Here is an 85,953-nt window from a genome sequence, read left to right on the forward strand (position 1 = left end):
GGGGCTGGCGTCCGTCCTCGGGTGCCGTGCCCGGTGCCGTGCCCTGTGTCGTCGTCGGCTGGGTGTGGGCGGGGAGTTGGGGGCCGGGTTTGGAGTTGGTGGCGGTGTTTGCGGGTGGAGGCCGAAGTTCAGGTCGGCTCAGTGAGTCGGGTGGTGGTTGGAGTGGCCGCCATCTGATCCGTTGTCCAGCGGGACGACGTTGAGGTCTTGGTGGGTGTGCCCTGGGGCACCGCTGGCGTCGGCCTCGCGCGAACCGGGATCTGCGGGCCGGAAGGGCAGTGGCGGCGGTCTTCCGGGACGGGGTGCTGAAAATCAGGCCGCACGGGAAGGCGCCGGCGGTTTGAATGGGCGGATGAGCGACGTCGACGAGCAGCACCTCATCCGCCCCTTCACCCCCCTGCACGGCCACGGCCTGCGCCTGTGCGCCTGGGACGCGGACTCCGACGCCCAGGTCGAGGACTGGCTGCGCGCCACGCTGGACCCCGAGTTCGGGCGATGGAACACCCCCCTCACCCTGATTCGCGACCTCGACGGCGCCCGTGACGCCCTGCGCCGCAGGGCCGAGCAGGCGGCGCAGGGCACGAGCGCGTCGTACCGGATCACGGACGAGTCGAGCGGTACGACCCTCGGACACGTCGGCGTCAACGTGATCGACCACGTCTTCCGCACCGCGCGCGTCGGCTACTGGGTGCTCCCCGAGGCCCGCGGCCACGGCGTGGCCACCCGCGCCCTCCGGCTCGCCGCCCGCTGGGCCCTCACCGACCTGGGCCTGCACCGCCTGGAACTGGGCCACGCCCTCGGCCACGAGGCCTCCTGCCACGTCGCCGAGCGGTGCGGCTTCCCTTACGAGGGCACGCTGCGCGGTGCGATGTTCGAGGCGGGGCGGCACGACACCTTCCGGGACGTGCACCTGCACGCGCGGCTGGCGACGGACCCCGAGCCGTCGTAATTCGGAGGCGTCCCGCGCGCTCGCACGGGATCCTGAGACATGCGTCCTACCACCTGGCACTCCACCGGCGACCTCGACGAATTCCTGACCCGCGCCGGTGACTTCCTGCGCTCCCGCCCGGACCTGCACACCGTCGTCCTCACCGTGACCGAGGGCCTGCGCACCCGTGGCCTCGACGCCTACGGCGACCAGGCGCCCTCCTTCGGGCTGCTGGAGGAGGACGGGCAGGTGTGCGGGGCCTACTTCCGGACGCCACCGCACCGCCTGTACCTGACACCGTTGACCGCCGCCCGGGCCGACTCCCTCGCCGCCCACCTCCAGGCCCTGGGCCGGTCCGTCCCCGGGGTCGGCGCCGAGGCCGCGACCGCCGCCGATTTCGCCGAGGCCTGGCGGCGGCGCACCGGGGCCACGCCCGTGCCGCACAGCAGGCAGCGGCTGTACCGGCTCGGCACGCTGACCGTCCCGCGACCCGTGCCCGAGGGCCGGGCGAGGATCGCCCAGGAGGGCGACCGGGAACTGCTGGCGCGCTGGTTCGCCCAGTTCAGCAAGGACGTCGGCGAGAGCCAGAGCATGCGCGCCGAGTCCTGGGCCGACGCCCGCCTCGCCTATGACGGGGCCGTCCTGTGGGAGAGCCCCGACGGCACACCGGTCTCCCTGGCCGGCCTCACCCCGCTGGTCGCCGGCCAGATCCGGGTGGCGCCCGTCTACACCCCGGCCCCGCTGCGCGCCCGCGGTTACGCCGGTGCGGCCACGGTCGAGGTGAGCAGGCTCGCCCGGGAGCGGGGCGCCGAGGAGGTGCTGCTCTTCACCGACCTGGCCAACCCGACGAGCAACGGCCTCTACCAGCGCATCGGTTACCGGCCGGTGGCGGACTTCGCGGTGTACGACTTTCAGGGCCAGAGCAGTTCCTGATCCCAACCGCCGTCGGTGCGCCGGTAGGTGAGCCGGACGTGCCGTCTGCGCTCGTCCCCCTGGAAGAACTCCACCTCCTCGGGCACCAGCCGGTACAGCGTCCAGGACGGTACGGGCGCCGCGGGTTCGCGCTGCGCCCGCTCCCACGCCTCCTCGGAGGCCCGCGCCAACTCGTCGAGCGAGCCGAGGACTTCGCTCTGGCGGCCGGTGAGCGCGGCGGCCAGCGCGCCGGTGGAGCGGGCCTGCAGATCCGCCGCCGCCTCCCCGGACGGCGCCGCGCTCACCGGCCCCCGCACCCGCACCTGCCGGCCGAGGACCGGCCAGTAGAAGCCCAGGGCGGCGTACGGCCGCCCCGCCAGGTGGGCGCCCTTGCGGCTGTGGGCGTGGCTCGCGAAGGCCCAGCCGTCCGTGTCCGCGCCGTGCAGCATCACGGTCCGTACGTCCGGCCGGCCCTGCGCGTCCGCGGTCGCGAGGGACATGGTGTGCGGCTCGGTCTGCCCGGCGGCCACCGCCTGGGCGAACCAGGCGGTGAAGAGCTCCAGCGGGGTCGAGGGCGCGGCGGAGGGGTCGAAGGAGGGCAGCGAGGTGACCTCCGGGTCCCACACCCGCAGCGATCTGAGCAGCTCGTGAAGATCCGTTGCCATGCCTCAGACGGTACCGAGGTCGGACGTCACCCACCGCTCGGGCCGCATCCGGAGGATCACCTGCTCGCCGTGGTTCTTCGAGGCGAACTCCACGTACCCGTCCACCTTCTCGGCCGGCAGGTAGCGGGCGGAGATCTCCTGGAGGTCCTCGCGGGTCCCCGGCCGGGTGTCGAGGACCGGTCCCTCCACGGACACGTACCGGATGGTGGGCTCGACGCGTTCGACGAGCAGGGAGAAGCGGCCGGCCTTCCGGATCAGCTCGTGCTTGCGCGAATCGCGCCCGGTCATGATCCAGATGTCGCCGCCGGGCGCGTACTGGTACCAGATCGGCACAGTGAGCGGCGCGCGCCCCTCTCCCGCGTCGACCGCCAGCGCGGCGACATGCGGCTCGGCCAGGAACTGTTCACGTTGTGCGCGAGTCAGGGCCATACAGTGCAGGGTACTTGGGCCGCCAGGGGAACCCGGGGGAGAGGATGCGATGAGTCGCCCGTCCGGTACGGCAGTCGGCGCCTGCGCCGTCCTCCTGCTCGCGTCCCTCACCGCCTGCGGCTCCACCACCCCGGACCCGTCCCTCACCGTTCCCGGGCTCTACTACCTGCGCCCTTACGGCGACAGGGCCGGCCCGAAGGACAAGACGCCCTTCCACGTGAGCGCCGAGGACGGGAACCGGCCCGGGGTAGGCCGGCTCACCGTGGAGGTCGCGCCGGACGGACGGGACGTGGTCCGGCTGAAGAAGTACGGCCCCTGCGAGGGCGACTCGGCGCGGCTGACCTGCGAGGTGGACGGCGACTACAGCAACTGGGCCGACAACGCCCGGGCCCAGCCGCACGCCGTCAGGGGCGCCCGGGCCGGTGCCACGGCCGTCGTCCGGTACACGTACACCACCCTGGACGGCAGGAAGCTCACCGCACGCACCCGGTTCGTCGTCGGCGAGCCGGTCGTCGAGGCGGTGGCGCCCGAGTACACGAAGGAGCTGCTGCGGCCCGGTTCCGAGCTGGTCTCCCCGCTCGTCGTGCGCAACACCGGCGAGGTCCCGGTCAGGGGACTGGGGATCGCGATGACCACCGACGGCACGCAGTTCACACGGCGGTACGGCAACTGTCGTTACCCCGAGCTGAGAAAGGGCCACCTCGCGGTGTGCGAGCTGCCGGAGGTGACCATCGACCCGGGAGAGACGCTCACCGTCCGCCCCGCGCTGACTCTGCGCGTCCCCACCGCCCGGATGCACCCCTCCTACGGCCGGGACGTCTGGGCCCTGGACATGGGGCCGGGGCAATACCGCGCCCACCCGCGGGGCGGCGGCACCGGAGACGGGCCGGCCCTGGAGGCCGAGCCCACCACAGCCGCCGAGGGTGCCTTCGCCGGGGGCGGCGGCTCCACCCGGCTCACCGTCGACACCCACGCCGACTACCAGGTCTCCGCCGTCGCGCTGCACGGCGCCCCGGGTACCCGGCGCACCTTCCGCGTCGAGGTCCGCAACAACGGGCCGGCCGACGCCGGCACCGCGACCGATCTGGTCTTCGAGCCGCCCCTCGAACTGAGGGTGGTCAAGGAGCCCGTCGAGGAGTACGACGACGGCGCCTACCGGGCGTACTGCGACAACAACGGCTTCACCTACACCTGCGCGGTGCCCGACCTGAGGCCGGGCGAGACCCGGTCCTTCGAGTTCACGGCCGAACTCGGCGCACCGGGCCGGGGCGTGCTGAGCCTCCAGGAGAAGGACCCGGCCGGCCCGTGGGACGGGAGCCGCAGGGATCCGGACCCGTCCAACGACGAGGCGGCCATCAGGGTCGTGCCCTAGGGCCTGTCGTTTGGATCAGGCCGGCCGTGAGGTGCGGTGCTTTTCTGACCCCGCTACGCCGGGCTGATCCAAACGACAGGCCCTAGCGCCCCAGCACCACCGTCCCCGACGAGCAGAACCAGCCTCCCGTCCCGGACGCCACCGCCAGCCCGGGCGCCGAGCCGTCCCGGCGGGTGACCTGCCGTGCGCCCGCCTCCCCGCGCAGCTGCCGTACGGCCTCCGCCAGCAGGAACAGGCCCCGCATGCCCGGGTGTTGGGCGGACAGTCCGCCGCCGTCCGTGTTCACCGGCAGGTCGCCGCCCTCGACCGTCAGCCGCCCCTTCTCCACGAACGACCCGCCCTCGCCCTTTGCGCAGAACCCGAGGTCCTCCAGCGTCACCAGGGTCATGTAGGTGAACGCGTCGTAGATCTCGGCGAGTTCGATCTCCTCGGGGCGTACGCCCGCCCGCTCGAAGGCCAGCCGTCCGCTCACCGCCGCCGGGGACACCGTGAAGTCGGGCCACTCGGACATGCTGACGTGCGAGATGTACTCCCCGGTGCCGAGCACCCAGACAGGCGCGGTACGGCAGTCCCGTACGTACTCCTCGGCCACGAGCAGCACCGCGGCGCCGCCGTCGGAGCGGATGCAGCAGTGCAGCTTGGTGAAGGGGTCCGCGATCATCGGGCCGGCGAGGACGTCGTCGACGGTGATCGGGTCGCGGAACATCGCCTCGGGGTTGAGGGCGGCGTTCGCCCGGGCCTGGACCGCGACCTGCGCCAACTGCTCGACGGTGGTGCCGTGTTCGATCATGTGCCGACGGGCCGCCATCGCGTACTTGGCGATCAGGGTGTGCCCGTACGGCACCTCGAACTGGAGCGGGCCGCGGGCGCCGAAGGACAGGGTGCCGGTGCGGCGGCCCTCCTTGATGTCGGCTCGGGCGGTGGAGCCGTAGACGAGCAGGACGGCGTTCGCGTGTCCGGCGGCGATCGCGTCGGCCGCGTGGGCCGCCATGACCTCCCAGGTGGAGCCGCCGACCGAGGTCGAGTCGACCCAGGTGGGGCGCAGGCCCAGGTACTCGGCGATCTCGGCGGGGGCGAGGGTGCCGGTGCCGGCGGAGGCCAGACCGTCGACCAGTCCGCGGTCCAGGCCCGCGTCGGCGAGGGCGCGGCGGGCGGCCTGGGCGTGCAGGGCGTAGGGGGTCGTGCCGTCCACGCGGCCGCAGTCGGCCAGCGCCACGCCGGTGATCGCGACTTTCCGGCTCCCGGGGGGCATGAGGGCCTCCTGCCTCTGGGCATCTGGTGCGGGCGCTCCTAATATGACGGACCGTCAGATCCGGAGGGAAGAGGAAGAGCCATGGACGCTCGCTTCACCGCCGAACAGGACGAGATCCGGCTCGCGTTGCGGGACCTGCTGCGCAGGCGGTGCGGGCCCGGGGAGTCGAGGAGCGCGGCCGACACCCCGGCCGGCTACGACCCCGAGCTGTGGACGGCCCTCGCGCGACAGCTGGGGCTGCCGGGGCTGGCCCTCCCCGAGCGGTACGGCGGGGTGGGGTGCTCGGTCACCGAGCTCGCGCTGGCCTGCGAGGAGACGGGCCGGGTACTGGCCGCCACCCCGCTGCTGGCCACGGCGGTCATCGTGGCCCCCCTGGTGCTGGCCCTGGGCACGGACGCCCAGCGCGCGGCCCTGCTGCCCCGCATCGCGTCGGGCGCCCTGACGGCGACCCTGGCCGCACCACCGGCCACGGCCCTCGCCCTGACCGGCGACAACAGCGGCGACTGGGCCGGCGGCGGACGAGCGGGCGGAGTCCAGGCCCACCCCGTCCACACCACGGCCCAAAGCCACACCCCCGGCCCCCACCCGACACCAACCACGGCAGACGCCCCTCCGGCGGGCGCCGCCCCCGGTGAGCCGGGTGCTGCTTCGGCGGGGCGGTCGGAGCTATCCCCGGGGGGTGCCGCGCCCGGAGGACCGGGCGCAGCCTCGGGGGGACGGTCGGGCCTTCCCCCGGTGGGTACCGCCTCCGGAGGGTCGGGCGCTGCTTCGGTGGGGCGGTCGGAGCTCCCTTCGGGGGGTGCGGCCTCCGGAGGGTCGGGTGTTGCTTCGACGGGGCGGTTGGCCTCGGCGGGGGCGGAGGAGCCGGCGGGTGCCGTGCCCGGAGGGCCGGGCGCAGCCTTGGCTGGGCGGTCGGAGCTCCCTTCGGTGGGTGCCGCCCCCGGAGGGGCGGGTGCTGCTTCGGTCGGGCGGTCGGTCTCGGCGGGGGCGGAGGAGCCGGCGGGTGCCGTGCCCGGAGGGCCGGGCGCAGCCTTGGCTGGGCGGTCGAAGCTCCCCTCGGCGGGCGCCGCCTCCGAGGAGCCAGGTGCTGCTTCGGTGGGACGGTTGGGCTCGGCGGGGGCGGAGGAACCGGTGGGTGCCGCCTCCGGTGGGTTGGGTGCAGCCTTGGCGGGGCGGTCGGAACTTCCGTCGGCGGGTGCCGCGCGCGGAGGGTCGGGTGCGGCTTCGGTGGGAGGGGCGGAGGCCCCCTCGGCCGGTGCCGTGCCCCGAGTGCCCGGTGCTGCCCCCGCAGGGCGGTCGGCCGGGTCGGTCCCGGGTGGCGGTGGCTGGCGGCTCTACGGGCAGGTGGATCAGGTGCTCGACGGGCACAGCGCCGACCTTCTGCTGGTCGCCGCGCACGCCGGGGGGTTCGCCCGGTCCCGGACCCTTCTCTTCCTCGTCCCCGGGGACGCTCCGGGACTGGTCCGTACCCGGCAGACCGCTCTCGACGCCACTCGGCCCCAGGCCCGTGTCCAACTGCGTGACGTCGAGGCCGAACTGCTCGGGTCCGAGGACGGGGCCGATGTGCTCGGGGCGCTGGCCCGCACCGGGGACACCGCCGCCGCCGTGCTCGCCTGCGAGGCCGTCGGGGCGGCCGACAGGGTGCTGGAGACGACCGTCGAGTACGTCGGGCAGCGCGAGCAGTTCGGACGGGCGATCGGGTCGTTCCAGGCGGTCAAGCACCGGCTCGCCGATGTGTACGTCCAGCTCCAAGCGGCCCGTTCCGCCGCCTACTTCGCCGCCTGGGCCGCCGCGCACGACGAGCAGCGGGTCGGCGGGCTGGCGCTGGCCCAGGCCCTCGAAGCCCTGCGGACCGCCGCCGCCGAGGGGATCCAGCTGCACGGGGGCATCGGGTTCACCTGGGAGCACGAGGCGCAGCGGTACTTCAAGCGCGCCGCCGCGGACGAGCTGCTCTTCGGGCCGGCGCACCGGCTGCGGGCGCACGCCGCCGACGCGGCACAGCTCTTCACGCGGGCGGAGGTGACGGTGTGATCGGCACGAGGGTGGTGCAGAAGGTGTCGTCCACGCGCGGCTTCGCCAAGGTCGCGCCGCATGTGATCCCGGCCCTGGACCGGGCCGTGCACCGGATCACGCGGGGGAAGGTCCTGCTCAGCGCGCAGATGCTGCCCGGGGTGATCCTCACCTCGACGGGGGCGCGCAGCGGGCTGCCCCGGCGGACCCCGCTCGCCTGCATGCCCGAGGACGACGGCCGTACCTGGATCCTCATCGGCTCCAACTTCGGCCGCGAGGGCCACCCCGCCTGGACCGCCAACCTCCTCGCCCACCCCGACGCCGAGGTCAGCTGGAAGGGCGCGGACCTCCCGGTCACGGCGACCCTGCTGACGGGGGAGGAGCGGGCGGCCGTATGGAGGACCGCGCTGGCGTTCTGGCCGCCGTACGCCACCTACCAGGCGCGGATCGAGCGGGAGATACGGCTCTTCAGGATCGTCCGCAGATGACCCGGACGCACGACAGGCGGCCGTCCACCCGTGTGAACGGCCGCCCGCCAGACAGGACTCGAAACAGGGACGCTACTTCGTCGGCTTCTTGCCCGTCACGCCCAGGTGCACCAACAGCGCCAGATTCGGCTTGAGTTCGGCCTGCTTGACGCCCCAGGTCTGAAAGCCCTTCTGGTGCGAGGCCACCGCCGCGAGCATCGCGACGAGCGAACCGGCCACCGCCGCCGGGTTGACGTCCTTGTCGACCCGGCCCTTGGCCTGGAGCTCGGCGACCGCGTCCGCGAGGGAGTTGTTCACCGAGTTGAGGATCTTCATGCGGATCTTGTAGAAGCGCTTGTCGCCCTCGGCGGCCCCGAGGTCGACCACGCGCAGGATCGCGTCGTTCTTGCGCCAGAACTCCAGGAAACCGTCCACGAGTTCCTGCGCGGTCTGCCAGCCCGCCTTGCCGACCCACGACCGGCCGTCGAGCAACTGTGTCAACTGGCCGCCTTCCGTGGCCATTTGCTCGGCGACCTCCAGGACGGCGCCTTCGACGTCCGGGAAATACTGGTAGAAGGTCGCGGGTGAAGTGCCCGCCTTCCGGGCGACATCGATGACTTTGACGTCCCGGTAAGGGGAGGAGCTGAGCATCTCGCTGAGGCAGTCGAGCAGCTTCTGCCGGGTCGCCTGCCCACGCCGGCCGGCCACGCGGCCGTCGACGGTACGCACTTGTCCTGTCATGCCGTCAGCTTACCGAGGGGTGATCGGAGCGCGATTCGGCCGACTGCAAATGGGGTGCACGAGGCTCGGGAGACGGGTGTGCCTGGTCCTGCGGGGTGCGTGCGTCGCCGTTACTTTGACGGTATGGCCGAAAACAGGGCATCCGCAGACGGAACGGGATACGGCGAGGGCGTCCCCTGCTGGGTGGACGCGCAGCTGCCCGACGTGGCTGCCGGGAAGCGGTTCTACGGTGAGCTCTTCGGGTGGACCTTCGAGGACGCCCACGGCGGTTCGGTGTGGGCCCACCACGAGGGCCGCCCCGTCGCCGCCCTCGCCCACAAGACGGACGGCCGCATGCCCACCGTGTGGACGGTCTACTTCGCCACCCCGGACATCGAGGGCCTCGCCGACCGGATCTGGGCGGCCGGCGGACAGGTCGTCACCGCGCCCGTGCCGGTCGGTGAGCTGGGCACGTCCGCGCTGGTCACCGACCCGGAGGGGGCCGTCTTCGGCCTGTGGGAGCCGGGCAGCCACTCCGGTTTCGGCGCCCGGCACGAGCCCGGCACCTTCGCCTGGGCCGAGCTGTACGCCCGCGACACCGAGGCCGCCAACACCTTCTACGGCGGGCTCTTCCACGACGCCCTCTTCGGGGCCGGGGCCCACCCCGACTTCGGCCGCGCCCCCGTCTTCGACGTCTTCCCCGCGGAGATGCCGCCGCACTTCCTGGTGCACTTCGGGGTCGAGGACTGCGAGAGCGTGCTCGGGGCGGTCGCCCGGCTCGGCGGACGGGTCCAGGCGCCGCCATTCGAGACGTCGTACGGAAAAGTGGCCGTCGTCACCGACAATCAGGGGGCGTCGTTCGCCATCCTGGAACCATCGGAGCGGTAGAAGTTCCGCTTTGATGTGAGACACCCCATTTGACCCCGGGTTCGCCACCAGGCCTCCGGCCAGGAAGAATCAGGGTCGCGTGCCGCCATGGCGGTGCGGTGGTGAGACGCTGCACGGGGTCGCGTACATATGTGGTGGCGCGGCTTGTACGGGGAGGTGGCAGGCAGAGTGGTGGATCAGCTGACGCAGCACGATCCGCGCAGGATCGGGCCGTTCGAGGTGCTGGGACGGCTCGGTGCCGGCGGCATGGGGCTGGTCTATCTCGCGCGCTCGGCGTCGGGCCGGCGCGTGGCGATCAAGACGGTCCGGACGGAGCTCGCCGAGGACCAGCTCTTCCGCGTCCGCTTCACCCGCGAGGTGGAGGCGGCCCGGGCGGTCTCCGGTTTCTACACGGCGGCCGTGGTCGACGCCGACCCGCGCGCCGCCGTGCCGTGGCTGGCCACCGCGTACGTCCCCGCGCCCTCCCTCGAAGAGATAGTGAACGAGTGCGGGCCGCTCCCGGCCCAGGCGGTGCGCTGGCTCGCGGCGGGCGTCGCCGAGGCCCTGCAGTCCATCCACGGCGCCGGGCTGGTCCACCGCGACCTCAAGCCCTCCAACGTCCTGGTGGTCGAGGACGGCCCCCGGGTGATCGACTTCGGCATCGCGTCCGGCGTCTCGAACACCCGTTTGACGATGACGAACGTCGCCGTCGGCACCCCCGCCTACATGTCCCCCGAGCAGGCCAAGGACTCCCGCAGCGTCACCGGCGCCAGCGACGTCTTCTCGCTCGGCTCCATGCTGGTCTTCGCCGCCACCGGCCACCCGCCCTTCCACGGCGCCAACCCTGTCGAGACGGTCTTCATGCTGCTGCGCGAGGGCCCCGACCTCGAAGGCCTCCCGGACGAACTGCGTCCGCTCATCGAGTCCTGTATGCAGATGGAGGCCACCGGGCGTCCCAACCCGGCCGACCTCCAGGCCCAGCTGGCCCCCCACCTCTTCGGCTCCGGCTCCGACGACAGCGGTACCGCGTCGGCGTGGCTGCCCGAGAAGGCCGTCACGATGATCGAGTCGAGGCGCGGTGGCCGCCCGGCGCCCACCCAGCAGGTCGGCGCCCGCAGCGGAGGCGGCCGCCCCGCCGTACCGCCGCCGCCCTCCTACGACCCGCCCCAGCCCGCACCCGTGCCCGTCGGCGCCCCCGACACCGGACCCGTCCGCCTCGCGGGCGCCCAGGTGCCCATCGGGCCCGGCCCGCGCGTCGCCGACGCCCGGGCCGCCGCCGTGAAGGCACCCCCGCCGGAGGCCGGCCTGGTCGCCTCCTGGTCCCGGCCGCGCCCCGGCGTCAACGGCACCGACGCCGCCGTGGGACCGGCCGTCCCGGCACCCCCGCCCGCGCCGCCGGAGAACGCGACCGGCTGGCGGCCCTGGCGGTTCCGCATGTCCAACGACGTGTGGGGCACCCCGGCCGTCGCCGGGGACCTCGTCTACGTCACCTCCTTCGAGGTGCACGCCCTCGACGTCGGCACCGGCCGCCGCCGCTTCAAGACCCGGGACGTGGCCTGGTCGATGGCGGTCGCGGACGGCCGTATCCACGCCTCGGACGGCCCCACCCTCTTCGCCCTCGACGCCCGTGAGGGCGCCGACCAGTGGCGGATCGGCACGGACGCCTGGGTGTACTCCCTCAAGGCCGAGCGCGGCACGGTCATCACCGGCACGCGCGGCGGTGGCGTCCAGGCGTGGGACGCCTCGGGCGGGCAGAAGCTGTGGGAGATCGCCGGCTGCCAGACCGACTTCGAGTCCCCCGAGGCCGGACCCGCGCTCCACGAGGACACGGTCTACGTCTGGCAGGAGGGCCGCCTGCGAGCCCTGGACGCCCGCACCGGCGAGGAGCGCTGGGCGTTCCCCATCGGTGACGCGGCCTCCTGCGCGGGCGTGCCGGTCCGGGTGGCCCAGGCCCACGACGGGTCCGTGTACATCTCGGCCGGGACGCGGGTCATGGCCCTCGACGTGGCGAGCGGACGGGTGCGCTGGCACTTCGAGGCCCCGGCGGTCTTCCTGTGCCCGCCGACCTTCGTGCCCGGGGCCGCGGTGACGGGCGGCGGGGTGTACCTCGCCGACTACCTCGGCACGGTGTACGCCCTCGACGCGGCCGACGGCCGCGACCGCTGGCGCATCGCCACCGAGGCCCGCTCCTCGGTCGAACCGGTGCTGGTGGCCGGCGGTCATGTCCATGTGGGCAGTGGCAAGGGCCTGTACACGCTGGACGCCGTCACGGGTACGCCGAAGTGGCGGTTCCAGGCCGGCGGGGACATCGTGGGAGCGCCCGCGGTCGCCGAGGGCCGTATCCACTTCGGGTCCACCGACCATCTGCTCTACACCCTGAAGGCCGACGACGGCCGCCTGCGCTGGAAGCTCGCGACCGGCGGGGAGATCACCGGCTCACCGGTCGTCAGGGACGGGGTCGTGTACGCGTGCAGCAAGGACCGGTGCGTGTACGCCCTGGACGCGGAGAAGGGGACGGGGACGGCCAGGGCCACCTGAGGGGGCTGTCACAGGCCCCCGTTAGAGTGAGCGCATGTATTCACGGGGGCGTGTTCTCAGATTCACGGCGGTCATGGCGACGGTGGTGCTCGCGCTGACGGGTTTCTCCAGCGGCCACAAGAGCAGCGGGCGGCACAAGAGCAGTCACAGTCACCGGGACAGTGACGGCGGCGGGGGGTGCAGCACCTCCCGCCAGGACCACGACAGTTACACGCCGTCCCGCAGCACGAGCACCCGCCGCGCCTCGGTGCTCCAGGACGGCACGGCCGTGCTGGTGAGCTGCGCGACGAAGGCGACCCCGTACGCGACCGTCGAGGTCAGCAACCCGAACAGCCGCCGGGCCACCTTCGAGGTCGAGTTCGCCTTCCAGGACGCGACCGGCCGGGCGCTGAACTCCGTGGTCAAGCAGATCTCGGTGCCCGCGAGAGGCACGTCGAACGTCCAGGTGAAGGCGAGCGGGTCCCTCCTGGCGAAGCTCGACCACTGCCGGGTCGAGCCGGAGGCCGACCGGGTCGGCTGACCGTCAGTCCCGCAGCCCCGTCAGGAACTCCACCAGCTCCGCGTTCACCTCGTCCGGCCGCTCCTGCTGGGTCCAGTGGCCGCAGCCCGGGAGCAGGACCGGGTCCTTGACCAGGTTCGGCATCAGCTGCGGGAGCCTGTCGATGAGTTCCGGCGTCCCCGGGAACGCCGGGACCAGGTCGCGGTCGCCGTACAGGTACAGGGCCGGCGGGGTGACCCGCGCGCCGTGCCAGGGGGCCGTCAGCTCCCAGTTGCGGTCCAGGTTGCGGTACCAGTTGAGGGCGCCGGTGAAGCCCTTGGCGTAGCTCTCGGCGAGCTCGTCGAGGTCCTGCTCGGTGAGCCAGCCGGGGAGCACGTCCGGCTCCGGCATGTCCGCGAGCCAGCCGCGCTCCAGGTCGGTCACCAGGGCCTGTTCGTAGCGTCCGCCGCCCGCCCCGTCGCCGGAGGCACCGACCAGCAGCCGGCGCAGGGCGGAACGGGGGTCCGCGCCGAACTCGGCGTCGGCGACCCCGGGCAGGTTGAAGTAGTTCCAGTAGAAGTGCCCGCCGAACCGCTCCTGCATGGTCCGCAGCGGCGGCCGTTCGCCCCGGAACGGCGGCGGCACGCTGAGCCCCGCCACCCCGCGCACCACGTCGGGCCGCAGCAGCGCGGTGTGCCACGCGACCGGCGCCCCCCAGTCGTGCCCGACGACGAACGCCTGCTCCTCGCCCAGCGCGTGCACGAGCCCGACGACATCGCCGACCAGGTGGAGGATGCTGTACGCCGACACGTCCTCGGGATGGTCACTGGTGCCGTATCCGCGCTGGTCGGGAGCGACCGCCCGGAACCCGGCCGCGGCCAGCGGGCCGAACTGGTGCCGCCAGGAGTGCCAGGACTCCGGGAAGCCGTGCAGCAGCACGACGAGCGGTCCCTCACCCTCCTCCGCGATGTGCAGCCGTATGCCGTTCACGTCGACCGTGCGATGTTCCACCATGGGATGAGCATACGCCTGTATAGGGAAACGAAATTGCTAACGCAATCTGAATCCGGGTTGCCGGGAGCGGAACAGCTCGGCCTGCCGGTCCGGCGGCAGGTTCCCGAGGGCGACCAGGTGCGGCGCCTGTGCGAAGCCGCGCTGCACGGCGCCCTCCTTGGCGGCCCACAGCGCACGGACCGTGCCCTGCACCCCTTCCGGCGGATACCCGGCGATGACCGCGGCGGCGGCGGTCGCGGCCGCCAACGCCCCGCCCGGCCCGGTGAGTTCGGTGACGAGCCCGATGGCGTGGGCGCGCTCGGCGGAGAGCCGTTCCGCCGTCCCCATCAGCGCCGTGCGCGCGGCCTCCCCGTGCGGCATGAGCTGCGCCATGAGCACCGACTCGTAGGCGCTGACCATGCCGTAGGTGGTGTGCGGGTCGAAGAAGGTGGCGGCGGGGTCGGCGACGAGGAAGTCGCACTCGCCGAGGAGGTAGAAGGCGCCCCCGCAGGCCATCCCGTTCACCGCCGCGACGACCGGCTTCCAGAGGTCGTTGGACTTGGGTCCGACCCGCAGAAGCGGGTCGTCCGTCATGTAGGGGGAGCCGGGCTGCGGAATCTCGGCGTCCCGGTCGAGGCCGGTGCAGAAGGCCCGCTCCCCGGCGCCGGTCAGGACCACCGCCCGGACGGAGTCGTCGAAGCGCAACTCCCGCCATGCGGCGACCAGTTGGTCCCGCAGGTCCAGATCGAGGGCGTTCAGCCGGTGGGGCCGGTCGAGGGTGACGACGGCGACGCCGGTGTCCTTGTCGGCGGTGACCCGCAGGCCGCTCACGCCGGCACCCACTGCGGAAGCCCGTCGGAGAACACCACATGGACCCGGGCGCCGATACGGATCCGGCCCGGATCGAGGGAGTCGAGTGCCGCCCCGGCCGCGGCGACCAGATTGCCGACCAGGCGTATCCGGGGCGCCTCCTCCAGTTCGACCACGATCACGTTGTACGGCGCCCGTGCCGCGTAGTCGGGCAGCAGGGGCGGATGGGGGACGACGTAGGACCAGATGCGGCCGCGCCCGGAGACCGGCCGCCACTCGGCCTCGAAGGACCGGCAGTGCGGGCAGCAGGGGCGGGGCGGGAAGCGGAGTTCGCCGCAGTCGGCGCAGGCCTGGACGCGCAGTTCGCCCCGGGCGGCGTACTGCCAGAAGGGGGCGCCCGTGGCGTCCCTCACCGGTTCGAGCATGTCAGCTCCTGTTGGTCAGCAGCAGGGCGGAGGTGGGGACGCCCTCACCGGCGGTGACGAGGCAGGTCGTGGCGTCCGGCACCTGCGCGGTGCTGGTGCCGCGCAGTTGCCGGACGCCCTCGTCGATGAGGTTGAAGCCGTGCACGTACGCCTCGGACAGGCCGCCGCCCCCGGTGTTGATCGGCAGCCGTCCGCCGATCTCCAGGGCGCCGCCCTCGGTGAAGGAACCGCCCTCCCCGCGCTCGCAGAAGCCGTAGCCCTCCAGGGAGAGCGGGACGAGGGCGGTGAACGCGTCGTAGATCTGGGCCACGTCGACGTCCTGCGGGGTGAAGTCGGCGTTCTTCCACAGGTGTCGGGCGGCCGTCCAGGCGGGTCCGGTGAGCGGGTCGTCGTTCCAGTAGTTGACCATGCCGTGGTGCTGGGCGGGCAGGCCCTGGGCGGCGGAGTGGACGTAGACCGGGGTGTTCGGGCAGTCCCGGGCGCGCTCCCGGCCGACCAGCACACAGGCCAACGCCCCGTCGGTCTCCAGACAGTTGTCGAAGAGGCACAGGGGCTCGCTGATCCAGCGGGAGGTCATGTACATCTCGCGGGTCAGAGGGCGGTCGTACATGATCGCGGCGGGGTTCTGGTTGGCGCGGTTGCGGCAGGCGAGGGCGACGTTGAAGAGGTGGTCGCGGGTGGCGCCGTACTCGTGCATGTAGCGGCGGGTGAGCATGGCGATCTCGTCGGCGGGACGCAGCAGGCCGAAGGGTCTCGTCCACTGGGCCGGGGTGGGGAGTTGCACGGTCGTGTTGGTCCAGGGGCGGGGGCCGGACCCGCGCTTGCGCGACCGCCAGGCGACCCCGACCGTGGCCTGCCCGCTCGCGATCGCCGCCGCGAGATGGGCGACGGTCGCGCACGAACCGCCGCCGCCGTAGCCGACCTTGCTGAAGAAGGTGAGGTCGCCGAGACCGACGGCCTTCGCCAGTTCGACCTCGTCCGTCTCCTCCATGGTGTACGAGGCCAGGGCGTCGACCTCGTCCGGGGCGATCCCGGCGTCGTCGAGGGCGGCGAGCACGGCCCGGCAGGCCAGGGTCCGTTCGTCCTCGGCGAGGTGTTTGGCGAAGGGGGTCCGCCCGATGCCGACGATCGCCGTGGCGTCCTTGAGAGTCACGCTGCACGCACCTCCGCACACTGTGAGGCCTGCTGACAGCCCGTCAGGCTACAGCTAATCTGACGGGTAGTCAGCTAACGCGTTTCCGCTTTCGGGGAGGCCGATGTGGAGTGGCGCAGCATCCCGGAGCTGGTCGGCCGGGCGGCGGAGCGGTTCGCCGGCACGGAGGCGGTCGTCGAGGGCCGCAACCGGGTCACCTACGCCGAGTTGGGCGCCCGCGTGGAGCGCGCGGCGGCGGCCTGCATCGCCCAGGGCGTACGACCGGGGGACCGGGTGGGCGTCTGGGCCCCCAACTCCCTCGACTGGATGGTCTCGGCGCTGGGCGCGGTGTCGGCGGGCGCGGTCCTGGTGCCGCTCAACACCCGCTTCAAGGGCACCGAGGCCGCGGACGTGCTGCGCCGGAGCGGGACCCGGCTGCTGTTCGTCACCGGGACCTTCCTCGGCACCTCGTACGTGGCCGCGCTGCGCCGGGCGGTCGCGGAGGGGCCGGGGCTGCCGGACCTGGAGCAGGTGGTGGTGCTGTCGGAGGACGCCCCCGCCGACTACCGCACCTGGAAGGACTTCCTGGCGAGCGGGGACAGGGTGACGCAGGCGGAGGTGCGCGAGCGCGCTTCGGCGGTCGACGGCACCTGGCCCTCGGACATCGTCTTCACCTCGGGGACCACCGGGCGTCCCAAGGGCGCGGTGATCACCCACGAGCAGACGCTGCGGGCGTACGAGGTCTGGTGCGACCTGGCCGGGTTGCGGCACGGCGACCGCTATCTGATCGTGAACCCCTTCTTCCACACCTTCGGTTACAAGGCCGGTGTGATCGCCTGTCTGATGCGGGGCGCGACGATGATCCCGCAGCCGGTGTTCGACGTGGACACCGTGCTGGCGAACATCGCGGCGGAACGGGTCTCGGTGCTGCCCGGCCCGCCGACCCTCCACCAGTCGCTCCTCGACCATCCGGCACGGGACGCCCACGACCTGTCCGCGCTGCGCCTGGTGGTGACGGGCGCGGCGGTGGTCCCGCTCCGACTGGTCGAGCAACTGCACGGCGAACTGGGCGTGGAGACGGTCCTGACGGCGTACGGCCTCTCGGAGGCGAGCGGCATCGTGACGATGTGCAGACGGGGCGACCCGCTGCCGGTGATCGCGTCGACGTCCGGGCGGGCCATCCCCGGGACGCAGGTGCGGGTGGAGGCGCCGCCCGGCGAGCCCGGCGAGGTCCTGGTCCGCGGCTTCAACGTGATGCGTGGCTACTACGAGGACGCGGCGGCGACCGCGGAGACGGTCACCGAGGACGGCTGGCTGCGCACCGGTGACATCGGCGTCCTGGACGCGGCGGGCAACCTGCGGATCACCGACCGGCTGAAGGACATGTTCATCGTCGGCGGCTTCAACGCGTACCCGGCGGAGATCGAGCAACTGCTCGGCCTGCACCCGGCGGTGGCCGACGTGGCGGTCGTCGGCGTGCCCGACGCACGGCTCGGCGAGGTGGGGAGGGCGTACGTGGTCCGGCGCCCGGATTCGGTCCTCACCGCCGACGACCTGATCGCGTGGGCACGCCGGGAGATGGCCAACTACAAGGTGCCGCGGACCGTGGAGTTCGTGGCCCGGCTGCCGAGGAACGCGAGCGGGAAGGTGGTCAAGGGGGAGCTGCGCCGGTCCTGAGCGACCGGCCCCCGGACGCGCCTCGGCCGCGACGGCTCCCCCTCCGCGCCGCCGCGGCCGATCCCCGTTCGAGGAGAAGTCCTGGTCAGGCCTTCTCGTCCGTGGCGTGGTTGTCGAGCGGCTTGACCGTGCCGTCCGTCGTACCGGCGGTCAGGGTGACGACCTTCTCGGCGCCCGTGGCGTGGTTGTCGAGCGGCTTGACCGTGTCCTCGGTCCCCGTGGCGTGGTTGTCGAGCGGCTTGACGGTGCCGTCCTGCTTCTCGGTTTCACTCATGGGTGGTGACTCTCCCGTTCGATGATGGGCCAGGCCGCCCGGCGACTCCCCCGAGGGTCGCCGGGCGGGCGTGTCAGGGTCGGTAACCCTAGCGATGGAGACCACCGCTGACCCGTCTGCCCCCCGACGCGACGGATCGACAGGGACGAGTCTGCCGGGCGGCGATAAACGAACGATGAACGTCCGGCCAGGCCCGCCGCACCGCCCTACACGGTGGCCGACGGCGTGAGCAGGAGCCGTACGTCGGCGGCCTCCGGAGAGCCCAGCTGCTCGAAGATGCCGAGCGCCTCCTGCCAGCACGCATGGGCCCGGCCGGACTGCCCGAGCCCGCCGAGGGCGCGGCCGAGGACCGTCAGGACGTTGCCGCGCCGCCACTCGCCGCCGATGCCCCGCAGCACGGCGAGGTGGGCCTCGGCGAGCCGGAACAGCGTCATGCCCTCCCACAGCCGCTGCCGGCTGTCGCGGAAGACCTCCAGCGCCTCCGTCAGCCGGTCCACGGCGGCGTCCAGCAGCCCCTGCCCGGTGAGCGCCAGACCCAGCGCGTACCGGCCGTTCGCGCCGCGCAGGGTGTGCCCCAGCCGGTCGTAGATGACGATGCCCTGCTGGGCGAGCTCCACGGCGCTGGTGCTCCGTCCCAGGGCCAGGTGGATACGGGAGAGGTTGCACAGCGCGCTGGCCTCGCCCGCGAGGTTCCGGTCGAGCCGGAAGCTCTCGATGGCCTCCTTCAGATACGCTTCGCCCTCGGGGTGGCGCCCCTGGTAGAGCGCGATGATGCCGCGGTCGTTGGCGGCCCAGCAGCGGGGCGCCAGGTCGTCCGCCGCTCGGGCGAGCTGCATGGCCAGCCGGGCCTCCGCGTCCGCCTGCTCGAAGCGGCCGGCCACGAGATGGACGTTGGTGAGCGTGGTCAGCGCACGCGCGCGGCTGCGCGGGTCGTCCGCCGCGTCGGCCGCGTCCCGCAGGGCGACGGCGGCGACCTCGTACTGCTTGGAGTTGGCCCCCGACTCGGCCAGGTCCTTCGCCACCCACAGCAGGTCCACCGCGCGCCGCAGCAGGGCACCCTTCGCGCACTGCTGGACGAAGGCGAGCAGGGCGTTGGCCTCCGCGTACAGCCAGTCCTGGGCGGTGTGGCGGTCGTCGAAGGACAGGCCGGGGTAGCGGATCTCCTCCAGGTGCTCCACCAGCCGGTCCCCGGGCCGCTCGATGGCGTACACGGCCGCGGCGGTGGCCAGATAGAAGTCCAGCAACCGCGACAGCGCCGCCTCGCGCTCACTGGGCGGCCACTCGTCGCGCTCGGCGCACGCACGCGCGTAGAGCCGGACGAGATCGTGGAACCGGTAGCGGCCGGGCGCCGCCGACTCCAGCAGCGAGGTGTCGACCAGGGCCTCCAGGAGGTCCTCGGTGTCCTCGACGGGCAGGTCCAGTACGGCGGCGGCCGCGGCCAGCGAGATGTCCGGGCCGTCGGCGAGGCCCAGCAGGCGGAACGCGCGGGCCTGGGCGGGCTCCAGCTGGCCGTAGCCGAGTTCGAAGGTGGCCTTCACGGCGAGGTCGCCGGCCTGGAGTTCGTCGAGGCGCCGGCGTTCGTCGGCGAGCTTCGCCGCGAGGACGGACACCGTCCAGGTGCGGCGGGCCGCCAGGCGGGAGGCGGCGATACGGATGGCGAGCGGGAGGAATCCGCAGGCGGCGACCACGTCGAGGGCGGCCTTGCGCTCGGAGGCGACCCGCTCCTCGCCGACGATCCGGGTGAACAGCTGCAGTGCCTCGTCGGGGGACATGACGTCCAGGTCGACCAGGTGGGCGCCGGCGAGGTCGACCATCCGGACCCGGGAGGTCACGAGGGCCGCGCAGCCCGCCGTGCCGGGCAGCAGGGGACGTATCTGGGCCGCGTCGCGCGCGTTGTCGAGCAGGAGGAGGACCCGGCGCCCGTCCAGGACCGAGCGGTACAGGGCGGCCCGTTCCTCCAGGGAGTCGGGGATCGCGGAGTCGGCGGTGCCGAGGGCGCGGAGGAAGGCGCCGAGGACGGTTTCGGGGTCGGCGGCCCGGGCACCGGCGCCCTGGAGGTCGACGTAGAGCTGCCCGTCGGGGAAGGCGGAGCGCGCCTGGTGGGCCACGTGCACGGCCAGCGTGGTCTTGCCGACGCCGCCGATGCCGGCGAGCGCGGAGACCGCCATCACGCGGCCCTCGGAGCCGGAGGCGAGGACCTCGCTCAGTTCGGTGACGAAGGACGCGCGGCCGGTGAAGTCGGGCACGGTCGCCGGGAGTTGCGCGGGGCGGACAGGCGCGGCGACCGGTTCGGGCTGCGGGGAGGAGGGCTCCGCGAGACCGGGGTCGGCCTGGAGGATGCGCTGCTGGAGCTCGCGCAGGCCGGGGCGGGGGTCGACGCCGAGTTCGTCGGCGAGCAGCCTGCGGGTGTCGGCGTAGACCGCGAGGGCCTCGGCCTGCCGGCCGCTGCGGTACAGGGCCAGCATGAGCAGTTCCCTGAGCCGCTCGCGCAGGGGGTGCTCGGCGGTGAGCGCGGTGAGTTCGGAGACCGCCTCCGCGTGGCAGCCCTGCTCCAGGTCCATGTCCAGGCGGGATTCGAGGAGTTGCAGCCGCCACTCCTCCAGCCGCACGCGCTGTGCCTCGGCGTACGGCCCCGGCACGCCCGCGAGCACCTCGCCGTCCCACAGGCCCAGCGCCCGGGCCAGCTGGTCCCGCGCCTGGCACAGGTCCCCGGCGCTTCTGGCCTTCTCCGCCCCGGTGGCGAGTTCCTGGGCGGCGGCGAGGTCCAGCGCGTCCTCGCCGAGTCCGCGGATCGCGTAGCCGCCGGACTCGCTGACCAGGATCCCGGGGTCGAGGATCTTGCGGAGCCGGGAGGCGTACGTGCGCACCGCGGCCAGGGCCTGCTCCGGGGGCTCCTCGCCCCACAGGGCGGAGATCAGCTCGGCGGCGGTCGCGGTGCGGCCCTCACGCAGCAGCAGGGCGGCGAGCAGGGCGCGTTGCTGGGGGGACCCGGTGGCCAGCAGTTCCTCCCCACGCCAGGCACGCACCGGCCCGAGCACACTGAACCGCAACGACGGCACGACCGCTGCCACGGGGCTGGTGCGCGGCCCGAATCCGGTGCCGGGGCCCGTGTGCGGCCCGGCTTCCGACGCAGAGCCGGTGTGCTGTCCGGCTCGGGCCGCGGGGTCGGTGTCCTGACTGACATCTGCCGCGGTGGCCGTGTCCTTGCCGGGACCCGTGCGCGGCCCGAATCCCGTGCGGGGGCTGGTGTGTTGCCCGGCTCGGGCCGCGGGGCCCGTGTCCTTCCCGGCTTCCGTGGTGGAGCGCCTGTGGTGGCGGGGCGCCGCTGCGGGGTCGATGTTCTGGCCGGCCTCCGCCGCGGGGTCCGTGCCCTTGCCGGTTCCCGCCGCGGGGCTGGTGCGCGGCCCGAATCCGGTGCCGGGGCCCTTGTCCTGCCCGGCATCCGCCGCGGAGCCGGTGTGTCGCTCGGCTCGGGCCGCGGGGGCCGTGTTCATCCCGGCTTCCGTGGCGGAGGGCATGTCTCGGCCGGCTCCGGCCGCAGCGTCGCCGTCCGACCGGACCGCCGCCTCAGGGTCCGTCTCCTTGCCATTCACCGCCGTCGGACCCGTGTGGTGCCCGGCTCCGGCCGCGGCGTCGGCGTCCTGCCGGATTGCCGCCGCAGGGTTCGTGTCCTTGCCATTCACCGCCACGTGACCCGTGTGGTGCCCGGCTCCGGCCGCGGCGTCGATGTCCGACCGGACCGCCGCCTCAGGGCTCGTGTCCTCGCCAGTCACCGCCGCCGGACCCATGTGGTGCCCGGCCCCGGCCCCGGCGTCGACGTCCGACCGGATCGCCGCCGCAGGGCCCGTGTCCTCGCCGACCGCCCTCGCGGGGCCGATCCGCTGCCCGGAAGCCGCCGTTGAGCCCGTGTCCTGCCCGGCCCCCACCGGGGAGCCGGGACGCCTCTGCTCCGGCACCCGTGGTACACCGTCCATCGCCGTCCCCCTAGGGCCTGTCTACAACCCCGTCAGTTTGCCTTGTCCATGGCGGATGCGTCAGCTGTGGAGACTCTGATCACGGGTGGACGCGCGGGATGTCACAAGGCCCTCACCCGCTCTTCGCACACGTCCGCACACGAACCGTCGCCATCGGCCACCGTTCGCGGAGCTGACGGACCGTCAGATCAGCGCTACCGTGAGCGCCATGGAGACCACGACGGCACTTCCGAAGATCATCTCCGTCGACGACCACACGGTGGAGCCTCCCGACGTCTGGCAGAACCGGCTCCCGAAGAAGTACCTCGACACCGGCCCCCGCACGGTCCGCGCCCCGCTCAAGGAGATCAGCTTCCTCGGCGGCCGCTTCAAGCCCGTGATGGGCGCCCCGGGCGACGACGGGCCCCTCGGTGACTGGTGGCTCTACGAGGGACTCCAGCGTCCCCTCACCCGCCTGGACACCGCGGTCGGCTACAGCAGGGACGAGATCAAGCTGGAGGTCATCACCTACGAGCAGATGCGCCCCGGCTCCTACGACGTCCCGCAGCGCCTCGCCGACATGGACGTCAACCACGTCCAGTCCGCCGTCTGCTTCCCGACCTTCCCGCGCTTCTGCGGCCAGACCTTCACCGAGGCCAAGGACCACGAACTGGGCCTGCTGTGCGTCCAGGCCTACAACGACTGGATGGTGGAGGAGTGGTGCGGCCCCCAGGCGCAGGGCCGGCTCATCCCGCTCACCCTGATCCCGCTCTGGGACGCCGAGCTGGCCGCCGCGGAGGTCCGCCGCAACGCCGCCCGGGGAGTGCGGGCCGTCGCCTTCTCCGAGATACCCCCGCACCTGGGCCTGCCCTCCGTCCACTCCGACGACTGGGACCCCTTCCTCGCCGCCTGCGACGAGACCGGCACGATCATCGCCATGCACATCGGCTCCAGCAGCCGGATGCCCTCCACCTCCGCCGACGCCCCGCCCGCCGTCGGCTCCACGATCACCTTCGCCAACTGCTGCTTCTCGATGGTCGACTGGCTGATGAGCGGCAAGTTCGAGCGCTTCCCGAACCTCAAGGTCATGTACGCGGAAGGCCAGATCGGCTGGATTCCCTACATCCTGGAGCGTGCCGACGTCGTCTGGGAGGAGAACCGCGGCTGGGGCGGCGTCGCCGACAAGGTCCACCGCCCGCCGTCCGAACTCTTCACCGAGCACGTCTACGGCTGCTTCTTCGACGACGCGTTCGGCCTCAGGAACCTCGACGCGATCGGCGTGGGGAACGTGCTGTACGAGACCGACTACCCCCACTCCGACTCCACCTGGCCGAAGTCCCGCGAGGTCGGCGAGGCCCAGATGGGGCACCTGGACGCCGAGGTGGTGGAGCGGATCGTGCGGGGCAACGCCATCGAGCTGCTCGGTCTCACCCCGGACGGCCTCTGGGGCGGTCCGCGGTGACCGCGTACGGCATCCAGCTCCCCGTCCAGTCCCAGAGCACGATCTACGCCGAGCCCTGGGAGGCCGGCGCCGGCCCCGAGGACCTCGTCGCGGTGGCCCGGGCCGCCGACCGTGCCGGGTTCGCGTACATCGCCGCCTGCGACCACGTGGCGATCCCGCGCCGCCTCGCCCCCGCGATGAGCACGGTCTGGTACGACCCGGTCGCCACCCTCGCCCACCTGGCGGGCGTGACCGAACGGGTGCGGCTGCTGAGTCATGTGGCCGTGGTCGGGCTGCGGCACCCCCTGCTCACCGCCAAGCAGTACGCCACCCTCGACCATCTCAGCGGCGGGCGGCTGGTCCTCGGCGTCGGCGCGGGCCACGTTCAGGAGGAGTTCGAGGCGCTCGGCGTCGACTTCGCCGGGCGCGGGGCCGTCCTCGACGAGTCGATCGACGCCCTGCGCAAGGCCCTCGGCCCCGACGAGTTCCCCGAACACCACGGCAAGCTCTACGACTTCGCGGACCTCGGCCAGCGTCCCCGGCCCGCCCAGGCGCACGTCCCGCTCTGGGTCGGGGGCTCCTCCCCGGCCGCCGTACGCCGGGCCGCGCTCAAGGGCGACGGGTGGCTGCCCCAGGGGGACCCCCGGGACCGGCTGCCCGCGCAGATCGACCGGATACGGCATCTGCGGGCGGAGGCGGGCCTCGACGGGCCGTTCAGCGTCGGGGCCATCGCCGAGCCGCTCTACGTCGGCACGCCCGCGTGGGACGTCGGCCGCCGCACGCTCAGCGGCCCGCCCGACGAACTGGCCGCGTCCCTGCGCGCCTACCGCGCGATGGGCGTGGACCAGCTCCAGGTGCGGTTCCGCAGCCGCGACCGTGCCGAACTCGTCGACCAGATCTCGGCGTTCGGCGCCGACATCGCCCCCCACCTCTGAGGAGTCAGCGCATGGGCAAGCTGGACGGACGTGTCGTCCTCGTCACCGGCGCGGCGCGCGGGCAGGGGGAGCAGGAGGCCCGGCTGTTCCGGGCGGAGGGCGCCGAGGTCGTCGTAGCGGATGTGCTCGACGAGCAGGGAAAGGCGCTCGCCGAGGAGATCGGGGCGCTCTACGTGCACCTGGACGTGAGCCAGGAGGCGGACTGGCAGCGCGCGGTGGAGGCCGCAGTCGAGGAGTACGGGCGCGTCGACGGGCTCGTGAACAACGCCGGCATCCTGCGCTTCAACAGCCTCCTGGACACACCCCTCACGGAGTTCATGCAGGTGTTGCAGGTCAACCAGGTCGGCTGCTTCCTCGGCATCAGGACCGTGGGTCCGGTGATGTCCGACGGGGGCACGATCGTGAACACCGCCTCCTACACGGGGGTGACCGGCATGGCCGGCGTGGGCGCCTACGCGGCCTCCAAGCACGCGATCCTCGGGCTCACCCGGGTCGCCGCGCTGGAGCTGGCGCCGCGCGGGATCAGGGTCAACGCCATGTGCCCCGGGGCCGTCGACACCGCGATGTCCAACCCGGCCGTCCTGGACCCCTCGGCGGACGGGGCGGAGGCCTCCCGGGGGCTCGACCGGTTCTACCGCAAGCTCGTACCGCTCGGCCGGATCGGCCGGCCGGAGGAGGTGGCGGCGCTCGCGCTGTTCCTGACCTCGGCCGACTCCTCGTACATCACCGGCCAGCCGTTCGTGATCGACGGCGGCTGGCTCGCCGGGGTGTCCGTCATCTGAGGCCGACGGGTATCTGACTGACCATCAGCTATTGACGGTGTCTGCGCCCGGTGCCACAGTCGGCGGCAGATCAGGAATCTGACGGAGTGTCAGAAACAACTGGGGACGGTGAACCTCCTTGGAATTCGGGCTCTTTGTACAGGGATACGTGGGCAAGCGTGCCGAGACCGATCCGCTGGCCGAGCACAAGGCGCTGATGGAGGAGACCGAGTACGTCATCCAGGCGGACCGGTCCGGCTTCAAGTACGCCTGGGCGTCCGAGCACCACTTCCTGGAGGAGTACTCGCACCTCTCCGCCAACGACGTCTTCCTCGGCTACCTCGCGCACGCCACCGAACGCATCCACCTCGGCTCCGGGATCTTCAACCCGCTCGCCCAGGTCAACCACCCCGTGAAGGTCGCCGAGAAGGTCGCCATGCTCGACCATCTCACCGAGAACCGCTTCGAGTTCGGCAGCGGGCGTGGGGCCGGGTCGCACGAGATCCTCGGGTTCATCCCCGGGGTGACCGACATGAACTACACGAAGGAGATCTGGGAGGAGACCATCGCGGAGTTCCCGAAGATGTGGCTCCAGGACGAGTACGCCGGCTTCCAGGGCAAGCACTGGCAGCTGCCGCCCCGGAAGATCCTGCCGAAGCCCTACGGGAAGTCGCACCCCGCGATGTGGTACGCCGCCGGATCGCCGCCGTCGTACGCCATGGCGGCGAAGAAGGGGCTCGGGGTGCTCGGCTTCAGCGTGCAGAAGGTCTCCGACATGGAGTGGGTGCTGGAGCAGTACAAGACGGCCGTCGTGAACGCCGAGCCGATCGGGGACTTCGTCAACGACAACGTGATGGTGACGACCACGGCGATCTGCGCGCCGACGCACGCCGAGGCCATCGAGATCGCCGTGCGCGGGGGGCTGCACTATCTGCCGTCCCTGGTGTTCCGCTACCACGACACCTTCCCGCGGCCCGAGGGATTCCCCGTGTGGCCGGAGACGCTGCCCGAGTACACCGCCGAGTTCGTCGAACTCCTCATCGAGGAGGAGCTGCTGATCTGCGGCGACCCGGACGAGGTGGTCCGGCAGTGCAAGCGGTGGGAGCAGGCCGGGGCGGACCAGCTCAGCTTCGGACTGCCGGTCGGGGTGCCGAAGGAGGAGACCCTCCAGACGATCCGGCTCATCGGGGAGCACGTGATTCCGAAGATCGACACGGATCCGGTGCACCGGACCACGCGGTTCCGGGAGGCCGCCTGAGGTCGTAGGCGGCTGCGGGTGTGTGGGGGCTGCTCGCGCAGTTCCCCGCGCCCCTCGGTAGGTCGGATCACCGCAACTCCAAGAGGTGCACCCATGCTTGATCACGTCATCAAAGGCGCGACCGTCGTCGACGGGACCGGTGCGGCCGCCTTCACCGCCGACGTGGGGATACGGGACGGCCGTATCGCCGCGATCGGTGAGCTCACCGAGGAAGCCCGCACCGCCGAGGACGCCGCCGGGCTCGTCCTGGCCCCCGGGTTCGTCGACCCCCACACGCACTACGACGCCCAGCTCTTCTGGGACCCGTACGCGACGCCCTCCCTCAACCACGGCGTCACCACGGTCGCCGCCGGGAACTGCGGCTTCACGCTGGCGCCCCTGAACCCGGCCCGTCCCGAAGACGCCGACTACACCCGCCGCATGATGTCCAAGGTCGAGGGGATGTCCCTGGTCGCCCTGGAGGAGGGGGCGCCCTGGAGCTGGAGTTCCTTCGGGGAGTACCTGGACGCCCTGGAGGGACGGATCGCCGTCAACGCCGGGTTCATGGTGGGGCACTGCGCGCTGCGGCGGTACGTCATGGGACCGGACGCCGTCGGCGGACAGCCGTCCGAGGACCAACTCGCGCAGATGCTGCGGCTGTTCCACGAGGCCATGGAGGCCGGCGCCTGGGGGTTCTCCACCACCCAGTCGTCCACGCACTCCGACGGCGACGGAAAGCCCGTCGCCTCCCGGCACGCCCTGCCCGCCGAACTCCTCGCGCTCTCCCGGGCCGTCGGAGAACACGAGGGGACGCAGATCGAGGCCATCGTCGCCGGGTGTCTCGACCAGTTCAGCGACGCCGAGATCGACCTGTTCGTCGAGATGAGCGCGGCGGCCGGGCGGCCGCTGAACTGGAACGTGCTGACCATCGACTCCTCCGTGCCGGAGCGGGTGCCCAGGCAGCTGTTCGCGAGCGAGCAGGCCCGCAAGGCGGGCGGCCGGGTCGTCGCCCTGACCATGCCGATCCTCACCCCGATGAACATGTCCCTGGGCACCTTCTGCGCGCTGAACCTGATCCCCGGCTGGGGGCCGGTGCTCGCGCTGCCCGTCCCCGAGCGGATCGAGCGACTGCGCGATCCGGACGTACAGCGGGAACTGCTCAGGCAGTCCCAGGCCAAGGAGGCCGGGGTCTTCCGGCGGCTGACCAACTTCGGGCGGTACGTCATCGGGGACACCTACAGCGACGCCAACCGCGGTCTCTCCGGGCGGGTCGTCCAGGACATCGCGGCCGAGCGCGGGCAGGAGCCGTTCGCCGCACTGGTCGAGATCTGCGCGGCCGACGACCTGCGTACGGTCCTGTGGCCCATGCCCACCGACAACGACCCGGCGTCCTGGGCGATGCGCGCCGAGGCCTGGCAGCACGAGGACGTGCTGCTCGGCGGGTCCGACGCGGGCGCGCACCTGGACCGGATGTGCGGGGCGCCGTACACGACCCGCTTCCTCGGGGACTGTCTGCGCGGGCGGAAGCTGACTTCGCTGGAGCAGGCCGTGAAGATGCTCACCGACGACCCGGCCCGGCTGTTCGGGCTGCGCGGGCGCGGGCGGATCGAGGAGGGCTTCCATGCGGACCTCGTGCTCTTCGACCCGGAGCGGATCGCCGCGGGCACGGCCACCCTGGTGCACGACCTGCCGGGTGACAGCCCACGGCTGGACTCCAAGGCCATCGGGATACGGGCCGTGTGGGTCAACGGGGTCGAGGCGATCCGGGACGACGTGGTGAGCGGAGCCGTGCCGGGCCGGGTGCTGCGCTCGGGGCGGGACACCCGGACGGTGAGCACCAGGTGAGTGCCGAAGGTGCCCCGCGGGGACAGCGGCTGTTCGTCGGCGGTGAGTGGGTGGCGCCGGACGGCGGCCACTACGCGGTGGTCGACCCGGCCCGCGAGGAGACCGTCGGATGGGCCCCGGAGGCCTCGCGGGATCAGGTGCACGCGGCCTGTGCCGCGGCCCGCGAGGCCTTCGGACCCTGGTCGCGCACCGCGCCGGAGGAGCGGGCCGCCCTGCTGGCCCGCGCCGCCGACCTCATCCGCGCCCGCCTGGTGCCGTACGCCGAACTGGCCCAGGCCGAGACCGGCGCCACCACGGGGGTGGCCCGTGGCATGCAGGTCGGCGTGGCCGCCGCCCGTTTCCGGCGGTACGCGCGGTCCGAGCCCGCCGAGTGGGCGGTCCCGCCGCAGGTCAACGAGGCCGGGCCGATGGGGCGGGCCGCGGTGATGGGCGCGCTGGCCGTCCGGCAGCCCGTCGGGGTCGTCACCTGCATCACCTCGTACAACAACCCGTGGGCCAACCCCGCCGGGAAGATCGCCCCGGCGCTCGCCATGGGCAACACCGTGGTGGTGAAGCCCGCCCCGCAGGACCCCCTCTCCGTCTACCGGATGGCAGAGGCGCTGGAGGCCGCCGGGGTGCCGCGCGGGGTCGTGAACGTGGTGAGCGGCCGATCCGTGGCGGTCGGCGAGGCCGCCGTGGACTCGCCCGACGTCGACATGGTCAGCTTCACCGGCTCCACGGCTGTCGGACAGCGCATCGGCGAGGTGTGCGGGCGGTCCATGAAACGGCAGTTGATGGAGCTGGGCGGAAAGGGCGCGGCGGTCGTCTTCGAGGACGCGGATCTCGGATCGGCCGTGGCCGGCATCGGGACCACCTTCTCCTTCTACAGCGGGCAGATCTGCACGGCACCGACACGGGTGCTGGCGCAGCGCGGCGTCCACGACCGGCTCGTCGAGCAACTGGCCGCCTACACCGGCCGGTTGAGGGTCGGCGACCCACGGGAGTCCGGGACGGTCGTCGGACCGGTGATCTCGGCCGCGCACCGGGAGCGGGTGGAGTCGTACGTCGAACTCGGCCGCAAGGAAGGCGCGTGCGTGGTCGCGGGCGGTGAACGGCCCGGCCTGGAGAGGGGTTTCTATGTGGCTCCGACCCTGCTCGCCGACTGCCGCCACGACATGCGGGTCGTCCGTGAGGAGATCTTCGGGCCGGTCGTGACGGTGACGCCCTTCGACGACGAGGAGGAGGGCATCGCCCTCGCCAACGACAGCGACTACGGCCTGATCGACTACGTCTGGTCGGCGGACGTCGCCCGCGCCTTCCGCGTGGCACGGCGGCTGCGGGCCGGGGGAGTCGGGATCAACACGGTCGGCCGCAACATGGAGGCGCCGTTCGGCGGCTTCCGCAGGAGCGGGGTCGGCCGGGACTGCGGGTCGTACGCGCTGCACGCCTACAGCGAGGTGCAGTCGATCGTCTGGCCGGGGTGAGCCGGCCTCCGGAGCGCGTGTTCGGCCAACTGGCCGGTAACCCTGGGGTGGGCCCGTAGAGTCCCGGACCGGAGGGCGGCGCCATCACAGCGCCGCCCTGACCGACAGTCAAAATCCTTTGCGGAGAACAGACTTGAAGCTCACCAAGCGACTCGCCCTGACCACCGCGGCCCTCGCCGCCGCGACCGCCTTCCTGGGCACGACCACCGGTAACGCGGCCCCCGCGGAGGCCGCACCGAGGCCCGTGAAGGCCCCCGCCGCACTCAAGGTGCCCGACGGCAACAAGCTGACCGGCGTGTACCCGGCCCGGGGCGTCCAGACCTACACCTGCACCGACGGCGCCTGGAAGCTCCTGGAGCCCGCCGCCACCCTCTTCGACAAGCGGGGCCGCAGCGTCGCCCTGCACTCCCGCGGCCCCGTCTGGGTCTCCACGGTGGACGGCAGCGCGGTGAACGCCACGGCGATCGCCAACTCCCCCAAGCCCGGCACCATCCCCGAACTCCTCCTCCAGGCCACCGCCACCCGGGGCGAGGGCGTCTTCGGAGGCGTCTCCTACATACAGCGACTCCACACCACCGGCGGGGTCGCCCCCACCACCGCCTGCACCGGCACGGACCAGGTGAGCGTGGCGTACACGGCGACGTACGCCTTCTACAAGCCCGCCAAGTGACACCCAGGACGCCCTGAGCGGTGCGGCGGCGGCCACCGCCGGAGCGGAGCCGCCGCCGTGCCGCGTCACAGGAACTCGCTCCGGTAGGCCGGGGCCGGCTCGGCGGCGAGGCGGCGGCGCTCCATGACCTCCCCCTGCGACAGGCGCGGCGGCGGTGCGTCCCTGTCCGCGACGACGTCGCCGATGCGCAGGAAGTACTCGTCCTGGCCGGCGGGGGTGCACATGCACAGCATGCGGGCCGGCGCACCTGAGGCGTTGCGGAAGTGGTGCGGCGCGTTGGCCGGGATGTTGATCGTGGATCCGGCCCGTACCGTGTGCTTCCCGCCGCGGAAGGTGAACTCGATCTCGCCCTCGAGGATCGTGAACATCTCCTCGAAGTCGTGCCGGTGCGGCGGCGGGCCGCCGCCGTCGGGGACCCGCATGTCGATCAGGCAGTACCGGCCGGCGGTCTGCTCGCCCGTGATCAGCATGGCGTACGTGTTGCCGACCAGGGAGACGTACGTGGTGCCGGGGTCGTCGGGGTCCGCCACGGTCAGCGAGCGGGAGGGGTCGTCGTCGGGGATCATCGGGGTCGTCTCCTTTCCGACGTCGTGTCAGGCGGCAGGGGCGACGATGACGGTCTTGCCGTGCAGCTCGCCCGCGGCGGCCCGGGTGTGGACCGCCGCCAGCTCCGCCAGCGGCACCCGCTGCGCCACGTCGACGCGCAGCTCGCCGGAGTCGACCAGCTCCACCAGCCGCGCCAGCTGTCCGGCGTCGCTGGTGACGAACAGGTCGATGCCGCGCACGCCGCGCTGTTCGTCGCCGGGCGCGGGCATCCACACCGTGGTGTTCACCAGCACCCCGCCGGAACGGATCAGGGTGGGCAGCGCGGCCAGTTGTGCCGGGTCGACCGGCGCGAGGTTGAGCACGACGTCGACGGGCTCGGTCACCGCCGCGGTCACCTCGGTGGTGGTGTGGTCGACGACCTCGTCGGCGCCCGCCGACCGGACCTGCTCGCTGCTGCGCGGGCCGGCCGTGGCGATCACGTACGCGCCGGCGTTCTTGGCCAGCTGCACGGCGTAGCCGCCGACCGCACCGCCCGCGCCGTTGATGAGCACACGCTGCCCCGGCACCAGCTTCGCGTGATCGAACAGGGCCTGCCAGGCCGTCAGCCCCACCAGCGGCAGCGCGGCGGCGTCGGGCAGCGGGATGCTCCGGGGTGCCCGGGCCAGTGTCCCGGCCGGAGCCACCACGTACTCCGCGGCCGCGCCGACCCCCGTCATCGGCAGGAAGCCGACGACCTGATCGCCGGCCCCGAGGCCGGACACGCCCTCGCCCAGCGCTTCGACCGTGCCGGCGACGTCGATGCCGGGCGTGTGCGGCAACGTCACGGGGATGGGGCCCTGCATGAAACCCCCGCGGATGGTGCCGTCGACGCCGTTGAACGAGGTCGCGGCCACCCGGACCAGAACCTGCCCGGCGCCCGGTACGGGCTGCTCGACCTCCTCGTACCGCAGGACGCTCGGGTCGCCGTACTCGTGGAAACGTACTGCCTTCATGGGAAATCCTCGTCTCTCCGGCCGCCAGATCTCGTCGGACCCGGGACCTCCCGTGTCCGACTGATCAAGCGTGGCGCGCGTCGGAACCCGGATGAAGGCCTGTCCTATCCCCGGACAAGTTGTCCCTGGCGCCGGGGCTCATACGGCTAGTGCCCCGCGTAGTCCCGTACGGAGGACAGGAGTTGGAGCTTCTCGTGGCTGGGTGAGCCGGGTGTGGCGGAGAAGACCAGCAGTTCCTGGGCCTGGTCGGGGTCGATGAGGCGCTGGCAGTACAACTCCATTTCGCCCAACGCGGCATGGCGATAGCGCTTGAGGTCGTTGTGGTGGGTGACGTCCACCTCGTGCAACCGCCAGATGCCGGCGAACTCGTCGCTGATCTCCAGCAGCGCGGAGACGATCTCGCCGGCGGTTCCCTCAGGGTCCGCCGTGTACGCCGCCCGGATCTCCGAGGTGAAGACCCGGCCCCGCAGATCGTGGTCCTCGACGGGGTAGAGCGCGCGTTGCGCCGGGTCGGTGAACCAGCGGTAGACCAGGTAGCGGGAGAGTCCGCTGAAGCGGGTGTAGTCGCCCAGGAGGGCGATCGCCGGCGGGTTCTGCAGCAGGGTCTCGTTGAACCGGGACATCACCAGGGCGGGGGTGTCCGAGAGCCGTTCGACGATGCGCAGCATGGTGGGGCTGACGTGGCCGTCGCCCAGGACCCGCCGTGGCGCCGAGTGCCCGGCGAGGTCGAAGAGATGGTCCCGTTCGCTCAGGCTGAGGTGCAGGGCGCGGGCGATTCCGGCGAGCACCTGTTCGGACGGGACCGGGCCGCGCTGCTGCTCGATCCGGCTGTAGTAGTCGACCGACATGCCGGCCAGCGCGGCGACCTCCTCGCGCCGCAGCCCGCCGGTACGCCGCCTCGGGCCGCGGGGAAGCCCGACGTCCTCCGGCTGCAGCACCTCCCGGCGCGCCCGCAGGAAGTCGGCCAGCAACGCCCGGTCCATCCCAGCCTCCGCGAACAGGACCCATGCCGAAGGACGGTCCGGTCGGCGAAATCCACCGTAACGGAAAAGCCCTCAGCCACTCCTCAGCTGTCCAGATCAACCCGCACGGTCAACTGCCCTGCCCCTATGGCCCGTACGGACAGGCTGTTCAGCACGGGCAGCGAGCGCAGGCGTACGGCGGTGTCGTCGTCCGGCAGGAGATGGGCGGTACCGGTGTGCCACCGCCCCCGGATGCGCACCCGCACCCGCGGCTCGGCCTTGATGTTGCGGACGTACTGCGACCGTTCGCCGAACTCCGAGACCAGCCAGAAGGAGCCGCCGACCCGCTTGCCGCCCACCGGGGTCCGGCGGGGCAGGCCCGAGACGCGGCCGGTGGTCTCCAGGACGGTCTGGAGCGGCAGCCGCCGCATGACCGGGTTGAGCAGGCGCTGAACGGCCCTGGCGGTGCGGTACTTGCGCTCGGCGTCCCGGGACATGGGTGGTGAGACTCCTGCCTCTTGTCTTCCGTAACCTGACGGGCGGCCTCGATGATCTCAGGGTGCGGGCCGGGCGGACGAAGGGGTGTCGGCGATGCGCGTGGTGACCTGGAACCTGTGGTGGCGCTTCGGCCCGTGGGAGCAACGTCAGAAGGCGATCCTCACGGTGCTGCGGGAGCTGCGTCCGGATGTGGTCGGCCTCCAGGAGGTGTGGTCGGCCGGCTCCGAGAACCTGGCGGAGTGGCTGGCCGGGGAGCTGGGCCTGCACTGGGCGTGGGCCGCGTCGCCCGCCTCGGAGCGCTGGCAGCGGCGGATCGGCGACCCGGGGGTGGAGGTCGGCAACGCGGTGCTGAGCCGCTGGCCGGTGATCGACCGGGCCGTCCTGCGGCTGCCCGCCCCTGAGGACCTGGACGACGGCCGCCTCGCCTTCCACACCAGGCTGGCGGGACCCTCGTACGACATCCCCTTCTTCACCACCCACCTCACCTCGTCCCCCACCGCCTCGGCGATCCGCTGCCAACAGGTCACGGCACTCGCGGAGTTCGTGGCGGCGCACAGGTCGGGCACCGACTTCCCGCCCGTCATCACCGGCGACTTCAACGCCTGGCCCGACTCCGACGAGGTCCGCCTCTTCGGCGGCTACAGGACGGCCCCGGCCGTTCCAGGCCAACTCTTCCTGGACGCCTGGGAGTACGCGGACCCGTCGGCCCCCTCCGCGACCTGGGATCCGGCGAACCCCTACGTCCGCGTGGCCCCGCCGGCCCGCATCGACTACATCCACGTGGGCCCACCGAACGCATCCGGCCTCGGTCACGTCCTGAACGTGCGGCGCGCGGGCGACGCCCCGGTGGACGGCGTCTGGCCGTCGGACCACGCGGCGGCGGTGGCGGAGCTGGCGGACGGGTCAGAGTGACTTGAGGTGGCCGAGCAGGGCGGCGAAGGCGGCGGGGGTGACGGTGACGACGGTTCGGGCGGGGCCGGAATCGGAATCGGTGTCTGTGAGGTGGACTCCGTCGGGTTCGGTGGATATGTGGACGCACGCGTCGCCTTCCTGGCAGTAGGACGACTTCTGCCAACGGTCCGTGATCATGCGGACTCCCTCAGAGGTTCTGGGCGATGGAACGGATCAGATCCCGAGACTTGCCGGGACTCAGAGCGGTGGCTTCCACGACGTCGAGCAGGTGCCGGTACTTCGTCAGAAGAGCCTCGGCGTCGAGGAGGACCGGCCCGTGAAACTGGTCGAGCTGTGCGGTGTCGAGCTGCGGTACGGGCCCGTACAGGTAGTTGATGGACTGACCCGAGCCGGGGAAGGCGCCGACGTCGAACGGCAGCACACGGATCGTGACGTGCTGCTGCTCGCTCATGTCGAGCAGATGCCGTAGCTGGGCACGGGCCACGTCCCGGCCACCGACCCGCATGCGCAGGGCCGCCTCGTGCACGGTCGTGCGATACGGCGTCGGGTCGGCGCCGTAGAGGAGGCCCTGCCGCTTGATCCGGTGCGAGACCCGGTGTTCGATCGCGGGTGGTGAGGGTTCCGGGATGACGTGCCGGAAGATCTCGCGTGCGTGGTCGGCAGTCTGGAGCAGCCCCGGCATATGGGAGGTGTACGCGGTCCGTATGGCGGTGGCGTGATGCTCCAGCTCGGCGAGGTCGAGGAGTCCCGAAGGCAGGACTTCGCGGTACGACTCCCACCAGCCGAACAGCCTGTCGGTCGCCATGCCGACCAGAGCCTCGACGAACGCCTGGTCCGGGCAGGAGTAGATGCTGGCCAGCGCGCGGATACGGTCGGGGCTCACCCCGAACCGTCCGGATTCCACGTTGCTGAGCTGTCCTTGGCTCGTACCCAGTGTGCGCGCGGCCTCGGTCGCCGTCAGGCCCGAGCGCTCACGCATCTTGCGCAGCTCCACAGCGATCCGGAGGCGGCGGGCCGTCAGCGGGGGCCTTGTGGACATGTGTGAACTCTTCCTGGACGCACGTTCCATACACGGTCACCCGCATGGGTGAAAAACGTCGAAGTATCTCCAGGGGCGGCAAATGGCATTTGCTGGACCTCTATCGTCATATCCAGGCGCCCCGTCTGGAAGCGCACCGTGGGACGCCGCGGCGGAGACACCAGGCACTCGTCCAACTCCCCTCAGTGACCGGAGACTTCCGATGGCCACCGTATCCCCGTCCTGGAACTACACCCTGCATCTTCCGCACGATCCACGCGCACCGGGGATCGCGAGGGGCGCTCTGAGGCTGATCCTTGCCGCGCACCGGTTGCCCGACCTCACACCCACCGCGGAGCTACTCGCGGCAGAACTGCTGGCGAACGCGCACTGCCACACGAAAGGCCCCTACGCCTTCCGCCTCCTCTCCCCGGCCCCCGGACGGATCCGGGTCGCCGTCTGGGACACGGACCCCCGCGTCCCGCCCGGCTTCACCTCCGACCAGCCGCCACCCGCACCGGACGCCGAACACGGCCGGGGCCTGAGCCTGGTCCGTGCCTGCGCGGACGCGACGGGCGTGTCGGTACTGCGCGAGCTGGGCGCGTCGAGGGGCGGGAAGCTGCTGTGGGCGGAGTGCGGGGTGCCGGGGTGATGAGCCGGGCCATACTGGGAGAAGTGACCGCTGTTCACCAGGAGCCGACCATGAGCGCACAGCCCGAGCACGGCTGGGGAGCGATGCCCCTCCCGGAGATCCGGACCGTGGACGACCTGCGCAGCGCGCTCAGCCGCTACGGCTTCCCCGGCGACCGGGAGCGTTTCGAAACGGAGCTGGCGGCCGCCATAGGTGCCTCGCCCACCAACGACTTCGCGGGTGCCGCAGCTGTCGTCCGGGCCTACCGGCACCGGGTTCTGATCAGGAACTCACCCGAGATCATGACGGCCCTGGAAGAGGCCCGTGGCGGAGGCGGCGGTACGTGAACGAGATCCCGCTGGAGGAGGCCGAGCCGGCCAGGAAGGCGTTCGGCGATCTGACGGAGGGGGAGCGGGAGGTGGTCCGCGCGGCACTCGCCGCCATTGCCCGGGACCCGGCGGTGGGCCGCGAGATTCCCGGCTGGCGCCCTCCGTCCCTGGCGTACACGCATACACCGGGCCTGGGGGTGACGGTCGTCTATTACTTCCGTGATCCGCAGGTGTTGGACTGAGGCGGTCCTTCGGCTATGCCTTCGGAACGATCCATTCTCTCGGCTCGTCCAGGCCGTCGGGTTGGTACAGCACGGACTCTGGACGCTCGGTGCCGGGGACGGCGAACGCCAGCTTGCCCCGTGCGCACTTGCCTGCGGTCACCGTCACTTCGAACGGGAACTCCGGCTTCGGGAAGTCGCTATAGGTGGAGCTCGACGGGTTGATACGGCCTCCGTCGCCGTAGTACAGCGTCCAGCTGGTGGTGTTGTCGGTGTACGAACCTCTGGTCCCGCACAGCTTCAGATCCGCGTACGCCCACACGTAACCCGGCTCCCCGGCCTCTTCACTCGCCTTGCCGACCGAGGTGAAGCCCTGTTTGTAGTCGAGCACGGTCAGGCTGCCTTCGAACGGCTTGGCCGGGTCGGTGTTTTGCACCCTCCAGGTGGTGCCGAAGGCCAAGGCCTTGGACGACGGGGGTGACGAGGCAGGTGCCTCAACCGCTCCGGGTGTGGGGAGCACGGTCTGTGCGCTGGTAACTGTCGTGGTGGCCGTCGCCGAAGGACCCGCCTTGTCGGCGCCGGAGTCGGCCGTGACGCCGATCAGCACTCCGACGAGGAGGCCGGCGAGAACGGCGCCTGCAAGGAGCAGGACGCTCCTCCGGGAGCGCGCGGGACGCGGCGGTTGAGCGGCGTCATCGGAGGCCTGAGCGTGCAGTGGCCCGTCGGGAGGTCCCGACGGGGACGGGCTGTTCATGGTTTCAGCGTGCGACGGGCAGGCTGTTCGCGCACTCCGGACCACGTCTGCCTCACGGCTGCTTCGACGTGCGGTGCACCCGGCCTGGTGCTCAACTGGAAACCGGATCCCATCGAGCACAGGACGTTGCGATGAGCGGCAACGGAACTCGACGCGGGCCCTTATGGCGCCTGCGACGGAAATGTACGCGCCGCATCTCGACAGGGACGGCGACGGCGTGGCCTGCGAGCCGTACGCGGGGCCTTGACGCGACGGCGACCGAAATCTCTCGCGGGGACGCTCAGTCGCCTCGCTCCTCCCCCGTGAACATGCTGATCAGGCCGTGAGGGGTGTCGGCGCCGAACATCAGGGCGTAGAGCTCCGTGCCCTCCTCGGCCGTTTCGGCGCTGCGGGGGAACATGGCGTGCTCGTGCTCGGTGAGCGCGGTCTCGATGTCGTCGGGGTGGGCCGCCAGAGCCTTGGCGAGCTCCGCGCCGTCGAGCATGGCGAGGTTGGCGCCCTCGCCGTTCGGGGCGGCGACGTGGGCGGCGTCGCCGATCAGGGTCACGCCCGGCACCCGCTCCCAGCGGTGCTCGACGGGCAGGGCGGCGAAGTGGCGCAGGACCGGGGCGGTGTCGGCGTCGGTGATCAGCGCGGTGAGTTCCGGCGCCCAGCCCTCGAACTCCCGCGCTATCCGGGCGACGGCCGCGGCGGAGTCGGTGAAGTCGATGTCCGCGAACCAGTCCTGCGGCCGGGCGAGCATCACGTACGTGTGCAGGTTGCCGCCCCGCTCCCGGTGCGTCACGAAACCCTTGCCCGGCGCGAGCACGAACAGCGCCCCGGCTCCGACCACCTTCGCGCTGGCCGGGTGCCGGGTGTCGGAGTCGTGCAGGTACACCTCGACGCAGGACATGCCGGTGTACTCGGGCCTCGCGGCGGACAGCAGCGGCCGTACCCGGGACCATGCCCCGTCCGCGCCGACCAGGAGTTCGGTGACGACCGAGGTGCCGTCGGCGAACGTCACCTCGTGGCGGCCCCCGCCCAGCGCCCGGGTGCCGCTGACCTTGTGGCCCCAGCGGACCGTGCCGGGCGGCAGCGAGTCCAGCAGGAGCTGCCGCAGCTCGCCGCGCTGCACCTCGGGGCGGCCGCCGGTGCCGTCGTCGGCCTTGTCGAAGAGGACCGTGCCGTCCCGGTCGACCAGCCGTGTCGCCTCGCGGCCCTCCAGGATCAGGCCGTGGAACTCGTCCTCCAGGCCGGCCGCCCGCAGGGCCAACAGGCCGTTGTGGTCGTGGATGTCGAGCATTCCGCCCTGGGCGCGGGCCGTGGGGGAGGACTCCGCCTCGTACACGGTGGCCGGGATGCCGTGGACGTGCAGGACGCGGGCGAGCGTGAGGCCGCCGAGTCCGGCGCCGATGATCGTGACGTGGGTGGTGGTCATGGAGACTCCTTGCGCGTCGTGGGGCCGCCGGGTGGGTCCGGTGGCGTCTCCAGAAAGGTTCCGGGGCCCCGTCGACAGGCCGCCGACACCGAACCGACACCCCCGACAGACGCCCGACACCGCGCCGACGCCGACGCCGACCCGAAGTTGAAGCCCCTGCCGCGCGTGGAGACGGCGTCGGCCGAGCCGGCCGCCGCGTTCCAGATCGTGTGCGACGCCACCAGCGAGCAGGTCGACAGGTGGAGAGGCTGGAGGCGTTGAAGTCGCTGCCGGACTCGTGGTTCGCGTCAGTCGGCCCGGAGCAGGGCGCGCAGCTCGGTGGTGTCGATGATGTGGGCCCGTGAGGGGAAGACGCGGTGGAGCAGGACCTCGTGGACTTCGGTGTCCGGGTCGGCGACGCCGTCCGACAGGACGTAGAGCTGGTAGTCGCGGTCGGCGGCGTCGATGACGGTGGACAGGACGGCGCCACTGGTGCTGATGCCGGAGACGACCAGGGTGGTGATGCCGCGCTCCCGCAGCTGCTGGTCGAGGTCGGTGGTGGACATGCCGCCGTGGCGGATCTTGCGCACGACGATGTCGCTGTCCTGGGGAGCCAGGCGCTCGTGGACGGCGGTGCCAGGGTCCTCGTGGTGCAGGACGCGGTGGTGGGCCAGCGGGGCGAAGGACTTGTTGGAGGCCGGGATCGCGTCCCAGTCGGTATCGGTGAAGCCGACGCGTACGTAGGCGATGGTGCCGCCATGCGCGCGAACGTCGGCGATGGCCCCTTCCACACGACCGAGCAGCGCGTTCCGGTCCTCGCCTTCGGGCACAAAGGCCAGGATCGCGGGCTGGTAGTCCATGACGAGAAGAGCGGTGCGGGCGGGGTCAAGCGCGGGGGCGGTGTTCACGCGAGTTCTCCTTAACCGGTGGTGTGCCAGGTCGACGCGGACACGCACCGGGGACCGGCTGCGGCCTGCGGGTGGCACGTTGTGGTGCCTCACGAGTGGCTGCGGGACGGTTCCGGCTCGTGCTGCGGCGTCTGGTCCTCTCGGGGAAGCAGGAGCGGGGTGGTCAAGATGAGCAGTCCTGCGACCGTGAGAGCGGTACGTGGGCTGGTGACGTCGGCGAGCAGCCCGGCGAGTGCGGTGAGGACGGCGATGGACGCCTGCTGGCCGATCGACCAGGCCGACAGGGTGCGGGCGACGAGATGCTCGGGGGTGTGTTCGAGCCGGTAGGTGGCGAGCACCGGGCTGTACAGGCTCATGTTGATGATGATCGCCAGCTCGACGGCCATCACGGTGACGAGGCCGACGACGCCGGGACGGACGAAGGCCAGGCCGATCAGCCAGATGGCGCGCAGGGTGCCAACGGTCCGGAAGACCCAGTGCCGGCCGAAGCGCGCCACGACACGGCGGGCCAGCCGCGAGCCGATGAGTCCGCCGAGGCAGGGGGCGGCGAAGGCGAGGCCGTACTGCCAGGGCGGGAAACCGAGTTGGCGAAGCAGGAGCACCGCCAGCAGCGGCTCGGTGGCCATGATCAGCCCGCCGACGAGCAGTTGGTTGAGGTAGAGGGCGCGCAGACCGGGGTGGCCCAAGATGTGTCGCCAGCCGTCGAGAAGTGCGCCCACCCGGACGGGGCTCTTGTCGGTCCTTCGCGGCGCTTCTTCCTGGCCGCGGATCGCGATGATGCCGAGCGCGGAGAGCAGGTAGCTGAGCGCGTCGGCCACCACGGTGGTGACGGGACCGAACAGGCCGATCGCAGCTCCGCCCAACGGTGGCCCCACCGCGATGGAGCTCCAGTTCGTGGACTCGAACCGAGCGTTGGCGACGAGTAGGTCGTCCGGCCGGACGAGGGCCTTGAGGTAAGCGCCGCCGGCCGCGTTGAACGCGATCTTGGCCGCGGCGACCAGAGCCGAGACCACGAGGAGCTGGACGAGACTGAGCCATCCGAAGGCGTAGGCGACGGGGACCGTCGCCATGGCCGCAAGCCGGGCCAGGTCCATCATGATCATGACTGGGCGTTTGCGCCGGAACTCCACCCACGGCGCGAGGGGCACCGCGATCAGCGCACCCACCGCAGGCCCCACCGCGGACAGCGCGGACACCTCAGCGGGTCCGGCATGCAGCACCAGCACGGCGATCAGCGGCAACGCCCCGAACCCCAGCCCGGACCCATACGCGCTCACCGCATACGACGCCCACAGCCAGCCGAACTGCCGGCCCAACCGTCTCCTGCCCGCCATGCGCAGCGCACTCCCCTTGATTCCCCGCCCGAACAAACCGACGTTGACCACGGAGAGATAAGCGGGCAGGACAACAGCAGGTCAAACAACCGACCTGCCCGCAATCCACAACCATCAGTTGTTCACTAAGGTGGGTCGGCGTGGATCTCGAAGCAGTACGTACCTTCGTCGCCGTCGCGGAAGCGGGCCAGTTCCAGAAAGCCGCCACCGACCTGTCGATCACCCAGCAGGCCGTCTCCAAACGCATCGCCGCGCTGGAGCGCACCCTTGGCGTGCGACTGTTCACCCGTGCCCCACGCGGCGCCGAGCCCACCATCGACGGGCAGGCGTTCCTGCCCCACGCACGCGAGCTGCTGCGCGTCGAGGGGCGCGCGATAGCCTCCGTGCGCCCCGGCCACCGGCCGCTTCGCGTCGACGTGATCGCCTCGCGCAGCGCGCAGTCGGGCCTGATGCGTGGCTTCCACCGCGCACACCCCGAGATCGACCTCGACGTGATGATGCTGTTCGACATCGAGACCGCCGTCACCGCCATCCGCTCCGGCACCATCGACGCGTCCTTCCGCGCCGTCGCCGCGCCTGGCCGCCCCCTCCCCGAGGACATCGAGTCCATCCGGGTCCTCGACGAGCCGCTCCAACTCCTCACCGGCCCCCGCCACGCACTGGCAGGCGCCCGCTCGGTCACCCTCGCCCAGCTCACCGGGCACCGGATCTGGATGCCCGGCATCGCCCCCGGCACCGAATGGGGCGCCTACTACGACGACCTCGTCGCCGAGTTCGGCCTCACCATCGAGGCGACGGGCCCCAACTTCGGCTCCGACGTACTCCTCGACACCATCGCCGACACCCCGGCACTGGCCACCTTCATGGGCGAGCCCACCCGCCTCGTCTGGCCCGCCGGCCACGACCTGCGCCGCATCCCGGTCATCGACCCGACCCCGGTCTACCCGCACTCGCTCCTCTGGCACCGCGACAACCCCCACCCGGCGCTGGCCACCCTCCGCACCCACCTCGCCGCCACGACGGCCGACCACGACGCCACCGGCACCTGGAGGCCGGGCTGGGTGACGCCGCGCTGAACGGCCGACGACCCACGCGGCCGGCCCTGTCGAGCGCGGACAGTCGACGGCGGGCGTCGCCGGGGGCGAGCAGGCCGGCCGGCTCGGAGATCGCCTCCGCGGAGGGCTCGAAGCAGCGACGGAGCCTCTCCGGCGTCCTGTGCCGGGACTTCGCCATCAGCATCAACAGCGAGGCAGCCCGCTCGCCGAGATGGGTCAGGGCGGAGTGACGGTACTCGTGCAGGTCCCAGCCCGTACCCGGCCCGCGCAGGGTCGCAGGGCGGTGCGCCCCCGCCACGACCGCGCTGCTCCCTGGCGCTCGCCGAGCCTGCGTACGGTGGACGCTGCACCTGCCCCGCGCGCGGCCGACCGGCCGTGCCGACCCGGGCAGACCGAGCCGCCCCTGGCCGACCGGTCCCGCCCCCGCCGGGCCCGACACCGCGCTCGCCCCCGGCCCACCCGGCCCACCCGGCCCACCCGGCCCACCCGGCCCACCCGGCCCACCCGGGCCCCCAGCCCCAGCCCCGGTCCACCCGGTCCACCTGACCCACCCGGCCCACCCGAGCCCCCAGCTCCAGCCCCCCGCCCCCCTGCTCACCCCACCCACCCCCACACCCCAACACCCCAACAACCCCCAACGATGCCGACCAGTCGGTATGGACATCCCCGCCCCCGCCCGGTACAGATGCAGTCATGCGTATTTCCGTGACGATCTTCCTCACCGACGAGACCATCACCCCGACCCGGCTCGCCCGTGAGCTGGAGGCGCGGGGCTTCGGCGGGCTGTATCTGCCCGAGCACACCCACATCCCCGTCGAGCGGGTCACCCCGTACCCCGCGGGCGGCGACCTGCCGCGCGAGTACGGCCGTACCCTCGACCCCTTCGTCGCGCTCGGCCAGGCCGCCGCCGTCACCGAGCGGCTCGGGCTCGGCACCGGCATCACGCTCGTCGCCCAGCACGACCCGATCGACCTCGCCAAGCAGATCGCCACCCTCGACCACCTCTCGGGCGGGCGGTTCACGCTCGGGCTCGGGTTCGGGTGGAACGTCGAGGAAGCCGCCGACCACGGCGTCGAGTGGCGCACCCGGCGCGAGCTCGTCCGGGACCGGATGGCGCTCATGCAGGCGCTGTGGGCGGACGAACCGACCGCCTACGAAGGGGAGTTCGGGAGCGTCAAGGCCAGCCACGCCTTCCCCAAGCCCGTGCGGAAGCGGACCCTGGTGGGCGGCGCCGCCGGGCCCAAGCTGTTCTCCCACATCTGCGCGTACGCCGACGGCTGGCTCCCCATCGGCGGACGCGGCCTCGGCGAGTCCCTGCCCGTGCTGCGCGCCGCCTGGGCCGACGCGGGCCGCGACCCGGGCGCCCTCCAGGTCGTCCCGTACGCCGTCCTGCCCACCCCCGGCAAGCTCGCCCACTACGCCGAGCTCGGCATCGAGGAGGTCGTGCTCCAGCTGCCGCCGGCGGGGGAGGGTGAGGTGCTGAAGGTGCTCGACGAGTATGCCCGCTATGTCCAGGACGGCACCGCAGGGGTGTGACGTCACCCACCTCCGGGCGGCGGGGCTGCCCTGATCACACCGCTCGTATGCTCGAAGGATGACGACTTCCGCGACCTCCGGAACCGGCCCCACCGACCGCCCCGGCGGTACCGGCCCCACCGAGAACTCCCTGCGTCGCGCTCTCAAACGCGCCCGGGACGGCGTCGCCCTGGACGTGACAGAAGCAGCGGTGCTCCTCCAGGCCCGCGGTGAGGCCCTCGTCGACCTCACCGCGTCCGCCGCCCGGGTCAGGGACGCGGGGCTCGAACAGGCCGGCCGTCCCGGTGTCATCACGTACTCGAAGAGCGTCTTCATCCCGCTGACCCGGCTGTGCCGCGACAAGTGCCACTACTGCACCTTCGTCACCGTGCCCGGCAAGCTCCGCCGCGCCGGGCACGGGATGTTCATGTCCCCCGACGAGGTCCTGGACGTGGCCCGCAAGGGCGCCGCGCTGGGCTGCAAGGAAGCCCTGATCACCCTCGGCGACAAGCCGGAGGACCGCTGGCCGGAGGCCAGGGAGTGGCTGGACGCGCACGGCTACGACGACACCATCGCCTACGTCCGGGCCATCTCCATCCGCATCCTGGAGGAGACGGGCCTGCTGCCCCACCTCAACCCGGGCGTGCTGTCCTGGACCGACTTCCAGCGGCTCAAGCCGGTCGCGCCCAGCATGGGCATGATGCTGGAGACCACCGCCGAGCGGCTGTGGTCCGAGCCCGGCGGCCCGCACCACGGTTCCCCCGACAAGGAACCCGCCGTACGGCTGCGGGTGTTGGAGGACGCCGGGCGCTCCTCCGTCCCCTTCACCTCCGGCATCCTCATCGGCATCGGGGAGACCTACGAGGAGCGCGCCGAGTCGCTCTTCGCGCTCCGGCGCACGGCGCGGGCGTACCACAGCGTCCAGGAACTGATCATCCAGAACTTCCGCGCCAAGCCGGACACCGCGATGCGCGGCATGCCGGACGCGGAGCTCGACGAGCTGGTCGCCGCGGTGGCGGTGGCCCGCCTCATCATGGGCCCGGCCGCCAACATCCAGGCCCCGCCGAACCTCGTCGAGGGCGAGTACGAGCGGCTGATCGGGGCCGGGATCGACGACTGGGGCGGCGTCAGCCCGCTCACCATCGACCACGTCAACCCCGAGCGCCCCTGGCCGCAGATCGAGGAGCTCACCGAGCGGTCCGCCGCGGCCGGCTTCGAACTGCGGGAACGTCTGTGCGTGTACCCCGAGTTCGTCCAGCGGGGCGAGCCCTGGCTGGACCCGAGGCTGCGCCCGCACGTGGCGGCGCTGGCCGACCCGGAGACGGGCCTCGCCCGCCCCGACGCCCTCCCGCGGGGGCTGCCGTGGCAGGAGCCCGAGGAGGTCTTCGTGGCCTCCGGCCGCACGGACCTGCACGCCTCCATCGACACCGAGGGCCGTACGTCCGACCGCCGTGACGACTTCGACGAGGTCTACGGCGACTGGGGCGCCCTGCGCGAGGCGGCCGCCCCCGGGATGGTGCCCGAGCGCATCGACACGGACGTACGGCAGGCGCTGCGGACCGCCGCCGACGATCCCACCAGGCTGACCGACGAGGAGGCCCTCGCGCTGCTGCACGCCGACGGGCCCGCCCTGGACGCGCTGTGCCAGGTGGCCGACGACGTGCGCAAGTCGGTGGCCGGCGACGACGTGACGTACATCGTCACCCGGAACATCAACTTCACCAACGTCTGCTACACGGGCTGCCGTTTCTGCGCCTTCGCCCAGCGGCGCACCGACGCCGACGCCTACACGCTCTCCCTGGACCAGGTGGCCGACCGCGCCCAGCAGGCCTGGGAGCTCGGCGCGGTGGAGGTCTGCATGCAGGGCGGGATCCACCCGGACCTGCCCGGCACGGCGTACTTCGACATCGCGAAGGCGGTGAAGGAGCGGGTCCCCGGCATGCATGTGCACGCCTTCTCGCCGATGGAGGTCGTCAACGGCGCGACCCGCACCGGCATGTCGATCCGCGAGTGGCTGACCACGGCCAAGGAGGCCGGGCTCGGCTCCCTGCCCGGCACGGCCGCCGAGATCCTCGACGACGAGGTCCGCTGGGTGCTGACCAAGGGCAAGCTGCCGACGGCGACCTGGATCGAGGTGATCGAGACGGCGCACGAGGTCGGCCTCAGGACCTCCTCGACGATGATGTACGGCCATGTCGACCAGCCCCGGCACTGGCTGGGCCACCTGCGCACGCTGGCGGGCATCCAGCAGCGCACCGGCGGCTTCACGGAGTTCGTGACGCTCCCCTTCATCCACACCAACGCCCCGGTGTACCTGGCCGGCATCGCCCGCCCCGGCCCGTCGATGCGGGACAACCGGGCGGTCACGGCGATGGCCCGGCTGCTCCTGCACCCCTGGATACCGAACATCCAGACCAGCTGGGTCAAGCTCGGCACCGAGGGCGCGGCCGAGATGCTCCGCTCCGGCGCGAACGACGTCGGCGGCACCCTGATGGAGGAGACGATCTCGCGGATGGCGGGGTCGTCGTACGGCTCCTACAAGTCGGTCAAGGACCTGATCGCGGTGGCGGAGGCGGCGGGCCGTCCCGCCCGTCCGCGCACCACGCTGTACGGCGAGGTGCCGCAGGAGCGGCAGCAGGCGGCGCAGGTCTCCGACGGGCATCTGCCGGAGCTGCTGCCGGTGCTGGACTGAGCCGGGGCGACGGCTCGCGGGCGGGTGTCGAGACGGGGGCCGGTACGATGATCCGACCCCCGTTCGACGGGGATCCTTAGCCGAGGAGATGCGTGCCGTGCCAGCCCCGAAGGTCTGGGTGACGGGTCTGACCGTGGGGGCGATCGCCGCCGTCGTCGCCCTGGCCGTACAGGCCGACAAGGGAACGAAGCCGAGCGCCGTGGCCACCGCCCGGCCGAGCGTGTCGGCGTCCCCGAGCGCGTCCGCGCGACCCGAGCCGTCGGCGACCGCGGTCCCGGACGCCTCCGGCACCGGCCGCCGGATCGTCTACTCGCTCGGCGACAAGCGGGTCTGGCTGATCGACGCGAGCGAGGCGTCCCGGCGGACCTTCGCCGTCTGGCCGGGGACGGTCGACCCCGCCCCCGGCACCTACGCCGTCTCGCTGCGCCGGGGCGACCCGACGACCGGATCCGACGGCGTGCGGATCGAGCACATCGTGTACTTCACCGCCGTGGACGGCGTGAACGTCGCCTTCTCCAACGCGGTGGACGGTTCCTCGCCCCCGCCCGCCAAGGGCAGCCGGACCGGCGGCATCCGCATGAAGACGGCGGACGGCTCGGCCCTGTGGACGTTCGGCGAGACGGGGACGAAGGTCGTCGTCGTCAACTAGCGGCGCGCTCCGGCAGGTTGACCACCAGCAGCACCACGCCGCTCAGCACGAACACCCGCAGCGCCGCGTCCAGGCCGTTCCAGGTGTCCGACTGCCACATGGAGAACCACTCCCCGCCGATCGCGATGAACCCGGCGCCGAAGAGCAGCATGAGCATGAGCAGACCGTAGGTGGAGAAGCGCCGGGCGGCCTGGTCGTCCCGCCGCACCCACAGCCATGTGCCGTAGATCAGCACGAGCGCCGCGAGCGTCTCCCAGACGATGATCGCGACGTACGCCGTGTTCTGAAGTCCCTTGCTGGTGACGGCTCTCCACATCAGATCGTCGTCCTTGAACGTCGTGTCCATCGCGAGCACATGCTGCACGAACGCCTGGTTCGTGCCGAAGTCGGTGATGTTCCCGAACGCGACGAGCGCTATGTACAGCGCGACGCTCGCGGTGAGCAGGGTGGCGGAGAGGTGAAGTGCGCTGCGTGAGGTGCGTGGGGGTGTCGATGCCATGGAGGCCATCTTCCCTGTGCGGGGCGGCGTGATCCAGATCGGTTGCGCCAGAATGAGAGGCGGACGGGCCGCGACGAGGGGACGAACGCATGACGCAGGCGGAGCCGTCGGCGCAGGAGCTGATCCTGCGGCGCACCCGGGCCGGTTTCGTGGGCCGCGAGGCCGAACGGACCGCGTTCCTGCGGAACTTCGACTTCCCGCCCGGGGACCCCCGGCACCGTTTCCGCTTCCATGTCCACGGCAGCGCGGGCGTCGGAAAGACCTCCCTGGTGCAGGAGTTGGCGGCGCTCGCCCGCGAACGCGGGGCGCTCACGGCCTACATCGACGACGGCATCGGCAGCGTCCCGGAGGCGATGGAGACGCTGTGCCGCGAATTCGTCGACCAGGGCCGGAGACTGAAGGATCTGGAGCGGCGCCTCGCGACCTGGCGGGACCGGCGGCGCGAGGCGGAGGCCGCCCTCGCCGCCCTCGCCCCGGAGTCCCCACCCCAGGGGGCGTCGGCCGGGAGCAGGATGGCCGTGGACCTCAGCCTGGGTGCCCTGGAAGCGGCCCTGCCGGGCGCCGGACTCGTCACCCGCGCCCTTCCCGCCGACCGGCTCGCCCAGGGGGCCGACCGGCTGCGGGCCGGCCTCGGCGCCCGCTTCCGCAACCTCGACGACGTCGACCTGGTGCTCACCCCGGAGCGGGTCCTCACCCCGGTCCTGCTCGCCGAACTGAGGGCCGCCGCCTCCGCCGTACCGTGGATCGTCCTGTTCTTCGACACCTACGAGCGGACCGGCCCCTTCCTCGACCCGTGGCTGTACGACGTCCTCACCAAGCCCCGTGAGCACGGCCGGCTGCCCGCCGCCGTCGTGGTGGTCACCGCGGGCCAGCGCCCCCTGGACACCGCCCACTGGGGCGGACTGGACTCGGTGGCGGAGCTGCCGCTGGCCCCCTTCACCGAGGCCGAGGCGCGCCGCCTGCTCGCCGCGTGGGGCATCGTGGCCGAACCGGTCGTCGAGGAGGTGCTGCGCCTGACGGGCGGCCTGCCGGTCCTGGTGTCGACCCTCGCGGCCCGGCGCCCCGACGGCCCGGACGACGTGATCGACCCGAGCACCACCGCGGTGCAGCGGTTCCTGAAGCCGGAACCGGAGGCCCTGAAGAAGGTCGCCCGGGCCTGCGCGCTCCCCAGACGCCTGGACGCGGACGTCGTCCGGGTGCTCATCGCCGCCCCGGAGGACGAACTCGACTCCCGGTACGCGTGGTTGACCGGGCTGCCGTTCGTCACCCAGCGCGGCGATCGGCTCCAGTACCACGACGTCGTCCGCACGCAGATGCTCCGCATGGAACGGCGCCGGTCCCGCACCGAGTGGACGAGCCGGCACCGGCGGCTCGCGGAGGCGTTCGCCGAGTGGCGCGAGGACGCCGAATGCGGCCGGGGCGTCGAGGAGCTGTGGGCCGACGAGGAGTGGTGCGAACTGCGCCTGGAGGAGGTCTACCACCTGCTCTGCGCCCGCCCGCCCGCGGCGCTCGCCGAGGCGCTGCGCGGCTTCGTCGTGGCCTGCCGCCAGGACGAGGTCGTCGCCCGCCGCTGGGCGCGGATGCTGGAGGAGGCGGGCGAGGCGGCGGACCACGCCCTACTGCGCGAGTGGGGACGGTCGCTGGGCGCGGCGCTCGCCGACGAGGAGAGCGGCATGACCACGGCGGCGGACCTGCTGCTGGCCCGCCCCGGTCTCGACCCGGCCGGGCGGGCGGAGGCGCATGTGCTGCGCGCCCGGGAACTGCGCAGGCGCCAGGAGTACGGGCAGGCCCTGGAGGAGTACGACCGCGCGGTCGAACTCGATCCGCTGCAACCCCTGGCCCACTACGGCCGGGGCCTCGCCCATCAGCTCCTGGACGACTACCCGGCGGCACTGACCGCCTTCGACCGGGCCGTCGAACTGGCCCCCGACCTCGGGTGGATCATCGCCGAGCGGGCCGAGACGTACCGTCTGGCGTCCCGCTTCGAGGAGGCGGACGCCGACTTCAGCCGGGCCGTGGCCCTCGACCCCACCGACGACGTCGCCCTGACCGGACGGGCGGTGTGCCGGCACGGCCTGGGCCGGCTCGACGAGGCACTCGCCGACTTCAACCGGGCGCTGAGCATCGACCCGGAGCATCTGTGGGCGCTCGTGCGCAGGGCCCGGCTGCACCGCACGCGGGGCGACGAGGACAAGGCGTTCGCCGACCTCGACCGGGCGTTCGCGCTGGCTCCCGACATGGCCTGGATCGCGTCGGAACGCGGGGACGCGTACCGGCTCGCCGGGCGCTACGAGGAGGCCGTGGCGGAGCTGGGGCGCGCGGTGGCCCTGGAGCCGGGCTACGCGTCCGCGCTGGCGAGCCGCGCCCAGGCCCTGTACGAACTCGGCCGGTACGAGTCGGCGTCGGCCGAGTTCGACCGGGCCCTCGGGCTGATCCCCGACTACGCCTGGGCGCTGGTGATGAGATCCCGGACCAAGGACCGGCTGGGCGACCAGGACGGCATGTTCGAGGACCTGCGGCGGGCCGTCGAGGCGGAGCCGGACGCCCACTGGATCCAGTCCGAGCTGGGGTGGGCGTACTGGCTGGCGGGCCGGTACGACGAGGGGGCGGCCGTCCTGCGGGCCCTCCTGGAGCAGGACCCGGAGCAGGAGGTCGCCCTGGCCGGACTGGGCGCGATTCACCACATCCGCAAGTCGTACGAGGAGGCCCTGCACTACCTGGGCCGGGCGGTGGCCGTCGACCCCGAGTACGCCTGGGCCTACGGCCGCCGGGGCCGGGTGTGGCTGGCGATCGGCCACACCGAGCAGGCCCTGGCCGACCTGGACCGGTGCGTGGCACTGGACCCGGGGATGACGTGGGAGCGGGGAGCGGCGATCGATCTGCTGTGGGTGTGCGGGCGCCGGGAGGAGGCGGAGGAGCGGCTGGCGGCGGTCCCCCTCGGAGAGCTGGACGACACCCGCGTCGAAATCGACCGCCGCCTCGGCCGGTGGGCGCGAGCCCGCGCTCTCGCCGAGCGCCTGCGGGAGCAGGATCCGGTCGTCGGCACCTTTCAGCTGGCCATGACGGTCCACTGCTCCGAAGGCATGGAGGCCGCCGAGCCCGTCTGGCACGACCTCGCCCGAGTGGTCGAGCAGGATTCCGAGATGCAGCCCGTGACGCGAGCCCAGGCCCACTGCTTCCTGGGCTGCGTACGGGCGGACGGCCCGGCGGCGGACCGCGGCCTGTCCGAACTCCTCGCCCTGGACCCGGAATGGGACGACCTGGCCTACCTGGCCGAGATCCTCACCGAGCTGCTCACCGCCCCCGGGGCGGACCGGTCCTCCCACAGCGCGACCGCGACCTGTCTGACGGCGGTGAGCGAGGCACGGGACGCGGTCCGGGACCGGTGGTCGGCGAGCAGCTGAGCGAGGGGCGTGACACCGCCCCGCCGCCCGTGGACGTCCGCGCCTTTCGGTAATAGAGGCGCATACCCACACGCCCCCTGAACCCCGCACCCCCCGTCGATTACAGTGCTGAGCGTCGTACATACGGACGGTCGCCACGGGAGGTCTTGGTGGGTGCGACAGCCGGGGCCGTCGTCTGGGGGCGTGCCGAGCAACAGGACTTTCGCAGCCGGGTGCGCGGGACGCTCCTCGGGGTGGCCGTCGGTGACGCACTGGGCGCGCCGGTGGACGGGCTCGGTCTGGACGAGATCCGTGAGGCGTACGGCGCCGAGGGGCTCGTGGACCTCGGGTTCGGGTACGGCCGGCGCGGTGCCGTCACGCATCTCACCCAGCTCAGCCTGTTCACCGTGGACGGGCTCATCCGGGCGCAGGTGCGGCGCGACACCGGTGCCTGGCATCCGCCGACCGATCTGCACCGGGCGTACCTGCGCTGGTTCGCCACCCAGCGCGACTGGGGGCCCGACGAGCGGCGCAAGGACGACGGCTGGCTGGCCCGCGAGGAGTGGCTGTACGCCCGCCGCGACCCCACCCGCTCCCTGCTCCTCGGGTTCGGCGACGACACCATGGGGACGCTGGAGTCGCCCAAGAACCCGAACGAGCTCGGGCCCGAGGCCACGGCCCGTTCCGCGCCCTTCGGGCTGCTCGTCGGGTGGGAGCCGCAGCTCGTCGTACAGCTGGCCGTGGAGTGTGCCGCGCAGACCCACGGGCATCCCGTCGCCTATCTCTCGGCGGGCGCGTACGCCGTGATCGTGCACGCGCTGGCCCTCGGCGACAGTCTGGACGGGGCCGTGCAGCAGGCGCTCGCGCTGCTGGCCGCGCGGCCGGGCCACGAGCCGGTGTCGGACGCGCTCCAGCACGCGCTGGGTGCCGTACGGCAGGGGATGCCCACCCCGGCGCGGGTGGAGGAGCTCGCCGCCGACGGTTCCGCGGACGGGCTGCTGTCGGCCGCCGTGTACTGCGCGCTGGTCGGGGAGGACGTACGGCACGGTCTGTGCCTCGCCGTGAACCACGACGGCCCCTCCGCCGCCGCCGGTGCCCTCACCGGCGGTCTGCTGGGCGCCCTGCACGGCGAGACGGCCCTCCCGCCGGCCTGGCTGGCCGAACTGGAGGGCCGTCCCACCCTGCTGGAGCTCGCCGACGACTTCGCGATGGAGATGACCCAGGGGCCCGCGCTGCACGGGCCCGGGGGCGCGTCGCCGGGGTGGCTGGTCCGCTACCCGAGGGCCTAGACCGCGGCGGGCCCGGACTCCCGGTCCTTCAGTCCTTCACCTTCGTGCCGATCACGTCCTCCACACCGCCCGCCGGAGCGGGGATCGCGGCGGCCGCGGCCGCTCCGTCCCCATCCCCGTCCGTGTTGATCTTCTCGATGATCGCGAGGCGTTCCGGGGTGTCCTCGGGCTTGATGAACCCGATGAGGATGTACAGGACCAGGGAGACGGCCAGCGGGATCGAGACCTGGTACTGGAGCGGGACGCCGCCGTCGACGTTCCAGTTGATCGGGTAGTTGACCAGCCAGAAGGTGAGCAGACCCATCGACCAGCTGGTGAGCGCGGCGGTCGGTCCCGAGCGGCGGAAGGGGCGGAGCAGTCCGAGCATCATCGGGATGGCCATCGGGCCCATGAGCCCGGCCACCCACTTGATCACGACGGTGATGATGTCCTTGAACGCGGGGGAGTTGACCTGGGTCGCGGCCGCCATCGACAGGCCGAGGAAGACGACCGTCGTGACACGCGCGACCCTGAGGCCCTGCCCCTGGTTCCAGCTGCGCGCCCTGCGCCACACCACCGGGGCGCAGTCCCGGGTGAAGACCGCCGCGATCGCGTTGGCGTCGGAGGAGCACATGGCCATGGTGTGCGAGAAGAACCCGACGATCACCAGGCCCAACAGGCCGTGCGGCAGGAGCTGTTCGGTCATCAGGCCGTAGGAGTCGGAGCCGTCGGGCTTCTGCGACTGGACCAGCAGCGGCGACATCCACATGGGGAAGAAGAGGACGACCGGCCACACCAGCCACAGGACCGCCGACAGGCGTGCCGAGCGCTCGGCCTCGTGCGCGTTCGCCGTGGCCATGTAGCGCTGGGCCTGGTTGAGCATGCCGCCGTTGTACTCGAAGAGCTTGATGAAGAGGAAGGCGAGCAGGAAGACCGTTCCGTACGGCCCCACCAGCGGCTCCCCGTGGCCCTTGAGCTCCGGCTCGTCCCAGGCGCCGAAGAAGCCGATGCCCTTGTCGTCGAGTTTGAGGACGACGGCGACGAACATCGCGACACCGGCGAGGAGTTGGATGACGAACTGTCCCAACTCGGTGAGCGCGTCGGCCCACAGGCCGCCGATCGTGCAGTAGACGGCCGTGATGGCGCCGGTGATCAGGATGCCCTGGTTGAGCGAGATGCCGGTGAAGACCGACAACAGGGTCGCGATCGCGGCCCACTTGGCGCCGACGTCCACGATCTTCAGCAGCATCCCCGACCAGGCCAGCGCCTGCTGGGTCTTCAGGTCGTAGCGGTTCTTGAGGTATTCGAGCGGGGAGGTCACGTGCAGTCGTGAGCGCAGCCGGTTGATGCGCGGCGCGAACAGCTTCGAGCCGATCGCGATGCCGAGGGCGATGGGGAAGGACCAGGTGACGAAGGAGGTGACGCCGTAGGTGTAGGCGATGCCCGCGTACCCGGTGAACATCACCGCGCTGTAGCCCGACATGTGGTGCGAGATGCCGGACAGCCACCAGGGCATCTTGCCGCCGGCGGTGAAGAAGTCGCTGACGTCGTCCACGCGTTTGTGCGACCAGACGCCGATCGCGACCATCACGCCGAAATAGCCGATGAGCACGGCCCAGTCGAGACCGTTCATATGCGCCCTCCCAGGGATCAGCCCGGCGCTCATCGTGGGCGCCACCGCGTGGACACGACAAGCTGGTGTAGGGTCAAGGGGAGGTAAAAGTATTCGAGCTGATGGCCTGCGTTCACCTACATGAACTCATCGCATCAGCTCCCCTGCGTTGACCAGCAAGGACTGTCCGGTGATCGCGCGCGCCCGGTCCGAGGCCAGGAACACCGTCGCGTCCGCCACGTCCCCGTCGGTCGCGAGCTCGGGCAGCGCCATCCGGTCGGTGAGCCGCTTGAGCACATCCGCCTCCGGCACCTTCTCCGTATGCGCGGTGAACTGCACGTAGGCCTGCACCGGCGGCCCCCACATCCAGCCCGGCAGCACGGTGTTGACCCGGATCCGGTACGGCCCGAGCTCCCGCGCCAGCGAGTACATCGCGCTGGTCAGCGCCCCCTTCGAGGCGGCGTACGCGGCCTGGCGCACCTGCGAGGGGGCGGCCACGGCGGACTGCGTCCCGATGAACACCACCGAACCGCCGCCCGCCGCCCGCAGCCCCGGCAGACAGGCCCGGGTCATCCGCAGCGATCCCAGCAGGTTCACATCGATGACCGACTGCCAGGTCGCGAAGTCCGCGTCCTCCAGCCCGCCGAAGCAGCTGTCCCACGCGGCCACCTGCACCACCGCGTCCAGCCGCCCGAACCGCTCCACCGCCAACTCGGCAAGCGCCGCGCACTGTTGCTCGTCGGTGATGTCCGTGGACCGGTACGCGGTGTGCGCCCCGTCCGGATCGATCTCCGCGGCGCTCTTCGCGAGGTTCGCCTCGGTCCGCGCACCGAGCACGGCGTTGCCGCCGTCCCGGACGACGGCCGCGGCGACCTGGTGCCCGAGCCCGGCACCGACTCCCGACACGACGACGGTCTTCCCGGCGAGAAGTGACATACCGGCGGCCTCCCTGCTCTGGCGCATTATCTGACGGGGCGTCAGAGTATGGGCGAGCGCTGGAGGAGGGAAGGTCCCATGTCAGAAGAGACCCGCAGCGAGACGTACGCCGAACTGGCCGCCACAGGACCCTACGGAGTCCGCCCGGGCCACGCGCTGATCACCATGGTCGAGCCGCATCCCGGCCACGAGTACGCCTACAACCGCTGGTACGAGGACGACCACTACTACGCCGGCGCGATGGCCATGCCCTGGATGTTCGCCGGCCGCCGCTGGGTGGCCACCCGGGACCTGCAACTCCTGCGGGTCCCCGAGAAGTCGGCGGTGGCCCAGCCGGTCACGGCCGGCTGCTATCTCTCCACCTACTGGGTCACCGACGGCCGCTACGACGACCACATGCGGTGGACCGTGGCCATCAACAAGCGCCTCAACCGTGACGCCCGCGTCTACCGCGACCGCACCCACGTGTTCACCGCGTTCCAGGACCACGAGTCCACGGTCTACCGCGACGGAGCGGCCGGCCCGAGGGACTTCCACGCCCTGGACCACCCGTACGCCGGCCTGGTGCTGGAGGTGATCGACGCGGAATCCCCCGAGCGGCGGGGCGAGTTGCTGGAGTGGCTGGTCTCCCGCCACCTCCCGAAGCGCGTGGCGGGCTCCCCGGCGGCGATGGTGACGCTGTTCCGCCCGACCCCCTTGCCGGGCGACCGCATGACGTACGTGAAGCAGGTGGAGGGCGTGGACACCCGGGTGACGCTGCTGTGGTTCCTGGAGAGGGATCCCCGCGAGTGCTGGGACCCGCATTTCACGGACCTGGAAGAGCCGGTGACGGGCCGCCGCGAGCTGTTGGCGCCTTTCATCCCGACAGTCCCGGGCACGGACACATACGTGGACCAGCTGCGGCAATCCCCTTAAGAAGCGCGGGGAACTGCGCGACGAGCCCCCACCGGCCGGCAGCCGCGAAACTACTTCAACTCATCCGGACACGGCGTCCCCCGCGGCAGGGTGTACGGCGCGGCCAACCGATACGTCCCCGCCTTCGGCGCCAGCAACATCGTCCACTTGTCCCCGTCCGCGTCCTCCGGCGTCTCCATCAGACACCCGTTGACGTTGTCGAACGTCTTCGGCTCCCCGTCCCCCCGCTCCTTCGACGCGTCCGTCTCCTGCGGCGCCTTCAGCTTCTTGCCCTCCGCGTCGACGATCGACAGCCACGGCGAGTACGGGATCCGGATCAGGATCCGCCCGGCCTTCTTCACCCGCATGGTCATCTCGCCCTGCGCGGCCCGGTCGACGACGGTGTTCGGGGAGGCCAGCGGCGCCGGGTCGGTGACCTGGAACAGCTGCCAGTTCGCGTCGCCCCAGATCTGCCGCAGATACGGCATCCCGCGCTGGACCAGCTCCCGCTCCCGCTCGCCCCCGTCCCCGTCGGGCTCGTCCTTGGGCACGACCACGAAGTGCACGGCCCAGCGCTGGAGCCACTCGTGGTAGTTCGCGGAGTTCAGGGTGTCGTCGTAGAAGAGCGGGTTGCGCTCCATGTCGGCCTGCCGGTTCCAGCCCCGGGCGAGGTTGACGTACGGCGCGAGCGCGGACGCCTCGCGGTGGGAGGCGGCCGGTACGACCTCGACGCGGCCCTTCTCGGCACCGACCTCCTGGAGCTCGTTGACGAGGGGGGCCAGCTCGCGGGCCCAGGACGCCGTCGGGGTCGTGTGGACGACGTCGTCGACGGACTTGAAGCCGATCCAGACGGTGAAGCCGACGAAGGCGATCACGGTGGCGTACCACTTGCGGGAACGCGGCACCGTGAACGGCAGCGCGGCCGCCAGGGCCACCCCCGCGAACAGCATCGACAGACGCGAGATGTTGGAGCCGATCTGGGAGCTCACCAGCCAGACCAGGACGACCGACAGGCTGTACACCCCGGCGGTGATCCGGACCGTGGACCACTCGCGCGGGACGAGCAGGAAGACCAGGACGCCGTACGCCAGCGGCAGCAGCACCGAGGCGATCTTCATCGGCTGGGTGCCGGCGAACGGGAACAGCCAGGCGGACAGCGCGACGACGGCGGTGGGCGCGAGGCCCAGCGCCCAGGCGCCCGGACGCCGTTTCTGCAGGAAGAGGGCGACCGCCACCAGGCCCACGAACAGGCCGGCCACGGGTGAGGCCATGGTCGCGAGCGCGGCGAGCGGGGCCGCGCACAGGGCCTTGGCCCAGCGTTTGTAGCGCCAGCGGTGCGGCCAGCAGTAGACGACGGCGACCGCGCCGAGCGCGAACACCGTGCCGAGCCCGAAGGTCACCCGGCCCGAGGCCGCGTTGCACAGGAAGGCGTACACGCCCGCCAGCGAGGCCCACAGCGGGTTCTTCACCGACCGGCTGCGGATCAGGACCAGGGTCAGCAGACCGGCCGAGACGGTCCCGGCGAGCATCATCGTCGTACGGACGCCGAGGACCGACATCAGGTACGGCGAGACGATGCTGTACGACACCGGGTGCATGCCGCCGTACCAGGCCAGGTTGTACGCGGAGTCCGGGTGCCGGCCGACGAACTCGGCCCACGCGTCCTGCGCCGCGAGGTCCCCGCCACTGTTCGCGAACGTGAAGAACCAGACGATGTGGAGGACGCCGGAGAGCGCGGTCATGGAGAGGACGGGGTGTTTCAGCAGCCGCTCGCGCAGCGCGAGGAGAGCGGCCCGGATCCTGCCCCCCGTGCCCTCGGGCGGGCTGTCGTGCCCGGTCTCAGGGTCTGCGGGCACGCGTATTCGCGGGCCGGTACCCGGGCCCGGGTCGGTGTCGTCGGCGCGTGTCGGCTCCGCAGTGGCCACCTGAAGGCACTCCCCGTGGTGTCCCGTCTTCATTTCTCGGCCGCGCCCCAGCGTCGACCTGCCCCGGTTCGTGACGCTAGCACGCGGCCCGCCGTCCGGAACCCCGGCGGGGTCCCGGCCTGCGGGCCGCGTGCGGCGTCTGTCCCGGTTAAGGATCAGCCGACGCGGGTCAGCTTGTCGGTCAGACCCGGCTCGGTCAGGTCCTTCTGCAGGGTGACCGGCACCTTGACCGCGCCGCCCTTGCCGTCACCGACGGTGAGGCTTCCGACCTTGGTGCCGGCCTTCGCGGTGTGCGGCACCTCGTCGGCGGTGAAGGACAGCTTCACCTTGAAGCCGGCCCAGCCGACGGCGGTGACGTCCTTGGTCAGCACGACGGGGGTGTGGCCGCCGAGGCCGTCGTCCACGTATCCGACGACGTCGCCCTTCTTCAGGATCTTCGCCGACTTCAGGGCGTCCTCCGCGGCGAGCAGCGCGACCTTGCTGACGTCGTTGACGGTCTTGATGATCGGCGCCTTGTGCTGGCCGAGGATCGCGCCGACCACGGTGACGGTCTCCCCGCCGACCTCCTTGCGGGACGCGAAGAGGAGGTTGCCGCCGGCGGCGCTGGTGGTCCCGGTCTTGATGCCGATGCCGGTGTAGGGGACCAGATAGTTGTAGTTGTACCACTTCTGTCCGGACGGATCGACCCACTGTCCCATGGACGTGATCTCCATCAGCGCCGGGATCTTCACCAGCTCGTTGCCGAGCTTCACCTGGTCCTCGGCGGAGGAGACGGTGGTCTCCTTCAGGCCCGAGGCGTCGGTGTACTTCGTGTTCTTCATGCCGAGTTCCTGGGCGGTGTCGTTCATCTTCTTGATGAACGCGGCCTCGGAACCGGCGTCCCAGCGGGCGAGCAGCCGGGCGATGTTGTTGGCGGACGGGATCATGATCGCCGCGATCGCCTGCCTCTGGGTGAGGACGTCGCCCTGCTTGACGGTGTTGAGGGTGGACTCGCCCTGCTTGTTGTAGCCGCCCTCCTTCTCGGCGAGCGCGTCGACGGTGATCTTCGGGCCCTCCGCGCCGGACTTGAGGGGGTGGTCCTTCAGGACGATGTAGGCGGTCATGGCCTTGGCCACGGAGCCGATCGCGACGGGGGTCTGCTTGCCGAAGTTCCCCATCGTGCCGACGCCGTTGACGTCCATCCAGCCCTGGCCCTGGGTGGGCCAGGGGAGGGACGCCTCGTTGCCGTCGAAGGTGTAGGAGTCCTCGGCGGTGAGGCTGAGGGTGGGGTCCGGCAGCGGACGCAGAGCCTGCGCGATCGCAAACGCGACGACCAGGAGGATGACGAGCGGGGTCCAGATCTTGACCCGGCGGCCGAGGGTGCGCAGGGGGCTGGGCGGGGGCGGCGGAGTGTTGGTGAGCTCCGCGAGCAGGTCGAGGGGCGGCTTCGGCGGCAGGGGCTGCTGCGTGGTGCGCTCCGGGCCGACCTGGGGGACGGCGGTGGTCACGTCCGGCTTCGGCCGGGGCTCGTCGAGGGCCTTCAGCGCGACGAACCGGCTCGTCCGCTCGGCGTCGGCCTCCGGCTTGGGCTTGGGCTTGGGCTCCGGCTCCGGCTCCGCTTCCGGCTCGGCCTCCGGTGTCTTGCCGAGCTTCAGCATGGTGGTGGGCTGGTCCACGGCGGGCCGGGGAGCCTTGAAGACGGCGGTGGGCTGGTCGACGGGGGGCGTGTCCTCCACGTCCGCGTCGTCCGTCCGCGAGGCGGCTCCCCGCGCCCCCGAGGGGGCCGGCTCGTCGTCTACGGCAGTCCCGGCGTCGTCGTCCTCTTCGGTGTCGCCGGCCGCCTCGGGCTCGCCGGCCCCGGCGTCCTTGCCGGAACCGTCCCCCTTGGCCACCCACGCCGCCACCGCGTCCCGCAGCCGGGCGTCCCCCACCGCGGCGGGTTCCTCCCGCTCACCGGAGCCACGAGCCCCGTCTTCGGTCGCGGGGCGCGTGTCCTCCGGGGTCTTCGCCGTGCCGGAGTCGTCCGGGCCGTCGGCGGTGTCCGTGTCGTCCGTGGTCTTGGCGTCGCCGGAGTCCTCGGGCCCCTCGGGGGTGTCGGTGTCGTCCGGGGCGTCGGCTGTGCCCGTGTCGTCCGAGTCCTCGGCCGGGCGCGCGTCCTCCGGGGCGTCCGCCGTGCCGGTGTCGTGCAAGCCGTCGGCCGTCCGGGAATCGTCCGGAGCCTTCGCCGCGCGCGGGTCCTCCGGGGCGTCCGCCGTGCCGGTGTTACCCGGGCCGTCGGCGGTGTCGGTGGCGTGCGGGGTCTCGGCCTTGCCGGAGTCCTCGGGCCCCTTGGGGGTGTCGGTGTCGTCCGGGGCGTCAGTCGTGCCCCTCGTGCCCGTGTCGTCCGAGCGCTCGGACGCGCCGGTGTCCTCCGGCGTCTCGGACGTACCGGATTCGTCCGCGCCCTCGGCGGCGCCGGAGTCCTCGGACTCCTGAGCCGTACCGGAGCCCTTCGACGCCTTCGCCGGAGCCGCGTCCTCCGGGGCGTCCGTCGGGTCCGCGTCCTCAGGGGCGTCCTCCAGGGCCGCGTCCCCCGGGCCGTCCTCCGGGACCGCATCCTCCGGGCCGGCCGGCGTGGACGTGTCGTCCGGCGTGGGCGTGTCGGCGTCCGTCGCCTCGGTGCTCCGGGCGGGCTCTGGGCGCCGCTCCGCGGCCGGAGGGGCGTCCTCGGGCTCCCCGGTGCCGGAACCGTCCGCTCCAGCCTCAGCGGGGCTCTCGCCGGCGTCCTCGGGGGTCTTCGGGAGGTCACGCACCGAGAAGACCTTCGTGGCCGTGTCGAGACCTCCGAGGGAGATGGACTCCCGTGCCACCGCGAGCCGGGGATCGGGGGCGGAACTCCTCGCCCCGGGAACCGGACTCGCGCTCCCCGACGTCGGTTCTGCCGACGACTCGCGCTGCTTCGACCTGTCGGGGGACTCGCCCGCCACCGATGCCTCCTCCATGTGCCGCAGGTGATCGGTATCGGTCACCCTGCGTCTGCCGATCCATTGAATCGCCGCCCGGACAGCTGCCACACCACGCTGTCCGAACCGTGTACCAGTGTCCTGTGTGCGGCCCTGCCCCGAGCGGTAGACGAGAACGACATACCTACCGGTTCCACTACAAACAGGTCACGCACCCTCGACAGACCAATGTGAGAGGGGTCACCCTGTCTTTCATCCACGCGGGGAGGCATGGATGGGCAGGAGCCGCAGAACACTTCCGGAGGAGCTTCTGCTGCTGGCGTTGGACCCGGCCACGGGTACCACCGCACAGCCGCAGTCGCTCGACCTCGGTCTGGCCGGAGCACAGCTAGTGGAGCTGGCGCTGGCCGGACGGATAGCCCCAGACGGGGATCGTATCGCCGTGGTAGCCCCACGGCCGACTGGAGATCCGACTTTGGACTGCGCGTTGGAGTTGCTGCGAAGGCGTGGCGCTCCCGTGCGGGCAGTGAACTGGATCGGTGGCCCGCGACTGGGGCTCCGCCAGACCTACCTCTCGCATCTGGAGCGGTGCGGCATGGTGCATGCCGTCGCGGGCCAGATGTGCGGAGTGCTTCCGACGACCCGCTACCAGGCGACGGACAACGAGATCAGCCGGGAGATCAGGTCCCGACTGGACTCGGCGATCCGCACCGGCGTACCGCCGGACCCGCGGACCGCGGCGCTCGCCGCCCTGGCACACGCGGTCGGCCTCGGCAAGCACCTGTATCCGGGCAACGAGGGCCGTTCCTCGCGCTCCCGGCTGCGGGACCTGATCAGGCACGACCCGATGGGCGGACTCGTCGCGCACGCCGTGATGGACGTCCAGAACGGCGTGGCCGCACAGCCACGTCGTAGCCCGGCACCGGCCGGCCGTCAGGCCGCCCCCGGAGCCAGGCCCGCACCGGAACCCGCTCGCGGCGTTCCGATGCAACCGCGCCGAGGACCGATGGCGCGCGCCGTGGCTCACTGAGCCGCAGTCCCACGGCCCGCACCGCCGGCAGCACGACCGCACCAGGCACCACCCGCACCACTCAGCCGCCGCACCGTCAGTCCCCAGAGACCGGTTCGGGAGCCGCTGGTCCGCGCGGGGCGAGGGAACCGTACGTCCGGATGACGACGGGTTCCGCCGCCCCGCGCGGCCGCATGTTCGGGCCCGGTCGGGCCTGTTCGGACCCGCCGGCCCCAAGTGGCCCCGGACACTGACGTGTACGCAGCGCATATACACCGTTTCCCAGCGGTAATAAGCACCTTGGTGGCAGTCTGCTCAACAGCAGATACGCAAAGTCAAGAACGAGGCACGCAGCCGGAGGTGCACGTCCCGTGGCGTCCAATGTCAATCCCACCGTCAGGCGGCGCCGGCTGGGCCAGGAGCTGCGCAGGCTCCGCGAGCTCAAGGGCATGACGGCCGAAGAGGTGGCGGAGCGGCTGCTCGTGTCGCAGTCGAAGATCAGCCGGCTGGAGAACGGCCGGCGCAGCATCAGCCAGCGCGACGTCCGCGACCTGTGCGGGGTGTACGAGGTCGAGGACCAGCGGGTCGTCGACTCCCTGATGCAGATGGCCAAGGACTCGCGGCAGCAGGGCTGGTGGCACGCGTTCGGGGACATCCCGTACAGCGTCTACATCGGCCTGGAGACCGACGCCGAGTCGCTGCGGGTGTACGAACCCCAGATCATCACCGGCCTGTTGCAGACCCGGCCGTACGCCGAGGCCATCGTGCGCGGCGGCGCGCCGGAGGCCACGGAGACGGAGAACGACAAGCGCGTGGAGGTACGGCTGCGCAGGCAGAGCCGGGTCGCGGCCGAGCGGGATCCCCTGCGGCTGTGGGTGGTGCTGGACGAGGCGTCCCTGCGCCGGGTCGTCGGCAGCCGGCAGGTGATGCGCGAGCAGCTGGAGTACCTCGTGGAGATGTCCCAGCAGCCCCATATCACCGTGCAGGTGCTGCCGTTCGACGTCGGCGCCCATCCCGGGCTCAGCGGGCAGTACTCCATCCTGGAGTTCTCGGACGCGGCGGACTCCAGCGTCGTCTACATCGAGGGCGTCACCAGCGACCTGTACCTGGAGAAGGCGCACGACGTGCAGAAGTACACCGTGATGTACGAGCACTTGAGGGCGCAGGCGCTCAACGTCGACCAGTCGCGTCAGCTGATCGAGGACATCGCCAAGGAGTACGCCCGGGAGTACGCCCGTTGAGCCGTCTCCGAGCCGCTTCCCGACAGGGCGGGCCGGATAGTACACCCCGGCCACGTCCGTCTGGAAGAGTCCTATGGAATATGCCGCCGTAAGAGTGAATGACTGCTCCGAAAGAGGAGGCCGGCGAGTAGCGTCGATCACGCCAACGATCAGTAAAGGTTGGCGTAATCCGAACACTGCGCATCTGGCTACGGAGCGAATATGGCAATTCGTCTGGGCAACCTCGACTCATGGACGACCTCCACCTACACGAACGCCAACGGGGCGTGCCTGATGGTGAGGTCGACCGAGGAGGAGGCACTCGAACTCGGCGACACCAAGATCCCCGAGGGTCCCAAGCTGGCCTTCCCGGCCGAGGCGTGGAGCGCCTTCGTGGCCTCGGTCAAGGTGTGACACCACGCCACACCCCTACAACTGCACAAGCACCACCACAGGGCCCTCTCGACCAGATCGCCGTCCTTGCCGAGGGGGCCTGCGGCGTTTCGGCCGTGGGGTCGGGTCTCGGGTGCGGGTGCGTTGTGGCTGGTCGCGCAGTTCCCCGCGCCCCTGAGTGGGTGCAGTCGAAGCCCGCTCAGCGAAACCCACTCCTTCCGGCCCGCACCCGGCCGACGGTCTAGCCCAGCGCGCTCTCCACCGCCGTCACGACCTCGTCCGACTCCGGCTCCGTCTGCGGGGAGAAGCGGGCCACGACCGCCCCGTCCCGCCCGATCAGGAACTTCTCGAAGTTCCAGCGGATGTCCCCGCTGTGCCCCTCGGCATCGGCGACGTCCACCAGACGCTCGTACAGCGCGTGCCGCCCCTCCCCGTTCACCTCGACCTTCTCGGTCAGCGGGAAGGTCACGCCGTACGTCGCCGAGCAGAACTCCGCGATCTCCTCGGCGCTGCCGGGCTCCTGCCCGAGGAACTGGTTGCAGGGCACGCCGAGCACGGTGAAGCCGCGCTCCGCGTACCGCTCCTGGAGCTTCTCCAGCCCGTTGTACTGCGGGGTGAGCCCGCACTTGGAGGCCACGTTCACGATGAGGACGGCCTTGCCGGCGTACTGGGCGAGGTCGGCGGAGCCGCCCGTGAGGGCCCCGATCTCGACGTCGAGGGGGGAGGAACCATCTGTAGTCGTCATGAGCGGATGCTAACCCCGCCGCCGGCCCCCGCCCGGTCGCGGCCCCCGGCGGACGTCACCGCCCGGACGGCGTGGCCCCGGACGGCGTGCCCCCGGACCTCGCGGCCTCGACGGATACGGCGTCGAAGGTGAGGGGGACCGTCTCGACGTGCCGCTTGCCGAAGTCCACCAGGTAGGTCTCCAGCGCCGGCGGCCGATAGTGGGGGTCGCCCTCGCGGCGGCGCAGGACCGTGTCGGCCAGGTGCTCGTTGCCGACGAGGCGGCCCTGCTTGTCCCGCTCCTGACCGATGGGGCGGTGCAGGGGCCGGAAGAGCCGGTAGAAGCCCTTCCGGGACGGGACCCACGGGCCCATCGGGTCGGGCTGGACGGCGAAGTCGGCGCACTCCTGCGGGCGCATGCTGTCCGGCCCGTCCGCGCTGAGGACCTTGGGATCGAATTCCAGGCCGTACCGGGCCGCCTGCCGGACCATCCACAGGAGGGTGATGTCGGACAGGCCCGAGTTCTTCTCGCCGCCCCCGACGGAGAGATGCACCCCGGCGAACCACACCTGCCTCAGTTCCTGGTCCGGGCGGGCGTTCTTCTCCTTCTGCCACAGCGTCGGCGGGAACGCCGAGCGCTCCTCGTCCACGGCCAGGGCCTGGAAGGCGCCGTGCACGGACTTGCTGAGGGTGGTGTCGTGGAAGGCCCAGCGGTGGTTGAAGCGGGTGACGAGCGGCTGGAGGAACCAGGGTGCCGGAACCGGGATGCCCAGGGAGCCGACCGTGTCCCAGACGCCCACGAAACGGATCTCCGGCTCGTACGAGTACGCCCCGCGGAACAGCGTCGCGGCCACGCTGGTCGGCTTGTCGGCGCGGCTGCGGTACAGCGCCCACGCCTCGTCGATCCGGTCGGCCTGTTCCGGGCGCAGGATGCCGCAGTTGTGCACCAGACCGGCCAGGCTGCGCGCGGTGAACGCGCCCCGGCTGAACCCGAACAGGTAGAGGTCGTCCCCGGGTTCGTAGGTGTGGATCAGAAAGCGGTAGGCGTCGAGCACGTTGCGCGACAGGCCCACCCCGAACGCCCCGCCCCGCAACCGTTCCCTCCGGTTCGTGCCGACCCCGCTGTGGTAGTACACCCGCTGTTCCGTTCCGGCAGCGGAGCGTCGCCGTACGGCCAGGGCCACCTTGGCGACATTCGTCTTGCTCGGCTGGTCGGCGAGATTCCATGTCCCGTCGCAGCAGACCACCAGACGCTTGGCCATTTTGTGCCTCCTCTCGCTGTAGAGAGGACCCCGCGACTGCTCGGTAGATACAGCCAGTACCGCAGGGACCGCGCCGACCCGCAACTCGGCGCCCGGGAGCGGGTCGGCGACGGGCGCGGAGGTCAGGCCACGACCGTGAAGAGTCCGGTCCGCTCGCCCAGCCGGGACAGCGAGATCTTGCCGGGGATGCCGTTGGCTTCGGCGCCGCTGTAGCCGAGGTGACGCTGCCACTTGGCGTAGGCGGCGACGGTCGTGGAACCGAAGGAGCCGTCTCCGGCATAGGACTTGGCGAGGTAGCCGAGTTCGACGAGGGCGGCCTCGGTGAGGTTGGTGCCGGCCAGGTAGCTGACGTGGCCCTGCTTGGCCCCGGGGTCGGTCTTCGCGGCCTTGACCAGCCGGGACAGGTCGACGCGGGGCTTGCCGGCCGGCTTCGTCGGCACGGTACCTGCGGGTCCCGCGGCCAGTTGCTTCTTCACGGCGGCCCGGAAGTCGTCCATGTCGAAGCTCGGGTCGATCTTCCCCGGCTGGCACTCCTTGTGCCCGGCGACGGACTTCTCGCTCCAGCCGTGTGCCCGGCAGATCGCCGCCGCCCACAGCACGGCCTGCCGGTACTGCGCCGCCGGGTAGGGGTCCCCGCCCTTGCCGCGGTTCTCGATCTCCAGGCCGTACAGACAGTCGTTGCCGTCCGCCTTCGCCTCGTCGTCGTGCGGGAGCGGCTTCTCGTCACGGATCGCGTTCAGGACATCGATGTCGGCGTAACCGGCGTGGTTGGTACGGCCGTTGCCGATCATCCACAGTCCGGCGGTCTTGCCGAGCCAGGCGTGGCACAGCGGTCCCGGCAGGTCGGATCTGCCCTTGTAGCAGAGCTCCTTGTCGTCGTGCCCGCCGGTGTGGTGGATCAGCACCCCGATGACGGGGCCGAAGGACCTGCCGGACGCGGCATCGCGGTTGTGGGTCTTCCAGCCGGCGTGCTCGTGCACGGTGAGGCCCTCGGCCTTCAGTGCGGCGAGCATCTTCGCGGCGGACAGGGGAGTGGCCATGACTGCGGTTTCCTCCGGATGACGTGCGGCGAAGGCGCGTCAAGTTCACTGTGGATCTTGTGAGTTGACGCGCTGGGGCATCGAGTGGGTCGTACTCGCCCCACTCGCCGCACATGATTGCGCCAATGCCGCGCCGCCACGGGGAAATCGCGGCATTCACAGCCGAACGGAGTCACCGGCGCTCGCCCGCAGGGGTTGCGCCGCGCGCGTACGGCGTCGGCGGCGCCGTACGCGCGCGGTGTTCCGGTGACCCGGTTTCCGGCGAATCGGTTGCCGGTGATCCGGCTTCCGGTGACCCGGTTTCGGCGCGCCGGTCCAAGGGGGAATGACCGCCGCGCCGAGGTCCGGGGGCCGTGGCGGATGGCCGTCGCAGAGGGCGGTGGCTCAGCCCGGCGCCACCGCGCGGCCGGTCTGGGGCGAGATCATGCCGGAGCACAGCCCCTTGGCCGCCAGTGTCTGCGCGATGCGCGGGATCGCCGCGCGGGTGTTGGCCGGCCAGTCGTGCATGAGGATGACCTGCCCGTTGGTGAGCCGGCCGACCGCCGCGACGATCGCGTCGGTACTGGCGTTGTTCCAGTCCTGCGAGTCGACCTGCCACAGGACCTCGGTGAGCCCGTACTTGGCCTCCACGGCCTTCACGGTCGCGTTGGTCTCACCGTACGGCGGCCGGAACAGCCTCGGTGTGCCACCACCGGCGTTGGCGATCGCCTGCTGGGTGCGGGAGATCTCCGAGTCGACGGTCGCCTGGCTCTGCTGGGTCAGATGCGGGTGCGTGTAGCTGTGGTTGCCGACCCACATCCCGGCGCTGACCTGGGCCCTGACGAGCGCCGGGTTGGCGGCGGCGTACTGGCCCTCGTTGAACATGGTGGCCCGGAGGCCGTACTGCTTAAGGGAGTTGAGCAGGGTGGTGGTGCCGCTGCCCGGGCCGTCGTCGAAGGTGAGGCCGACGTATCCGGAGCAGGCGGCGGCCTGCGCGGGGGCAGCGGCGGCGGGGACGGTGAGGGTACCGGCGGCGGCCAGCGCGGCGGCGGCCAGTAACGGCAGGTGCGCCCGGGCCCCCATCACGCCACCGTGATGTTGGAGCTGCCGCTGCTCTGGTAACCCTCCGTCGCGAGGATCATGTAGTACTTGAAGCTGCCCATCGGCATGCCGGCCCGGGCCCACGCGTCGAAGTGGTTGCCGGTGGTGATGGCACCGCCGGTCCGCCTCGACTGGCGGACGCTCCAGTACTGGTTGAAGGTCTTGGTGCCTTCCACGGACGGGGCGTTGTAGCGGGTGGTCTGGTAGATGTCGTACGTCCCGCCGTCGCTGGTGACGGTGCCCTTGTACGTGCCGGTGGGCCGGTAGGTGCCCCAGTTGTCGACGATGTAGTACTCGACGAGCGGGTTCGAGGTCCAGCCGTAGAGGGCCAGGTAGGCGTTGCCGGACGGGTTGAAGCTGCCGGAGTAGCTCACGGTCCTGCGGGAGCCGTTGCTCCAGCCCTTGCCAGCCACGAAGTTGCCGGTGTTGCGCCAGGAAGTGCTGTAGTTCCCGCCGGAGTTCAGGGTCATGGAGACCGTGCCCTGGGCGTCCGTCCAGAACGAGTAGTAGTAGCCGTTGTTGGTCCCGGTCTGGTTCGTGGTGATGACCGTGGCCGCCTCGGCGGTGCCGGGCAGGGCCAGGGTGGCTCCGGTGGCGAGCAGGAGGCCGCAGACACTGCGGCGCGTCGGGTGGTGTGCGGGTGTCTGAGTCATGCCCCACAGTTTTGGTCTGACCCTGTCAAGCGTCAACAGTTTCGGCAGATGTTTCGAATGCTTCGAGATCCCTCTCACCTGAGGAAATCGCCGAAATCTTTCGGAAGATCACGGAGCGGGAAGATCGAAAATGCGAGACCTGCTTCGAATGTTTCGAAGATTTTCCGGAGTCTGTGCGGGACCGGTGGTTCCTGCTCGGGAAGGGGGGCGCGTCCGGCGGGGGCGGGCCGCGATGCGGTGCCCGGCGGGGTCAGGGACGGCGGGCGAGGCGGCCAGGACGGCGGGGGAGCCGGCCGGTTCGGCGGGGGACACGGCAAAGGCAAGGAGGTCACACCACTCCTTGCCACTCTCAACGTATAGCGCACCGGGGGGCTTGCGGCAAGGCCCCGGTGCGGGCGCACACTTACCCGCCTGGGCCGGAAGTCGACAGAAATGAGGGATACATCGTGTCCGTGCTGTTCTGTCCATGTACCGCCCCTCCCGACGACCGCGTCCACGGCGGTGCCTGCCGAGGGGACTCGTGTACGGGCGGGTCGCACCGTGCTGCGAAACTGCTGACCTCACATCGGAGCTGCTGACTTGAATTCCCTGCCCACCCGCGTGTTCGACCTTCCCGAGCGCCTTGCCGCCAAGGCCGACCCGTCGCTGATCACCGCCGACGAGGAGCACTTCGCGGCCATCGCGCAGTGCCTGGAACAGACGATCGCCGAACTGTCCGACACCCTCGCCGCCACCCTCCGGGCGCCCGGGGGCATCGGCCAGGAAGCCATGGACCGGGACACGGAGGTCCACCGCCTCGGCGCCCGGCTGCGCACCCTGCGCCGCTTCGGCCTGGACCTGTGCCTCGGACACATGGTCGGCGCGGACGACGCCGAGCCCGTGTACGTCGGACGGCTCGGCCTCACCGACAGCGAGGGCCGCAGGCTGCTCGTCGACTGGCGCTCCCCCGCGGCCGAGCCGTTCTTCGGGGCCACCCACGCCAACCCCATGGGGCTGGCCAGCCGTCGCAGGTACCGCTGGACGAACGGCCGGATCAGCGACTACTGGGACGAGGTGTTCGCCCCGGACGGGTTCGCCGGGCACCACGCCTCCCTCGACGACCAGTCCGCCTTCATCGCCAGCCTCGGCAGCGACCGCTCGGAGCGGATGCGGGACGTCCTCGGCACCATCCAGGCCGACCAGGACGCCATCATCCGCGCGGGCTCCCGCGGCGCGCTCGTCGTCGACGGCGGACCCGGCACCGGCAAGACCGTCGTCGCCCTGCACCGCTCCGCCTACCTCCTGCACTCCGACCCGCGCCTCGGGCACCGCCGCGGCGGTGTGCTGTTCGTCGGCCCGCACCGGCCCTACCTGGCCTACGTCTCCGATGTCCTGCCCAGCCTCGGCGAGGAGGGCGTGCAGACCTGCATCCTGCGGGACCTCGTGGCCGAGGGCGCCACGGCGGGGGCCGAGACCGACCCGGAGGTGGCCCGCCTGAAGTCGTCGGCGGACCTGGTCCGTGCGATCGAGAAGGCCGTACGGTTCTACGAGGAGCCGCCCACCGAGGGCATGACCGTGACCACCCACTGGTCCGACATCCCGCTGACCGCCGCCGACTGGGCCGAGGCGTTCGACGCGGCGGAGGGCGCCCCGCACAACGACGCGCGCGACCAGGTCTGGAACGAGCTGCTCACGATCCTGGTCGACCGGCACGAGGGCGATGCCCCGGAGGCGCTGCTGCGCAAGTCCCTGCGCCAGAACCGGGAGCTGCTCACCGCCTTCAACCGCGCGTGGCCGCTGCTGGAGGCGGCCGACCTGGTCTCGGACCTGTGGACGGTCCCGGCCTATCTGCGGATGTGCGCCCCCTGGCTGGACCGCGACGAGGTACGGGCCCTGCAGCGCGCGGACGGCCAGGCCTGGACCGTGTCCGACCTGCCCCTCCTGGACGCGGCCCGGCAGCGGCTCGGCGACCCGGAGATCTCCCGCCGCAGGCGCCGCAACGAGGCCACCGTCGCCGCCGAACGCGAGCGCATGGCCACGGTCGTGGACAACCTGAGCGCGGTCGCCGACGACGAGTACGGCATGGGTCTGGTGACGATGCTGCGCGGCGAGGACTTCCACCACGCCCTGGTCGACGAGTCGGCCCTGCACATCGCCGACCCGGACCTGCTGGCCGGCCCGTTCGCCCACGTCGTCGTGGACGAGGCCCAGGAACTGACCGACGCGGAGTGGCAGATGCTGCTGCTGCGCTGCCCGTCCCGCAGCTTCACCATCGTCGGCGACCGCGCCCAGGCCAGGCACGGCTTCACCGAGTCCTGGCAGGAGAGGCTGGAGCGGGTGGGCCTCGACCGTGTGGAGATGGCCTCCCTGAGCATCAACTACCGCACCCCGGAAGAGATCATGAAGGAGGCCGAGCCGGTCATCCGCACGGCCCTCCCGGACGCCAACGTCCCCACGTCGATCCGCAGCACCGGCACCCCGGTCGGCTACGGCTCGGTGTCGGAACTGACCGCACTGCTGGACACCTGGCTCGGCACCCACCCCGAGGGCATCGCCTGTGTCATCGGCGCCCCCGGCTTCGAGCCTGCTCCCCGGGTCCGCTCCCTGACCCCGGCACTCTCCAAGGGCCTGGAGTTCGACCTGGTGATCCTCGTGGATCCGCAGAACTTCGGCGAGGGCGTCGAGGGGGCGGTGGACCGGTACGTGGCGATGACCAGGGCGACCCAACGGCTGGTGATCCTGACGAGCGGCGAGGTGAGGGGCTGATGATCGGCGAGGCGGGGGGCTCACGGCCGGTCACAGCCGTTGGATGACCTCCGGGACCAGCGCGACGACGGCGGGCACCAGCAGGTAGAGGGTGAGTCCGGTGATGGCCTTGCGGGTGGCGACGGGCAGCACCGGTACCGACCACACCTGGGCTGTCGCCGCGTCACGGTCGGCGGAGGAGAGAGCGGTCGGCTGCAGCGATCTGACGTAGGACTTCTTGACGGCCAGCGCGGAGTGGTAGCCGATCGAGGAGGGATAGATGATCACGACCGTGTCGACCACCATCACTCCCACCACCACGAAGAGCATCCACGGCGAGGCCGGCAGCCAGACCAGGGAGAGGGACAGCAGACCGACCATGTGGGCCAGGGCGGAACCGTAGGTCCACAGCATGAACTGGCGCAGCGTGCGCAGCCCGCGGAACCCGTCGCTGTCGAAGGTCATGTTCGGCGTCACCCCGAAGCCCAGCGCCGCGGACCGCTTCAGATAGACCGTGAAGATCACGCCCATGGCCAGCTGCTTGGTCAGGAAGTAGAAGGCGTACGTCCCCGACGCGCACAGGGCCAGAGCCAGCTCCGGATGGGTGTGCAGGTTGGCCCACCAGCCGGCGTACACCTCCGACCGCCAGACCCGGTCCGGGAGCAGGGTGGAGTTCCAGGTCTCCATGAGGCCGTACTCGTTGACGAAGGCGAACAGCAGGACCGTGCCCACCGCGACGACCGTCATGATGGCCACGGAGACGCCCCGGCGGCCGAGCGTGGTGAACGACCGGTTGGTCCTGGCGACCAGCCGGTTGTGCTGCGCTATCCGCTGGCCGGACAGCCGCACCGCGCCGCCGTTGCGCTCGTTCATCGGCACGAAGTCGGCGATGGCCCGGACCTGCTGGCAGTAGAAGATGGGGGTGACGAACACGACGGCGAGCACGATCAGCCCGGCGGGGTCCTGGAGCAGGGCCAGGCTCACGGCACTGGGCCGCGCATGGTCCGAGAACAGATAGCCGAGGGCCGGCCGCGTCTGTCCGTCCATGGGCCCCACGAGCACACCACCGGCCTCGGCCATCGCCAGCAGCGTCATGGAGGCGAACAGGCTGACCAGCAGGAACCTCGTCTTGGCCGTCAGCGGCGAGTACCAGAGCCGGACCAGCAGCCGGGCCGCACCCCGTAACGGCAGCGGCACCCTGCGCAGCAGCCTCATCACAGGACGGATCCCCACCGGCCTGGGCACCCGGAAAACGGCACCGATCAGCTGTGGCTGCAAGGGTTCGAGCTGCGCCATCCGTCCCCCGATCGCGACCTCGCACTCCCTGGCTTTATAGCCGGTACGGCGACGGGCTACCCCTTGGGCGGGGGTCGGAGCGCGGCACGGGCGACGTTGTGGCGCCGGAGGAGGAGGCGGCGGAGGTGAGAGTGCTGCCTGAGCCCCGCACGGCTCCACGTCGGGGGACATCCGCCAGAACGGCATCGTCGGCGTGCTTGCCCCTGCAGGCCGGCTGCCTGCCCCGCAGCATGTCTGATCCCCACCGCGATCACCTGATCGTCCGTGTGCACGGTGCGGGTCCGGGACAGCGCGGTCCCGCGCCGCTCGGCCGGCCGCCTGGCGGAACGGGAAAGCGAGTCATCCACCCTCAAGCGCCCTCTGGCCGGGATCGCCGGTCGGCCGAGGTGCGGCCGTGTCAGGCGCCGGTAGCCGACATCGCCGGCCGGTACGGCAGGGGTCCACGGTCTCCTCATGGCCGGCTGCGGTCGCGGCGCCGGGGGATCGCGCTGATCCTGACAGGGGAGCGCGGTAGCCGGGGCGCCGGTGAGCGCGCTGTACAGGAAGGTGAGGGCTATGGCAGCAGTGCCGAACGAGACCCGGCGCGGGCACGGGGGGCCGGACAGCAGGCTCAGCGGCCCGTCCCTGTTCGCCGGGTCCGTGATGATGCTCAGCGGGCCGCTCAGCATTCTCATGGGTGCCTCCGGGATCGCCAGCGACAGCCTGTTCGCCGTGTCCCGGTACGCCTACCGATTCGACCTGACCGCTTGGGGCTGGATCCACATCCTGGTCGGCCTGGCACTCGTCATCGCCGGCCTGGGCGTCGTGACCAACAAGAGCTGGGGCCGCGGAGCTGGCGCGGCGGCGGCAGGCGTCAGCCTGATCACCCAGTTCATGTTCGTCCCGTACTACCCACTGTGGGCCATCCCGGTCATGACACTCGACCTGCTGATCATCTTCGCCTTGACGAGGTTCCACGTCGGCAGCGACAGCGGTTGGTGACCCACGTCTGGCCACCGCCGGTGCCCTACGTCGTCGTGCAGCACCGCACATCGTCCGACCCACCGTGACCGGGGGAAGATGTCGAAGTCCTCGACATGCGCACGCGTCAGCTTGTCGGTACCCAGCAACGCAAGCGCCTCGTCAGCCGTCACGGGATCCACGGTGTTGTAGTCCGGGGTGTGGTCAGACCTCACGACGCGGAAGACGTCCGGGACGAGTGGGTGCCGGCCTCTTGGACCAACTCGTCCTCCCACAGTTCCTCCAAGGACTGCGGCCGCGACTCCCGCTCCTCAACCGGTCGCCAGTCGCCGCCGTTGACCCAGTAGTAGTCCCCGGCTTCGAACACCTCGCGCCGCAGCTGCTGAAGCGCGGCGTTCAGGTCCTCCTGGTACGGCACGTAGTGGTTGTTGTGCGCCCTATCTGCTGCGTCTGTGTCGCGCGGCCGATTGTCGGTGGCTGTCCGTACGCCGGCCACCGACACAACGCACGGTCACTTCCGGCGACGCCTGCCGGCACGCTTCTTGAGTTCGGCCTGGCCGCGCTTCGTCCAGTCACCCTGGTGCAGGTAGCAACGAGCCGTGCCCTTCAGCGTCTTGTTCTGACACCGACCTCCAGCAGCCGTCGGCCAACCGCACTTCCCCTGCTTCCACTCACCCACGGTGTGTCCCCCTCCCGCTGGTTCACCTCGTGTCCGGGCCCCCAGCGTCTGGCACGCAGCGGATGCCGAGCAGGGCGCGCAGCCGGCGGAGTCAAGGGATGCGGGTGCACGCGGTCCGTACAGCGGGAGCGCAACGTCTGAATCGGTATGGCGAGTTCATAAGATCGCGTATGCGGATGCGGGCTGCCCTGGCGGGACGTGCGTTGCCGGCGAGATCGCCGCGACGCCCCGCTGTTTCGGTTCCCGAAGTAGCTTCGTCGGTTTCTACGCGGCCGGTGGGACGGTCCGGCACAGTCGTGGGTCGTGTGAGTCCGATCACCACGAGATGGCCGGCGCGACACCTGCCACAGTGCGTATGGATCATGAGCGCATGCATCCTCGGTTAAGCCGCATCGCCGGCACAGCGCTTCTTCTGCTCGGCATCGCCCTCGTGCTCTGGAGGGTCTTCGGCAGTCCCCAGTACTGGGAGGGCGACATGAGATGGCTTCGTACCGGCCTCATGCTGGGAGCTCTGGGGACGATCAGTCTGAGCGCACGACTGATCTTCCCCGCCGGCAAGGGCGATGCACCGGATGAGGCGTCCGAGAGTGCCGAGGGAGCAACTGCGGATGAGTGGCCATGACTCGGTCCCGTTGCCCAGCGCCCTTACTCACCACCACGGGTCCACACTCGGGAACGGCAACCCCTCCACCCCGCGGCGCCGGATGATCCCAAACAGCTCCGATGCTGGGCAGACCTCCAACGAATCGCCTGGTCGGTCCGCCTACTGCCACTACAAAGAGAGATCTGTTCCGGGCGCGCCTGAACGACTTGTGCCCGGACCGGCGCGATCGTCAGCGCGAGGCCCTGGCCCGGTTGGCTCTCGGCCGCTCCGGGCCGCAAGTGTTGCGGCCCGTGGGCGAGCAGTTCTGCCGAAGCCCGGGCTCTGGTTTGCGTACGACGACAACGGCGCCGTACGACGACAAAACGGCGCCGTTCACCGTCGGTGAGACCGGTGCCCGCCCGTGCCGTGGGCGTTGCCGGATCAGCCTGTTCCGCGCCCGCGTTCGGCCTCGGCACCTGCAACAGCTACTCGACCAGCCTGCGCACCCCCGGACCGGGTCCCGCACCAGATCGGACACCTTGCTTTCAGGGCTTTCAGGCCTCGCAGCCTGAGCGGTGCGCGGCTGAGCGGCTGCCATGTCCACCGAGTCCTCGTGCGGTCACCGCCCCAGTGATCTGTACGACGGCTGTGACGTGTCTCACCGGAACTCGCCCGCGCCGTACGTCAGTTGAAGACGTGACCACAGATATGCGAACCCGGGTGCGAAACGGAGATCCGGACGCCTTCGCGGAACTCTTCGACGCGTGCGCCCGCGCGGTGTACAACCACGCCTTCCGGCTGACCGCCGACTGGTCGCTGGCCGAGGACGTGATGTCGACGACCTTCATGGAGGCGTGGCGGCGCCGGGACTCGGTCGAGGCCGAGGGCGGCTCGCTGCGGCCGTGGCTGCTGGGCATCGCCACCAACGTCGCCCGCTCCCACCACCGCAGCAACCGCCGCTACCGCAACGCGGCGAGCGCCGCGGCCGCCGCGCACGCCGCCGAGGAACGGGTCGAGGACCACGCCGAGGAGACCGCCGGACGCCTGGACGACCGGCGCCGTATCAACGCCACGCTCGCCGCCCTCAGTCTGCTCAAGCGTCCCGAGCGCGAGGTCCTGACGCTGTGCCTGTGGGAGGGGATGGAGTACGCCGAGGCGGCCCGCGCCCTCGGCATCCCGGTCGGCACCGTCCGCTCCCGCCTCTCCCGCGCCCGCTCCAAGCTGCGCAAGCTCGCCGACGCGCAACTCCTCGGAGAAAAACGGGAACCCACCCGCACGAACCGGCAGATAACAGGTGATCGCGGATACGCGGTCCGGTCCGCACAGGAAGGAAACCGATGAACGCCAGCCCCTCCCACCGGCCCCACCCGGCCGAGTGGACGGAGACGCAGAGTCTGCTGCCCTCCGCCGAGCGGGATCTGCCGGCGGGCCGCCACCAGTTCCACAAGGAGCAGATGATGGCCCGGATACACGAAGACCTCCGCACCACCTCCCGAACGTCCACCGCCTCCTCCCGTACGTCCGCCGCCTCTCCGGTCGCGCCCGTGAAGCGCTCCAACCCGTTCCTGCGCCGTGCGATCCTCCTGCCCGCCGCGGCCTTCGCCCTGGCCGGCGCGGTCGTGGGCGGCCTCGCCCTCACCGGCGGCGGGGCGGACGACGGCAAGGCCGCCCTGGCCACCGGCCCCGCACTGACCACCCGGATCGGCGCCGCCGACCCCAAGGGCGCCCCCCAGCTCCTCGAACGCATCTCCCTGGCCGCCGCCGACACCTCCGCGCCCACCCCGCGCAAGGGCCAGTACATCTACATCGCCTCGAAGGTGGCCGACAGCTACGTCAAGAGCGACGGCGGCAAGAGCGAGGCGGTCAGCAACGAGCTGCACTCCCGCCAGGTCTGGAACTCCCTCGACGGCAGGGACGGCTGGCTGATCGAGGCCGGCGAGACCAGCGACAAGGGCATCACCCTGAAGAGCGACGTCCCGTTCAGCGGCGCCTACAACGCCCTGGCCGGGCTGCCGACCGACCCCGACGCGCTGCTGCAGCGGATCTACCGTGCGTCGGACGCCAACCGGGACCCCGAAGTCCCGCGCGACCAGGCCGCCTTCGTCGCGATCGGCGATCTGCTGTTCGAGAGCTACCCGCCGGCCGAGGTCGGCGCCGCCCTCTACAAGGCCGCGGCCAAGATCCCCGGAGTCGTCTCGGTGGATGACGCGGTCGACGCCACGGGCCGGCACGGGGTCGCGATCGCGCGGCAGAACGACACCGACGGCGAGCGCACCGAGTGGATCTTCGACAAGAAGACGCTGCGGTTCCTCGGCGAGCGCATCGTGGTGGTCAAGGCCACTGCGGGCGATCCCCTCAAGGTCGGTACCGTCACGCACACCAGCGCGATCACCGAGCGCGCGGTCGTCGACGCCGCCAAGCAGGTCCCCGGGCAGGTGAGCTGAATGCGCGACAGAACCACGAGCGCCTCGCTGGCCGCCCTGCTGGTGGCGGGGCTGATGACGGGTGTCTCGGTGGCGGCCACGGGCTCCGGCCTCGGCGTACGGACGCAGGACACCGTCACGGTCGCGGCGCCCGGCGGATCCGCCCCCGGCGCGCGGACCGCCGGCTCCGCCTCCGGCCGGTACGTCACCCTCCTCACCGGCGACCGGGTCCTGCTGGACGCCCGGGGCCGGGTGACGGGCGTACGGCGGGCACCGGGCCGTGAGCACGTCCCGGTGTCCGTGCGCGGCGTCGGGGGCGATCAGTACGTCGTTCCCGCCGACGCCGCCGCCCTGATCGGCCAAGGCGTCCTGGACATGCGGCTGTTCGACGTCAGCGGCCTGATACGGGCCGGCTACGACGACACCCGGCGCGGCACGCTCCCGCTGATCGTGTCTTACGAGGGCAAGTCCGCCCAGCGCAGGAGCACCCAGAAGTCACTGGTCGCGGACGCGGACGCCACCGTGCGCCGGGAACTGCCCAGTGTGGCGGGCGCCGCTATCACCGTGCCCAAGGCCGGGGCCGACGACATGTGGCAGGCCCTCACCGAGGAGCAGGGAGTCGCGCGGGTCTGGCTGGACGGCCGCTTCAAGGCGCCGGCGGACGAAGACGTCGCGAAGTCCGGGGAGGCGGACGGGGAGGCGGGCGTGGAGGCGGGCGGCGGCGTCGCGCAGATCGGCGCCCCGGCCGCCTGGGCCGCCGGATACGACGGCAAGGGCGTCAAGGTCGCTGTCCTGGACACCGGCATCGACACCACCCACCCGGACCTTGCCGCGGCGGTGAGGGCCTCCAAGAACTTCACCGGCACCGCCGGCACCGACGACATGGTCGGCCACGGCACCCATGTGGCCGCGACGCTGGCGGGCTCGGGCGCACGGTCCGGCGGCCGGTACAAGGGCGTCGCGCCCGGTGCCGGGATCCTCGACGCCAAGGTGCTGGACGACAACGGCGAGGGCAGCGACTCCAGCGTCATCGCCGGCCTGGAGTGGGCCGCCGGGCAGGGCGCCAAGGTGGCCAACCTCAGCCTGGGCCAGGAGGACACCCCGGGGGAGGACCCGGTCGAGGCGGCGGTGAACGCCCTCTCGAAGAGCACCGGCATGCTCACCGTCGCCGCGGCCGGCAACGAGGGCCCCGACGTGGGAACCGTCGGCTCCCCGGGGGACGCGGAGTCGGCGCTCACCGTGGGCGCCGTCGACGGCGAGGACCGGCTGGCCGACTTCTCCAGCACCGGCCCGACCGCCGACAGCGCGCTGAAACCGGACCTCACGGCGCCGGGCGTGGACGTCGTTTCGGCGAGGGCGACGCACGGCTACTTGGGCGACCCGGCCGCCGACGGCTATGTCTCCATGTCCGGTACGTCGATGGCGACGCCGCATGTCGCGGGGGCGGCCGCGATCCTCGCCCAGCGGCACCCCGACTGGACCGGCGCACGGATCAAGCAGGCACTCACCGCGTCCACCACCCCGACCACCGGCGCGACCGTTTACCAGCAGGGGACGGGCCGGCTCGACGTGTCCCGGGCACTGGAGGGGGCGGTGGCGAGCGAACAGACCTCCGTGTCCTTCGGCAAGCAGCTCTGGCCCCACACCGACGACCGGCCGGTCACCCAGCACATCACCTACCGCAACGACGGTGACCAGCCCGTCACCCTGGACCTGAGGGCCACGGCGACCGGCCCCGGAGGCAGCACGGCCCCCGAGGGCATGTTCACGCTGAGCACCCCTCAGCTCACCGTCCCGGCGGGCGGCACCGCCGGCGTCGACCTCACCGCGGACACCCGCGTCGAGGCGGCGGACGGCGCCTACTCGGGCACGCTGCTCGCCACCGCGCGGAACGGCGCCGACCCCGCTGCCGCACGGACCGCCTTCGGCGTCGTACGCGAGGCCGAGGCACACGACCTCACCCTGAAGTTCCTCGACCGCGACGGCCGGCCTGTGAGCGCTCCCCTGACCGAGATCCTCGGGTACTCGGGCACGTACTGGACCACGAACCTCGCGGACTCCGAGCAGATCTCCAAGGGCGTGTACCGGGTGCGGGTCCCGCGCGGCGACTACGTCGTGGACACCGTGTTGGCCGACGCCGGGGGCACCTCCGCGCTGGTCCGGCCGCGGCTCTCGCTGATCGGGGACACCACGGTCGTCCTCGACGCGCGCAAGGCGAAGCCGGTCGGGATCACCGCGCCGCAGGGCGCGAAGATGTCCGACGGCCAGCTCAACCTGGCCGTGAGCACCGGGAACACCGGGAGTACCGGGGGCGAACCGCACAACAGCACCCTGTTCTGGGGAACGTTCAAGAACCTGCGCACCGCGACCCTGGGACCGACCGCCCCGGCCGGGAGGATCAGCACACAGCTCGGCGGCCTGTGGCAGAAGGGCAGCACCACCTACCATCTGCTCCACAACCTGCCCGACCGCTTCCCCACCGGCTATCGGCACACCACGCGCATGAACGAACTGGCCCTGCTGAAGCGGAGCTTCGGCTCGTCCGTCGCACACCGCAAAGGCATCGTCAACGTCCTGTGGAGCGGCCCCACCCTGTCGCTGGGCACGGTGAGCGACCCCTTCCCGCTGCCGACGACCGCGAAGATCTACGTCACCACGCCCAAGGGCTTCAAGTGGACGGCCAACCTGGGCCAGCGAAACGCCTCCGGAGACGACGAGGACGTCTTCTACGGCACGGAGAGCGCGAGGTCGTACCAGGCGGGCCGTACCTACGCGGCCACGTACAACGTCGGTGTCTTCAGCCCGATCACCGGCGGCCCGTACGGCGCACAGCGCGACGGCGACACCCTGGACCTGTGCGTCCCCGACCTCGCCGACGGGAGCGGACACCCCGCCTTCTCCACGGCGAAACGCCACACCACGGTCACCGCGGACGGCAGCACCCTGCTCGACAACGACGGCGACCTCTGCCAGACCGTGGACAAACTCCCGTCCGCCCCGGCCCGCTACACGATCGGCACGAACCTGACCCGCCCGCCGTCGGTGGCCACCACCACGAGCCGGCTGACAGCGGCCTGGACTTTCACATCCAGCCCGTCCGACACCGGCCCCCTGCCCCTCTCCACGGTCCGCTTCCACCCGAAGCTGACCCCGACCGGCACGGCCCCCGCAGGCCGCCGCACCACGATCCCCCTCACCCTCCAGGGCCCGGCGGCCACCCACCTGAAATCCCTGACGGTGAAGGTCTCCTACGACGCCGGCAAGACCTGGTCCCCCGCCCCGGTGACCACCACCCAAGGCAAACGAACCCTCACCCTGACCCACCCGGAAAACGCCCGCTCGGTCTCCCTCAAATCCACCCTGACCGACACCACCGGCAACACCTACGCGGTGACGATCCTGAAGGCATACCTCCTGACCTGACGTGGTCCAGACACTCCTCGACGCGGTCACGCATCATCCGGAACACTTCGCCGCTGCCGACCGAGACACACGTCTTCGTCGATCCGCAGAGGCGGGCCGACCTTCGCCACACGGGCAACACGCTCGCCTCGACGGCGGGAGCCGGCACCCGGAAGCTGATAACGCGCATGGGCCACAGCAGCTCCCGAGCTGCGCTGATCCACCAGCACATGACCAGCGACCGGGACCGGGCCATCGCCGACCGGTTTGGGGCCATGATCCGGGGCGGCGGGGGAGCGGCCACCCCCGAGCCCTCTGAAAAGGATCGGGCGGGCTCGTAGTGGCATGGATGTGGCACGGCGCCTGAAATGGCCAAGGGCCAGCCTTGGAGGAAACCCCTCCTGAGCTGGCCCTTCTGCCTGTGCCCCCGGCAGGATTCGAACCTGCGACACCCGCTTTAGGAGTTCGATCAAGCGGCTCCCAGGCGGCCCTCGCAGTCCTACCGGTATGGCGTGGGTGGTTGGACAAGGCCGCCTGCGTCTATCGCCGTTGATGTCAGCTGGTGATGTCAGGTTGGATGGTCCGATGGAGCGCATTGAGGCCGAGCTGTTCACAGACGGTGGCAACGACGCCGTGGTCCGCATGCCCGGCAGGCGGTTCCCTGGGGTCCTGGTGCAGGGCGACTCCCTTCACGTCCTCCGCAGCGACGTGGCCGAGGTAGTGGAGGCCTGCGAGCGTGGCGACTTGGATGAGGCTCGGGACTCCGCTGGCCTTCTCCTGGCCGACCTGGATGCGCTGTTGGCGCGGTACGAGGCTGCGTTGAACGAGCACGAGATTCCGCGGCCGTACTGAGCTGCCCGACCATCAGCTTGGGAAGCTGCGGGCATGTGCGGTTCGTCTGCGCTCTGACCTGTGCGTACGGCTACGGTGAAGCCTCGCGGGGATGGGTCGCTTTCACCGTGGTTCCCCGCTGTTCCCCGTCCTATCTGGTGCGCCTGTGGTGCGCGCCTGGGTCCTCGGTGGCCGCCGGAGCGACGGCGCGAACGACCATCCCACTCAGTACGGCTCGAAGCTTGGGACCGCGGGCCTGATGTCGCCGGCCTCGTCCATGACCTGCAGCCGGTTCATGAACGCGATGACGAAGTCGGAGAATGATCCATCGAAGACTTCGCAGCCTTCCTCATGGGCCATGGTCACGATCTTCCAGCTGTCGGGGTGGTGGTCGCATGGGAGGAAGAAGTGCTCGTCACCGCCGTAGTCATAGCCCCACGAGATGAGACCGCCGGACTGTGGGTGGAACGGGTAAGGGAAGTCGGCGGGATGTTGAGACCGTGCCTCGGTCCAGGTGCCGTGGATCTTGTGCATGCGCTCCAGGAGCGGAGTGCGCCCCTGCGGGTGGAAGACGACGAGTTCGTCGGCGATGACTCCGGGGCCGTAGGAGTCCAGGAAGATCTTGAAGTCGCTGGGCAGGGAAGACCCGACGTAGCGTTCGACTCCGCTCCAGTCTGTGGGGGTGTGCGCATGCAGAGACGGCGTGCCCAGCAACCGTGTCAACTCATCCAGCCCTGGCACTTGTCTACCTCCACCCATCCGACCGCGACCGGGCAACCCTAGCCGAGGACATGACCTGGAAGGGGCGGCCAGTCTGTGCTGTCAAACATGGCGCACGCTTTCCAACTGTGGGGGTGGGGTGAGTTCGCTCGTTCAGGGGCGTTCACCTGCGTTCGTTGGCGGTTGGCTCGCATGGCGCTTCTGACCGGTGGTCCGCTCTGAACGGCCGTGAATGGGGCTGAATGAGACGGAAACTGAGACGGTCAGGTGGCGGAGGCTGCTTGACTCTTCCCCAGGTGGGATGGTGCGATCCGCGCCCTCGACATCGACCACGTGTCCGTGCGCGTCAACGGTGATCGGTGTGCCTCGTCCCTTGGCTGTGATGAGCCATGCCAGTCAATGGCCCGTTGTCGGTCGGGCCCTTCCTCCTTCCAGTACGCGAGCCAGCCGCCTCCGGGGATGGCGGCGGCCACCTGGTCGGCCTGCTCAAGTTGGGAGATGTCTGGGTAGTACGTGACCGGGCGGCGAGTACCGCGCTTGGGGTCGAACACAAGCAGCCCTCGTCGCGTCGTCCCAGGCGTCCACGTCTAGCATCCACCCGATCGTCGCCTCCGTGCCGGTGAAGATCGCGAGCCAGCGTGTTCCGTCGAAGTAGTGCATGCGGTTCATCGTCCATGACGGCGCCGGCCTCAACGTAGGAGTGACCGACTTTGCTGCCTTGGCGGGACCTCATCTTCGGAAGCTGCCGGTGCACCTGACTATCGCTGCAGAGATCTGGGTAGTCCCAACCGTGGTCATCAGGTGACTACACATGGTAAAAAACGCCTACAGGGGGCTTTTAGGGGCGGGGTGAGGCATGGCGTCGGCTGGGGCTGAACAGACTAGGCAGGCAATTGAAAAGCCGCAGCTTTTCAACATCGATATACCTGCCGGGGACAGTCCGGTATTGACCCGAGGAATTTCCTCAGCACCCCGCGCAACCGCCCGACAATTGATCACTTGGTACTCGCCGGATGCTTGGGAAAAATTCATTCGCGAGTGGGCTAAATGCCTCGACGAGCCGTACACCGCAGTCCAGCAGTTGGGCGGTGCAGACGATCACGGGATCGATGTCGCTGGCTTTTTGTCAGAGCATGATCTACGCGGACCCTGGGATTGTTTCCAGTGTAAACATTACGCTGAGGCATTGAAGCCAGGACAAGCTTTTGTCGAAATATTGAAGGTCTTCCGGAGCGTGATAGCTGGCCACTATGTGATGCCACGGAGATACCGTTTTCTTGCACCGCAAGGCTGCGGAACCGGCCTAGCGAGGCTTTTGATTGATCCGCCAGCTCTCAAGAGCCAGTTCATGGAAAAGGTGCAGACTGGCACGACCCTAACACGAGGTATGTCGGCGCAGGAGATCGCGAGTGTGAGGGAGCTCTGTTCTTCGGACGATTTCACAAGGTTCAAAGAAGAGGACGTAGACGATGTTCTTCTCTTGCATAAGGAAAAGTCCCCCTACCATGCATCACGTTTCGGAACAGACCTGCCTCCCCGTCCTGCAAATAAGCGCCCCCCAGACCTCGTCGATCACGAGGAGTTTGAATACGTTTCTCAACTGATTGAGGTTTACAGGGAGGAGTACCCAAGAAAAGTAAAGGACCTTGCTGATGCGCTTTCTCACCCGGAAGCATGCAAGCATTTCGTCAGGCAGCGCGAAGACTTCTACAGTGCAGAGTCGCTGAGACTATTCGCTCGCGATCAGGTTCCTCCTGGCACATTCGAGGAGCTGCAAGACGAAATCTATACAGGAGTCGTCGACGTTGAGGAGAGCAGATTTCACAGTGGAATGGAACGCCTCCGAGCCGTTTTGAAAATGTCTACGCAACTGGATATCACGTCAAACATGCTGATAAACTCAACGCGATTGGAAGACAGGAAGGGGATATGCCACCACCTAGCTAATAAAGGCCGGCTCACCTGGTGCAGGAGTGACGACGATGCAGACCCTGAATAATCCCATTGAAGCGGGAGTTCGAGTCCTACTTCTGCTGCATGAGATTTTCCCCACCGAGCTGGATATGGGGCAACTCGCCTATCTCGATTACTGCATTCTGCACAGTGGCGATGTAGGAGGCCCGGCCAGCCTCCACCCAGCCACGCCAATTAGGCCCGGCGAGTTCGCCGTAAAGCGTCATCTAATTACAGACGGGCTGCGCGTCATGATTCAGGCCAATCTAGTTCGAATGTCCACTGGCCCTGATGGCATCAAGTATGCGGCGACTGATAACTCGGAAACTTTCGTCAGGCTCCTCGAATCCCAGTATTTTAATGATCTGAGGGCTAGAGCGCAGTGGGTCGCTTCTGAAATCGTACCAATTGAAGGAGACGATCTTCGACAAGCATTAAAATCGGTATTCGCGCATTGGAAGGATGACGCTCTACCTGGAGTTACTGCTCCTTCTGGCTCGGGAAATGAGGCGACGTGACGGGCATTTCGATTCGGCACCTGACCTTCCTGGGACCAGAGCAGAATGCATCTAGCGTGGAGTTCGTTTCAGGACTGACCGTTATCTCTGGAAAATCGGATACGGGAAAGACTTACGTCGTTAAATCGATCGACTACATGCTGGGAGCGAAAGAACTTACGAAAATCCGAGAGGCCGCGGGATACACCCACGCCCTTCTAGGATTGAAGCTGCCCGACAATCGCATTGTTACCCTAATTCGAGAACTGCCAGGCTCAAAAGTATTCTTGTGCGAGGGCGACGTGCGCTCGATCCCCAAGTCTGGCAAGGCATTAGTACTGTCCGCAGTGCACAGCAAGAATGCAAGGAGCAGCATTTCGTCTTACTTGCTGGAAGCGCTGCGCATGTCGGGCTTGCAAGTCGTGAAAAATGCAAAAAATGCTAAGAATTCTCTAACATTCCGATACGTGGCGAAGCTATGCATCGTGGGTGAGCAGCAAATGCTGTCAGAGAATTCGCCCACCACGCCTTCAGGGCAGAGGACAGAGAGAACGGTCGAGAAATCTGCGTTCCGCGTAATGCTGTCTGGCCATGACGATTCAAACGTTGCCTCACAGGAGGAAGTTACAGCAAGTAAGGTTCGGCTGGGAAAGCATGAACTCCTCTCAGGAATGATCTCCGATCTGCAAAAGCGAATTTCGGGCACGAGCGCCGCCGCCCTTACGGAGCAGCGGGAGCGGTTGAATTCCAGTATTCAGCGAGAGTCGCAGTCTGTTCGATCCCTAGTAGAGCGTCGAGATATAGAGCTGGGAAAGCTGCGAGCACTATCTAGTGATATTGAGCGAAATACCGCCCGACGATCTGAAATTGCTGAGCTTTCTGCGCGGTTCAACCTGTTGCGTGATCAGTATGATTCTGACCTCGCCCGGCTGGAAATGGTAAAGGAGGCTGGAAATCTACTAGGATTTTTCAGTCGGGGAGATTGCCCGTACTGCGGTGCGCCGCCTGAGAATCAAACTGCTGACCATGTGGTCCAAGAGTCCGATGATTTTTACGACGCCATATCTGCGGAGCAAGTAAAAACCAGACAGCTTAAGAGTGACCTGCTGCTGACCCTAGAAGATATGCAGGCCCAGGATGAAGAAATTCGTCGCGACACCTCAGAGATGCGAGATATACGCCGACGCGTCGACATGGAGATCTCTCGTATCGAGCATGAGATGGAGCCCGTAGAAGGTTCACTTGCCGAACTGGTTGAGGCTCGGTCTAAGGTCGATAAGCAGTTTTCATTGCTCGACCAGGTCGAAGGGTTGCTAGAGATGAGGAAGGGTCTTGGCCCTATCCAGCAATCGACGGCTGTACAAAGTTCGCCTGAACTAGGCCCTGAAGATGCAGAAGACTTCATTAGAACTATGCGACGTATCCTGGACGCTTGGAGTGCGCCGGAAGCTGAGACGGTCGACCTAGAAGCAGACTTGTCAGACCTAATTATCGGCGGAATGCCTCGTGCCGCACGCGGAATGGGCATGAGGGGAATTCTTCAGGCTGCTTTCACTGTGGCCTTGGCTGAAGTCTGCATTCGGTCTGGTAAGCCACACCCGGGATTTGTCATCCTTGACAGTCCGGTTCTCACATACAGAGGTGCCGAACCGGATCCTGACGATGAAGACGAGCGGTTGCACGAAGATGTGGCTGCACGTTTCTATCGATACCTGAACAATGAATTTCCCGGCCAGGCCATCGTTGTGGAAAACATTGATCCTCCGGTGTCTCTGACAGGGCTACGGCGGTATCAGTTCACGAAGGATCCACGGCGAGGCCGATACGGCTTGTTTCCCCCAAGGCTAGGAAGTGCTAACGCGTCAGAGTCGACCTCTGACGGTGGTAGGGAGACGAGCAGGTAGATTCGGGTGCGCCTTTTTGTGGTTCTCATGGAATCTCTTAAAGATCACCGTCATGGCCATGTAGTTCTCTCTCTCTGGGGACGGGTTGGAGCCGATAACCAACCACTCACCCCAGCTCCCATCCCGTACGCCGTCGACCCACACACCGTGGAGCGGGCGTTGTTGCTGGCGTCCAGGTGGAGCGCGCCACTGTACGAACGACCTGGACGCCAGCAACAACGTCTGCTCGGCTCTGCCTGGGTCGATGGCGTACGGGATGGGAGCTCACCGCTCCCCAATGCCACCCGCAGCCAGGAACGGCGCCCCCGTGCCCCGGTGCCGGCCGATCCCCCGCCGGAGGCATCGTTCTAAGCGTGGTCGCTCGTGCGGCATTCGACTCGTGGATTGTGGCGCTGTGCGCGCGGCACGGGCGCCGGCCGGGCTGGAGCGGGGCGAAGACAGGAGCGCAGGCCCGGCCGGGGGCCGGGCCGCGCGCGGGGAGCGGAGCGAGCCGCCTT

Annotated in this window: 74 protein-coding genes and 3 pseudogenes; 43 read left to right on the forward strand and 34 right to left on the reverse strand. The window is 70.8% G+C overall.

Annotation, left to right across the window (positions count from 1 at the left end; genetic code table 11):
• The first annotated feature begins 352 nt into the window (after positions 1 to 352).
• On the forward strand, positions 353 to 949 hold the full coding sequence (locus tag AQI94_RS37010) for a GNAT family N-acetyltransferase (RefSeq protein WP_031057544.1): 597 nt from the start codon (positions 353 to 355) through the stop codon (positions 947 to 949).
• A 39-nt stretch (positions 950 to 988) separates the two neighbouring features.
• Positions 989 to 1,861, forward strand: a complete 873-nt coding sequence (locus tag AQI94_RS37015) for a GNAT family N-acetyltransferase (protein WP_031057547.1) — start codon at positions 989 to 991, stop codon at positions 1,859 to 1,861.
• Here AQI94_RS37015 and AQI94_RS37020 read toward each other — a convergent pair.
• Complete coding sequence (locus AQI94_RS37020; RefSeq protein ID WP_031057550.1) at positions 1,840 to 2,505, reverse strand: pyridoxine/pyridoxamine 5'-phosphate oxidase; 666 nt, start codon at positions 2,503 to 2,505, stop codon at positions 1,840 to 1,842. The genes AQI94_RS37015 and AQI94_RS37020 overlap by 22 nt on opposite strands.
• Before the next feature lie 3 nt (positions 2,506 to 2,508).
• Positions 2,509 to 2,934, reverse strand: coding sequence for a pyridoxamine 5'-phosphate oxidase family protein (locus AQI94_RS37025; RefSeq protein ID WP_031057554.1), 426 nt, complete (start codon positions 2,932 to 2,934; stop codon positions 2,509 to 2,511).
• A 49-nt stretch (positions 2,935 to 2,983) separates the two neighbouring features.
• On the opposite strand from AQI94_RS37025, the gene AQI94_RS37030 reads away from it, so the two are divergent.
• A complete protein-coding gene (locus AQI94_RS37030) occupies positions 2,984 to 4,306 on the forward strand; it encodes a COG1361 family protein (RefSeq protein ID WP_051832824.1) in 1,323 nt (440 codons plus the stop codon).
• An 82-nt stretch (positions 4,307 to 4,388) separates the two neighbouring features.
• On the opposite strand, the gene AQI94_RS37035 is transcribed toward AQI94_RS37030, so the two are convergent.
• Positions 4,389 to 5,558 (reverse strand): thiolase C-terminal domain-containing protein, encoded by a 1,170-nt coding sequence (locus AQI94_RS37035; RefSeq protein ID WP_062230162.1) that lies wholly within the window; start codon positions 5,556 to 5,558, stop codon positions 4,389 to 4,391.
• Positions 5,559 to 5,639: 81 nt separating this feature from the next.
• Between AQI94_RS37035 and AQI94_RS46115 the strand changes: the two are divergent.
• The 3 genes and pseudogenes from AQI94_RS46115 to AQI94_RS37050 all read left to right on the forward strand — a co-directional run.
• Positions 5,640 to 6,098: pseudogene (locus AQI94_RS46115) on the forward strand (acyl-CoA dehydrogenase family protein); the annotation flags it as partial.
• A gap of 336 nt (positions 6,099 to 6,434) precedes the next feature.
• Positions 6,435 to 7,589, forward strand: coding sequence for an acyl-CoA dehydrogenase family protein (locus AQI94_RS46690; protein ID WP_455712804.1), 1,155 nt, complete (start codon positions 6,435 to 6,437; stop codon positions 7,587 to 7,589).
• Positions 7,586 to 8,056, forward strand: a complete 471-nt coding sequence (locus AQI94_RS37050; RefSeq protein ID WP_031052683.1) for a nitroreductase family deazaflavin-dependent oxidoreductase — start codon at positions 7,586 to 7,588, stop codon at positions 8,054 to 8,056. Before AQI94_RS46690 ends, AQI94_RS37050 begins: the two co-directional genes overlap by 4 nt.
• Positions 8,057 to 8,128: 72 nt before the next feature.
• On the opposite strand, the gene AQI94_RS37055 is transcribed toward AQI94_RS37050, so the two are convergent.
• The gene (locus AQI94_RS37055) at positions 8,129 to 8,764 is read right to left on the reverse strand and encodes a TetR family transcriptional regulator (protein ID WP_031052680.1); all 636 of its coding nucleotides are present in this window, start codon (positions 8,762 to 8,764) and stop codon (positions 8,129 to 8,131) included.
• Positions 8,765 to 8,899: 135 nt separating this feature from the next.
• On the opposite strand from AQI94_RS37055, the gene AQI94_RS37060 reads away from it, so the two are divergent.
• From AQI94_RS37060 to AQI94_RS37070, 3 genes are all read left to right on the forward strand, one after another.
• On the forward strand, positions 8,900 to 9,643 hold the full coding sequence (locus AQI94_RS37060; RefSeq protein ID WP_078902853.1) for a VOC family protein: 744 nt from the start codon (positions 8,900 to 8,902) through the stop codon (positions 9,641 to 9,643).
• 168 nt (positions 9,644 to 9,811) lie between these two features.
• A complete protein-coding gene (locus AQI94_RS37065) occupies positions 9,812 to 12,160 on the forward strand; it encodes an outer membrane protein assembly factor BamB family protein (protein WP_062230166.1) in 2,349 nt (782 codons plus the stop codon).
• 34 nt (positions 12,161 to 12,194) lie between these two features.
• A complete protein-coding gene (locus AQI94_RS37070; RefSeq protein WP_062230168.1) occupies positions 12,195 to 12,680 on the forward strand; it encodes a hypothetical protein in 486 nt (161 codons plus the stop codon).
• A 3-nt stretch (positions 12,681 to 12,683) separates the two neighbouring features.
• Here the strand turns inward: AQI94_RS37070 and AQI94_RS37075 are convergent, their stop codons facing one another.
• From AQI94_RS37075 to AQI94_RS37090, 4 genes are read right to left on the reverse strand one after another with little or no spacing between them, the layout of a single operon-like run.
• Positions 12,684 to 13,652 carry an alpha/beta fold hydrolase gene (locus AQI94_RS37075; protein ID WP_031039925.1) on the reverse strand — a complete coding sequence of 323 codons (969 nt, stop codon included), beginning with the start codon at positions 13,650 to 13,652 and terminating at the stop codon, positions 12,684 to 12,686.
• Positions 13,653 to 13,688: 36 nt separating this feature from the next.
• Positions 13,689 to 14,474 carry an enoyl-CoA hydratase/isomerase family protein gene (locus AQI94_RS37080; protein WP_031039924.1) on the reverse strand — a complete coding sequence of 262 codons (786 nt, stop codon included), beginning with the start codon at positions 14,472 to 14,474 and terminating at the stop codon, positions 13,689 to 13,691.
• On the reverse strand, positions 14,459 to 14,866 hold the full coding sequence (locus AQI94_RS37085; RefSeq protein WP_031039922.1) for a Zn-ribbon domain-containing OB-fold protein: 408 nt from the start codon (positions 14,864 to 14,866) through the stop codon (positions 14,459 to 14,461). Before AQI94_RS37085 ends, AQI94_RS37080 begins: the two co-directional genes overlap by 16 nt.
• A gap of 1 nt (position 14,867) precedes the next feature.
• Positions 14,868 to 16,019, reverse strand: coding sequence for a lipid-transfer protein (locus tag AQI94_RS37090; protein WP_031039919.1), 1,152 nt, complete (start codon positions 16,017 to 16,019; stop codon positions 14,868 to 14,870).
• Between the two features lie 105 nt (positions 16,020 to 16,124).
• Here AQI94_RS37090 and AQI94_RS37095 point away from each other — a divergent pair, with 105 nt between their 5' ends.
• On the forward strand, positions 16,125 to 17,675 hold the full coding sequence (locus AQI94_RS37095) for a FadD3 family acyl-CoA ligase (RefSeq protein ID WP_031039916.1): 1,551 nt from the start codon (positions 16,125 to 16,127) through the stop codon (positions 17,673 to 17,675).
• An 85-nt stretch (positions 17,676 to 17,760) separates the two neighbouring features.
• Here AQI94_RS37095 and AQI94_RS37100 read toward each other — a convergent pair whose 3' ends face one another.
• Together AQI94_RS37100 and AQI94_RS37105 are read right to left on the reverse strand one after the other, a co-directional pair.
• Positions 17,761 to 17,949, reverse strand: a complete 189-nt coding sequence (locus tag AQI94_RS37100) for a hypothetical protein (RefSeq protein WP_031039913.1) — start codon at positions 17,947 to 17,949, stop codon at positions 17,761 to 17,763.
• 206 nt (positions 17,950 to 18,155) lie between these two features.
• The gene (locus tag AQI94_RS37105; RefSeq protein WP_225890388.1) at positions 18,156 to 21,443 is read right to left on the reverse strand and encodes an AfsR/SARP family transcriptional regulator; all 3,288 of its coding nucleotides are present in this window, start codon (positions 21,441 to 21,443) and stop codon (positions 18,156 to 18,158) included.
• 679 nt (positions 21,444 to 22,122) lie between these two features.
• Here AQI94_RS37105 and AQI94_RS37110 point away from each other — a divergent pair.
• The 7 genes from AQI94_RS37110 to AQI94_RS37140 all read left to right on the forward strand — a co-directional run bounded on the left by AQI94_RS37110 (position 22,123) and on the right by AQI94_RS37140 (position 30,254).
• Positions 22,123 to 23,364, forward strand: a complete 1,242-nt coding sequence (locus AQI94_RS37110) for an amidohydrolase family protein (RefSeq protein WP_031039906.1) — start codon at positions 22,123 to 22,125, stop codon at positions 23,362 to 23,364.
• Positions 23,361 to 24,278, forward strand: coding sequence for an LLM class F420-dependent oxidoreductase (locus AQI94_RS37115; protein ID WP_062230170.1), 918 nt, complete (start codon positions 23,361 to 23,363; stop codon positions 24,276 to 24,278). The genes AQI94_RS37110 and AQI94_RS37115 overlap by 4 nt, the downstream gene beginning before the upstream one ends.
• Positions 24,279 to 24,289: 11 nt before the next feature.
• The gene (locus tag AQI94_RS37120; protein WP_031039903.1) at positions 24,290 to 25,060 is read left to right on the forward strand and encodes an SDR family NAD(P)-dependent oxidoreductase; all 771 of its coding nucleotides are present in this window, start codon (positions 24,290 to 24,292) and stop codon (positions 25,058 to 25,060) included.
• 118 nt (positions 25,061 to 25,178) lie between these two features.
• Complete coding sequence (locus AQI94_RS37125) at positions 25,179 to 26,297, forward strand: LLM class flavin-dependent oxidoreductase (RefSeq protein ID WP_078902643.1); 1,119 nt, start codon at positions 25,179 to 25,181, stop codon at positions 26,295 to 26,297.
• A gap of 93 nt (positions 26,298 to 26,390) precedes the next feature.
• A complete protein-coding gene (locus AQI94_RS37130; RefSeq protein ID WP_031039898.1) occupies positions 26,391 to 28,121 on the forward strand; it encodes an N-acyl-D-amino-acid deacylase family protein in 1,731 nt (576 codons plus the stop codon).
• Positions 28,118 to 29,584, forward strand: a complete 1,467-nt coding sequence (locus AQI94_RS37135; RefSeq protein ID WP_051831954.1) for an aldehyde dehydrogenase family protein — start codon at positions 28,118 to 28,120, stop codon at positions 29,582 to 29,584. Before AQI94_RS37130 ends, AQI94_RS37135 begins: the two co-directional genes overlap by 4 nt.
• A gap of 133 nt (positions 29,585 to 29,717) precedes the next feature.
• Positions 29,718 to 30,254 (forward strand): DUF3455 domain-containing protein, encoded by a 537-nt coding sequence (locus AQI94_RS37140; protein WP_031039891.1) that lies wholly within the window; start codon positions 29,718 to 29,720, stop codon positions 30,252 to 30,254.
• A gap of 65 nt (positions 30,255 to 30,319) precedes the next feature.
• Here AQI94_RS37140 and AQI94_RS37145 read toward each other — a convergent pair whose 3' ends face one another.
• From AQI94_RS37145 to AQI94_RS37160, 4 genes are all read right to left on the reverse strand, one after another.
• A complete protein-coding gene (locus AQI94_RS37145) occupies positions 30,320 to 30,820 on the reverse strand; it encodes a cupin domain-containing protein (protein WP_031039889.1) in 501 nt (166 codons plus the stop codon).
• A 27-nt stretch (positions 30,821 to 30,847) separates the two neighbouring features.
• On the reverse strand, positions 30,848 to 31,792 hold the full coding sequence (locus AQI94_RS37150; protein WP_031039886.1) for an NADP-dependent oxidoreductase: 945 nt from the start codon (positions 31,790 to 31,792) through the stop codon (positions 30,848 to 30,850).
• Between the two features lie 146 nt (positions 31,793 to 31,938).
• Entirely contained in the window at positions 31,939 to 32,775 is an 837-nt protein-coding gene (locus tag AQI94_RS37155) for a helix-turn-helix transcriptional regulator (protein ID WP_031039883.1), read from the reverse strand.
• 83 nt (positions 32,776 to 32,858) lie between these two features.
• A complete protein-coding gene (locus tag AQI94_RS37160; RefSeq protein ID WP_031039879.1) occupies positions 32,859 to 33,251 on the reverse strand; it encodes a nitroreductase/quinone reductase family protein in 393 nt (130 codons plus the stop codon).
• Positions 33,252 to 33,345: 94 nt separating this feature from the next.
• Here AQI94_RS37160 and AQI94_RS37165 point away from each other — a divergent pair, with 94 nt between their 5' ends.
• Complete coding sequence (locus tag AQI94_RS37165; RefSeq protein WP_031039876.1) at positions 33,346 to 34,164, forward strand: endonuclease/exonuclease/phosphatase family protein; 819 nt, start codon at positions 33,346 to 33,348, stop codon at positions 34,162 to 34,164.
• On the opposite strand, the gene AQI94_RS37170 is transcribed toward AQI94_RS37165, so the two are convergent.
• Together AQI94_RS37170 and AQI94_RS37175 are read right to left on the reverse strand one after the other, a co-directional pair.
• Entirely contained in the window at positions 34,156 to 34,341 is a 186-nt protein-coding gene (locus tag AQI94_RS37170) for a DUF397 domain-containing protein (RefSeq protein WP_031039874.1), read from the reverse strand. The genes AQI94_RS37165 and AQI94_RS37170 overlap by 9 nt on opposite strands.
• Before the next feature lie 10 nt (positions 34,342 to 34,351).
• Positions 34,352 to 35,203, reverse strand: coding sequence for a helix-turn-helix domain-containing protein (locus AQI94_RS37175; RefSeq protein WP_031039872.1), 852 nt, complete (start codon positions 35,201 to 35,203; stop codon positions 34,352 to 34,354).
• 202 nt (positions 35,204 to 35,405) lie between these two features.
• Between AQI94_RS37175 and AQI94_RS37180 the strand changes: the two genes are divergently transcribed.
• The 3 genes from AQI94_RS37180 to AQI94_RS37190 are packed head-to-tail and all read left to right on the forward strand — an operon-like array spanning position 35,406 to position 36,384.
• Entirely contained in the window at positions 35,406 to 35,834 is a 429-nt protein-coding gene (locus AQI94_RS37180) for an ATP-binding protein (protein WP_031039869.1), read from the forward strand.
• 50 nt (positions 35,835 to 35,884) lie between these two features.
• On the forward strand, positions 35,885 to 36,160 hold the full coding sequence (locus AQI94_RS37185; RefSeq protein WP_037941610.1) for a hypothetical protein: 276 nt from the start codon (positions 35,885 to 35,887) through the stop codon (positions 36,158 to 36,160).
• Positions 36,157 to 36,384: a hypothetical protein gene (locus AQI94_RS37190; RefSeq protein WP_031039864.1), complete on the forward strand. Its 228-nt coding sequence runs from the start codon at positions 36,157 to 36,159 to the stop codon at positions 36,382 to 36,384. The genes AQI94_RS37185 and AQI94_RS37190 overlap by 4 nt, the downstream gene beginning before the upstream one ends.
• A gap of 13 nt (positions 36,385 to 36,397) precedes the next feature.
• On the opposite strand, the gene AQI94_RS37195 is transcribed toward AQI94_RS37190, so the two are convergent.
• Positions 36,398 to 36,970, reverse strand: coding sequence for a DUF4352 domain-containing protein (locus tag AQI94_RS37195; protein ID WP_158806189.1), 573 nt, complete (start codon positions 36,968 to 36,970; stop codon positions 36,398 to 36,400).
• Between the two features lie 328 nt (positions 36,971 to 37,298).
• On the opposite strand from AQI94_RS37195, the gene AQI94_RS46695 reads away from it, so the two are divergent.
• Entirely contained in the window at positions 37,299 to 37,364 is a 66-nt protein-coding gene (locus tag AQI94_RS46695) for an excalibur calcium-binding domain-containing protein (protein WP_225890397.1), read from the forward strand.
• Between the two features lie 33 nt (positions 37,365 to 37,397).
• Here the strand turns inward: AQI94_RS46695 and AQI94_RS37200 are convergent, their stop codons facing one another.
• Positions 37,398 to 38,534 (reverse strand): FAD-dependent oxidoreductase, encoded by a 1,137-nt coding sequence (locus tag AQI94_RS37200; RefSeq protein WP_031039858.1) that lies wholly within the window; start codon positions 38,532 to 38,534, stop codon positions 37,398 to 37,400.
• Positions 38,535 to 38,543: 9 nt separating this feature from the next.
• Between AQI94_RS37200 and AQI94_RS44845 the strand changes: the two genes are divergently transcribed.
• Positions 38,544 to 38,795 carry a hypothetical protein gene (locus tag AQI94_RS44845; protein WP_158806185.1) on the forward strand — a complete coding sequence of 84 codons (252 nt, stop codon included), beginning with the start codon at positions 38,544 to 38,546 and terminating at the stop codon, positions 38,793 to 38,795.
• Between the two features lie 26 nt (positions 38,796 to 38,821).
• Here the strand turns inward: AQI94_RS44845 and AQI94_RS37205 are convergent, their stop codons facing one another.
• Positions 38,822 to 39,421, reverse strand: a complete 600-nt coding sequence (locus tag AQI94_RS37205; RefSeq protein WP_031039855.1) for a cysteine hydrolase family protein — start codon at positions 39,419 to 39,421, stop codon at positions 38,822 to 38,824.
• An 89-nt stretch (positions 39,422 to 39,510) separates the two neighbouring features.
• The gene (locus AQI94_RS37210; protein WP_031039853.1) at positions 39,511 to 40,755 is read right to left on the reverse strand and encodes an MFS transporter; all 1,245 of its coding nucleotides are present in this window, start codon (positions 40,753 to 40,755) and stop codon (positions 39,511 to 39,513) included.
• A 140-nt stretch (positions 40,756 to 40,895) separates the two neighbouring features.
• On the opposite strand from AQI94_RS37210, the gene AQI94_RS37215 reads away from it, so the two are divergent.
• On the forward strand, positions 40,896 to 41,831 hold the full coding sequence (locus tag AQI94_RS37215) for a LysR family transcriptional regulator (RefSeq protein WP_031039851.1): 936 nt from the start codon (positions 40,896 to 40,898) through the stop codon (positions 41,829 to 41,831).
• 46 nt (positions 41,832 to 41,877) lie between these two features.
• On the opposite strand, the pseudogene AQI94_RS46130 reads toward AQI94_RS37215, so the two are convergent.
• Positions 41,878 to 42,081: pseudogene (locus AQI94_RS46130) on the reverse strand (site-specific integrase); the annotation flags it as partial.
• A 422-nt stretch (positions 42,082 to 42,503) separates the two neighbouring features.
• On the opposite strand from AQI94_RS46130, the gene AQI94_RS37220 reads away from it, so the two are divergent.
• The 3 genes from AQI94_RS37220 (at position 42,504) to AQI94_RS37230 (ending at position 46,666) form a co-directional block, all read left to right on the forward strand.
• Entirely contained in the window at positions 42,504 to 43,346 is an 843-nt protein-coding gene (locus AQI94_RS37220) for an LLM class F420-dependent oxidoreductase (protein ID WP_031039612.1), read from the forward strand.
• 58 nt (positions 43,347 to 43,404) lie between these two features.
• Positions 43,405 to 46,017 (forward strand): bifunctional FO biosynthesis protein CofGH, encoded by a 2,613-nt coding sequence (locus tag AQI94_RS37225; RefSeq protein ID WP_031039614.1) that lies wholly within the window; start codon positions 43,405 to 43,407, stop codon positions 46,015 to 46,017.
• An 88-nt stretch (positions 46,018 to 46,105) separates the two neighbouring features.
• Complete coding sequence (locus AQI94_RS37230) at positions 46,106 to 46,666, forward strand: L,D-transpeptidase (RefSeq protein WP_031039617.1); 561 nt, start codon at positions 46,106 to 46,108, stop codon at positions 46,664 to 46,666.
• Here AQI94_RS37230 and AQI94_RS37235 read toward each other — a convergent pair.
• Positions 46,659 to 47,165, reverse strand: coding sequence for a DUF2165 domain-containing protein (locus AQI94_RS37235; RefSeq protein ID WP_031039619.1), 507 nt, complete (start codon positions 47,163 to 47,165; stop codon positions 46,659 to 46,661). The two genes, AQI94_RS37230 and AQI94_RS37235, sit on opposite strands and share 8 nt — an antisense overlap.
• 89 nt (positions 47,166 to 47,254) lie before the next feature.
• Between AQI94_RS37235 and AQI94_RS37240 the strand changes: the two genes are divergently transcribed.
• Both AQI94_RS37240 and AQI94_RS37245 read left to right on the forward strand, forming a co-directional pair.
• The gene (locus AQI94_RS37240) at positions 47,255 to 50,569 is read left to right on the forward strand and encodes an ATP-binding protein (RefSeq protein WP_031039622.1); all 3,315 of its coding nucleotides are present in this window, start codon (positions 47,255 to 47,257) and stop codon (positions 50,567 to 50,569) included.
• Positions 50,570 to 50,718: 149 nt separating this feature from the next.
• Positions 50,719 to 51,837: an ADP-ribosylglycohydrolase family protein gene (locus tag AQI94_RS37245; protein WP_031039624.1), complete on the forward strand. Its 1,119-nt coding sequence runs from the start codon at positions 50,719 to 50,721 to the stop codon at positions 51,835 to 51,837.
• A 28-nt stretch (positions 51,838 to 51,865) separates the two neighbouring features.
• On the opposite strand, the gene AQI94_RS37250 is transcribed toward AQI94_RS37245, so the two are convergent.
• The gene (locus tag AQI94_RS37250; RefSeq protein ID WP_031039627.1) at positions 51,866 to 53,449 is read right to left on the reverse strand and encodes a sodium:solute symporter family protein; all 1,584 of its coding nucleotides are present in this window, start codon (positions 53,447 to 53,449) and stop codon (positions 51,866 to 51,868) included.
• Between the two features lie 126 nt (positions 53,450 to 53,575).
• Positions 53,576 to 54,364, reverse strand: a complete 789-nt coding sequence (locus AQI94_RS37255) for an SDR family oxidoreductase (protein WP_031039630.1) — start codon at positions 54,362 to 54,364, stop codon at positions 53,576 to 53,578.
• 78 nt (positions 54,365 to 54,442) lie between these two features.
• Between AQI94_RS37255 and AQI94_RS37260 the strand changes: the two genes are divergently transcribed.
• Positions 54,443 to 55,279 (forward strand): hypothetical protein, encoded by an 837-nt coding sequence (locus AQI94_RS37260; protein WP_031039632.1) that lies wholly within the window; start codon positions 54,443 to 54,445, stop codon positions 55,277 to 55,279.
• Between the two features lie 50 nt (positions 55,280 to 55,329).
• Here the strand turns inward: AQI94_RS37260 and AQI94_RS37265 are convergent, their stop codons facing one another.
• Positions 55,330 to 57,183 carry a DUF3488 domain-containing protein gene (locus AQI94_RS37265; RefSeq protein ID WP_031039635.1) on the reverse strand — a complete coding sequence of 618 codons (1,854 nt, stop codon included), beginning with the start codon at positions 57,181 to 57,183 and terminating at the stop codon, positions 55,330 to 55,332.
• 155 nt (positions 57,184 to 57,338) lie between these two features.
• Positions 57,339 to 60,143 (reverse strand): D-alanyl-D-alanine carboxypeptidase, encoded by a 2,805-nt coding sequence (locus AQI94_RS37270; protein WP_078902636.1) that lies wholly within the window; start codon positions 60,141 to 60,143, stop codon positions 57,339 to 57,341.
• 235 nt (positions 60,144 to 60,378) lie between these two features.
• Here AQI94_RS37270 and AQI94_RS37275 point away from each other — a divergent pair, with 235 nt between their 5' ends.
• The 3 genes from AQI94_RS37275 to AQI94_RS37285 all read left to right on the forward strand — a co-directional run bounded on the left by AQI94_RS37275 (position 60,379) and on the right by AQI94_RS37285 (position 62,747).
• A complete protein-coding gene (locus AQI94_RS37275; RefSeq protein WP_031039640.1) occupies positions 60,379 to 61,134 on the forward strand; it encodes a GOLPH3/VPS74 family protein in 756 nt (251 codons plus the stop codon).
• Positions 61,135 to 61,484: 350 nt separating this feature from the next.
• Entirely contained in the window at positions 61,485 to 62,354 is an 870-nt protein-coding gene (locus AQI94_RS37280; protein WP_031039643.1) for a helix-turn-helix domain-containing protein, read from the forward strand.
• Between the two features lie 201 nt (positions 62,355 to 62,555).
• Positions 62,556 to 62,747 carry a DUF397 domain-containing protein gene (locus tag AQI94_RS37285; RefSeq protein ID WP_031039646.1) on the forward strand — a complete coding sequence of 64 codons (192 nt, stop codon included), beginning with the start codon at positions 62,556 to 62,558 and terminating at the stop codon, positions 62,745 to 62,747.
• A 220-nt stretch (positions 62,748 to 62,967) separates the two neighbouring features.
• Here AQI94_RS37285 and AQI94_RS37290 read toward each other — a convergent pair whose 3' ends face one another.
• From AQI94_RS37290 to AQI94_RS37310, 5 genes are all read right to left on the reverse strand, one after another.
• Positions 62,968 to 63,471 carry a glutathione peroxidase gene (locus AQI94_RS37290; protein ID WP_031039651.1) on the reverse strand — a complete coding sequence of 168 codons (504 nt, stop codon included), beginning with the start codon at positions 63,469 to 63,471 and terminating at the stop codon, positions 62,968 to 62,970.
• Positions 63,472 to 63,526: 55 nt separating this feature from the next.
• The gene (locus AQI94_RS37295; RefSeq protein WP_062230172.1) at positions 63,527 to 64,711 is read right to left on the reverse strand and encodes a DUF2235 domain-containing protein; all 1,185 of its coding nucleotides are present in this window, start codon (positions 64,709 to 64,711) and stop codon (positions 63,527 to 63,529) included.
• A gap of 122 nt (positions 64,712 to 64,833) precedes the next feature.
• Positions 64,834 to 65,751: a peptidoglycan recognition protein family protein gene (locus AQI94_RS37300; protein WP_031039657.1), complete on the reverse strand. Its 918-nt coding sequence runs from the start codon at positions 65,749 to 65,751 to the stop codon at positions 64,834 to 64,836.
• Positions 65,752 to 66,135: 384 nt separating this feature from the next.
• Positions 66,136 to 66,813, reverse strand: coding sequence for a polysaccharide deacetylase family protein (locus AQI94_RS37305; protein WP_062230174.1), 678 nt, complete (start codon positions 66,811 to 66,813; stop codon positions 66,136 to 66,138).
• On the reverse strand, positions 66,813 to 67,484 hold the full coding sequence (locus AQI94_RS37310; RefSeq protein WP_031039662.1) for a glycoside hydrolase family 11 protein: 672 nt from the start codon (positions 67,482 to 67,484) through the stop codon (positions 66,813 to 66,815). Before AQI94_RS37310 ends, AQI94_RS37305 begins: the two co-directional genes overlap by 1 nt.
• Before the next feature lie 579 nt (positions 67,485 to 68,063).
• Here AQI94_RS37310 and helR point away from each other — a divergent pair.
• A complete protein-coding gene (gene helR / locus AQI94_RS37315) occupies positions 68,064 to 70,229 on the forward strand; it encodes an RNA polymerase recycling motor ATPase HelR (RefSeq protein WP_031039665.1) in 2,166 nt (721 codons plus the stop codon).
• Between the two features lie 30 nt (positions 70,230 to 70,259).
• On the opposite strand, the gene AQI94_RS37320 is transcribed toward helR, so the two are convergent.
• A complete protein-coding gene (locus AQI94_RS37320) occupies positions 70,260 to 71,423 on the reverse strand; it encodes a hypothetical protein (protein ID WP_031039669.1) in 1,164 nt (387 codons plus the stop codon).
• 636 nt (positions 71,424 to 72,059) lie between these two features.
• Between AQI94_RS37320 and AQI94_RS37325 the strand changes: the two genes are divergently transcribed.
• Positions 72,060 to 72,485 carry a DUF7144 family membrane protein gene (locus AQI94_RS37325; RefSeq protein WP_225890389.1) on the forward strand — a complete coding sequence of 142 codons (426 nt, stop codon included), beginning with the start codon at positions 72,060 to 72,062 and terminating at the stop codon, positions 72,483 to 72,485.
• Positions 72,486 to 72,675: 190 nt separating this feature from the next.
• On the opposite strand, the gene AQI94_RS45410 is transcribed toward AQI94_RS37325, so the two are convergent.
• Entirely contained in the window at positions 72,676 to 72,882 is a 207-nt protein-coding gene (locus AQI94_RS45410) for a hypothetical protein (protein WP_063801644.1), read from the reverse strand.
• A gap of 1,540 nt (positions 72,883 to 74,422) precedes the next feature.
• Between AQI94_RS45410 and AQI94_RS37340 the strand changes: the two genes are divergently transcribed.
• From AQI94_RS37340 to AQI94_RS37360, 5 genes and pseudogenes are all read left to right on the forward strand, one after another.
• Positions 74,423 to 75,067 carry an RNA polymerase sigma factor gene (locus AQI94_RS37340; protein WP_037941591.1) on the forward strand — a complete coding sequence of 215 codons (645 nt, stop codon included), beginning with the start codon at positions 74,423 to 74,425 and terminating at the stop codon, positions 75,065 to 75,067.
• A complete protein-coding gene (locus tag AQI94_RS37345; protein ID WP_062230176.1) occupies positions 75,064 to 76,170 on the forward strand; it encodes a CU044_5270 family protein in 1,107 nt (368 codons plus the stop codon). The genes AQI94_RS37340 and AQI94_RS37345 overlap by 4 nt, the downstream gene beginning before the upstream one ends.
• Positions 76,171 to 79,572: a S8 family peptidase gene (locus AQI94_RS37350; protein ID WP_031059679.1), complete on the forward strand. Its 3,402-nt coding sequence runs from the start codon at positions 76,171 to 76,173 to the stop codon at positions 79,570 to 79,572. It abuts the gene before it with no gap.
• A 13-nt stretch (positions 79,573 to 79,585) separates the two neighbouring features.
• Positions 79,586 to 79,892: pseudogene (locus AQI94_RS46770) on the forward strand (site-specific integrase); the annotation flags it as partial.
• Positions 79,893 to 80,136: 244 nt separating this feature from the next.
• A complete protein-coding gene (locus AQI94_RS37360) occupies positions 80,137 to 80,403 on the forward strand; it encodes a DUF6959 family protein (RefSeq protein WP_031059683.1) in 267 nt (88 codons plus the stop codon).
• Between the two features lie 204 nt (positions 80,404 to 80,607).
• Here AQI94_RS37360 and AQI94_RS37365 read toward each other — a convergent pair whose 3' ends face one another.
• A complete protein-coding gene (locus AQI94_RS37365; RefSeq protein WP_107064354.1) occupies positions 80,608 to 81,123 on the reverse strand; it encodes a hypothetical protein in 516 nt (171 codons plus the stop codon).
• A gap of 835 nt (positions 81,124 to 81,958) precedes the next feature.
• Here AQI94_RS37365 and AQI94_RS44850 point away from each other — a divergent pair.
• The 3 genes from AQI94_RS44850 to AQI94_RS44860 are packed head-to-tail and all read left to right on the forward strand — an operon-like array spanning position 81,959 to position 85,456.
• The gene (locus AQI94_RS44850; protein ID WP_158806491.1) at positions 81,959 to 83,101 is read left to right on the forward strand and encodes an ABC-three component system protein; all 1,143 of its coding nucleotides are present in this window, start codon (positions 81,959 to 81,961) and stop codon (positions 83,099 to 83,101) included.
• Positions 83,085 to 83,573 carry an ABC-three component system middle component 2 gene (locus AQI94_RS44855; RefSeq protein WP_158806493.1) on the forward strand — a complete coding sequence of 163 codons (489 nt, stop codon included), beginning with the start codon at positions 83,085 to 83,087 and terminating at the stop codon, positions 83,571 to 83,573. Before AQI94_RS44850 ends, AQI94_RS44855 begins: the two co-directional genes overlap by 17 nt.
• Positions 83,570 to 85,456: a coiled-coil domain-containing protein gene (locus AQI94_RS44860; RefSeq protein ID WP_158806495.1), complete on the forward strand. Its 1,887-nt coding sequence runs from the start codon at positions 83,570 to 83,572 to the stop codon at positions 85,454 to 85,456. The genes AQI94_RS44855 and AQI94_RS44860 overlap by 4 nt, the downstream gene beginning before the upstream one ends.
• The last annotated feature ends 497 nt before the right edge of the window (positions 85,457 to 85,953 follow it).

Source organism: Streptomyces pseudovenezuelae, from assembly GCF_001513955.1.
Classification (GTDB): domain Bacteria; phylum Actinomycetota; class Actinomycetes; order Streptomycetales; family Streptomycetaceae; genus Streptomyces; species Streptomyces pseudovenezuelae.

Coding starts and splice junctions, on each gene's coding strand:
- AQI94_RS37010 (WP_031057544.1), top strand. CDS start 353: ATGAGCGACGTCGACGAGCAGCACCTCATCCGCCCCTTCACCCCCCTG.
- AQI94_RS37015 (WP_031057547.1), top strand. CDS start 989: ATGCGTCCTACCACCTGGCACTCCACCGGCGACCTCGACGAATTCCTG.
- AQI94_RS37020 (WP_031057550.1), bottom strand. CDS start 2,505: ATGGCAACGGATCTTCACGAGCTGCTCAGATCGCTGCGGGTGTGGGAC.
- AQI94_RS37025 (WP_031057554.1), bottom strand. CDS start 2,934: ATGGCCCTGACTCGCGCACAACGTGAACAGTTCCTGGCCGAGCCGCAT.
- AQI94_RS37030 (WP_051832824.1), top strand. CDS start 2,984: ATGAGTCGCCCGTCCGGTACGGCAGTCGGCGCCTGCGCCGTCCTCCTG.
- AQI94_RS37035 (WP_062230162.1), bottom strand. CDS start 5,558: ATGCCCCCCGGGAGCCGGAAAGTCGCGATCACCGGCGTGGCGCTGGCC.
- AQI94_RS37060 (WP_078902853.1), top strand. CDS start 8,900: ATGGCCGAAAACAGGGCATCCGCAGACGGAACGGGATACGGCGAGGGC.
- AQI94_RS37070 (WP_062230168.1), top strand. CDS start 12,195: ATGTATTCACGGGGGCGTGTTCTCAGATTCACGGCGGTCATGGCGACG.
- AQI94_RS37075 (WP_031039925.1), bottom strand. CDS start 13,652: ATGGTGGAACATCGCACGGTCGACGTGAACGGCATACGGCTGCACATC.
- AQI94_RS37085 (WP_031039922.1), bottom strand. CDS start 14,866: ATGCTCGAACCGGTGAGGGACGCCACGGGCGCCCCCTTCTGGCAGTAC.
- AQI94_RS37100 (WP_031039913.1), bottom strand. CDS start 17,949: ATGAGTGAAACCGAGAAGCAGGACGGCACCGTCAAGCCGCTCGACAAC.
- AQI94_RS37105 (WP_225890388.1), bottom strand. CDS start 21,443: ATGAACACGGCCCCCGCGGCCCGAGCCGAGCGACACACCGGCTCCGCG.
- AQI94_RS37120 (WP_031039903.1), top strand. CDS start 24,290: ATGGGCAAGCTGGACGGACGTGTCGTCCTCGTCACCGGCGCGGCGCGC.
- AQI94_RS37130 (WP_031039898.1), top strand. CDS start 26,391: ATGCTTGATCACGTCATCAAAGGCGCGACCGTCGTCGACGGGACCGGT.
- AQI94_RS37145 (WP_031039889.1), bottom strand. CDS start 30,820: ATGATCCCCGACGACGACCCCTCCCGCTCGCTGACCGTGGCGGACCCC.
- AQI94_RS37150 (WP_031039886.1), bottom strand. CDS start 31,792: ATGAAGGCAGTACGTTTCCACGAGTACGGCGACCCGAGCGTCCTGCGG.
- AQI94_RS37155 (WP_031039883.1), bottom strand. CDS start 32,775: ATGGACCGGGCGTTGCTGGCCGACTTCCTGCGGGCGCGCCGGGAGGTG.
- AQI94_RS37160 (WP_031039879.1), bottom strand. CDS start 33,251: ATGTCCCGGGACGCCGAGCGCAAGTACCGCACCGCCAGGGCCGTTCAG.
- AQI94_RS37165 (WP_031039876.1), top strand. CDS start 33,346: ATGCGCGTGGTGACCTGGAACCTGTGGTGGCGCTTCGGCCCGTGGGAG.
- AQI94_RS37170 (WP_031039874.1), bottom strand. CDS start 34,341: ATGATCACGGACCGTTGGCAGAAGTCGTCCTACTGCCAGGAAGGCGAC.
- AQI94_RS37175 (WP_031039872.1), bottom strand. CDS start 35,203: ATGTCCACAAGGCCCCCGCTGACGGCCCGCCGCCTCCGGATCGCTGTG.
- AQI94_RS37180 (WP_031039869.1), top strand. CDS start 35,406: ATGGCCACCGTATCCCCGTCCTGGAACTACACCCTGCATCTTCCGCAC.
- AQI94_RS37185 (WP_037941610.1), top strand. CDS start 35,885: ATGAGCGCACAGCCCGAGCACGGCTGGGGAGCGATGCCCCTCCCGGAG.
- AQI94_RS37200 (WP_031039858.1), bottom strand. CDS start 38,534: ATGACCACCACCCACGTCACGATCATCGGCGCCGGACTCGGCGGCCTC.
- AQI94_RS37210 (WP_031039853.1), bottom strand. CDS start 40,755: ATGGCGGGCAGGAGACGGTTGGGCCGGCAGTTCGGCTGGCTGTGGGCG.
- AQI94_RS37220 (WP_031039612.1), top strand. CDS start 42,504: ATGCGTATTTCCGTGACGATCTTCCTCACCGACGAGACCATCACCCCG.
- AQI94_RS37225 (WP_031039614.1), top strand. CDS start 43,405: ATGACGACTTCCGCGACCTCCGGAACCGGCCCCACCGACCGCCCCGGC.
- AQI94_RS37230 (WP_031039617.1), top strand. CDS start 46,106: ATGCGTGCCGTGCCAGCCCCGAAGGTCTGGGTGACGGGTCTGACCGTG.
- AQI94_RS37235 (WP_031039619.1), bottom strand. CDS start 47,165: ATGGCATCGACACCCCCACGCACCTCACGCAGCGCACTTCACCTCTCC.
- AQI94_RS37240 (WP_031039622.1), top strand. CDS start 47,255: ATGACGCAGGCGGAGCCGTCGGCGCAGGAGCTGATCCTGCGGCGCACC.
- AQI94_RS37250 (WP_031039627.1), bottom strand. CDS start 53,449: ATGAACGGTCTCGACTGGGCCGTGCTCATCGGCTATTTCGGCGTGATG.
- AQI94_RS37255 (WP_031039630.1), bottom strand. CDS start 54,364: ATGTCACTTCTCGCCGGGAAGACCGTCGTCGTGTCGGGAGTCGGTGCC.
- AQI94_RS37260 (WP_031039632.1), top strand. CDS start 54,443: ATGTCAGAAGAGACCCGCAGCGAGACGTACGCCGAACTGGCCGCCACA.
- AQI94_RS37270 (WP_078902636.1), bottom strand. CDS start 60,143: ATGGAGGAGGCATCGGTGGCGGGCGAGTCCCCCGACAGGTCGAAGCAG.
- AQI94_RS37275 (WP_031039640.1), top strand. CDS start 60,379: ATGGGCAGGAGCCGCAGAACACTTCCGGAGGAGCTTCTGCTGCTGGCG.
- AQI94_RS37285 (WP_031039646.1), top strand. CDS start 62,556: ATGGCAATTCGTCTGGGCAACCTCGACTCATGGACGACCTCCACCTAC.
- AQI94_RS37290 (WP_031039651.1), bottom strand. CDS start 63,471: ATGACGACTACAGATGGTTCCTCCCCCCTCGACGTCGAGATCGGGGCC.
- AQI94_RS37295 (WP_062230172.1), bottom strand. CDS start 64,711: ATGGCCAAGCGTCTGGTGGTCTGCTGCGACGGGACATGGAATCTCGCC.
- AQI94_RS37300 (WP_031039657.1), bottom strand. CDS start 65,751: ATGGCCACTCCCCTGTCCGCCGCGAAGATGCTCGCCGCACTGAAGGCC.
- AQI94_RS37305 (WP_062230174.1), bottom strand. CDS start 66,813: ATGGGGGCCCGGGCGCACCTGCCGTTACTGGCCGCCGCCGCGCTGGCC.
- AQI94_RS37310 (WP_031039662.1), bottom strand. CDS start 67,484: ATGACTCAGACACCCGCACACCACCCGACGCGCCGCAGTGTCTGCGGC.
- AQI94_RS37320 (WP_031039669.1), bottom strand. CDS start 71,423: ATGAGGCTGCTGCGCAGGGTGCCGCTGCCGTTACGGGGTGCGGCCCGG.
- AQI94_RS37325 (WP_225890389.1), top strand. CDS start 72,060: ATGGCAGCAGTGCCGAACGAGACCCGGCGCGGGCACGGGGGGCCGGAC.
- AQI94_RS37345 (WP_062230176.1), top strand. CDS start 75,064: ATGAACGCCAGCCCCTCCCACCGGCCCCACCCGGCCGAGTGGACGGAG.
- AQI94_RS37350 (WP_031059679.1), top strand. CDS start 76,171: ATGCGCGACAGAACCACGAGCGCCTCGCTGGCCGCCCTGCTGGTGGCG.
- AQI94_RS37360 (WP_031059683.1), top strand. CDS start 80,137: ATGGAGCGCATTGAGGCCGAGCTGTTCACAGACGGTGGCAACGACGCC.
- AQI94_RS44850 (WP_158806491.1), top strand. CDS start 81,959: ATGGCGTCGGCTGGGGCTGAACAGACTAGGCAGGCAATTGAAAAGCCG.
- AQI94_RS44855 (WP_158806493.1), top strand. CDS start 83,085: ATGCAGACCCTGAATAATCCCATTGAAGCGGGAGTTCGAGTCCTACTT.